The sequence below is a fragment of the Paenibacillus sp. Marseille-Q4541 genome (genome assembly GCF_018310695.1).
Classification (GTDB): Bacteria; Bacillota; Bacilli; order Paenibacillales; family Paenibacillaceae; genus Paenibacillus.
Window position 1 is genome coordinate 1 of record NZ_JAGXCY010000002.1, and the last position, 115,343, is coordinate 115,343.

Genomic DNA, 115,343 nt, shown 5'->3' on the forward strand with positions numbered 1-115,343 from the left:
TTTTATATTATTTTCCTTATTTAACTTTTGCACATTGGATAATCATGTGTTACTGATCATCAAAAAACTCGATGCGATTAGAGAAATCACCGAGTTTTTTGAACAACAACATAAATCTGCTATTCCTCCTTTTCTGGAATCACAATAACTGAAGCAGAGGCGTATTTCGGGCTGGCATTACTCGCTTCCCCGATTAGTGGACTAGTAATAACGATTTCCTTCTTAGTATCCGGTATGACATATGGAAAGGTTGCTTCAATGACTCCACCTATAGGAAACAGCTCGGTTTCATATACTACGTCCAGAAGAGAGGCTACGAACTGAAAATGGATAAGATCAACATTGCCAACGTTTTTAATCGTAATAGTGAAGAACACGATTTCACCAAGACTCACTATCGGTTTATTGACTGTTTCAGTAATCGTATAATCTGGTATAGCTAGAGATGTAACTGAAGCTGGTGCCTGTATATATGGGGTCTCATTAGAAAATGCCGTTGCAATATTTACGTATTCTGTATTACCTACCGAATCAAGAGGGATCTGAAATGGTCTTATAAACTCTCGACTTTCTCCAGGAACTAAACTTGAAATCGTTGTTCCAAAATCAGTTAAATTATCGAACACTCTTACATTGGTCAATGTATACTCTGAGGTATTTTCTACAGTGATTGTAAAGTAAACCCAACTTCCAGGATCTGCAACAGAGTGGTCGACGACATGAGCTAAACTTAATAAAAAGTATGGAAGTAACACTGTAACATTTGATTCACTCTGTACAGGATTCGTTTGGGGTGAAGTAACAGTAACCTGATTATGAATCATCGTACCTTGTGTTGTATTTTGTGGAACTACATAGGAAAAAGTGACCATTTGTTCTTCTCCTATTGCAAGTGCAGCAATTGTCTGTGTAGTTCCCGTTAATGAATCATGAATGATAATATTGCATGCCGTAGCATCTCCCATATTCGTAACCGTAACTGTATATATGATCGTACTTCCAGGTGTAGTGAAATTAGTGTTAGGTACTTTTGTCACTTGCAACACGGTACCTGTTAGCATGGTATATACAATTACTTCTGCTTCGGTACTTCTAGGGACGGTTTGATCGGAAGAACAAGTAAATCGATTATGAATGACCGTTCCATTCGGCAAATCTGGAATAGTATAAAGGATACTCCGAACGATCGTATCACCAACATTCAGCATGGATACCACTTCGCTAAACCCAATCTGTTCATCTTCAAGTAAAACATTTGTTTGTGGAACATTGCTTTGGTTTGTCACTGTCAAACTGTATATAACAATCTCACCTGGCATAACTATTGATGGCTCTACTGTTTTGAATATAAGTAGACCCTCACCAATGACTTCAACCGTTGCTTCTGCTTCAACAGTTCCTGCTTCCTGCGAGGTTACAAGTAAGAGATTTACGATCTGGGATCCAATGAGAGCATCATTAGGTACTTGATAAGATACTTTTATACTACGACTCTCACCTACTGCAAGTCCTGGAACGATTCTATCGATACCAAGAAGTTCATCCATGATGTGCAAGGAACTAAGCGGAACATTGCCTGGATTAGAAATGATTACATTGTAGCTGATTGTTTCTCCTGGCTCTGCTGTCAAGCGATCTGGAATTTTAGATACCCCTAAGGATGGTGTGGGTAATACTGTCACTTCCACACTAGAGTACGTAGGTTCTGTTTGCTCTGATAGGATGGTGGTGGTATTAATGTACATTTTTGGAGGGGTCTCAAGTGGTATCAAAAATGGAAAGTCGATCGTAATTGTTTCACCGATTGCAATCGTGCCAATAGTTTGATTCAAATCAAGCGTAGGGTCTGAAATTGTAACATTCGTTAATGTTACGTTACCTCGATTTGTTGCCACCATCGTGAAGATAATGGTTGTTCCCGGTCTTGCCTCAGTCTCATTCACAAGTTTTTCAAGCGAAAGAAGTGGCATCGATAGCACTTCTACAATAGCACCCACCTCAATCGGCGGAAGATGATCAACAACAGTTGTTGCTGTATTCACAATTGTAGAACCAGGAATGGCTGTGCTTGGAATGATATATGGAAAATCAGTTGAAACCGTTGCGCCTTGCGGCACCTGATCTATTGTTGTATCAATCCCCAGCAATTCATCAGTTACACGCACGTTAATCAAATCCACAATGCCATCATTCATGATCGTTAACGTGAAAAGGACAACCTCACCCGGATAGGCCTCCGTTTTATCTACGGTCTTTCTAAACAAAAGTGATGGCCCAATTGCGATCACGACGGTTGCAGTAGCCTGAAATGGATCAGCAAAAGTATTATTTGTTACCGTAACGGTATTCACAAAATCTCCTGAGGGAGTTCCTGCTGGAATGGTGAATGGGAATGAAGTTACGTATACTGCGTGGGGTTCTAACAAAGGAATGATATAATAAAATCCAAGCAGCGGATCCTCTACGATTGTATCAGTTAGAGGCAAAGTACCTGAATTTGTCACTTCGATAAAGTACATCATTTCCTCATTAGGAGATGCAGAGGAACGATCCGCAAATTTTGATAGACCAAGTGATGCAAGTGGAGTGCAGTGGCAGGCAACTATCGGAGTCTGAAAGTAAAGTGACTGTGGTGCAGCAGAATAATCGATAATTGGTTCTGCACTCTCCGTATGATTAGGTTCAATATAAGTAATGAAAGTTTGAGTATCTACATTGGTATGTAGGCTATCTCCGTTTGCTAATACATTCGTCTGCAAATCATAGGATATTGTTATCAATGTTTTGCTATCCTTCGTGAGTAGCCCAAGCGGAAGTATATTAAAATCTATAATGATCGTCCCATTGTTATCAACGTTGCTATCATCAACATCCGGCAATAGTGGTGCTTTCGGATATACAGTATAATCGGGATCTGTCGGGTCGATAATTGCTGGCTGATTCGGAGATTTCAGTAAAAGTCCATCACGAATCCCCCTAATCTTAATGGACCCAGGTAGGTAGGAAAATAATGAAGTATGGATCTGATCTTGAAGCACAACGCGGCAACCGGCAGATAATTCAAATAAATTCTGTACCAAGGCATTCAACAGTTCAGCAATTTGCGCATCTGGATCACTCGTATTTGCTTCTTTGAAATAAGCGGGCGCAGTTACGGTACTCTGTAATAACTCAATGACATTTTGTCTTGTATAAGGTCCTGGGGTTTGTGCGTCTATATTAATACCGAGCGCATAAAGTGACGCATTTCCGTCTTCAGGATCTTTGAGTTGTGTAGAAATATCCAGAAGTCGTTGCGAAGCTAAAATAATCTCATCGAATGTCGAAGAACGATTTGATATTTCTCCTACTAGAGTAGGAAGCGTTTGTTCGAGATAAACAAAATACTTCCAAGGGTCACCAGGTATGTCTGAAAAAAAATCTGCATCCGTATCACCGAGTGCCGCCAAAGCATCTGGATTTTGCGGATTAATTGATCGATTCGACTGACCATCAGTAATAAGAAGTACAGCACGTCTTAACATATCATCAGATTGAGCAAAACCTGAAGTAGTAAAAAGTTGATATGCTGCCTGAATCCCCGCCTCCGTATTTGTATCTTCCGCATATGGAATAGCCCAGACAAGGTTCTCCAGAATGGAGTTACCTGTATATCCAGTATCGTTCATACTGTAGGATAATTCCGCCGGTGTGAGTGGAATACCCGCTGCAACGGAGTTGATTTGATTATTGGTGTAGGACGTGTTTGTAGAGTCATAAATATTAGCAATATAGTTAGCCAATACCGTGTCAGGGAGTGGATTTCCTGCGTTGTCATAAATATCGCTATATCGAATTTTGTAGTAGTTATAATAATTGTATAAACTAAGCTCTACGCTTGCTGCTAAAGGAGCTGTTAAGGCTTCAAATGTCGTTAGTGAGGTAGCGTTCACGAAAGATTGATTACGGTATCCGAGAATTTGACCAATATAATTGCCAGGCAACGACGAACTACGTCTCCATGTGAATAAAGTGCCTGGATAGTCGTAAGAGAAGCCGGGGACTGGGCCTGGGTTTGGATGAAATACAGCTCTCCCATACGGGACGATTGTGACCGTAGTAGCTCTGTTTACTGCCCACATCTGGTCTATTGTTGAAATAATTGCTCTTTTTGCTTGGGCGAATTTTGTACTACCACTTGTCATCATACTCGCCGTCACATCTAATACAAAAACCACATCTAGTGGATGGGAAGGGAAATATTGAAAGTTTGCAGCTTTTGCGTAGATGTCGAGCGTGACCCTTTGTTTGCAATCACATTCCTCAGACGAAATGAGCTCTGCTCCTTTGGAGATACGAAGCAGGTCGGTAAAAGAAACAATCCCCCCTGCTCCTTGGTTCTGAGCAGCGTCAAATAAATTGGAAGTACCCGAGCTCATCCAATATGCTGCTAATGACATATCGTCAGTTGGACGTATATTATCCATATATAGAACTCCTCTCTCTGGATGCGTCATAAGAAGCTTATGCGCATCAGTGGAAGCCTATGAAGAAAAACTGCTTCGAATCGCTCCTTACGAATTGAAGTGGTCAGTGTACGGAGAAGAAAGCGAAATGATTTTCAAGTCTTTTTTCCTAGAAAACTTACTTGGAGAATAGCTGCTTATTCCCTTAAACCTTCAACTAAAATAAAATTCATCTCCATACCCAACACGATAACAAAAAGACCGCGTTTTACGCGGTCTGATCATCAGCTATCATATTCAATTTGATATTCACAGCGGAATGCTTACTTCAAAGCGATAAATAAATCAATCTCATTGTCTGGACTTTCCCGCTTATATCTTTCATATCTCAGCAAAAAAACACAATATCTAAGTGGATAAAAAGTTAGTTCGAAGGATCTGTATGAATATCCTGATCTGCTTCTCTTGTTACCCATTTTGTAAATGTTACTTCTAATCCAGATCTCGTTGGGGAACAGACAAAAGGACCTGCTTGGAGCTCTGACGCTACAAATCGGGCGACTCTTATCGTTCTCCATTCTCCCTCTTCAATGCGGGCTCTAATAATTACAGCATCTTCGATGCAGGAAGCACGAATGGTAACTTCTTTATTTATCCCTTCAGGTACTGGAGAAAGTGACCAATCTGAAAATTCATTCGTCACTACCACAGCAAGACAAGGAATTCCGTCGTTGATTTCAATTCCGGCTTTTACCCATTGTTTTGAATGATGCCAAATCATTAACCCTGCTTGATCATAAAGTTCTGTAAAAGAGTCTAGCTTAAAACTAACCTCAACTGCACGTTCTTTGTCCCACGGTGCAAGCAATGAATGTCCACTATCACGTTCAAAACCATAAAGCGTTTTTACCCAGTAGTCACTGCCTTCTTCGGCCATAACGATAAGATTCTTATCTGCATATTCATAAGCTTTTGGCTCATTTGACCAAATGCCTTCACTCCATAATACGACCTTATCTTTCATCAACGGATTCCCCTTTACTATAAAATGGATTACTCAATAATTTATCTATAATCACTATTTCCTCAGGTACTTCATTCCTGGACACCAGGTTTTTGCAATTTATCTATACATTATTTATTTTAGCACGGATGGCGAAATTCTTGCGATTACGAGATTTTCTTTCTTTTAAAGATTCTCGATTTCATACAAAAAAAGCCGCGGAGTACGCGGCTTAATCTATTTATAATATACATTCTTTTGTACTTACTTTATCCTCTACCCAAGCGAATTTTTCTGTAACTTGGGAAGTAAGGCATAGGCAAAGGTGATCAGTGGGCTTAACCACAAAAAGGTTGCATAGGGAGCATATTCTATTACAGGAACACCCAGTGTAGCCGCAAAGAAGGCACCGCTGACACCCCATGGAATAAGCGGATTAACTAGCGTCCCGCAATCTTCGAGTGTCCTAGAGAGCGTTTTTGCAGGAATACCTCTGCGCGTATATTCATCCTTGAACATCTGACCAGGTAAAAGAATAGATAGATACTGCTCACCGGTCATCCCGTTTACTGCAATGGACGAGGCACCGGTCATAAGTACGATGTTGCTCTTACGTTTCAGTGGTTGAATCAATCTGCGGAAGAAGGCTTCAATTACGCCGCAATGCTGCAATAATCCTCCGAGAGATAATGCAATTAATATAAGGGATACAGACCACATCATAGACTGCAATCCACCTCGGTTGACGATAGAGGCGACGGTTTCGTTCGTAATCGTGCTGGTGTATCCACTTTGCATTACACTGAACCAAACATCGATTGCCGTTTGCTGCTGGATCAAGGCGGTCACTAGTAAACCAGTGGCAATACCAACGATGAGTGTTGGCAGGATCGGAATCCGCTTAACAGAACATGCAATAACTGCGATCGGCGATAGTAACGTAAGCAAGTGAATATGGAATCCATCTTGCAAAGCAAGTTTAATTTCTTGTATCGATGATAAATCGATGGTACCTGTCATTGGCATGAAAAAGAAAAAGACCGTGGTTATGATTAATGCCGGTACTGTTGTGTACATCATATTTCCAATATGAGTGAAAATCGATATACCAGCTACTGCTGGAGCGAAATTCGTTGTATCTGAAAGAGGTGACATTTTATCACCAAAACATGCACCGCATACGATCGCTCCAGCAGCCAAAGTTGGGGAAATCCCCGTGGTTAAAGCGATCCCCATTAAAGCAACGCCGACCGTACTGACTGTTGTAAAAGAGCTTCCCGTGAAAATGGATACAATAATCGTGACATATAACGCACTTACTGCAAAAAATTGCGGTTTAATATAATCCATACCATAGTACAAAATCGTTGGCACTGTACCGCTCATCATCCATACAGCGATCAGAATACCAATGAGTGAAAGAATAAGAATCGGCATAATGGCCGTTTGAATTCCTTGAAGCATGGCTGACTCGAGTTTCTTCCAAGAAACTCCGAATAAACGTAACAAAGTGGCTGTGCCAACAGTAGTTACGAGAAGCGGGATGTGTGGTTCCGCTTTTAGTAGAAAGATTGATACAAACAGAAGTGCCAAAATAAAAACGATAAGAATAATACTTTTTGAAAAACTAAGCTGTCGTTCCATGATGATAAGGCTCCTTAAACATTGTTGTGGTTATGATTTCCATATCCCTTTTCACTTTTTTAATATTTGTAAACATAAGACTAACACTTCTTTACTTTTAAGCTTTTTGGCTTTTGTGCATTGAAGTACAGACGTACTATAAACGATAAGTAGGTACGGAGTCAATGTAATAAACATACAATGTAGTATTTTTAAGTAAATAGACAAATTTAGATTATCTTAGATGCCCTGTTCGTGAATTAATAAGAAGGAGTTTCGTTGTTGTAACGATCAAGAGCTTGTTGATGAATTTCAATTGCTCGTCCAATATGAATTGACTCTAGCTGCTCGATATAAGTATCAAACGTATCTATAGATTCAATGCCAAGGATCATTTTAAGTGAAGCCTCATCGACCAGTTTGTTTACTTCCTGCATAATCGCAGATAATTCGGCATTTTCTCGCTCCGTCTTTGGGGCAGAAGGAAGATTGTATAATGCAGCATCGGTATCTGCCCATATTTGAATTGCTTCTTGCTGCTCTGGAAGCGCATAGTACTGATCCAAATAACGTGTATCCTGCACAAAGGGACCGTAGTAACTCGCCCGGGTATACATGGCAAGTGCTTGAGCGGGAGATAATTTATCTGGATTATTCAATATGAGGTCAGTGTATGCCGGATAACCGTTCTTCATCTCATAACTTAGCCCTTCTTTACCAAAGTTAAACAACAAATGGCCTTCTTCTCCGTATCCAAAATCAAGCATTCGCACTGCTTCTTCCACATGGGCGCTCGAAGTAGAAATCGCCACACTATTTGAACCCACAGCCGTAACTTTTTGGCCAAACTTAGGACGCTCTCCCTTTAGAAGTACAGGATAAGGTGCCGCAACTAATTCGGCTGCTGGATCTTTTTCTTTTAAAATACGGAGCCACGTTCCAATTCCAGATCCCGCATTCCATATACTTGCACCGCTTCGCCCCATGATCATGTTCATACCCTGAGTTTCCATATCGGTCGCTGAAAAATGCATGTCGATGAGTCCTTCTGCATACCAATCGCGAAATAAGGATAGAAAATCCTTATATTCGGGTTCACTCGGACCAAATTTCACCAGCCCATCTTCCTGATAAAATCCCTTTTTAATGCCAAATGCCCCAATAAATGCACCACCTTCAATCCCAAATAATAGATTCGGCACACCGAGAAAAGTAAGTGGGGCATTTATCCCTTTCTTTTCCTTGAAAGCAGTTAGCACCGTATGCCATTCACTAATTGTGCTCGGTACGGATAGACCAAGTTCGTCAAGCCAATCTTTACGGATGATGGGTCCTTGATAGGTCCGTAACTTGTCTTCAATTTGTATGAATGGAAATGCGTAGTAGCTTCCGTCAGCGGTACGAATCTGTTTATCAATCTCTGGATTATTCGCAAGAAACTTTTTAAAATTGGGAGCATATTGATCAATAGGGTCATTTAATCTGAGAATATAACCATCATTAATCGCCTTTTCCGGACCTCCGGGATAATTGATCCATTCATATTCGATAAGATCTGGCAAATTATCTGACATCAGAAGCACATTCAATGCTTCTTTCGCTTGATTCACAGGCGGATTAATAAATTCCAGTTTTACTCCTGTCTTCTGCTGCCATTCCTGAAAAAAAGGGACTTCTGCCAAATTCGATTTTATGCTCCCTACATTAGCGTTCAGTTCTGCCCAGTAGGTAAGCTTCCTATCATCTGGAGAAGAGAATTGCTTGTCAGAAGTATAAGCAACATCCGAAAGCATCGTGCTTCCCTTATTTCCTTCTTCTTCTGGAGTACAAGACGAACTTATGAAGAGAGCAAACATGACAAGTGCAAAGTAAATAGCTCTATTCCCTTTTCTCCCCATTCATGAACCCCCTCTTTTAATAGAGCTCTTTGTACCTCCCGGGTGTGATCCCCTCGTATTTCTTAAATACTCTAATGAAAGTAGCTGCATCATTATAGCCTACGACTTTCGATATTTCGTTAATCGAATCCTGCTTCGCAGTCATCATCTGCTTGGCTTGTTCAATACGATACTTATGAATGCAGTCTAGTATCCCTTCACCGGTCTGTGTTCTAAACAATTTTGATAAATAACTCCCCTTCAAATCGAAATATTCTCCGATCGCATTCACATTTAAATTCACGTCGTGATAATTTTCTTCAATATACTCTGTTACCTGTGCTGTTAAGCGAAGAAGATTATCCTCCCTCACTTGGGATACATTGGAGGATCTTCGATTCCCTGCAAATAAGCACACCTCTTCAAGCAAAGATTGAAGCGCATGCTGCATTTCCTGAAGTGTGTCGCATTCGGTTATGTGCTCGATCCATAGGACATGTTTCTCAATTACACTCGGGTCGCCTTCTCCAATCTCATTAATCGTTTTTATCATCGTTCCTACCAGATTAAAGATCAGGCAGCGAGCAATCGTTAATGACATCACTGGTTTATTAAAATTCCGGTCCATGATTTCATTTATATATGTGGTGGCTTGCTGAACATCTCCTGTTTTCACGAAATTAATCAACTGTTGTTCTACCTGAAGCGGGTAGTAATATCCGTAGTGATCCTCAGCTGAACAGCTTTTTCGAATATCCTCATGTTTAATAATGCCTTGCTTGCCAAGTACCATCTTATATTCCATTGCATCCACAGCCTCTTGATATGCCTCAGCTATGCCAATCCACGAGGTATGCATTCCGCTAATTGATATGGTCAGTTCCATGTCATACCTAGCTAAGAAAGCTTTCGCTTCTGTAGATATGGTATAGAGTTCTGTAATCGATCTAGATGAATCCGTAGATGAATCCGCTTTCAAATTAACCAAGCAAGCCATCATATCATCGACTTCTGCCACGTAACCACCGTGATGATGCTGTAAGACGAGCTCTTCTACGACATTCGAGATAATAAGTTGAGTTAGTTTTCTTCGTTCATTGATATCGATTCCCGGTAGCTTCTCGTAGAGATTGTCCTCATTTTCAATAGCAAACAAAATAACAGCAAAATCATCTGAATACAGTTTCATTTGAAAGGAGCGAAAGGCTTCTTCGTACGGAATAAGAGTATCTGGTCTTCCCTTGAACAGCCGATTCATCATATTTGATCTGAGCACTTGCTCATGTTTTTGAAGCTGCATTGCAATTTCATAATTCTTGCTTCTTGTATTTAATACTTCATTTTGTATAAATTTCAGTTCATTCCACTCTGTTCGTTCCCCTTGTCTGTTTTTATCTGTCAAAGAGTGGACGAGCTGTTGAATCGGCGAATAATTTCTCCGCATAAAAAACCAAGTGATAATCATAGCACTCACCAAACTTACGACTATACTGATATAGGTAAAATTGCGTACATACACTGCCTTTTCCCAATAAATTCGGCTTGGAATGATTAGTGCATATTTTAATTCAGATACAGCCGAAGTAATATAAAAAATTTCTGACTCCCCCGAACGTAATGAGGACAGTTCTACTTGATCCCCATTCATAAAAGGTTGAAGTTCAGGAGCATCAGAATGACTCGACATCAGGATTTCATTATCCTGGTTTAAGATGAGGAGCAGACCTTCATTAAAATCGGAAATGCTCTTTAGCGGTTCATAGAATCGGTCCATATCTGCCATAACAACAACAGAACCCGTTTCTTCTCCGTTTAAATCTTTCGGCAGATGTGTGATATAAGCAATTGAAGCCTGTATCGTTGTATTATTAAGATGAGGTATGACTGCAAATCGGTTTGTGCTAAATCCTTGAACAGACTCTTTCCAGCTTTCGTATGATATCGAACCTGTATTATGAATCGTTTGAAATGCGGTCTCCATATCCTGAATGTTTCCGGAACGAAGAACAGAAGAATCTTTGTTTCGTAGCACATAAAATTCGTCAATAGAAGCATAGGAGGTTTTGTAGAGACGCAGATCTTTAACCAATTGATAGGCAGTAAAGGTAGATTCTTCAGACGATACATTCGAGTACATCAATCCCTGAAGATTTGAATTCCAAGTCATTTCCATGTTCAGCCGCTTCATTAAATCGATTTGATTATCGATGGTATACCTCATTTGTTTCAACAAGGAGTCATTCGCTCGATCAATTTCACCTTTAAGGGCATGATTGGCTTGCGAATAGATGACCAAGCTGATCACAATCGGTATAAATAGAATTGCTGTGTAAGAAACAAGCCAGGTGACAATGATACTTTCTCGCTTTTGCCACAAATATCGAATGTTCCACAATAGTCCATCACCCTATAATTAGTTTTTTTTACCAATTGATTGTTGTGAATTACATTATAACGAAAATTTCAGTAGATGCGGTATATTCAAAATAATAAATTCAATAGACAAAACCTTCAATTGGATGCGTACTTTTCCGTACTCCACAACACAAATAGCCCGAACGACAGTATTTTCCTGTCATTCGGGCATTCACCCATAATCTTTTATTTAAAGGCTATGTTAATTCACAATGTTGATTTTCTGCCAAAAATATAACCGCCCTGTAAAGGGCGGTTCATTAAGCTATCGTATCCCGTTAGTTCTAAGAATGCCTAATCGTCAAGGCAATGGTCCATCTCCTCAAGCTCTTCGGAAAGTAGGATCAAGGTTTTAACCTTTTGTTCTTCCGTTTGCTGATCGTAGACAAGTTGCTCAATAAACTCCCAAATATCTTCCAACTTCCGTCTGCCCTGATAAAACTTGAGTGCATTGCGTTGAATAGAAAAATTGATATGAGTTTGTTCATATATCTTTACAATTTTACTGTAGTCTGAACGATCCACCAAGGACATGAAATCTGCTTCGATTGGGGACAGGCGAAGCCCCTCCCAATCAATCAGGTACAGACGTCCACACGAGTCAATGAGATTCCAGTTGTGCAGATCCGTATGGCATAGTACCATACGTAGATCATTGCCTCTTAGTTCTTGCGCAAGTGATTCAACGGTATTGGACAACTGTTTTAAGTGTACCAGATAAGGACTTATGGTACTCCTTATGGAAGTTGGCAACGTGTTCCACCCTTCACCCCAAATATAGCTAAGGTGTGGCAAGAATGGAATAGAAAAATCCTCACGGATTGCGTCAGTTGGAACAGGAATTTCCTCTCCATAAGAGTGTAGCTCCGCTAATATGACTGCAAGTTCTTCTACTTGTTCCTCACTCAGCGTACTTTTACCAACGGTTGTCCCATCAATATATCGATAAAGTAGATAAATTGCATGATCATCTTCACATGTAAACGCCCCTTGTTTTGTAAATAACAGTTCTGGTATTCTGCCTTGCAATCCGCTATTTTGTGCGAGCCAATTCAATATTGGCATGTACTGATTAATAAGAGCCGTCCATTTAGCCGTAGATCTTCTACTTTTTTCATAGACCTTCAAGAAAAAGCATTCGTTCTCCGCTACAATTTTGTAGGCTAGCGCAGCCCATCCGCCTTGCTGCTGCGAGATTGTAAATGGCTCAATCTCATAGTATTCGTACAGTATTTTTTTTATCCCGTTCATTCTGGAAAACCTCCCCTTAAGAGAACGAGATACCGCCAAACACATATATTCTATACCATGGCTGAATTAAATTAAACTGCCCGTTAGTTCAACAGTAAGCCATCCGTCGAAGTCTTGCGTTCGTACCCTTCACAGTAAACAGGCATGAAGACACCAGCATGTTTTTCTTATTCGACGTTGTGTTCTCATACTCCTTGCTGTAGATATAGCGGAACCACGCGAGGTAGTGCTCCAAATACTTGACGTTCTGGATATGGCAAACGCCTTTCACGCGCTGTTTCCCATCAGACTTGAAGCGTTAATGCGCCAATCCCTTTTGATTGGCATAGGTACTGAACGCACGCCAGAAATCCGTACAAAGCACGTTCGAGTTCGAAAGGTGAGAGCCGATTGCTTCATCCAGCTTCGTTGTTCGGATGCGACCACGCCCAAGAACGCTTGAGAAAGTCATCTTCTGACGGTCTCGGGCGACCAGTACACAGACTTGGTCGTTGCTGATGCCACGATGCTTCGCCTTACCGCCGCGTTTACGCGGCTTGCGCTCGCTAATGTTCCGTCTGCCCTTTTCTGAGTACAGGAAGTAGGTTTCGTCCATTTCGACTATTCCTTGGAATGATTCGGTCGGAACCTGTTTAAGCGCAGCGAGAATCTTATGGCGCCAGTAAAACAGGGTCACAAACGAAACCTCTTCATACATCAGTTCGGCGCATTTACGCAGTGAAAATCCTTCAATCCACAGGTGAGGTCGCCGCGTCCGCTGAAGAGGAGTATTCGTAAGATCATTGAACGTGTGAAGGCAAGACTTGCAACGGTAACTGTGTACTTCCCGAAACGCACGACGGCACGGCTATGGCAATGCGGGCAAACCAGACCGTCTTTATGTTTCTGCTATTGAATTTCATCAATCACTCAGGTAGGGCTGCTGCAACTTTGGTTTCTGACTGCAAGAAGCGGATAAGTTGCTGCTTATCCCGATTGTCCAAACCCTTAGCAAGTTCAATCAGTTCTTTCAAATCCAAAGGGCATCAGCTCCAACAAATGATTACCCTTATTAAAGAACGAATGTTCGTAAACTTCAAATATCAACATTGAAGATTAACATAGCCTATTAAAAAATACGATGTTTCCATCCATTCAGTTTAGCTATCGCCTCAACAAAATAGTAGTCTCCATAAATCAGAGAAACATTTACGTTTTTGTCAGCAGGTTTGTGTCCTGTACCTTGTATTAACATCCCCTCATGGGATGAATCATTCCATGTACCATAATTTTCGTACAATGAATCCAAAATACGTTTTGCAGCTGCTAGGTAGTACCTACCTTCTTTTTCCTCTAGTAAACTTGCGAGGTCAAGTAATCCTGAAGCAGCACAAGCGCCAGCTGAACTGTCTCGCGGGATTTGTCCCCCCTCAAGATCAGCCCGGAAATCCCAATGAGGAACAGAGTCCTCAGGAAGATGTGCAATGAAGAAATTAGCTACTCGCTGAGCTGCCTTTAAATATTTACTATCTCCGGTATAAGTATATGCATTGGTCATTCCATATAGAGCCCACGCTGCTCCCCTGCTCCAGGCGGAATCTTCAGCATCTCCTTGTCCACCAAGCGCGTCTACTCTTGCCCCTGTTTCAGGATCAAACCTAACAATATGATACGTTGAACCATCTTCTCGAATAAAATGCTCTATTACAGTATCCGCATGTGCTTTGGCAATATGGTGATACCTTGGATCTTTACTTACTTTGGAAGCCCAAAACAATATGGACAAATTCATCGCTGTATCTACAATGGACCATCCGATCTTCTCTTCTCCCCAAGCCCGAAGAAACTTTCCTTGCAGATTAAACCGACCTGCCAAAAAATTAGCTGCGAATAATCCGCGTCTAGACGCTTCTGTATCCCCAGTTAACGTGTGTTTGATAACAGCGGTCGGAAGAAATTGAAAACCAACATCATGAGAAAAACGATTCTCTTGAATAAATAATTGTTCCATTCTTTCATCCCAAGGCCAAGCCGCCTCTTTATAGCGTTTCTCACCTGTCATATCGTACATAATCCACAAAATGCCCGGCCAAAAACCTGATGTCCACGCATCCAGTCTCAAATCATCATAAATCCCGTCATCACCTGCAACATGAGGAGACTTACTCCCAATATTCAGCATCATTGTATCTACTTTTTTGCAAATTTGTTCCCACACGGCTTGATCCGCTCCTATTTGCAACTGAGCCATACGTAACATCCTCCTTAGAATATCAAATTAGCCTTTCAAAGAACCTACCATGACGCCTTTCACAAAAAATCGTTGAACAAATGGATACACGCATAAGATAGGTACCGTTGCTACCATGATGGTTGCGTATTTAATGGTTTCCCCGATCTGAAAGCGATCTCCAGCCGAAGCCCCTGTAGACATACTTTCCGTAGAATTCGAAATAAGAATTTCCCGAAGCACGAGTTGCAGAGGGAAAAGCTCCCGGGTTTTGATAAATACAGAGGCGTAGAACCAACCATTCCATTTATCTACTGCGTAATACAAAATCATGACTGCAATAACAGGCATAGATAACGGGATGATAATACGGAACAAAATCGTGAAATGATTCGCCCCGTCAATTTTAGCTGACTCTTCCAAGCTATCTGGAATCCCCATAAATGCAGTACGCATAATGATCAAGTTAAAGGTGCTGATACTGAAAGGAATAATGGTGGACCATAAAGAGTCCAGAAGCCCTACTCCTTTTACTACGAGGTATAACGGTATTAAACCTCCGCTGAAAAACATCGTAAAGATGATAAGAAACATAAACACCTTGTTCCACATCACATTTTTACGAGACAACACGTAAGCCCCAAGCGAAGTCATAAACAGATTGACGATTACACCCACAACGACAATAAATAACGTATTTCGGAAACCAAGTGCAATTCCGGGATTCGCAAGTACGCTTTTATAAGCATCCAAGCTAAACCCGAGCGGCCGCCAAAGGATACCCTTATTTGCGAGCAACTTGGCAGCATCACTAAAGGATGCAAATAGCACATAGAGCAGAGGGTAGAGCGTTGCAATAACGAGCAAGATCAGGATGGTGTAATTGACAATATCGAATATTCGATCGAACCCACTTGTTTCTCTTTTCATGCATTTCACCTCACCATAAGCTGTTATTACTCACCCTCCGGCTGATGTAGTTTGCAGTAATCAGTAGGATGAGATTAATGACGGAGTTGAACAAACCAACTGCAGAACTGTAGCTCCAGCCAAATTCAAGCAACCCTTTTCTGTAGACAAAAGAAGAAATCACGTCCGCTGTTTCATAGGTAACTGGGTTGTACAAGAGAATGATTTTCTCAAACCCAACATTCAGGAGATTCCCCATTCTCAGAATGAGCATGATGGTGATCGTCGGAAGTATACCGGGTAGCGTGATATAAATCATTTGTTTCAGCCGGTTAGCCCCATCCATTCGGGCTGCTTCATATTGCTCCTGATCAATACTCGTCAGGGCTGCAATATATATGATGGACTCCCAGCCGATACGCTGCCAAATCTCGGATAAAATATAAATGGGACGAAAAAGATCCGACCTTTGTAACATCGCCTGGCCATCATAACCAATTAACATAAACAGCCGATTAATAAGTCCATCCGCATTCGTGAAATCTGTAATAATACCACAGATGACGACGAGAGAAATAAAGTAAGGCATGTACGTAATCGTTTGAACGATACGCTTAAACCTCTGGCGTCTAACCTCATTAATTAATAGTGCTAACAGAATCGGCATTGGAAATTCAAAGAGCAAGGAATATAAGCTGATCAATATGGTGTTTTTTAATATTCTCAAAAAATAATAGCTATTAAAAAAATCGTAGAAGTGCTTTAAACCTACCCAATCACTACCAACGATGCCTTTCATGGGGGAATAATCTTTAAATGCGATGACTGCCCCGTACATGGGTGTATAGTGGAAAATGAGATAATATGCGATGACCGGAAGCATCATAAGGTAGAGGTATTTATTCATCATGAAGTCCCGGATGAACCGGCTCTTAAAAGTTCGGGAAGTATCCATGGGTATGTTGTTCACCTCATTTTCAAAGATAAGGAGGGTTTCCCCTCCCCATTCATTACCTGTTGTTGTAACGTTCTAAAGCCGCGGTTTGAATTTCAATGGCTCGGTCCAAATTCAGCTGCTTCATTTTTTGTACATAACTTTCATATTGATCAATAGGATCGTTACCCAAAATAATTTTAATGGTCATTTCGTCAACAAGTGTATTGATATCGTTCATTATTGTGGCATACTCAGAGCTTTCCTCTGGTGTTGGGGTAATCGGTGGCAGGTTGTACTTGGCAGAATCGGTGTTTTGCCAGATTTCTACGGCTTCACGTTGCGATTCTAGTGCGAAAAACTGTTCTGCATATCGCTTGTCTTGTACGAATGGACCGTTATAGCTGCTTCTTGCATACAAGGCAATTCCTTGAGCTGGTGCTAGTTTATCTGGATTTTTCATAAGCAGATCCGTAAATTTTGGATAACCGTCGCTTTCGAGATTATAGCTAACCCCTTCTTGACCAAAGTTAAAGAACATATGGCCTTCCTCGCTATATCCGTAGTCCAGCATCTTTACCGCAAGCTCCGGATTTTTGGCCATTGATGTAATCGCCACGGTTCCCTCTGAGGAATAGGCTTGATTTCTCTGTCCAAATTTTGGCTTGTCCCCTTTGTTTAATACAGGATAAGGTGTTCCAACAAGTACAGCATCCGGATCGTTCGACTCTACGAGTGGCTGCCACTTCCCAATCCCTGACCCTGAATTACCAACCGATGCTCCTGTTGCACCAGATGCGATATTGCCATCAACGGCTTTCGTATCTGTAGTTGCGATGTTTTTATCGATCAGCCCTTCTTTATACCAGTCATGGAACAAACTCAGATACTCTTTAAATCCAGCCTCTGCTGGTCCAAATTTCACCTGTCCGTCTTCCTGGTAGAATCCTCTGGTGACACCAAACGCCCCAAGAAAGGCACCATTGCCTGAATCATTAAAAAACCTTGGCTTACTAACAACGGAAAAGGGAGCGGATGCCCCTTTCTTTTCTTTAAATGCTCTGAGTGTCGTCGTCCACTCATCAATTGTTTCTGGTACAGGAAGTCCCAGCTCATCCAGCCAATCCTTACGGATAATTGGACCTTGGTACACCTTCAAATACTCATCTCCTCTAATAAAAGGGAAGGTATAATAGCTTCCGCTATCTGTCTTGACCATCTTGTCTACATCGGGATTTTCCTGCAAATACTTCTTCAGATTCGGAGCATATTTATTGATTAAATCATTTAGTTTAATGATATAACCGTCACTTATAGCCTTCTCAGGACCACCCGGGAAATCTAGAAAGTTGTATTCGATCATATCGGGCAGATCTCCAGAGGCAAGCATAACGTTTAATGATTCTTTAGCTTGTCCAGTTGGTGGTGCTGTAAAAGTAAGCGGCACGCCTGTCACCTTTTGCCACTCCTGAAAGAATGGAACTTCCGCATGTGAAGCTTTTACACCAACTAGGTTTCCCGTAATTTCAGCCCAATAGGTGAGGGTTTCATCCGTTTTAATAGGATATGTTGTAACTTCAGCTACTACGTCCGTTTCTCCGGTGTTTTCGTCTTTTGGGCTCTCTGCACTTCCTCCGTTTCCGGTACAGCCGACTAACAGTGTACCCACCATTAACATGCTGAGCATGGAAGTTAACCATCGTCTCATTTGCCTACCCCCGCTTATTTAGGATTACGTTGCTATACTCACAGGTTAAGGGCTAGCAGCTTAGCAAGATATGTGCAAAAACTAAAATGGGATGTTTATTTATTTGAAATGCCACTGACAAATTCTATAAAGCAATAGGCAATAATCAAAAACTCACTAAAAAATCACCTTCCTGAAATCGTTTGGAAAGATATATTTTCGTATTTAATTCTCATCCTAACTTTTAAGAAGATAAGTACTGCCTATCGCCTAAGGCATCATAAACTAACTTTATGGATACTTTGTGTGTAACGCACTGATTAAACATCCATTATAAATTCAAATGAATTATACTAACTTTTATAAAGTTACTTGACAATATATACTTGATGGTATTATTATATTCTTATACAGAATATTTCAAGACAAATCGTTCAATAATGTAAGTAAAATCAGGAGGGAATAACAATGTCGAAATTGAATATCGGAATTATTTTGGGAAGCACGCGTCAAGGTCGTTTAAGTCCACAAGTCGGAGAATGGGTTAAAAAAATCGCTGATCAGCGCGGGGATGCTAATTATGAAATCGTAGATATCGCGGATTTCAAACTTCCTCTATTGGGAGAAGCGGACGCTACAGAACAAGCGACAGCTTGGAATACGAAACTTGCAAGTTTGGATGGCTTTGTCTTTATCGTTCAAGAATACAACCATAGTATTTCTGCATCCTTAAAAAATGCGCTTGATTATGCGCGTGAAGCTTGGAACGACAAAGCGGCTGGTATCGTAAGCTACGGTTCAGTTGGAGGCGCTCGTGCTGCTGAGCATTTGCGTGGAATTTTGGGAGAATTGTCCGTAGCGGATGTTCGTGTACACCCAGCCCTTTCCCTATTCACTGATTTTGAGAATGGATCAGTTTTCAAACCAGCCGACCTGCATCTCGTAAATCTGAATGGCATGCTTGACCAAGTCATTCGATGGAGCGGTGCATTGAAAACTTTGCGCTAAGAGCTTTATCCATTAAAGAGATCAATATGAAGAAGTTACAGCCCTAGTTCGGTTTTCACCGAATTAGGGCTCTTTTCTATATGCTTATATATTGAGGCTTTTTCCATTAAATAAAAAAAACCGCGGAATCCGCGGTTTCATATGTATTTTGTGCTACTTCGATTATAATATAACTTTATGGTATCTTGTATCACAACATATGTTGGCCATTCGCTGTTACAACGGCATTAGTGGTCATCTTTTGCAAGTCTGAAAAATAAAGCTGTTGCCCACCAACAACACAATAGTATAACTACAGCCATCATCGTAACGAATTCCATCTGGTTGCTCCTCTCATATGCCTTTTCACTTATTGTAAAGTAAAAAAGATACAAAATGGCTTAGTAATCTTGACAACAATATGTCAATTTAGAAGATCTTATTTGAAGAGAGAGGATTAGTCTACGATCAACACCCACATGATAATAAAAGCAATAATCGCTATTAGATAAAATAATACAATTTTCGAAATATTCTCCTTCGCTTTACTTTCATACTCATGGTTTTGCTTTGCATTTTCTTTTGACAATCCGACGAGTACGGTTCCAACTCCTCCAATTAATGCGACGATGATAACAATCACATACATAGCCAATTTAATCCCGCCTTATATAAGATTTAGTTAAGATTTATGAATGACTGAAGGGTTTTAGTTACATTCTGTCTGGAAATAATATGTATACATTCTAAAAAAGCGACGTGATTTAGCAAAATGATAAAGGAGATGACTAAGATTATGGGCATTACACATACAGCTTTATTGATTATTGACATGCAATCTGGTTCATTTCTGGAGGAGAAGCCTATATGGAAATCCGATACCTTATTTAATAATATAAACCTGCTCATATCTATGGCTGACAGCAAAAGAGTACCTGTATTTCTTACGAAACATAACGGTAAAAAAGGAAGTCTTACTGAAAAGGGAACACCTGGATGGGAGATCCATCCTTCTATTCCTCTTACAGGCAAGGAAATCATTATTGAAAAAAACCATCCTGATGCTTTTCATCAAACCTGTCTTGAACAACAATTAGCCGCAAAAAATATCAAGCGTATTATCATAGCTGGAATTCAATCGGAAATATGTGTAGATGCGACTTGCCGAAGAGCTTTTAGTATTGGGTATGACGTTGTTCTTGTTCAAGATGGGCACAGTACCAAAGATTCAAGTATTATAAATGCAGAACACATCATTAAACATCATAACCAAGTTATGAAAGATTGGTTTGCCTCCATTATGGTTACAGATGATATCTTGTTCATGTTCTAAAGGATCATAGAACTTTCATTCATTGTTATCACGAAATCTCGTCAATATTGTACCCCTTCACCTTTCTCCTCAAGAATTTTTCTCTATCAATAGTTCTGATTATATAGATGTTATCATAAATGTAAATGCTTTCAATAATCTTGAAAGAAGGAATCGACATGTCGAGCCTACAAAGTATTGATTTACATCGATACCCGCTTTATCTAGCCTATCGTCGGAGCAGCGTGTCCCCAGATCATTTCAAAGGGGTATTCCATGCCCATCAAGGATTAGAGTTGCTGTTCATACATCAGGGGAGCGGACACATCATATTAGGTCAGAAGAGTTACGAGATCACAGCGGGAATGCTCTGTGTCTTTCAACCTTTTCAATTACATCATGTGAAAGTAAACATGAGTACGGATATACCGTTCATTCGTTCTATTGTCCATTTTGAACCCGCAGTGTATGAACCATTTTTTGAAAAATGGCCTGCTTTAAAACAATTTTTCACTCATCTTCATGCTCATCAGCTTACGTCACCATGTATTTATGGTCTGGATGAATCTTCTGATCTATTTTCACTCATTTCCGATATGCAAGAAAGGCTTACACATCTTATAAAAGCTAACGATGTAGAAGAATTTTCACTCTTCCTTATCGTATTGTTTCGTTCCTTGAAAACACAATGGAAAATGCATGGAAATAGCTCCCTGCCTGCAATAACACGAAGAAGCCACCAAGCAGAAGCTATGCTAAGGTGGCTCGAACAGCACTATAAGGAGCCTCTTCGTCTCGAACACATGGCAGATGAGCTTCATTTTTCTCCTTACCATCTCTCACATATATTCAAAGCTACTATAGGCGGAAGCATTTCAGAATACGTTGCTGCTCGGAGAGTCCAAGAAGCTATCAAGCGTTTGACCTCAAGTGATGATACCATCGCACAGATTAGTGAAGAATTAGGGATCACGAGTCCTTCTTATTTCTGCAAAATGTTTAAGGAGCATATGGGAGATACACCTCATCAATTTCGTAAGAAATGGAAACAAATGAATTAACTACTTAAATTCGCTTCCCATCGTGATAGGACGATCTTGAAATTGATCAACGGACACCTTTTTCTCATAAAAATGTATCGCATGTTGCTGTATCCCTTCCCTTGTATAGAACGGATCTTCTGGGCTTATAGGAAACGTTACTTTCTCTCCTGTACTTGCAGATTTATAGATGCCTACGATTAATTCCAGAGTAGAACGACCACTATCTCCATCGATTAGAACACCCGTACCTGTCTCAATGGCGGTTAACACATTATCAATCTGTCCCACATGACTTTCATATGTTACGTCCGGGAGAGTGTCATATCTAGACTGAATGAGTTCTTCTAATTCCGGATTATTTTCCGGAAATCCGTGGGGCTGCGAATGTGAAGCCGTAACCCTCCATGGGGCAGATACCCTTGCTTTGGAACCCTGGAATATCAGTTGCTGTTCTTCCCCATGATGAACCACTGAACTAGTAATTCCAGCTAACGCTCCGCTTGGATAACGTAACATCGCAATGGATATGTCTTCCACCTCCGCGTTATCATGCGATACATTACCCATGAACGCCTGTACTTCGCTTGGCTTTCCCATCATCCAAAGTAATGCATCAATATGATGAACAGCATGATTTAGCGTACAACCGCCGCCTTCCTTTTCCCATGTCCCTCGCCACCAGAGGTCGTAATAACAATGACCGCGCCACCAAAAGGAATCGACTTGGGCATGAACAATTTTGCCGATCAACTCTTCCTGCAAGATGGAATGCAGTTTCATCATTGGGGTCTTAAACCTGTTCTGTGCAATCACAGATAATACTTTATTATTTGCTAATGCTGCCGCATTCATTGCATCGCATTCTTGCAGTGAAGATGCCATCGGTTTCTCTACAATGACATGTTTTCCTGCTTGTAAAAAATCTACCGTAATCGGTGCATGTGTATAGGGAGGAGTACAAACAGATACGACATCAATATCTTCCTGAAGTAGTTCTTGATACGAGGTTATTGCCTTTGCGTCCAATTGGTGCTTGTCAATCTTGGCTTGCGCTTTACCTTCAAAACTGTCTGCAACCGCAACAATCTTGCAACGCTTTGGAAATTGTAAATAACCTTCAATATGCGCTGATGAAATGGCCCCAGCTCCAATAATAGCCACGTTTAGCATGATGCATAGCCTCCTTCTTTCATTAGAAAGTACTATATTACCTATACCTCACTGTATCATCAGCTCCGCATTCATTGTCGTTGTACTTTGCTCAAAAATAACACTACTTTGCGGTCTAGTTTGAAAAGAAAAGGCGTATTCCGTCATACGTAATGTAGAAAAAAAGCACCCTACCTTCCGGCGAGTGCTTTCGTAGTGTGATACATACCATTGTCTATGAACGACTGGCCCGGTGTAGCAACCATGTTCTCTAGAAGCTAGGTAACACTCGGTCATGTTCGGGCACTGCGACTAAAGGTAACCATACGGTAAATGTCGTTCCTTTCCCTAGTGAGCTCGTGACACTCACGTTTCCTCCGTGCATCTTTACAATTTTTTCAATAATCGAAAGTCCGAGTCCACTTCCACCACTGGCATGGGTTCTTGATTTATCCGCTTTATAAAATCTTTCAAAAATATGTTCTTGATCCTCCGCAGATATCCCAATACCTGTATCCTCTATCCTGACGATCGCTTCTTCATCATTAGCTTCCAAGAAAACTTGGATTGTTCCTTTAACTGGAGTAAATTTAATCGCATTGTGAAGAAGATTCACCCATACTTGAGATAACAAATCCGGGTCTGCTTCAATGTTTGTCTGCTGTAGATCCACAATCATTTCCAAATCTTTATCGAGCCATTGCGGCTCACAGGCAAGGATCATCGTCTGAATCTGTTTATCAAGCCTCATGGGTACAGGATAAAACGGATGCTGCTCCGAATCGAGCGACGCAAGTCGAAGCATGTTTTCTGACAATTTGGACAGCCGGACACTTTCTTTTTCGATGATTTCTAAATAATGATTTCTCATCTCTGGACTTAGCCCTTCCTCTTTTAATACTCTTGCAAACCCACTAATGGAGGTTAGAGGAGACTGAATTTCATGTGAAACATCCGAAATAAAATCTTGACGCATGGATTCCAGTTTACCCAGGTCAGCTGCCATATCATTAATACTATGAATCAAATGATTCATTGGCCCTTCGTCAAATCGCTCAGGAAGCTGAATCATCACTTGAAAATCACCTTTTGCGATTCTTCTCAGCGCTTCGGTAATCGACTGATAGAATACCCGTTGCCGTTTACTCACAAATTTAGACAAAATGTACATCAATAATCCAAACAAAAAGAAGCCAAGAAGCGAATTCAATAATTGTAGTAGCAGAGGAGATAGATGCAATCCGAGCGATGAAGTCAGGAAAAATGCGACGGACCAACAAATCAAAAGAGCGATCGTTACCCAGAGGAGGCCCATGATAAACTTAAATATAGCTTTTGCGTTAGTAGTCGATGGGCCTCTTCTCATCGTTTCACCTCAAGGCGGTAGCCCAAACCACGTATTGTTCGAATCTGAAATGCATGATTTTCTGATTTGAACCGTTCCCTTAACCGCCCGATATGTACATCTATCGTGCGTTCTTCTCCTTCATAGTCAAATCCCCATATTAGCTCAATGAGCTGATCGCGGGGAAAGGTTTTGCCAGGATAACTCGCCAGCAGGAATAACAATTCAAACTCCTTTAGAGGAAGCGTGAGGGCTTCCTCCCCGTCATAACATTCGAACGTATTATGATCCAGCCTAAGATCGCCAATTTGGATTTGTTGCGAAGCCGCAATACGATACCGCTTCAGCAACGCCTTCACCCGGACGATCAACTCTAATGGATCAAAAGGTTTAACAAGATAATCATCCGTACCAAGTTCAAAGCCTCTGACCTTATGAGTAATTTCACCCTTCGCCGTCAGCATAAGCAGTGGGATGTTGTTATAATCGTCAGCTAATTCTTTGCACAGCTCCCAGCCATCCATACCAGGCATCATGATGTCCAGAATGACAAGGTCAGCTTTAACGGACTCCAATACTTTCAGTGCTTCTTGTCCGTTTGAAGCTTCCGTGGTACTGAAACCTTCAGTCTTCAGTACATGACTTACCAGTTCGCGAATGTGGGGATCATCATCAACAACAAGAATCATTGGCATGAGATACACTCCTTATTCTATATAAATATCATTATCGATTTCGTTCCGATCTCGTAAACATCAATGTTCCCACAATCGTAAAAATGAGAAAGAATCCAGTCATTACTAACAGGTTAGTAACGGGATGATGAATAACAATTTGATCATATATGGGTGTACCGGCATAAAATACAGCGCGTGCTAAGTCGACACAGTAGGTCATCGGCATCAATTTAGCGAGAAAACCCAGAATTCCAGTAGAATGCTGAATCGGGATCATCGCTCCAGAGAGAAACATTTGTGGCATAATGATCATCATCGATCCCATATCTGCCGTTTTACTGTCTTGCACAAAACCGATGAAAAAAATGCCAAGCGCTCCACCCACTAAACAGAACAGTGGCGAGATCAGAAACAGGTAAACAATATGCATGCCACCAAGAGGAATTTGCATCAGGAGAGCCACAACCAGGATTCCGATCAGGCCAACAAGACTTGCAAAGCTTGAGCCGATCATTTTACCCAGAATAATAGAATATCTGGATATCGGTGAAACGTAAAGTTCTTGCGTGAAATTCTGGTTTCGTTCTTCAATTAAAGAGCTCATTCCGCTAATAAGTCCTGTGAAGAGACTATTCACAATCATACCAATCATCATAAATTGTAGAAAATTATAGCCTAGGCCTGCCGCCATATTTTGTGATAAACTTCCGCCCATAATACCGATAAATATAACAGGTATCAAAATATTGACGCCGAGATGCGTTGGGTTCTTAATACTTTTGGTAATCTCCCGTGCTGCTATGGCAAAGATTGCATTACCTTCTTTTTTTGTTGAAGCTATCATTTCGCCACTCCCATTCCACTGCGTTCTACTAGACTAAGGTAAGCTTCCTCCAGCGTAGGCTGATGAATATCAAGCCGGGTAAGAGGAGTTCGCAGCTTCGACAATAAGTGCTGCGGTGTCCGCTCATGGTAAGTCACCTTTAAGGTTCCATTCTCCTCTGTAAAAGGTGCTTGCATCGAGATTAACTCCTTCTTGAGCTCAGTAAGATCACTTGCCCCTATAATCATGGATCTATCGCCCAATAATTCTCGTTTTATCTCATCCGGTGTACCAAGAACGGCTATCTTTCCTTTGGTTATCATACATACGCGATCAGCTTCCTCAGCCTCTTCAAGATAATGTGTGGTTAGAAAGATGGTCATGTTCTCTTCCTTACGAATCTTCTGTAAATACGTCCAAAGTGACTGGCGCGCTGATGCATCTAGCCCTTGCGTTGGCTCATCCAAAAACAAGATCTGTGGTTTGTGCATTAAACTACGCATAATTTCAAGCTTACGCTTCATTCCCCCTGAGAATCCTTTCACCTTCTTAAACAAGTTTTCATGAATTCCTACAACTTCTGCAAGTTCTTCAATCCGTTGTTTATATGAAGAAGGCATCATACTATAGAAAGGCCGATAACTATACACTCCATACACACTCACATGTAGCCGAATATTCTCTTCTGCCGTTAAATCCAAATCAAGACTTGGATTCTGGAAAATAATCCCTACATTCCGGCGCACCATCGACGCCTCTTTTTCTACATCATATCCTGCAATGATAATTTCGCCTTCCGTCTTGGATAATGTTGTTGTCAGGATGGAAATCGTCGTCGTCTTGCCTGCACCATTAGGACCAAGAAAAGCAAAAAACTCACCTTTCCCTACCTCAAAGCTAATTCCATCCACTGCAGCTCGTTCACTATTTTTGTATTGCTTTCTTAAATTCTCCACTCGAATAATGGTCTCCACTCTCTGTCAACCTCCTCTAAAATTACGGCTCACAGCATCGCTGTTGCTCTTGCTCCCCTGTGAACGATCTTAGGTTAAATGAGTTTTATGAACTGAATGTAAACTGGAGTAGACATCTCCATTTATCTAAGCCAGTGCCAAGAAGTTGTTACGATTTATGTAGATATAAAGAAGGCAGATGGTAGAGTCTAATATAAATTCACTTCATAATTGGAATTACAATCCACAACAAAAAGCCGCCTGTAAAAAAGCGGCTTTTATTACAATTACTTAAAATACTGCGTGGGACTAAAAGTCTCTTGGAACTTTATAAAACATAAATAATAGTTATTATTTATGTTATTTGTGATGATGGCGTTTACAAACTACCAATACTTTCTGACCCGGTTTAAGAATAACAACAATCAGCTTCTTTTTATGTTTGAAATTCATTTGGAATCACCTCCTCGTTCATTATATGAACAGTTAAAGAGGTTGTGTGGGTGTAACTCTACTAGTCATATAAATAATAGTCCCATTTTTTTCTTTTAGATCCATCTAGATTTTAATAAACGTAATGTTACATTTAGTTAGGTTTTGTCTAGTGCTGGAACATAAAAAGAGCAGTTTGGCCTTTTCTGGCCAAACTGCTCTTTTGTTTACTGATTTCCTTTCAACAATCCTTTGTTGATGAAAAATTCGATAGCTATCACTTCTAAAATTCGTCAAACTCATAACTGATGCGTTCAAATCGTTGATTGTTTAATTTATAAAAAGAACTCTGCGATACATCTAGGGTTAAGGCTTGCTCTTTCTTTAAATTACTATATACACCGCGCAAGATTCTTCCCGTAAGTCCATGAGAGACTACGATGACTTTTTCTTTATTTTTTATACTCTCCAGCCAGCTAGTAACCCTCTCCACAACAGATTCATAACTTTCGCCGTCTGGTGAATTGAAATACCAATTGTAATGATCCGTATTTTTGAGAAGTTCTGGCCAAGAACTTTCAATTTCCATACTAGTTAAGCCTGCCCACGAGCCGACGGAAACCTCACTTAATCGATGATCTGTGACTACATGATTTAGATCATATCCTAATATTCCGCAGATGATCTCCGTACTTTGCATCGCTCGTCCTAATGGACTAGAGATAATCTCCCAATCTTTAGGTTCATGGGCCACCATTTTCAGCAGTCTAGCTATATTCTGAACTTGTTCAATTCCCACTGAAGTGAGTGGTGAATCAAGTTCGCCTTGATATCTTCCCTCACTATTTAGTATGGTTTCTCCATGCCGAAGTAAGTAGATTACTTGTTCCAAAATAACATCTCCATTCATGCTCTGTCCCAAATATGTAATTAACGTATCCTAAGTATATAATACTTCTATTGCTATCTTTGGACTAGCTTGGAATAATATCTTCGGAATACATTAAGACAAATAAGAGTACACAAAAACGCTTGGTTTCCCAAGCGTCAGTTCATTCTATTTTGTAAAGTTCTTAAAAGAAAAAAAGTTGTACAACTCCCAATACCACGGATGCAGCTGAGAGAATCTTTGCTACCCTATCCTTATTCATGAATTTCAGGATCAACGCAATCACAGCCAACAAACCAAAAATTACTGCAACGATTTGCTCAGTCGTATAATTGGTAGGAAGCGCTGTGAAATTCATATAACTGACCACAATACCTATAATCACTGTAACTGCAAAAATAATATTGTTAATTTTTCGGTTTTTTACAGTAAACAATAGTCCTATACTAACGATACTTATGATCGCTATTATAGTAAACATAATTACTAATAGTCCAAGCGCCATCGTGTCATTCTCCTCGTCGTTAATGTTCCTTCATGTTGCTATATCCGTCTGTAGCTATTTCCTATCATTACCCATAAGCAGATCTTTTTAAAACTTCTTCTCCAGTATCCTTTATTCGATTGATCTTTGAAATGTTATGACAGAAGCGGCGTATGTTGCTCTAATGCTGTATTTATTTTAACTTCAGAGAAAACAACATGTGTAAGTGTAGAAGTATACGCTGATATTTCATCTAAAAACGCTTCAATCTCATCTAGCTGACTCACTGTCAGCAATACCATATAGCACGCCTTACCTGCGATTCGGTAACAGGATAGAACCGTAGGGTAGTTTTCCACAAAAGATTTGAACCGTTTATGGTCACCATGTTGAATCGTTACTTCTATTAAACAATCCATTGTAAATCCAAGTTTTTTTCGATTGATTTGAATCGTATAGCCCTCAATCATTCCAGAGTCTTCTAACCTTTTTACACGTTCTGTCACGGATGGAGCTGATAGGTTGACCAACCTTCCAAGTTCCCTCATTGAAAGTCTGGCATCTCTCTGAAGCTCAGTCAAAATGGACATATCGATATCATCGATTTTCATTTGAAACCATTCCCTTTCTATTATGTATCATTTTAAAAGTATATCATCGAAATACATTCTATTCGACATGTGATATCCCCGAATAAATCGATAAAATGAAATGTAAGAAAGGTCGTGATGAACATGAGGGATAGAAGTAGTTATCATCAAGAAGCAAAAACAAGATTAGATGCAGAAGAGAATAAGCAGCGGAGAAAAACGACGCTCACATGGGCGAATTATTTCCACGAAATTCTCCAGGCAATATCTATATTCAAGTAACAAGGAATAATCTAAATCTAAACCAAAGAGAAGTCCTTTTAACAAAACTTCAAATAAAAAGTGTTGGATAATACCAACACTTTTTATTCATATAGTGAGTTTGGCGAGCATTCTAATGATCTCGATTAATGATGTAATTCAATATATGTTTCAGAAAAGCACTATTGCGTGGCATCTCACTCAACGCTTCCATGGCTAGACAGTAGTGATCCCACATCGCTTTGTTAGCACCTTCCGAACCCAGAAGGGTGACAAAAGTCGAATTGTTATTTAGCGTATCTTTGCCCGTCGGTTTCCCGAGTAATTGCAAATCTCCTTCCAAATCAAGCAAATCATCCTTAATCTGAAAAGCAATACCTGCATGATAAGCATATTTCTTCAAAGTCGCAATCTCCTGATCCATTACCCCCGCGAGAATGGCTGGCATAACAAGAGAAGCTTCAAAGGCAATCCCAGTTTTATAGAAACAAATCATATTCAATTGTTCCAGTGTTAATGCTTTCCCCTTGGAATGCAAATCCATCGCCTGACCCATGCACATTTCTCCTGCTTTCTGAGAAGAATATTGCATCAAAGCAAGAACAGATGTAGGATCAAACCCTTTAAGAGTTGATTGCTCTTGCGTAGCTTTCTGGATGAGATAGAGTCCGGTTAATTCAGCCGTAGCACTATTATGCACCTCATGCAAAGTTGGGCGTCCTCTTCGGGTCGATGCATTATCCTGCGTTGGCAGATCATCGAAGATCAACGATGCGGTATGCATATATTCTAGAGAACGTAGTAGAGGCGCGATGGCAGAACGATGCAATCCATATTCTTTTACACTCATGACCCAAGCCATTACTGGCCGTAGACGCTTACCTCCTCCTTGGAGACTGTAGTTAGCAGCATCAATTAGCGGCTCTTTCATCGGTGATATGTCTTCAGGTTTAGGAATCTGCAGTATGCTGTTGATCTCCTGTTGAGCCGTTTTTATAACCTCGGCAAAGTGTTCCTTTTCTTTTCGCTCGGTTTTCATCACGTTCAGCATCTGATCTCGAAGCAATTTATCGAAGAAATCCACATCTTCTGCTTTCCGAACCATATGCTGAATCACCCGATTGAACTCTGGAATACCTGAGGTGAAAACCCCCATGATTTCATTGTATTTTTTCGTACCTAAGCGTTGTTGACAACGTTTTAGACCATTGATGGCTCGATCAAGGATTACTTCACGAGTCTTGGCATCGGAATTGTACACATTATGAATTAAATTAGAAATGACGGCCCAGTACATCTCAAAAGGATTAATCAGATCAGGCCTCTGATCACGATATTTTAAATAATAGGTATAAGGCGTTACCGCTCCATCTCTCATATCATCAAACATATCCGCAAAATCATCAGCAAGCTGATTATAGATACCATAATAGAAAGTTCGATTATCAAATCCTTCATCCATTGGAGCACTAATCACAGATCTGACAATCAATCTGGATGAAGAGGATTTGATAATAATGGGCAGGTAAAGCTCCTCGTTGGTGTATTCCGAATTCGATAATTCCTTTACGCGGTCTCTATCCTGTGAATGAAAAAACACGTAAGATTGTTCAAGAAAAGTGTTCTGCGTTTCTGGACGCTGATAATTTTTGATATACTCAAAAGCTTCTTGAAGCTCGGCGTGAACATATTGAATCATATCGACATTTTTCCCAGTCCACTCCCCCATTGCCGGTACAGTTCCCGTGAGAAGTGCGGTACGTATCATTTGAGAATATTGTTCTTTCTCCTTCGTATCTAATACACCGGAATCGAGTAGATCGTCTATATAAGGATAGGTTAATCCATAGGAATAACCTAATCTGATGGCTTCATCAAGCCTTCTGGCACGTTCCACAGGAGAAATATCATCGTCCATTTCTTCCATTACATGAAGAACTACTCCAATAATGATTTTGATCAGTTTACGCTGTGCTTGCTCTGCATTCATTTCTTTAGGAATATGAGAGGATACGCTCTTCAGTTTATTAATCACCCAAATGGTTGCGCTCTCTACTCCTTCTTTCTGTGACCATCGATATAATGCAGCAAAGCTGATAAACTCAGGTTGCTCGCCCCTTGCGGCTGAAGTGGGATTCAAAAGCGTATTTTTAATGTCAGCTATTAGGCGCTGAATTCTTATTTTTGTATGTGGAGAGTCAAGAGATTTCCCTAGATCCCTCATATACATATATGAAACACTACGATCCAAGTAATCATCTAATTTCCCCGTATAACTAAGCCACTGCGTATATCTATGGTAATCTTGTGAATCAGGCTTTCTTTTACTGCGTGATAAAAAGGATAGCAGGAAATGATGATGAACATGGTCTCTTTTCCACAATTGAAGGTCTTCTGTCAGATTAGATACATACGTCTTTTCTTTAACTTGTACATATAGGGATTCAAAATACTGAGCCGCCTTCTGCTCTGCTCGCTGATACCACGTATCCGCTTGATTCGCTACTTCTACATTCATAAAATGGATTACCTCAACTTCTATTATTGTTAGTTATGTCTTCATTAGGTCAGGAAGAGTGTTCTCCATGGACATCAAATGAATCTTTTTTCATGTCGCGATCCCTAGCTCGGATCATATTTATATCATTAATACGAACAAAAATCGGTTTGGTTACGAAATCGTCATTCATTCTGACTTGAAATTCTGACCATAAAAAAACGAGCCGTCCTTCTCGGTGAAGGACGGCCCGGATTCCTTGCTTTATAGTAGTCAAAATTCCCATTACACAAACTGTCTAATGTCATTATTGCGTCCGAATCGATAGATCGCGATGAGCGCAAAAACTGTGGCGAAGGCGATAAGAATCACCATATTGAGGTAAAGACTGCCGAGTTCCTGCCCTTGCTGGAGCTTATTTATCATATCGAGCAGCCAATGCTGTGGTGTAAAACTCGAAATTTTACGAATTGTGTCTGGCATAATATCCATTGGAAAGAAACAACCTGCGAGTAAACATGTCGGAGTGATAATCAGATTCTGCATGGCTCCAGCACCCGAGGTGCTCTTGGCGAAGGCAACGAGCATCAGAGAGAGTGAGATGGCTGTTAGTGCGAACAAGAGCAGCGAGATAATCATCTGTCCATATGAGATACCTGAGTCGATATGAAAAACATTCTTCATCACGACTAGTGTGATAACGATTTGCAGCAGCATGATCATCCCGTTGACTACTACATTCGATAATACATACGTTCTTGCAGATACGGGTGAAGACAACAGGCGTAGGAAAGTGCGATTCTCTTTCTCTTTCAAGATCATCTCCGACATATTCACGGCAGAGAACATCATGAACATAACAAGGAACCCAATCGATTGATAGGTCATCGTCTTCGTGTTCGAAGTATCCTTTAGCGTTTCCGCTGACAATTGGTAACTCTGCTGCGTGTAGGCGGCATAAATCTTGTTAAAAAGAGCATCATCGCCTTGCGATTCTTTCCCGATCACGGCAACATTAGCAATATAGCTTTGAAGCATCGATTTCACATAGGTGGTCACCTGAGCACCTTTCACGGAGATGATATTGATGTGATCCGGTCTTCCTTCCCTCACACTGGCACCAAATCCTGGATCAATAACGATCCCGCTGTCCAGTTTTCCTGCCGCGATATCACTGCTGAGCGTTTCTTCGTCCGTAACGATTACTTCCATATGGTTTAGCCCTTCCAAGAACCGAATGGTATCCTTTGTGATCGTCTGGTTTCCATCCTTATTAACAATACCGATGTGAAGTGCACCTGAGCTATTATTACTGTATAGAAACATGGATATCAGTACACCGATGATCGGCAATCCAAGATAAATGAACCAGTTTCTTTTGCTGCGGAACGTTCCCGCTAACGTTTTACGGATAAGCCATACCATTTCCTTCATATTATAACGCCTCCCGTTTACGCATGAAGATGACAGTAATGATTAAAAAAATAGCAGCGAAGCCGGAATTCAATCCGATGGCAGGCCAAGCAGCTGCCAAGTTATCTGCATAAATAATCTGAGTCAACGCTGTATTTGCCCAGCGTAGCGGTGACAAGTTAGTGAGAAAGCTCATAAATCCTTCCGTATCGCCGATCGGAAAGTATGCACCTCCAATGAAAGATGCTACTTGCGTAAAGATCATGACGACAGCCCGAGATCCTTCCCCTGTGAATAGGAAACTTAGGCCGAGTCCAAGACTGACTGCGAGTAGTACCTCTGTCAGCAGCACTAGAAAGATCAAGCCATAATGAGTGCCCCAATCTGCACCGAATACAAATTTACTGAACAATAAAACAACAAGTACACATAACAGGTTGATGAAAGTACAACCAATTATTTTTCCAATAAAAATATCACTTTTATAAATCGGTGCAGCCATCAACCGGATGGCGGTATTTCGAGTGCGTTCTCCGCGGAATAAATAACTGGCAGAAGTTACGGAGTATAGAGCGATCATTGTTGTCATTGCGATAGCGTAATAGTCAAGTGACCCCGGTTGTTTATCCCGATTCAGTGTGGTTTCGTTGATGAACTCACCACTAGGCCTAGCGCTAATGGCGATCGACTGAGCTATCTCAGGATCTGCCTGAATGGCAGCAGTAGTGAGTGAATAACGGTCAGCAAATATGGTAAGTATGCCTTGGATAATGTTGCTTTCAATTGTGTTCTTACTACTTCCGTAGAACTTAATACCACTGTCGCTGAGTTCCACATAAGCGGTATATCGATCGGTACGAACCTCCTCTTGCCCGTCGATACCTTCATTCATTTGCACGATTTCGACACCTTCCTGCTCAAGGACCTGAGCAAAACCATGCCATGAGGTACTCAGTTGTGAGTTGGTCATCGTACTGTTTACTAACAACCGCATATCACCAACCTTAACTCCACTCGTAAAAGCACTCGATAACGCGGTGCCGAGAATCAGCATTAGAATAATGGGGAATGCAAGCATTAACAGAAAGGTTCTCGTATTACGGAGGCTTGATCTAATCTCTTTAAAAGCAATTTTCGATATATTCATGGTGCTGTCCCTCCTTAATCTCTCAAGTTTCTGCCAGTTAAGGTCAGGAACACGGTCTCCAGATTCGGCGCTTGTTCTTCGATCGATCTTATTTCCACCTGATTCATAATCAGCTGCTGTATGATTCGGTTCAGATTGTTAATCTCCGATTTAGACATTATCTTCAACATGTGTTCTTCATGACGTACCGAAGTCACACCTTGGATTAATTTTAGTTGATCAAGCTGGAGCAAATCAGCGGATTTGATGCCAATCCATATTTCCTTTGAATCCGTAATAATGGCTTTAAGCTGCTCTTTCGTTCCTTCAGCAATGATTTTACCGTGATCTACGATTGCAATTCGCGTACATATTTCCTCGACTTCTTCCATGTAATGACTCGTATAGATGATCGTGCAACCCATCTCGTTCAGCTTCCGTACCGAGTTCAAAATATAATTCCGGGACTGTGGGTCGATTCCAACCGTAGGTTCATCCATGATAATCAATTTAGGCCGATGAGCGATGGCGCACGCGATATTCAGTCGACGTTTCATACCACCAGAAAAGTTTTTAGGAAAGCTCTTGTGTTTTTCACCAAGCCCTACGAATTCGAGTGCTTCTTCTGTCCGTTCTTTTAGTAGCTTCCCTCTCAGACCATACAAGCCTGCAAAAAAACTAACATTTTCATAAGCGGTCATATCCTCGTAGATTGCGATATCCTGAGGCACGATTCCGGTATTCATTTTTGCGAATCGAACATTCTTCGTTATATTTTTGCCCAGCAGATTGATTTCACCCTTTGTGCTGCGCAAAAGAGACGCAATCATATTGATCGTTGTACTTTTGCCGGCTCCATTCGCTCCAAGGAACCCAAAAATCTCTCCTTCACGTACATTGAGCGACATATGATCTACCGCGATGAAATCACCGAATTTTTTGGTCAAGTTGTTCATTTCAAGTACATTGTTCATCCGAATCACTCCTATACATCTTTATGTCCGTATTGTAATAAAAAAGGATGCCCTTATGTCAGTGCATAAGTTCATCCTCTGTCTATGAGAATCTTCACTTTTTTAGATATGACAATATTCACCGACTCTCGTAAGGTAAAAGTGTCGTTACACTAAAGCCTTTCGTTCCATCAACTATCACCGTACCGCCTAAAGAAGCTGCCCTTTCTTCCATGCCGAGAATACCAAGGCCCTTCACCACCTTCATCTCCCCAATCCCATTGTCCATAACTACGGATTTAATGAATTTATTCAGCACCTGGACTTCGATATGGATGCCGGTAGCTTTCGCATACTTGAGCGCATTCGTTACCGCTTCGGTTGCATTCTGTTGCATAATTTTCCATTGGATCGGTGTAATGACGTCTAGATCCCCATTATAGGTCAACGTCGCGGTCACAGACTCTTTGGCCGACAGTTCGTCTATGAGTAGGCGGAGCCGATTAATACCCATTTCCTCCTGTGGCGGCTTCAAATCTTTAAGCGTAAGCCTGATCCTTTCCAGTCCTTCTTTGGAAATAGCGATAGCGTTGCTAAGCAGTTCTGAAGCTTTCTCACGGTCTGTATCTAGTAAACGGCGTGACGCTTCCATCTGAATGAGGCCACCCGCCATCGAATGCCCAATATCATCATGAATTTGCTGAGACAGACGGTTTCGTTCCTCCAACTTGATCATATATTCCGACTGACGTGAGTATTCCTTATTTTCGTTCAACGATTGGGTTAACCGCTGCAAATCTTCTCGCATTTTCTCTGTTTCAATTTCATGCCTCTCATTCTTGTCATGGAGTGCGTAGACTGACATGCATAACAGATAACTCAGTAAGACACTCAGAAGATAAAGGGGGATCAGACTGTGAGGAACGAAAGGAAGCGGCAGCAACATACATAGTAAAGTGAGCAGCTTACTCTTCGAATATAAAGACACCAGTTCATAAACGTTGATTGGTAAAAGAAGTATAAATAATGGGTCCAAACGGATTACAATCACAAAGACAAAAACAGCTGATAATATGATTAGCAACTGCTTTGGTTTTGGTTTTTTAAATATAGGAATGGCAATATTCATACTAATATAGATCAAGTAAGAAAGCACAAGCCAGGAGCTCGCTGATGAAGTGGAATTGGCCAGAAAAGAAGCGGTAATTACGTACCCAAGGACTACAGCTTTATTTTTGATCTTTAAAAGTTCCATAGCCCAATAATCTCCTATTCATCCGACATTCTGGTCTCGCCTGTCAAATAATAAATTGCAATCTGAGTACGATGTTCGAGTCCCGTTTTATTCAACACTGAAGTGATATAATTGGCCACCGTTCCTTCGGAAATAAACAACTTTTTGGCGATTTCTTTATTTGAATATCCTTTGGCAATTAGTCCCATCACATCGAGTTCACGTGCCGTAAATAAACTCCGATCAATTTTATCTCCTTCTCGGGCTGGCAGAGATGGTTCAGCAATGGGTATTGTGGAAGGCAATACCTCGGTATTCGTAGCATCCAGGTCTGCTATAAGATTCGATTTGATCTTGTCGAGCACAACATCCTGCAGCACATAATGGTTGTTATAGACACTCTTAATGGCGTCACGAATACGTTCAGGATCATTATTTTTCAGCAAATAGCCACATGCTCCCGATTTGACAGCTTCCAGAACAAACTCATCATCATCGAAAGTCGTGAGGATGAGTGGTTTGACACGAGTCTGTTCCGTTAACACTCGCGTTGCCTCGACTCCGTTCATGTTCGGCATACGCACGTCGAGCAGTGCGATATCTACATCGTTGCTTTTGCAAAAATGAACAGCCTCTTCCCCATCCGCCACTGTACCTACCACATCAAAATCGTCGAAACTGTTTAAAATAATCTTCATACCTTCTCGTATAAATGAATTGTCGTCTGCGATCAACACTTTAATTTTCAAACGATCTATCCCCCATCACATAAGGTTACATATGTACAATGTATCATATCCAGCTTTAATAGTAATTCGATTCCTTCCATGCTGTCTAGCCCAATTTGATTCCATCTAAAGGTTTACACGTCTCCCTTATAAATCAACTTTCAGGTGGACTTTTCTTTGACTTATTCCTCGTATACTGAGATCAATAAGACGAAGCGAGGGAAAATAAAATGTTAAATTACATCATTATCGTGATTATCTCCGTATTCATGTTAGCACGAGAAAGAACGGTGCGCCCAAATCGCATGTGGATCCTACCTGCTATATTAATACTAGTCATCGGGGCAGGAATCGCCCAAACGTTTACCATGACTTCACTAAATGTGGTAATTCTAATTGCTTGTACTATCATCGGCATATTCGTTGGGATATGGAGAGGCAAACTCGAGAGAATACGCATCCACCCTACAACTCGAAAGATAACATCACAAACTCCAATCGAAGGAGTCATTCTTTTCATATTTATTATCCTCGTGCGTGCATTAATAGGGTATTGGGGAGCAGAACAACATCTGGTATCATTAGGAAATGATATGTTAATGATTCCATTAGTAAGTGTTTGTGTACGACGTTATTATGTATATTTGAAATACAAACAATTTCAATCAGCCACCAATAAACTAGCCTAGCTCTTGGGTAGAAAGTGTGTTTTATGTCATTTAAACATATGATGAACAAAGGTGTTTCATTTCTTAAGCAGCGCTTTGGTTATATCTTTTTGAACCTAATTTCGATCTACCTGTTTATCGAAACCATGCCGGAAGCTGCGACGATTCCGTTCTTACTATGGAGTATACTATTCGTAGGATTTATGGCCATGTTCTGGGTTCCAAAAAAACGAAGGTGGACCCCTATGAAAAGGAATATTTATATTCTCGTATTATGGGGTCTGGCTATTTTTTCATGGACGGCGTTCGAAATGCGAGAAACTACCGTATCTATGGTATATATACTCATCGGTGTAATCGCACTAACACTACCACGTAACGCATCTTATGTTACAGCTGCAGTTGTGATTCTTACTTACCTGATCATTGATTTGACAACCGAACCCGGTTCACTTGAATCCATCTTACTTGTAGCAAGTAATTACATCGGAATTTTTGTGATGATGTGGGCTTTTCGAATCAAAAATGAAGCAACTGCGCTAAGTAAACTTCATTATCAACAACTGAGCATCGTTCATGCAGAACTTGAACAAGCTCATGTCGAACTTCAAGAGGCTCATCTTAAATTAGAGGAAGCAACTGTCGATTCTCTTAGGTTCGCTGTTCTCGAAGAAAGATCTCGGATTGCTAGAGATATTCACGACAGTATTGGTCATGGACTTACCTCTGTCATTGTACAGCTTCAAGCCTTACCTTATGTCATCAAAGCCAACTCTGATGAAGCAGATGCGACTGTCCGTAGTGTGCTCGAAGTGGCGCGCAATTGTCTGAAAGATGTTCGGAAAGTTGTCCATGAGATGGCAGAGGATGGCACGGATTCAGGCATCATCGCTCTAAAAAGCCTTGTAAAACAAGTTCAGGAGCAAAGCGGACTTCCAATAAAATTTACAAGCTCCAGTACCTTAACTCTTTGGGAACATTACCTATCCGAAGCACTCTATCGGATTTTGCAAGAAGCACTGACAAATGTAATTCGGCATGCGGAAGCTTCCAGAGTTCTTGTTTCTATTCAAGAGGTCGATACGGACATTGTTATGACAATCAGCGATGACGGGAAGTTTAATGCGCAAGACATTGTTCGACCTGGTTTTGGAATGAACGGAATGAAAACACGTTGTGAACGACTTCAAGGTACATTTGAATTCCATCCAATATACCCACATGGCATGATGCTTACTATAAGACTGCCGCTTAGAAGCAATGTTACGGAGAGGGAGAACATGAGTGGATAATCCTATAAGACTCGCGATCGTTGATGATCAACATTTGATACGCCATGGGTTTAGTTATATTATTAAAGCGCAATTGGACATGGAGCTTGTAGGAGAAGCAAACAATGGCCTTGAAGCGATTCAATTAGCCAATGACAAGCTGCCCCAAGTTATGTTGATGGATGTCCAAATGCCGGAATGCACAGGAATCGAAGCAACCCATAAAATATTAGCGAAACATCCAGATATCAAAGTCGTCATTTTAACTACTTTTGATACCGAAGAATATGTGTACGAAGGCATTCGAGCTGGTGCGGTGGGGTATTTGCTTAAAGATGCTACTCCAGATGAACTACTCGATGCGATTCGGGCTGCCCACCGCGGTGAAGCCATTTACCGAACGGCCATTGCTGCCAAAGTGATAGCCAAAACAATTCGATCCTCGCCTGTTCCTACGGATTCGGAAAAGTCACTCCCTGACATTCCATTACTTGCATCCTTCACCGAGCGGGAACTCGAAGTTCTTCAACAAATGGCGTACGGACTACGTAATGAAGAAATTGCTGCAAAGCTACACATTGGTGAAAGTACGGTAAAAACACACGTCCATCGTATTTTGCAAAAAATGGATGCAGAAGATCGAACACAAGCCGTCGTCTATGCCATTCGAAATAGGATTGTATTATAATTCGTTAGTTGGCCGTCTTCACTCCAAACCCAATTAACATAACTCCTGTCGTTTTTTGAAAAGCTTTTTGAAATATAGGTCTCTCCATCCATTTCCTCACATGATGTAATAGATAAACCAAGGTTAAAAACCATCCGACTGCTATTAATGTGAGAATGACTCCTAATACGACCAGTTGTTGATTCGTGTTCCCATTCAGATCAATGAATTGTGGCATAAAAGTAATGTAGACCAAAACAGTTTTCGGGTTAAGAATATTACTAACGGCTCCCTGTAAATAGGACTCTTTGTAACGATGATGAGTTAATTTTTCACTAGAATGCTCACTGATCACTTGAACGTCTGAAAATGAACTTTTATTAATAAACATTCTTATACCTATGTAAATCAGATATGCAGCTCCCACATATTTTATTGCATTAAATAGAAATACGGATTGTGCAATGACTACGGACAACCCAAGCACGACGACAATAGTCCAAAAAGTAAGACCTGTCGCCATTCCGAGTATCGTATAACGTCCTGCCTTCGCTCCGTGCATTAATGTATTTTTCATAATCAGCACCGTATCTGTCCCTGGCAACATTGACATCATTAAAGCCATCAATATATAAGCAAGTATGTTATCCATTTTTTTCTCCTCATTATATTAGCTCATTAGTTGCAAGCTTTTTTAGACCTTTAAGCGTATTGGTAGATTTTCATGTATTGTTTGGGAGTTAGCCCAATCTGTCTTTTGAAAAATTTAGTCAGATGACTTTGATCACTAAATCCTGTTAAATAAGTGACATCAATAGGCTTTAAACCTTGTTCTAATAGTTTTTTCGCATGGTTTACCCGAATGGTTTCCAAGTAGCAATATGGAGATATGCCCCTTTGTTTCGTGAATGATCTTAGTAAGTGATACTTGCTCCATCCCGTAAGTTCACTTAAATCATGAAGTGTAATTGATTTTGTATAGTTTTCCTCTAAATAGTGAGTCACTGCACGGATTTCATGAGATGTTTCAGGCGCTTGTGGATCGATTGTAAGATCAGAATGGTTCCCAATAAGCTCTTCCATGAAAGATAAAAAGAGTTCCTCCTTCTCAAACTCATCGTTAGCTTCATTCTGTGAAACTTTCATATGTACCTCTCTTAATTTTGTTACTAGCTCGGTTTGGTATATTACGCTTTGATTAAAGTGTGGAAGACTCTTGTTACCAATCATTTCAAGAACAATCTTTTGCATAACTTCTGGCTCTACATTAAAGCATCGATAATCTAATGCCTTGCCATCAATCTGTTCGCAACTGTGAGTCTCATAAGGATTGAACAATATTAAATCTCCAGGATTAATAATATATTCTTCTCCTTTACAGATAAGATAACGCTGCCCTTTTTCAATGAAGCCAATCACATAATATTCATGAAAATGGGCAGGAAACTTTTGCATGATCCCCTTGAATCGATAAGCCTCTATATCTAAATCAGAATCAAGATAAATGGTTCGGATTTCATTAGACATCTTGCTATCCTCCTATTCAGTAATGACAACTATACAATATCATGAATGATAACGTTTTTCTTGTATGATATTGCTCACGGAATACCCCAATGTGCACAATAAGTCCTCTTGGTCGTAAGAACAAAGGAATATAATAATCCCCTCCACTCTTTGCTAAAATTCATGTAAAAGAAGGAATCATATCCATAAATATCAATAAATTAATCCTTCTAACCGATAAAATAAAAATACTATATTTTTGAAAAGGAGCACCAACATGGGAAAATATTTGATTAAAGTGGACTCAGTTCAAAAGAAAGTAAATATTGAAGTGACGGGTAAGTTTAGTTATGAAGAAGGAAATAATTTTGTATCTGAATTCCGTACGAAAACAAGCAACATGATCACAAGTAGTTATGATTTTGAATGTAAATGTATAGGGCTTAATATTGCAGACGCTGAATCTCTACCCAGCCTTGAAGCAGCATTTAGCGAGTACAAGCAGTGTGAATTCAAGTCATACAAAATGATCGTTGAACCAGATAAAAAAAGTAAAACACTTACTACTTCTGCAGGACTTGTAAAAAGCCAACTCGGTAGATTATCGCGAAAATCTGGATTGCCTGATATGGAAATCATCGTTGTTGATTGATAAATAGGAGGAATACTTCATTGAAAAACATTAGAATTTTATCTACCGCAGTGTATCATCCAGATCATAAGGTGAACAATCAGAGTTACATTGATATGTATGAGAAGCAAGGAAAAGATGTACGGCATTTTTTTGAAAATGTGATGGGTCGTAAAGATCGGTATATTATCAAAGAGCCTAATAAAGAAAATAATATTACAATGGCAATTAACGCTTCTCGTAAGGTTTTAGAAACAGCGGATCTCCAACCAACCGATATTGACATTTTGTATTTTGCCACTCAAACTCCGGAGTATTTAATGCCTACAAACGCGCTTATCCTACATAAGGAAATCGGTATGGGACATAACTCAGCCGCTATCGATGTGAATGGAACTTGTGTTGGGATGTTACTAGCTATGGAGCAAGCCGTTAATTACCTTCGGCAGACAAAAGGGGTGAAACGTGCTCTTGTTGTCGGTGCTGATCATATTTCACGATATACTAGAGAAGAAGATGAAGTCCCACATGGTAATTTTGGTGATGCTGCTGCTGCGATTCTCTTAGAAGTAACAAGTGAATCGGGTGGCTACATTGATTCATGGCATTACATAAATACGGCTCCCATTGACTATATTTTGTTTCCAAAGGGCGGTATTTCATCGATTCAAGACAAAAAGGATTTTTATGTAGACTGGACTGGTTTTAATGCAGATAGCCATTCGATCCCTCCAACTGTTCAAGGAATTAGAAATCTCGTAGAATCTAATGGATATACACTTGATGACATTAAGAGTTTTTACATGTCTCAGTTTTCTATCAAATCTCTGAAATTATTAAGTCACGAGCTCTCTATTAGTATGGATAAATTTAAGTTTATAGGCGATCAGTACGGTTATACTGGACCTAGCAGCCCAATAATTGCATTGAATGAAGCGATTGAAGAGGGTTCTCTTAGACGTGGGGATCTTATCATTCTTTGGTCTGTGGGTGCGGGTATGCAATTGATCGCTTCTATTTATGAATATTAGATCAACGATCTTTAGCTATTAAGGCCTTATGTTTTGAAGACTTACATATTAGAAATATGAATCAGCTCTTAAAAAGGTCATGTCTCTATTGAGCGGTCAACTGGTTATATATTCTTCCGAAATCTCGATCCACTCATTAAAAAGAGGGGCTAATTTCCATGAATGGAGATTAGCCCCTCTTAAATATATATCTTGATATGTTTAAGGCGTTGGCGTACCGCCATTCGCATTGATAGTCTCACCCGTAACATAGCTTGATTCTTGACTCGCTAAGAAGACATATGCCGGAGCCATTTCCGCAGGCTGTCCTGGACGGCCAAGTGGCGTATTTCCACCGAAGTCTGCCAGTTTTTCCGTCGGCTGCCCACCTACGACTTGAAGTGGTGTCCATACGGGACCTGGAGCAACAACGTTCACTCGGATTCCTTTCCCTGCTACCTGCTGTGCAAGAGCCTTACTAAAGGTATTGACCGAAGATTTCGTCGTAGCATAATCCAGTAAAATAGGCGACGGTTTATAGGCTTGGATCGAAGACGTGTTGATGATCGAACTACCCGGTTTCATGTGTTTTACAGCCGCTTTGCAAAGCCAGAACAAGGAATATACATTCGTCTTAAATGTAGCATCGAATTGTTCTGTCGTGAGATCTGCAATATCCTCAACGTATTGCTGTTTACCGGCTACATTAGCTAGAATATCGATTCCGCCCAGTTTTTCTACTGCAGTCGATATCAGTTGTTCACAGTATTGCTCGTCTTTCAAGTCGCCAGGAATCGCAATGGCTTTACGCCCTGCTTCTTCGATCAACTTGACCACTTCCTTGGCATCGGCCTCTTCCTCTGGCAAATAAGACAGAACTACATCAGCTCCTTCACGAGCAAATGCAATGGCTGCAGCTCGTCCAATTCCACTATCTGCTCCGGTAACCACTGCTTTACGGCCGTTCAAACGCCCGGTTCCGCGATAGCTTGTCTCTCCCGCATCCGGTACGGGGTGCATTTCCTTCTGTAAACCAGGTTCCGGTTGTTTCTGCTTCCAATCCGATGTCGCCTTCGGATATTGTGTCGTTGGATCTTGCATCTTATATTGATCTTGATCTGACATGCTAATTCCTCCTTAATTCATATGTGTAAGGTTACATTTTTCATTAAAGTTTTAACTCTTCTCTTTGTAACCGTGATCGAAGAAATTTAAACTAGGTAGCTGAATAGTAGGTTCTATAAACATTAATGAATTTCAATTCTCCCGATTTGTTTGAAGCAACTATGCTCTGCATTACCTTAAACCAAAAAAAACCGCGTTTTACGCGGTTTCGTTAAATCTCGTTAGTCCAGAAGACAATATAATACAATGGCTTGTTGGACATAGAGCAAATTCTTCTTAAACTCATATCCAACAAAATAATCCGAAGCAATCACGTCTTCATGAACCTCCTCGCCCCGAAAAAAAGGAGGACATGGATTTAACATTGCGTTTCGTTTCGTTAATTTCATTCTGGCTAAGCTGATTTGATATTTATCTATATATTCAGTCGTTCGTAACTCCTTTGGTAACGAGTCGGTCAAAATCACATCACTGTCCATTAAAATACGTTCAAGATTAGTGTGAAATTGATAGTTGCGGGTATTCTCACCTATTTGATAATCACTTGTGCAGACATGATTAAAATTGAGATTGAGTACGCGTGAAACATGCATCCATGATTTGAAGATATTCCCCGGTGGACCAACAAAAGTATACACTAGCTCTTTAAAGTGTTCTCTTCTTTTACTGATCGAATATAGATCGGATAAAATCTCACATGGATGATTATCAGATGTCATCGCATTGATGACAGGTATATCCGAGTGTCTACACAATTCTTGCAACTTTGAAAAATCTGAATGTCTAACAATCATGCAGTCAGCCCAATTGGATATATATTTAATCACATCTCTTAACTCTTCCCTTTTATCCAAGGTTTCTGGAGGGAATAAGATACATTCCCCGCCCAATTCTTTTATGCCTTTCTCAAAAGTAATTCTCGTTCTAAGACTAGATTCAGGAAAGAATAAGATAAAGGTTTTTCCAGCCAAAGATTGTTTATGATTTTCACCTATCAATCGATCTGCTAAATTAAAAATGTCTGTTATCTGTATAGCTGAAAGATCTTTTACATCCAATAAGTTCATGTATCCACCCTACTTTCAGGACTCGGAATGAATTTATATTCATAAATATTGTGGCAACCTATATTTCATGGATCTACGTATTAAAATTCATAGTGCTTTTGAAAATAAGTCTTAATTATTCTCGAGTTGGAATACTGTTCATGAATTCCTGTCATTAGCTCCTTCCAATGCTGTTTCACTTCATAAAAATCCCCTTTTTCTATAACGCCTTCGTCCATATTTTCATGTAGATAGCCAAATACGCCTTCTAAATCATCGATAACTTTTGTGTATGCACTGATATCATTTTCTGTTTGAACAATATCCATGATGTTCGTTTTCACAGTCCCAAAAAAATCGGATACTTGGGAAAAAGAATCATACTCATTTTTATTTTTCGTTGTAATCCTCCAATGATTCGCGGCTACTGCGGAAGAATGTTCTGCAACGTACATATCCGCAGCAATCGAACGTAGACGATCTTTCATTGCATCCAGTGGCATCGAATTCTTGTTCATATCCTCTTTAGTTAACTTAATTGAATAGAACGGTCCTTTTATTCCAAGCTCCATTATTCTATTCGTGAGTGAATAATAGGTTTGGTTTTCGGCATCGCTATACTTCTTGTATTGGTAATATGACAGTACCGTAGATAGTGCCAGCGCTACAATGATAATATAATAGATTGCTGGTTTGATTTTATTCTTCACTATTCTCACCTTTCGTTTCTTTAAGGATAGTTATCTAATATACCATGGAAATATTTGCTTTACATCGTATTTATGCATTTTTATTTATAGCTAAATTCATGTTAAAGTATGATTATAGAATCTTTTAGTTTACAATTGATGTGAGATCTCTATACTTATAACTATGTGTTTGCTATTTTCAACTAGAGGAGGACTTTTTCTTGAGTAAAACTATTCAAATTGGTATCGTAGGATACGGTAATCTTGGCCGCGGTGTAGAACTCGCGATTGAACAAAATCCAGACATGGAGCTTGTAGCCATCTTTACTCGCCGTCAACCAGAACAACTGACATCAACTAATGGCGTTGCGAAGTTCGAACATATTTCTACGGTTGAGCAGTATAAAGGCAAGATTGATGTCATGATTCTGTGCGGAGGATCTGCAACGGATCTACCTGAACAAACACCTGCAATCGCAAGTATGTTTAATACGGTAGACAGTTTTGACACACATGCAAAAATCCCTGAGTTCTTCGATGCAGTTAACGAAGCAGCAGCGAAAGGAAACAATCTAAGTGTCATCTCTACTGGATGGGATCCAGGTCTGTTTTCTTTGAACCGTTTGCTTGCTGAATCTATTCTTCCAGAAGGTAAGGACTTTACGTTTTGGGGCAAAGGCGTAAGTCAAGGTCACTCCGATGCAATTCGCCGCGTTCCAGGTGTAAAAGCAGGTGTACAATACACAGTACCTGTTGAAGAAGTGATTGAAAGTATCCGTTCAGGAGAAACGCCGGAACTTGAAACAAGAGATAAGCATCTTCGTGAATGTTTCGTTGTAGCTGAAGAAGGTGCGGATCAAGAAGCGATTAGAGAAACGATCGTGTCGATGCCGAACTATTTCGCAGATTACAACACGACTGTTCATTTCATTACTGAAGAGCAATTAAAAGCTGAGCATCAAGGCATGCCTCACGGTGGATTTGTTATTCGCAGTGGTGTTACTGGAAAAGGTACAAAACAAATTATCGAATTCAGTTTGAAGCTTGAAAGCAATCCTGAGTTCACAGCTAGTGTACTTGTAGCTTATGCAAGAGCTGCATACCGTCTGAGCAATGAAGGACAAAAAGGAGCAAAAACGGTTCTGGATATTCCATTTTCCTACCTGTCTCCAAAATCAGCGGCAGACCTTCGCCGTGAATTGTTATAAGATCGCATACAAAAAGAACTTTCATCTACGGATGAAAGTTCTTTTTGTTAAAGTCACAGCTGAGAATATTCATAGTTAAGTGGTTCGTTGTATTTTAATACGTTATTTTTGTTAAACCTCAACCATCCACTCGAGCACATCACTCTTCTCGCCATTCTGAATTCCTGTCAATGTATCATATAACTTAGCTGACAATTCCCCTGTATCCCCACCGTTAATAACTAACTTCTTATCCTGCCAGTGTAGTTCGCCAATTGGGGAAATCACGGCTGCCGTTCCTGTACCGAATGCCTCTTCCAATGTACCGCTAAGATAGGCCTCATACAATTCATCGATGGATATCATCCGTTCTTCAGTAGGAATATTCCATAGCTTTAGTAATTGAAGTATTGAATTCCGAACGACCCCATCCAAAATACTCCCATTCAAAGCTGGAGTTATTACCTTTCCACCCACCTTAAAGAAGACATTCATGCTTCCGACTTCTTCTATGTATTTTCGGTGAACGCCATCAAGCCATAATACCTGTGCAAAACCTTGTGCAGACACATCCGCTTGCGCTTTTAATCCAGCAGCATAATTCCCTGCTGTTTTTGCCATTCCGATTCCGCCTTTTACGGCTCGAACATATTCAGATTCTACATAGATTTTCACAGGATGAATACCTTCCGGGTAATAAGATCCGACAGGAGATAAAATGATAATAAATTGATGGTGAGTTGATGTTGACGCGCCAAGAGAAGGTTCCGTTGCTATGATGAAAGGACGAATATATAAAGATGTTCCTTTTTCAGTAGGAATCCAGTCCTGATCGATTTGAATTAGCTCCTTCAATGCTTGAAGCACAAAACTCTCGTCAATCGGTGGAATGTCTATGCGTTCGTTAGATAAATTGAGCCGTTTGAAATTTTTCTGCGGCCGGAAAAGAAGGATTCTTTGATCTGCTGTACGATACGCTTTCAGCCCTTCAAATACAGTTTGACCATAATGAAATACCTTTGCCGCAGGATCCAGTGAGATGGGCTGATACGGTATAATCCGCGGATTTTCCCAACCCTGTTCCTCCCCATTGTAATCCATCATAAACATGTGATCTGTATAGTACTTTCCAAAACCTAGCTCATCTGCAGCTGGTTTCTGTTTTTTAGCATCCGTGAGCTGGGTTTTAATAGAATAAGCCATCATTAACACCATACCTTCCCCGTGTTCTTATTTGTGTTGAATTGTAGCACCTCTTGAAGTATATTGAAAATATCTTTTTTATAGCATAAATATACCTTTTGAGTATGTTTGTTGGGGGTCAAAACGATGGATATTCGACAGCTTCGTTACTTTCTAGCCATAGCGAATGAAGGACAGATCACACGTGCGGCTAAAGTATTAAACATGGAACAACCACCACTCAGCCGTCAACTGAAGCAGATGGAGCAGGAGCTAAATGTCACGTTATTTGATCGAAGTGGACATAAATTAAAACTGACACATGCGGGAGAAATTTTACGACAAAAAGCGGAAGTGCTTGTTCAGCAATTTCATGAAACGATACAGGAAGTGAAAGAAGTAGATGAAGGTGTGCTCGGTGTACTTTCCATCGGTTCCGTTGTATCTTGTATTTCCCTACTGCCCCCAAAAATCGGGAGATTCCGTGAGCTCTACCCCGATGTGACTTTTAAAATTCGAGAAGGTGATCATTTTCTACTTGGAAAGCAATTGGAGAAAAGGAATATTGAACTCATCGTAGCCAGACTTCCTTTTGAAGCTGCTTCCGAATCCAATTCATATTCCATTCTTCCTCTGCCATCTGATCCCTTTGTCGCTATTCTTCCAAGGGATTGGAGCCTAGCTTCATCTCATGAATCGATCAAATTACATGAGCTCGCGGACATCCCATTTCTAACTTTAAAAACAGATGAGACGACTGCTATGCATAACCGGGTGATGAGTGAATGCAGACGTCATGGCTTCGAGCCAACCGTCATTTGTGAATGTTCCAGCGTGGCGATCATCATTGCGCTTGTGGCATCAGGTATTGGAGCAACCATTCTTCCAAAATCCGTTATGGCCTCATTTCCATTATCTGTGATCAAAATGCTGCCTATTGCTGACATTGATTCCGAGTCCGATGTAGGGATCATTTGGTTAAAAGATCGCTATCTATCTAAAAGTGCTCGTCATTTTATCGATATGTTTATTGAAGAAGACCTAACCCCTCTCTCTTCCTGATTTCTCTCTTGGAACATCGGTTCACTTTCTTCATTTATACTAGTCTTCTACTAACAATTACTGGTGCGCTAACGCATTTATTATTCATGTACTCGGGCTTAATAATAGATACTTCATCTATTATTACTGTAAGCTCTTGTATTCTTGTATTACAATAATGGATTGCTTCTAAGAGTTTCTCTTGGGTCAACCTATTTGCTATAGTACAATGAGGGATCCAGTTGTTTGGTTTATAAAGAGGATTTGAACTTTCCTCATACATTATAAATTTATGATGGTGAACATTATGAAAAGTAATTAACTCTTGTGTCGGTGTAGGAGCGATAAATAAAGTACCTGTATTAACAAACATTCCTAACGTACTTAGTTTCATTTCAAATTTGGGTATATTCCTGTAAACTGCTTCAAATGTATCAATCAATTCCTTACTATGTAACTCGTTATAACTAGCCAATGTAATATGCGGCCTTCTCTCACTCACTTCCTCAGCGTACTTTGAGATACCCCCAACACTAAGTTCCACCCATAACTGCTTCATATACGCTTCTGTTTCAACATCAAAATGAATAACAACTCCGTACATGCCCTCACTCCATTATTTTGTAATCATTAAATCTATTACGGTCTACCCTTTACGATTTTCTTGATGCTCTTTATATTTTCCCTCTTAGTTAGTTAACTTCCTCCAATTAATCTTATTATTCTTGCGGAGGATCGAAATATGAAATAAAAAACCTGTACGGAACCGGATCGGTCCATACAGGTTTTTTGCATTGTATATTCTGTTCAATTACTTATTAAAGTTGACCTTCTCCGGACCGTCACCCAGAACGATGGAAGTCTCCTGTGGCTTCGTTTCTGCGATTTTTTTGCCGGCTCTAAAGGAATAAAGGACCGCTGCCTGTTTGCGGATTGCCTCATATTCATTCTCTGCTGCGAGAACGATGAAGTTTGCAGGATTCCCTTCTTCGATGCCATATTGATCTTCAATGTGTAGTGTTCTTGCACTGTTTTTCGTGATGAGGTCAATGGAATTCACGATTTGATCGTAGCCCAAGAGCTGCGAAGCATGAATCCCCATATGAAGCACTTGCAGCATATTTCCTGTACCCAGCGGGTACCATGGATCAAAGATATCGTCATGACCAAAGCAGATGTTAAGGCCCGCTTCCTGCAGCTCTTTCACACGAGTCAACCCTCTTCGTTTCGGATACGTATCAAAACGTCCTTGAAGGTGAATGTTCACCAGCGGATTGGATACGAAGTTCAGATCAGCCATTTTTAACAATCTGAATAATTTATAAGTGTACGCATCATTATAAGATCCCATAGCCGTAGTATGGCTGGCTGTCGTGCGCGCGCCGAGTCCCCGTTCATAGGCTTCTTTGGCAACAACTTCAACAAAACGAGACTGTTCATCGTCGATTTCGTCACAATGGATATCGATGAGACGGTCATATTTTTCCGCGAGGTCAAACGCGATTTTCATCGACTCCACGCCGTATTCTCTTGTGAATTCGAAATGCGGAATCCCGCCGACCACATCAACGCCCATCTTCAGCGATTCTTCCAACAGCTCGGCTCCGTTCGGATAGGAGAGAATACCTTCCTGCGGGAAAGCAACAAGTTGAATATCGACATAAGGTGCCAATTCTTCCTTCACTTCAAGCATGGCTTTGACTGCAGTTAAGCTTGGATCTGTGACGTCCACATGGGTACGGACATGTTGAATACCTTGGGCTATTTGCCATTTTAGAGCTGTTTTGGAACGAGTTTTAACATCTTCATGTGTCAAAAACGCTTTTCGCTCTGACCAGCGCTGGATTCCTTCAAAAAGTGTCCCGCTCAAGTTCCATTCCGGCTCACCTGCCGTTAAGGTGGTGTCTAAGTGGATATGCGGCTCTATGAATGGAGGCAACACTAGTGAACCATTCACGTTAATGATCTCATCATTTGTGTTTGCTTCGAGCTCCTGCGTAATCTTCTCAAACTTTCCTTCTTTCACGACAATATTCCATAGACCTTCTTTACCCCGCAATTTTGCATTTTGTATTATCATTTGTTATCACCTTTTCTTTGGATATTTTTGTAGAAAAAACTCCCATTAGCACGACATAAACAACGGCTGTACCGAGGAGCGCATTAAGTGGTGTAATACCCGGAGCCAGCTGTGCAAAAGCAACCCCGATCGCCCAGGCAAGGATTGCCATCCAATTAATCTTTTTAAATGTCATGCTGGAGAACGTTTGATAATTTCTCCGTTTGATGAAGAAATAATCAGCTATGATGATCGCGCCAATGGATGGGACTGCCGCACCGAGTACATTAAGAAAGCTAACGAAATTGTTATACATCCACATCGCAAATACAGTACCAATTACGCCATTCAAGACGACGAAAAATTTCTTGGATATCTTGGTAATGTTCGCAAAGCCTAAACCTGAAGCATAAAGTGCGTTATCATTCGTTGTCCAAATATTCAGACCTAGAACGATTATAGCCGGAATGATAAGCCCTTGCAGAAACATGACTTCCGAAATATCTGCCAAGTTGTAAGCCATCGCACCGACTGCTCCGAACAGGAACATCAAGGAATTACCTAAGAAAAATGCGATGACGGTTGCAGTGACTGCTTGTTTGGAAGTCCGGGCGAACCTCGCAAAGTCAGGTGTCAGCGTACCTCCGCTAATAAATGATCCGATACAGATCGTCAAGGCAGCTGCAACAGATAGAGTCTCTGTTGGTGTATAATCGAGCAAACCTTGCAAACCGCCAAGCTTGTCAACCCCTTCAAACATGGAGTAACCGCCAAGGATCGTAATGGCTGGTACCGCGATATATCCTAAAATAACAAGTGACTTCATTCCATAGATCGCTGAAGCGGTCATGGCCAGACCAAAAATGAAAATTAACAAGTATACATTCCAATCCATCGCTTTAGCTACCGGTACGGCAAACATTGCAACCCCGACGCCAAACCAGCCCACTTGCGTAAATCCTAATAAAAAGGAAGGAAGATACGAACCTTTTTCACCAAAAGCGTACTTTGCCAGCAGGTGTGTGGATAATCCAGTTTTTGCCGCAATATGCGCAAGTGCACCGGTATAAATGCCAAGCACCAAATTTCCTCCAAGTACAATCGCTGCGAACTCCATAAATGTTAAACTAATGCCAAGCTCTCCCCCAGCCAGCATGCTCGCCGAAAAAAAGGTGAAGCCTAACATAACGGATAACGTCTTCCAAAAATTGTTTCTCTGCGTTTTCGGTACCTCTTGCCACGAAAACTCTTGGTCATTTTTACTCATCAGAATACCTCCATATCAAAGTTTCCTGATACCAAATAAGCAGAAAAAAGAGACTAATCGTCGTCGTTAAACTGACAATTAGCCTCTTTTGTGCATCATAACCCGCGCGAAGGTACAGAGCATCCCTAAACAGAATATGCCCCACTTCACGCCGATTACAAAAATCCGCTGTCCTTGCCAGCCTCTCTGGACTGATTTAAAGGTACCAGTATTTAATTAGGTTCTATTATTTTAGAAAATCATCAATGTGTCAATGTAATTATTATCCAGACTGGATCAATCCCTGAATAAGTCATAACGGTTCTACCGAAGTCCAATTCCTGTATCATTTGATACGTAAGACTTTTCGTGGATAATAAATAGCATTCTTCTAACTTTTATGCATTTATAGATTTTTCATATTCTCTCAGTAGTTCTGATACCAATACACCATTGATCTTCATTCCATCCACATTACAATCATTAATTTGAAGATCCGTTAAATTACAATTTGTTATTTCACTACCTTCTAAATTGCAATTTTCAAACCGAATCGGATTTTGCTTAGCTTCAGGATGATAGTTAGGATGACCTTCAGGAGGCATACCGATATTATGAATGTAGGCACCTCCGAGTTGTGCACCATCTATTTCTAGATTACTTAGGTTGGCATCAGTAATGATAGTTCCAGCGAATGAAACATTCTCAAAGTATATTCGTTCTAATCCGGCACATATGAATCTTGAACCGTCAAGACATGCATTTTTCACATCAAGAATTTTAGTTGTATTTACTAATTCTATTTGTTCCATAAATAGCGCCTCCTAGTATTGAATACATTACTTATTTACGATGAACACTACAAATTATACTATTTATTTCCAATTATGTGAATGTAAAAAAACCCCTCATCCCAAGAGAAGAGGAGCACTCAAATCATCCTACTTATCATAAAAAAGTTACCATTATCTTTATACTACTTGAAATTCACCCTTATTAATCCGGTACTCCCTACTACAGAGACTCTCCATAAATTCCAAATCATGAAAAATACCGAGCATCGTCGTTCCTTCTCTCATAAGCTGTTCAATCAGTATCTTCACTTTTTCCTTCGAAGCCTGATCAAGACTGGCTGTTGGCTCGTCAAGAAGTAAAAGCCTAGGACGCTTGACCATGGCTCTAGCAATATTCAGTCTAAGCTTTTCTCCACCTGAAAATGTTGCAGGATAACTGTCCCAAAGGCCTCGCTCTAGTTCAAAATGTGTCAGCATTCGGACTGTCTCATCTTCAGCAAATTCCAAATCATGTCCCATTTCAAGCACGGCTTGACGGACAAGTTCTCTCGCTGTCGTTCTCGGCATCACACTTAAAAACTGGGAAACATAGCCGATTTCATACCTGCGGAGATGAGTAATTATTCTTTCGGGCGCATAAGCTAGATTGATCATGCCAAGTTGTTCTGAGTTATACCAAATATCCCCATCATGAGGTAGGTAGGTACGGTAGACGCATTTTAAAATGGTGGATTTCCCACTCCCACTTTTCCCCGTGATACCTACGAACTCTCCTTCTTTCACATGCAAGTTGACATCATGAAGTGCGGTAATCCTTTGATCCATATGATGTAGAGTAAAGGTTTTGGACAAATTTTCAATAGACAAAAGACTTTTTCCCATCCGATATGCTCCTTCGTCTTCCTTTTTAGATTCGATAGTTGGTTTGCTGAATTAATTTACCGTCAACCATAACCGTTGTGATGACTGGAAAATGATCCGGTTCAAGACGTTCGATAATTAGTAGATCCGCCTTTTTCCCAATCTCTATGGAACCCAATTCATCATCTATGAGAACGGCTTTCGCTGGATTTAACGTCACCAGTTTAAACATCTCTGATAGTTCCTTACCGAGCATACTAGATAATTGAAATACAGCATGAAGCATTGCAGCCGGATAATAGTCACTACATAAAATATCGATACTACCGTCATCTACCGCTTCTGATGCGGATAAATTGCCACTATGTGATCCGCCCAGAATGACATTCGGCGCACCTGCCATGGTGAACATCCCTCTATTCTTTGCTTCCCGTGCAATTTCCAGAGTAATAGGGAACTCGCTGATCGTAGCTCCAAAGCTCTCAACAAGGTCCAGCTTGTCTGTGGAATCATCATCATGTGAAGCAATCGCAATGCCTCTGCTGGCTGCCAGGTCTGCAATCTCCTTGATAGACTCTTCTGTTAGTTTTTCTTTGGTCTGATGATTCGCGATGATCACACTCATACCTTCATCCGAGATATCGTTATAACTACGAACTGTTTTCTTGTAAATTTCCATATCACGATATTGTCCTTGACCCGGTGTGTGATCCATAAAGGACACCAGATGTACTTTATCTTCTGTAATATAGGATTTCAGATTGTCGACCTGGTCTAGATTATCAATCTCAAACCGTGCATGGAATCGGTGACGAACTAAGTGTTTTTCATAATGGGTCTGATTGATAAGTTCAAGCATCTTCTGCACATTTTCAGGTTCACGAATGGGACGATACTTATAATCAACCGACTTAAAAATGGATAATGAATGATACATCGTCGTGATGCCATGACATAGCAGCTCTTTTTCTGTTTCCCGTAAACTAAGGCCAAAATTTATTAAGGAAGTCGGACGTGGAGCAGTCATATGCTCGATATAATCCGAATGAATATCAATCATACCTGGAGTAACATATCCCCCCTTGGCATCGATAACTTCGATGTTACAATCAACATTCCGTTCTCCAGTTCGAGAAATGTTAGCAATTCGGTCCTCAACAATCAGAAGGTCATATCCCTCAAGTAGCCCCTTCTCCAATACGATGATTCCACCTGTGATCAGATACATAAGAACGACTCCCTTTTATAATTTCTCAAAGTAGTGATTGTACAAGCTGCTGCGTGTAGGCGTGCTGCGGATCTTCCAGGATCTGATCGGTAAGGCCTTGTTCGATAATTTGTCCATCCAGCATCACGAGAGTCCGGTCAGATAACATACGGATGACCCCAAGATCATGGGACACTAGCAAGATGCTAATGCCAAGCTCTCTTTGCAAATGTTTGATCAAATCAAGCACACTCGCTTGAACCGAAAGGTCCAGCCCTGTTGTAACCTCATCCAGCAGCAAAATAGGCGGTTTGTTTGACAGAGCTTTTGCAATCTGTACCCTTTGCTGCATACCACCGGAAAAATGTTGTGGTTCTTCCTTCATCCGGTAGACGGGAATATGAACCTGTGTTAACAGCTCACTCCCTCTTGCTTCCATCATCGAAACATTCCTTGTACCCGCAGCAATCATCTTCTCCGCGATATTTCCGATGGAAGAAAAATTCATCCTGAGCCCAAAAATCGGATTCTGATACACCTTACCCATTAGCTCATTTCGAATTTGTCTTTTTTGCTGAGAGGATTGTTCGAACAAATTACATGTCCCGTTTTTATATACATGAAGAAAAGCACTTCCCGTCGTTACCTCTTGATCAAAATAAAGACATTTCATTAATGTCGACTTTCCGCTTCCGCTCTCACCGACAATCCCGAGTACTTCCCCCGGATGCAGATCAAAGGAAATATCCTGGCAAGAATACACGGTGCGGCAAGCTGGGCAGTAGTTCTTGTCTAAGTTACGATTCTGTTTATCACTACACCTCGGACATCCTTCGCCAAACTGCTTGCTTAACCCGCGTATTTTAAAAATAGGTTCATCGATGGTATTCACTGTTCATATTCTCTCCTCTCATACGAAGACGGCTGATTCATTCGAGATAAACAATAGCTGGTATCATTACATTGATAATAGGTTGTATCCGCTACAGCATCATAAAGCTCGTCCATGAACACGTGCTCCGCACCGCACTGATGGCAACTCTTACCTAAGAAAGTTTCTGGCTCGAATGGTACATCTTCAAAAGCGAGAGAAACGATTTTCGTGTATGGCGGAACAGCATAGATTTTTTTCTCTCTGCCTGCACCTAATAGAATCAAGGCTTCTGAACTATGAAGTTTACCATTATCGAATTTAGGAATAGGGCTTGGAGCCATTACATAACGATCCTGTACGATAACCGGATGGTCAGCACCCGTGGATATGCCGCCATACTTCATCAACTGTTCGAAGAGCATAAGCCACGCACCGCTGTATTCTTTTTCACCGTGTAATCGCTTGGTTTCCAGTTCACTAGATTCATAGACACGAAGTGGCTCAGGCATCGGAACTTGCAAGATCAGAATTTGCCCTTCTCGAAGAGGCACTTCCGGAACTCTGTGACGGGATTGGATTAGCGTAGCTGCCTCTGTCTCATCTACTGTTCTTACATTTGTCGTCTTCTGAATAAGCTTTTTCATACTTACAGCATTCACGGACTCATCCGAACCTTGATCAATCACTTTGAGCACATCTTGTTCACCGATGAGAGAGAGCGTTAACTGAAGCCCTCCCGTGCCCCAGCCCCGTCCAATCGGCATCTCTCTTGAGGCAAATGGAACTTGATAACCAGGAATCGCGATGGCTTTCAATGTTGCTCTACGAATCTCCCTTTTGGAACCTTCATCTAAAAAGGCAAAATTATAATGATTCTGCATGTGCATTCTCCTCTTTGGCCTGTGCAGACTCGCTTTGTTTGATTTTTCGTACATCATTCAACTTGGATTGGAATGTAACATAATGAGGCATTTTCAAATGAGATATAAAACCAGACGATTCGACAGAATCAATATGATAGAGAACAAACTCTTCGTTCTGAGTTGGGATCGTCTTATCTCCTTCAGCCAGGCTTTTATCTAAAATGCTCATGGCAATGGCCTTCGTCTCATTTTGTCCGTAACAAAGTCCGTAGCCGAAATCGAGCTGAATGTCTTTCTTCCCGTTCTCCGCTTCTACCGTTTTGGGCACCAACATTTCTACCTCGGTCACTTGAATTTCTCCGATGTAATACGCATCTTCCTCATCCTGTGAAGTTTCAGTCGGACTATCTACATAGACCGGAAGATGTCCCACTCGAAGCTCTCCCACGGTGGGGTGAACCATTCCGTACCCCCGAATTACTGCATAAGCAAGGGAAGTGATAGTACCAGTCTGACCTCGTGATAAAATTTGCAGCTTCTCGCTCCGGCTCGCTGGGAAAGACAAACTCGATCGGGTCACATCTTCTGGCTCCGTGTCATCCTTTGAACAATCCTCAATTAGTCCTTCACTGCGCAAATAACTCAGTACTTTAGGCAGCTGTTCTTCGACTTCTCCCCTAGTTTGCTGCATATCATCCTGTCCCTGATGCTCAAAGTTTCTGAGCCAAGCTGTAATGCTTTCTTCCGTTTCATCTCTGAGCTCAAAATCAAGCAGACGATGCGAATAATCCGTTGTTGCACCGAGAATTTGTCCACCAGGAATGTCTTTAAAAGAAGCAGATATCCTACGGTGAATTCGCATTTGTTCAGACTCTACCGTTCTCGAGTAATGTTTACGAGGTAGTGTAGAGCGGTAAGCTCTGAGTAGGAATACCGCTTCTTCAGGACTTCCCTCTGCCTGCTTGATCGCAAGTGCCGCAAGCGTTTCACTGTATAAACTGCTCTCAGACATCACTTGATCGATAAGAGCCCTCATACCTGACTCAACTGACGACACATCCAGAGATTTCCCCTGCTTCAGCCGTTCATACTGAATTCGCTTGAGCGCTTCTTCAATTGCTTTTGTTCCTCCTTTGACGGCAACATATCCCATTTAATGTTGTACCTCCTTTTCAATACGGGTTGTTCTTGGCAAGGCCATAAGGAGATGCGTCGTATCCGTGAAGATCATATCGATGCCAAGAGGAAATTCTGCGTTTCGTTCTGCACGTATATCTTCCCAAGAGCCGGAAGCCTGTATTTCACAAGAAGCAATATCTTCAATTCCAGGCCCTTTAAGTATTCTTTTCTCCCCACCAAACAAATTGGTTGATTCAATAATGAACGTGGCTGACTCATGAGGGTCTTGAAGATCTCCGTTTTTCGCAAGTCTCATTGCCTCTAATAAAGATTCGGTACTGGCATTTTGCATAACAAAAATATAATCCGCCATGCTCACATCAGACCTCTTGGCATAGGTTAACTGACTCAAAAAAAGGGATACTTCCTCCTCCTCGTCTGCACATACGTGGAACGTCACTTCCGTATCAAGCAGCATGTGAGCGAGCGCAATCGTGACAGGATAACAGTCCGAACGTTTCTCTACCTTGGTCGCTATGTCTGAAAGATTTTGAATCGATCCTGGTCTGGACAATGCATCGATTACTTTTCTATAGGTTTGCTGAATTACGTGAACCTGGTTTACCATCATCTTGTCCCCCTTAATCATTGTCCATGGTTTCAAAATCAACTTTCGTTCCCATAAGCTTGAGAACATCTTTTTTACGATCTGAAGCAAGTTTTTCACTCTCTAGCTGCAATAACGCTTCCCATCCGCTTGTTTCGGTAAGCCCGGCCGTATACGCAGCGTCAATGACGGCTAGATGATATGCTTTTTTACTTTCATCTCCCTGAATCAGCCCAATACCGGTTGCATCATTGATCTGGACCTTGCACTCTGTCACTAGCACCTCTCCGAGGTAGAACAGGCTTTGTGCAGCAGTCTCTCTTACTTTGACCATAACAAGTCCCGGATTGGGATCTTGCGTGACCGTAGTTTCATACCTGTCTTCAATTTGTTTTGATAGCAACGCCAAGAGATCAGAAGTACTGTTGATCAAGATCTCCGTTCTTTGTCTTCGTTTCATTTCGAACCTCCAACCTATCCTGTGGAATCCATCTGATTACCTATTTCCTATTAGATGACGTAAGTGAATAAATCTCCGCGATACATGATTTTACTGTATTCCAGCGTATTGCCCGACTCCTTGTCGGTGCACTCCGACTCTATTACGATTAAAGGAATTAAGCTTGAGCATTCCAGCAATTCCCTTTCCATCTTTGAAGGATGCGTGAGTCTAAGTTGTGTCTGTGTCGATTGAAACTCCCTAAATCCTTTGCTTTCATAATATTGAAACATCGAGTAAATCTCTTTTCCTTCTCGTCCGATCTCCGGAAACATTGCCTCAGAGACAAAAGAACTATGCAATGCGATGGGCCGATCATCGATAAATCGGAGGCGGTCCACTCTATATATAGAATCCTGTTCATCTACATTCAGGATTTCATATATTTTTTGATTAAACTCTATCTTTTCACATAAAATATTTCTCGATTGATAATTGTAGCCTAGCTCTATCATTTTCCGACTGAAGCTTTTGTCAGCACTAAGTACAAGCGAAATTCGTTGTTGCCTGTCCTTCACAAAGCTCCCTTTTCCCTGCATGGAGTAGATATATCCCAACTCTTGGAGCTTCTCATAGGCTTTCCGAGCCGTTATTCGGGGTACTTTAAATCGGTCAGCCACTTCGTTCTCTGATGGAAGTTTATCGTAAGGTTCATATTTACCGGACTCTATCCACATCACGAAATGATCCATAATATCCATCTCTTCTGACAAGTACTACACCTCCTAATAAGATGAACATCGTGCCCAATTCAATCCTTTTTATTTCACAGATGAAGACTCTTTTTGCACTCACGAATTGCATTCACAGCATCGATTCCAGGACTTCTGCTGCCGAGCTTCACTTCTTTCTCTCCATAAGAACCATGAAAATCAGATCCACCTGTCACGAAGAGATTGTATTCCTTAGCGAGCCTAGCAGCCCTTTGTTCGTCCTGAGGTCCGTGCAACGGGTGAAGCATTTCAATCCCCTGCAGTCCATAACTCGTTAGCTCCGGCACAAATTCAAAACTTTCATATTGGCCAGGATGCGCTAGTACAGGAACTCCTCCTGCCGCAATAATGGCGGTGATCGCTCGCTCCGCATCCACATACTCCATAGGAGTATAGGCAAGACCAGCGGTCTCTCCATCTCTTCCACGAGAAAACAAAGTTTTATATAAATCTCCATAAAAGGAGTCGGTGTAACCTTCTTCAATTAAGGCATGCATAATATGCTGCTTATAAACGCCAGTTCCTCCTTCCGCATATTTCATAACCTGTTCCCAAGTAATGTCGTATCCGGCTTGAATTAATGTTTCTACTGCACGCTGACAGCCTTCATGTCGCTGCTGAATGAGCGGATCACACAGATCTGCAATGGCCTTATTCCCAGGCTCAATCTCGTATCCGAGAATATGAACTCGGCGATTCCTTACAAAATCATAAGCAGATATCTCAATACCAGGAATAATCTCGATACCGCTCTCTTTTCCTTGGTTCACCATCTCACCAAGACCAACGGTTGTATCGTGGTTTGTAATTGCCAAATGAGAAATATGCTCCTGAGCCGCAAGCTCTAATACTTCTGTAAATGAACAAGAACCGTCGGATAGGTTAGTGTGACAATGCAATTCCACCTTCATCTAATGAACCTCCTGACAAATTTGAATAATGAGGAGCAACTTCTTCTTTTGCCTAGTCTAACTTGATGCCAAGTTGCAAGGGTCAATGGAGTGTAAACTGTAGGTAAAGCTTTGTTATTTTATAGATTGCAGCAAAAAAAGCACCCTCCCAATGTTATGGAAGAGCGCTCTATTTTCTTTATTAAATGATCAAATAGCAAAACTATACAATTAGAAAAAAGTAGAGCTTTGCTATTATTCGCTTATTATTTCATGTCAAGCTCTAACCTTCTTGTTTTTTCACGCATCCCATTGGATTCATAAAATTGCATCGCGCGATCATTTTCTGCAAACACGTTAAGTTCCAAGCTATCCACATTATTTTCTTTGGCATAGGCCACAATATAATCAAATAAGAATTGACCTACACCTTGTCCCCTGACATCTTCATGTACCGAAAAATCCTGAACAAATAAAGAGGTCCGCTCATTAAAAATAAGATGCTGCTCCGTACGCTCCATTTTTAATACGGCATAACCCAAGACCCTGTTATCCGGCGTCTTTTCTACAACAACCACATTCGAATTTTCCGTATGTAACAAGTTACGAACGTCTTCCTCTGTGTAATAGTTAGTTAAAGTAAATAAATCAGGTCTTAAATCTGCATTTACCTCATCCAATTCTTTTCTCAACAGGATAATTGACTGGATATCGTCTGCGTTTGCACTGCGTATTTGTAGCTTCATCTAAGAACCTCCATATGTTTATGACTTTATCTTTTTATCTAATCCAACTACTCTGGGCTGCGATATTATTTATCTGTTCCTGTGCTTTTCCCAAAAATATAGCATCTCTCTTCTGAATAAAACGGCTGACATAATCCTTCGGCTTATCTTTATTTATTAACCTAATTGCCTACCCTAATTCAACCCATTTCGACTGAAATCCGTTTAATTGCTCTTCTGTGCTTCAGACATCTTTTCGTTATGTTCGGCTCCACCACTGGTTAGTTTAAGATCATCATGATTTGATACGTAGAGAGGGTATATAACGAAAGGGCTGCGTTACTCGCAGCCCTTTTTTACTTTTAGTTATTATTATTCATTTTATAATATTGGTATTTCCTATCTTCAATCTCTAATTCATCTTGATACTCAAAACCACATTTCCGTATCACTTTGTTCGATGCTAGGTTACTGATCTGAGCAATAGCGATAAGTTCTTGGACTGTGGTGTTAAGAAACAAATAATCGATTAATCCTTTTGCTGCTTGTGTCGTGTAACCTTTATTTCTGTGGTCTTTTGAAATCCCGTAATATATTTCTCTGTTTGGCGGCGATACTGTATCCAATATTCCTGTACCGCAAACACCAATAAACTCGCCTGTTTCTTTCAATATGATTCCTAATCGCAAACGTAGTTCTCCAATATATCCGTCTTTTGATACAGCCTGTATAAATCGTTTATTCTCAGGAATTTCATAATGATGAAACCAGTCTTCACGCTGTTCCTTGGACACATTCCAATCCAACAGAAATTCGTGAAAGTGAGGTTGCCAAGTAAGGTTGTGTAATGCACCTAAATCCTCAACTTGATACTCTCTCAAAATAATATCCTTACATTCTATCGTGAACATGTTGTTAATTGAGCTGTATGAATTACTCATGGGTATCCTCCTAATAATAGAAGGAATACAAAGCAGAATAAGGAATGATCACAACGTGCAGTAATCTCAAGGATCCACCGCAATATGTGATGAAATCAGCACTATGCTTTGCATCCTTGTAATAGTGAAAAATCATATTAAGTTTAAACTATTACAAAGTTACTGGCATAGCGGACTCCCCCTCCCATATATATCCACAAATTGTAGCAAACATTGGGCTAACATTCAATGATACCGTTCGAAATACGAGAAAAAAGGGACCCCGATCGCATTGGACGGGTCCCTGCTTCATTTTCTCACGGTTTGGCGGTACCGTTTATCTTCTCAAAGTACGGGGCTAACCTGGAGGTGAGCTGTTCAAACTGTTGTTGCTCTTCTTTGGTCAGCTTCTCCTCATGTTTGACCCCATTTTCATCGGTGATCTGCAGCTTTAATTGCATCAACTGCTTGGTCAGCTCCGTATACTCCTTGAATTCGTCTTCCGTGAGCTTGCCTTTTGCTGCCTGAAGCATTCCTTCCATGGCTTGATAATCTTCCTGTGTACCACCGTGCTGTTCAATGGTCTCAGAAGAACCGAAAATATCATCAGCCAGATAGGAAGCAGCAAATGCAGCAGACGGAATCAGGATTGCTACTGCGGCAATGCCTGCCAGCATGCATTTTTTCATGGGAGATCGTCCTCTCTTTTCGTTCACATAGTGTTGATAGGACTGCCTTACACGTCCATACAAATCGGGTGGGCATTGCATCGAATCTGCCGCCTGGCGAAGCTCTTCACGCAATTCCTTGTCAATGGACATACGCATCTCCTCCCGTCATTTCGAATCGTTTCCGGAGTTCTTTCAGTGCCAAATGATGCCTGGATTTCACTGTGCCAACGGGGATCTGCAGCATGTCTGCGATTTCTTCCAGAGCATAGTCGTGAAAATAGCGCAGGATGACGACCACACGTAGTTTGTACGACAATTGACGGACAATGCTGAACAGTTCATGCTGCATTTCGGATTGCAAGATAGCTTTGTCCGTCCACTCAAACTGTTCGCAAGCCATCTGCCGGTTTCGTTCAAAGAGGCGAATTCGCCGCCAAGCCTTTCTTTTCCAATCCTGAACCTGACGTACAGTGATCCCGTGCAGCCAATACCGGAACGGCCGGTTCGGGTCGTACGTGTGAAACGACCGCCACATGCGCATGTACACTTCATTCACGATATCCTCAATGTCCTGTTTGTTGTAGACGAGAAAAGCAACCGTCCGATAGACGTCTTGGTGAGTCGCCTGATAGACAAGCTGAAAGGCAGACTCGTCGCCGAGCATCACTTTTTCAAGCAACAGAAGTAACTCTTTATCATTCATGGGGGGGCCCCTCCCTAACGTGTTACAACCCTTAATTCGCTCCGGCGGGGAAAAAGGTTCAGTAAGAGAATAAACTTTTTTGATAAATCACCGGACCTCTTACCTAGTAATCTCGATTTCATCTAAAAAAATCTCTATATCTTTCAGTGTCTTATTGTAAGGTTCGTCCGTATTTGATACCCAACCAAACGATAAATCGCTTTCGTTCAAGTGAATAAACTATCGTCCATCTCTTTAGAAAAACACAAAAAAGAACATGGGAAAAGTTAGTTACATTCCATGTTCTTAATATATATCCTATAACTAACCTGTCAATCTAATTTCTTACACAATATCAATTACATGCCGTGCCTTAGAGTCCAGCTCTTGTGCAGAGAATAACACGACGGAAAAATCATTCATTGCTACTTCGATTTGCTGTTGACTTTGTTCTACATGCTCCTCAATATCTTTTGTCCCTTGGGATATATTTTCAATTTCCTTCGTTATGCCCTCTACACTATCTCTGATTTCAGTAATAGAGTTCTCCACCTTAGAAGACAGCTTTTTCACTTCTTTGGCAACAATATCGAACCCTCTTCCATATTCTCCTGCGTGTGCAGCTTCGATTGCTGCATTAAGGGCAAGTAGTTGAGTCTGTGAGGCAATGTCACGAATCGTCTTCACGACACCTTGTATAGTTTTGGCTTCTTGCTGTAAATCCATTAGCGTAGTGGTATTGTACTTAGATACTTCAGCGATCGAGGAGATGCTCACTAATAACTCTTTACTTCGTTCAATACCCATTTCAGCACGCTTGTTGAGACTAGTGGACATTCCCTTCAGTTCATCCACAACCGCCGAGATATTATTTTGACGATTCGTAATATTAGTTGCTATCTTAGAAACTGCAATAATTTTCTCGCCTTTCTCATCGAAAATTGGCATGTATGTAGCTTCAAGCCAGATGGCATTCCCCTTTGCATCTTTACGCTCAATCTTATCCTGAAAACTTTTACCACATAATATACTTTCCCAAAACAGTTCATATTCAGCACTGTTCACAAAATCAGAGAAACAAAATTCCTTGTGTAACATACCGTACATTTCTTCTGCATTATATCCCATACTTTTCGCGAATACTTCATTGACATAAGTTACTCGGCGCTCAAGATCAAACCGGATGATAGCCAGATTTTGTTCCAGTGCTCTGACGATCGATTCGTTAGTAACGTTATCCTCTATACGTTTATTTACCCTATTCAACTAAATTCCCCCATACTCTTACTAGGCCATACAAGCTAATCTAATTCGAAGAACACAATAAAATTGACATCAAACAACAATCTAACAATCCGATAACAATCTCTTTACTTTCTATGTAGGCAGTAGACACCTATTATCTTAAAATCTTGCTATTTATTGATCAGAAAATATGAATTCGGTTTCAAATTGTAATTGTAATAACATGTGCAACAATAACAGCATATAATCAAACGCTACTTAAATTTATTATTTTATCTTCTTTTCACCTTCTCATTCCTTTATAAAATTCAATATAACACGAACCATTTGTTTTACCTAAGCACTATTATTACTTTATTATTATTTTTTTGATTAACCAAAAGTAGTATATATTGAAACACCTCTAGCGTAAGTATTAATAAACACTTTTTTCCATCTTAGCGAATCCACGGGTGTATTTGTGTAACCCTATTGTAATAACATATCCATATAGCAAGCAGCAATGAACAAAAGAAAAAAGACGGGCTGTTTTAGTCAGCTACCGTCTTTTCCACAATGATATATTTAACCGTTTACAGAATTGGACTGCTTAGAGTCCTTATTGTCTTTGAAACCAAGCACAAGACACAGAACGAAAGATACGATAAATGACAGAAGCATCATAATAACACCATTAATGATATTGGATAGGCCCTTTTCACCGGAAAAAGCCAGTAAAGCTGTAATATTATTTTGAGGCACATATAGTGTTACATGCATGATTCCCGCGAAACATCCGGCGACGCCTGCAGCGATGGCGGCAGCTACCATGGGTCGTTTCAATTTCAATGTTACCCCATACAATGCAGGTTCTGTAATACCCATAATTGATGAAATCCACGAAGCTGAAGCCAGTTGTTTCATTTCTTTATTTTTGGAACGAATTGCAACAGCTAAAGTTGCGCCACTTTGAGCAAGGTTTGCGCATATTTGTGCGACAAGGATGAGCGCTTCTTGTCCAGTAGCAGCAAATGTTGAGATAAAAATCGGTGTTAATGCATGATGCATACCTGTCATCACAATAAATGGGAAGGCAGCTGCGAGCAATGCAACCATGACAAATCCAAGATTTCCTTGAAGAATCTCAATTAAACTAGCAAGACCTTGACCCGCAAAATTACCTAATGGACCAATGACAATCAGAGCGAGCGGAGCACTGATTAACAGAGTAAGCGTTGGATTCAATATGATCTTAAGCATGTTAGGCACGATTCTGTCGATAAACCGTTCAATATAAGACATGATCCATACTGTCAATAATACCGGAATGACGGAAGCAGCATAAATAACACCTGGAACAGGAAGCCCTATGAAAGAGATTGGATCTCCAGAAGAAACCCATGCAGTGAAGTTAGGATGTAACAATACACCTGCAACAATTACCGCCATCGAAGTGTTTACTCGGAATTTTTTAGAAGCGTTAACGGCTAGTAGGATTGGCATGAAATAGAACGCGGCGTCCCCTATAATATCCAACATCCGATAAGTGCTAGCTTCCTGAGAAATTAGATCAAAAGTAACGAGGAGTGATAAAATAACTTTAATCATACCCGCAGCGGTAAGAGCAGGGATCATCGGAGTCATACAGCCTGTAATCGTATCAATTAGCTTACTCAAAAATCCTCTTTTTTTATTTGAATTATCATCATTATCGGAAGACGACCCGTCTATATCCTCCGTGCTTTTCACATTCTGTTTAATTATTGCATTATAGACAGCGCTTACTTCATTACCGATAATAACCTGATATTGATTTGGTGTATCAACAACGCCTGCTACACCTTCCATACTTTTCAGGTTTTCTTCATCTACCTTTGAGTGATCCTTTAATTGAAAGCGCAAACGAGTCATACAGTGTTCCAATCCGATAATGTTATCTTGACCGCCTACATTTTCGATGATGGACTTGGCCATTTTTTCATAATTTTTCTTCATCGATGTTTCCCCCTTGATGTAATAAACCGATATTATGAATTACGATTAGAGAGCCATTAATGACTCTCCAACCAGACTTGCCTGATAGCACTATAATTTAAACCTAGCGTACTCGAATAAACTTGATCTGCTTGCGATAAATCCCCAGTTTTTCCTATTCCTATTGCTGTCATCCCTGCTTTTTTAATCGCCTCAACACCGGAGAAAGCATCCTCTATTCCCACACACTGTTTAGGATCAACACCTAACAATTGGCTTCCTTTAATAAATATGTCCGGAGCGGGTTTACCAGGAACGGTTGAAGGATCCACAACACAGTCAAAGAAATGAGCCAATCCCAGTAAATTTAATAACAGGGGACCGTTTTTACTTGCTGAAGCTAGTCCTATTTTGATTCCATTTTCTTTTAGTTCCTCTAGTAATTCTGGAATCTGCGGCAACGCATCCTCAGGTGTTATGGATTGAATATGTTGAACATATATCTGGTTTTTTTCTTCGGCTAACTGTTCCTTCTCTATTTGTGTCAGTTCGTTGCTTTTATTACCGTACTTCAGCATTCTTTCCAGGGATTCATTCCTGCTAACCCCTTTTAATTGCTCATTGAATTGCTCGTCAATAACAATGCCAATTTTTTCGCCTAACTGCCTCCATGCGATGAAATGGTATTTGGCAGTATCTGCAACGACACCATCCAGATCAAATAAAACCGCTCGCATAACAAATCACCCTTTATTTTAGTTCTCTATATACACAGGTACATCTCTCTTTAGAAGAATGGTTTCTTCATTCTGATTTATTTCAAGCTGAGCTCCGTCTAGTAACTCATAAGTTGTTCCCTCATGAGTCATCTCGATTCGAATGGGCAGGTATTTATATAGAATACGAAATCCTAACTTGTCCCATTGCTTAGGCAATCTAGGCGAGAATGACAATCCAATATCGCTCACTTTCATGCCGGCAAATCCATAGGCAAGACTCATCCACGTTCCACCCATGTTTGCCGCATGTATACCGTCTTTCGTATTTTTCTGCATATCTGTCAAATCCATAAGTGCGGTATCCATAAAATAACGATAAGCTTTGTCAGCATCCCCGATTTCACTGGCCATCATGCCGAAAATAGAACGAGATAACGAGGAATCGTGTGTCGTGATTTTTTCGTAGTATTCATAATCTCTCTTTTTTTGCTCTAATGTAAAATGTTGTCCGCATAGCAATTCCGCTAGAATCGTATCTGCCTGTTTGTTCACCTGATGTCGATAAATGGTGAGCGGATGATAGTGAAGCAACAATGGATATTTATCTGCAGGTGTTCCTTCAAAATCCCATATTGCTTTATCAAAGAAGGAATCATCCTGTTTGGTCAGCTGTCTTTCTTCATCATAAGGAAGATACATCTGATCCGCTGCTTTTTGCCATGCATCCAGCTCAATTGAGTCCAACCCCAACATATTGAAAAATTCCGATAGGTTGCTATTTTTCTGTTGCAACATAACCATACTTCTTGCAAACAGCAAGTTTTCTTTAGCCATCAGGTTCGTATAGTAATTGTTATTAACAATCGCCGTATATTCATCTGGACCTGTTACTCCTTGGATGCAAAACTGATTGTTCTTCTGAGGAATATAATCGCCAAAAGCAATCCAGAAACGTGCTGTCTCAATGAGGATTTCCAGCCCATATTTCTGCATGAAATCTTCATCACCTGTTGCTTCATAATACAGCTTCACACCATAGGCTATATCCGCATTGATATGAAACTGTGCAGTTCCTGCAGGATAATAGGCACTGCATTCCTCACCATTAATTGTTCTCCAAGCGAACAATGCACCTTGTGGCACACCCAGTTCCCGTGCACGCTTTCTTGCATGCGGTAGAATCGAGTGTCGATATTTGAGGAGTTGTTTCGCGACTTCAGGCTGTGTGAAGACAAAGAATGGGAGCATATACATCTCTGTGTCCCAGAAATAATGACCTTCATACCCATCTCCAGTTAAGCCTTTTGCTGCAATATTGGTGAAACCGTTCCGGCCAGCTGCTTGATTGAGATGAAATAAATTGAGGTGTAAACCTAGTTCTAACTGATCATCTCCCTTTATCTCAACATCACAATTACTCCAGAACCGAGACATGTAATCTACATGCATCGCTTTTACTTTTTCATAGCCCAGATGCTGAACTTTTTTCATCACTTCTTTTAATTGCTCCAAGTTCTGTGTCTCTGTCATTTCATTATGGAATATCTCTCCATATCCAGAATAAACAATGACTTCGATTGGTTCAGTGCTACAAGCTGAAAGAGTTAGATCTGTAGCGATTCCTTTATCTTCGCAATTCGTATGTTTGAGAATTGTATTGCCCTCCGTTACTACAACCTGAGCTGTAGACCATAAACCGAGTCCACTGTTCCGAGTAGTTACGCGAAGAAAGGGAAGCTCTTGCAACTTCATTGCGCATGTTGTTATTTGCTCTACATGTCCGTTTGCTACCCTGGGATCTTCTGAAGCTGTTTTTTCTTTCGAAACCTGCTTAAGTTCATGATGGATTGTAATTTCTCCCTCAAAATTGAGAGGAGTGATTTGATAGGACATCAGCATTAACTCTGGAAAATCAAAAGACACGAAACGCTCAATCCGGGCTTCTACTCTTTTACCTTGAGGGCTTTCCCATTCAAAAGTTCTTGTAAGCAGCCCTTTCTCTAGGTTTAGTATTCGTTTATGATTGGAGGTTTTTCCATTCCCTAGACTGAACCACTCTCCGTCAATTGCAAAACGTATCAGATGACTGCTTGGTAATTTGCAAATGGTCTGATGATTACGGGCATATCCATATGCCCATTCACCGTACTGGATTGGAGATTGTTCATACAATCCATTCACATAAGTCCCAACATTATCAGCGAACTCCCAGTTCAAGTCACATTCTTCAAGATTACCCCTGACACCTAAATGTCCGTTGCCTAGAGCGAACAGTGTTTCATTCAATTTCATAGATTCATGATCCAACGTATCTTCTAGCAACATAAAGCTATTCTTGGAATCAAGGCTCATAACAAACTCCCCCTCTCTCTTCTATTCCAGTATTTCTCCATTACTCGCAATTACTTTCTGATACCAGTAATAACTTGCTTTCTTGTAACGATCGAAAGAACCGTTGCCTAGATCGTCGGAGTCTACGTAGATGTACCCATAGCGTTTAGACATTTTCCCTTCGCTTACGCTTACAAGGTCAATGCATCCCCAGGAAAGATAACCTAACAATTTAATGCCGTCTTCCTCTACTGCCAGCTTCATGTTTTTCAGGTGGTCTGATAAATAGGCAATACGATAATCATCATTAATCTTGAAATCGTCATCTGGATTATCTGCTGTTCCTAGCCCGTTTTCTACAATAAATAGAGGCAAACGATAGCGATCATATAATTGATTCATCGTGATTCTCAGTCCGATTGGGTCGTTCTGCCATACACTTCCGGATGGAGGAAGATACGGATTTTTCACGGTTATAAAACCGTTTGTTGGCGTGGTTTCAAGACCGTCTAATGATGCTGCTGTACACGCACTCGAATAGTAGCTGAACGAGACAAAATCAACGGTATTATTTTGTAACACTTCGAAATCCGATACTTCGGTCTGAATCTGAATATGATGCTTAGTGAAATAAGGTTGTATATAATTTGGATACCTACCGAAGACCTGAACATCAGCAAAGAAAAGGTTGTGCTTGTCGCTTTCCAGAGCAGCCCAGACGTCCTCCGGTTTGCATGTATATGCATAGGTTTTTCCAGCTGCTTGCATACATCCAAATTGGAATTCTTGGTTTATCTTCTTACCTGCTTCTATGGTTAACGCATTAGCCAGGAGCTGATGGTGAGCGCCCTGATATTTTTTTTGGAGATTGTTTTCCTCTTTAGAAAAGGTAAGCCCTCCTCCAATAAAAGGAATGTGCATGATCATATTCATCTCATTGAAAGGAATCCAGAACTTGACTTGATCTTTATAACGTTCCATCACTGTTTTCGCGTATTGAAGATAGAACGATACAACTTCCCGACTCTCCCATCCGCCGTAATGCTCAACTAAGTACATAGGAATTTCGAAGTGACTGATCGTAACCACAGGCTCAATCTCATATTTTTTTAGTTCGGCCAGTACAGCATCGTAAAAGGCCAGACCTGCTTCATTTGGCTGCGCTTCATTTCCTTTAGGAAATAGACGAGGCCAAGAGATCGAAAATCGGAAACAGTTGATACCCATCTCTGCTAACAGAGCAATATCTTCTTTATATCGATGATAGAAATCAATACCATTGTGGCTCGGGTAATACTCGTTTTTTTCTGTAAAAATATTGGGTTGGTCAATAATAACCTCTTTAAGCCGGTTATCGTTCATAGGCAACATATCAAAATTAGAAAGTCCCTTTCCATCAGACAGATGAGAACCTTCCGTTTGATTGGCAGAAATTGCCCCACCCCATAAGAAATTTTGTGGTAAAGTCATTGTTGTACATCCCCTTCTTTCCTATAAAAACAAAACGCTTACAAAACAATTGAATTAGTAAACTACGGTAGCAAACTCCCCATTCTATTGATGTTTCATCTGTTTTATATCACAGTATCTTGCTTGCTACAGGTCTATAATACCTCTTTCTCAAGCTCATAGAATCCCTGTTTTTTGCCGAATCATTCTCATATTTTGACCTGGATATTTATGGATTTATAAAACCGAAAATAAAAAAGATGACCTCTAAGGTCATCTTAAAATAATCAAATGGTTTTATTGTCCATCGATCGTGGATTTCTTGAAAGAAAGGGGAGAAACGCCTATCTTCTGTTTAAATAATCGGTAGAACGTTTTATTACTGCCAAAACCCACACGCTCTACCAGTTCAGTAATGGGAATATCTTCGTTAAGTAGAATCCATTTTGCTTTATCAATACGATACTCGTTTAGAAATTCAATAAAGGTTTTACCTGTATATTTTTTAAAAAACCTTGCAAAGTAATAGGGTGAAAAACCAACAACCGTTGAAGCATCTTCCAATTTAATTGGATGTGTATAATTCTTTTCAATATATTCAAATACAATAGAGAGCCTCTCTAGGATCTCCTGTGAATTCACCTCGTTATTTCCCTTATGAGAAACGTCAAGCTGTGGAATCTCCCTAAATAAGATATTGACGAGTTCGTACAGTTTACTTTTGATTGCATAAGTATAACCAATCTCCTGATTCACTTCCTCCTTATAAATTTCCTTAAGAAGACGAATGAAACGGTCTTGTAGTTCTGTATCCCACCTCGTGCTAAACCCTTCAATTCTTGAAAGTAATTCTTTTAATGTAATCGGAGTGTTGTGAAGCATGATTACGTCATTAAAAATACTTAAATCCATTTGAAAAACGAGACGTTCACTGCCTGGAGAAGCTAAAACATAATGCACGTCTCCTCCATTAATAATTACTGCCTGATCGGCTGCAAGTTCCATCGAACGATTGTTTACTCCTAAATTAACTTTCCCGCTAGTAATTAGAATAATCTCAATTTCCTTATGCCAGTGAGGCGTTGTGAGTATGCTTCCATCATTAACGATACAGCGAAATGGGAAATCTTTATTTAGTTTTGGGAATTCTAGATAAATAGCCATCTGGTTGCATTCTTCCTAACTAATAAATTAACAAGCGATAAAACACCCTGATTATACCGATTCAGAATTCTGTATGCAAACTGAATACTACAAAAAAATGCGTTCTCTTCAATCATGTTTGGCCAAGTTCTTGTTATTTTCGATTCTAGCCCCGCATATTTGCAGTGAAAATAAAAAACAGGCTTCCTTGGCGGAGAGCAAAACTTTGTCCGTCAAGGAAGCCTGTTCCATTATATTTTAGCAATGAGCGGTTACATCGTTATCATGGATGAACTTAATTCACTCATCTATACGAGGTCCTTCCAGCCTATTTTCAGTACTATAGTCTACCAGCTGCTTTTACCTTCACTAGCAAGGCATTGCCAGGCAAATACGCGATCGGAATGTCTTCGGTGAATACAATCTGCACCGTGTCTGGATCAGCACCTGCTCGTACCGCTTGTTCGATTGCGTGAAGGCGAGCTTCTTTCATAACCTCATCATAGGTCATATCATCAAGCGAATAGATTCGTTCCGTCTCCCCGCTCACTTCCCCGAGGGCTGCACCAATCGCATTGGCCGCATCATAATGATTCGGACGCACAATCCGGGATACACCTAATAGTTGGTCTGGAACTAGGATACTGCCGCCCCCTACCAGAATGACATCTACAGGATCTGCACTAGTCTTCATTCGATCAATGGCATCTTCAATATCACGAGTAATGAGCTCATCCGCACGGCGGCATAAATCTTCATCGATGCCTTCCGTACGTGCATTGCTCCACTCGGCTCTCCCCAGCTTCACAACAACATCCGTTGCCGTAAGGGTATCTCCGCCAAAGATCCGGCCCCGCTTTAACAGTTCATATCCAACACTGTCCGGCCCAACCGTAACATTTGGCTGTGCTCCATTCAGATTCGCACCTGATTCCACATCAGCACGAACAATCGTACCTCCACCAATACCGATGGATAATATATCCGGCATGCGGAAGTTAGTTCGTACACCGCCCAATTCCACAGCAGCCGAAGATTGTCGTGGGAATCCTTGAGTAAGCACACCGACATCGGTTGTCGTACCACCAATATCGACCACAAGCGCGTCATGAAGTCCAGATAGATGCGCAGCACCGCGAATCGAGTTGGTCGGACCACAGGCAATCGTTAGAATCGGATAACGAAGTGCATAATCACTGCGCATCAAAGTTCCGTCATTTTGGCAGATATAAACACTCGCCGTAATCCCGAAGCGATTCAGTGCATTTTCAAATCCCTTAACTACGCCAGCAATAACTCCAAGTAATGCACCATTAAGAAGGGAAGCATTCTCCCGTTCCAATAGTCCGATGCTGCCGATTTCATGAGATAGGGTGACAGGCATCTCTATGCCCATCACCTGCTGAACAATCTCTGCCGCGCGCTTTTCTTGGGAAGTGTTTACAGGAGAAAAAACGCCGCAGATCGCAACTGCATCCACCTTCCCTCTCATCTGTTCGCACAGTTCCTTAACCTCTGCCTCATCCATCTCAACAATAGTACGGCCGTCATATTCATATCCGCCTTTGGCAATATAGGCATGGGTTCCTATCGCATCTTTCAAAGTGGAATCCCAACCAGCAAGAGGAGGAATCGCTGTTGTGGCAGGTGCACCCAGACGAATCAAACCGACTCTGCCCAGATGCTTTCTTTCTACGATCGCATTGGTACAATGTGTTGTTCCGAGCATCGCATATTTTATCTGTGCCGGATTTACACCACTTTCCGACAATAATCTTCGTACCGCTTCCACGATCCCTTCGTTTACGTCACGTGTCGTATGTACTTTTACCGTGTGAATCGTGTTCATATTTGAATCCAGCAGCGCCGAATCCGTGTTTGTCCCACCCACATCAATGCCGATGCGATAGATTTCTTGCTCATTTATCTGTGTATTCATATGATTAGTCATACTTCATCCGCTCCTTTCCGTACTGCCGTCAATTCTTCAATCGGCACATAAGGAACGTCATAGCCAAAATATCCCGGCCCAACGGTATCAAGACCTTGCGGTGTGCGCCATTTGGGATCACAAGGGAATCCGACTACCGTTACGCGTGCGCCATATTTCAGATTTTCGGTCGTAATCGGCATACCTGTATCTTGGTCCAAAATAGAAATAAGATCAGGTGTTACAGCTATAGAACGGCCATCCTCTGTTGCGAGCAAAAATTCATTCTGGAAGAAAAGCTTCATCGATCTACCTTTATGCTCTCCCGTTCCTTCAAAGGAAGCTTCTCCTCGCGTAAATCCACCTTCCATCCGGCGGCGGATGTCTGAAGCCTTGCCGTGAAATAATGCATGTCCATTTAACTGCTTAAGCAATGTGTCAATCGGATGCTGTTTTTTCTCTTTAGACTCAAATAAGGTTTTCCCAATCTCATATGCAAGTGACAAAGTATGGTGAATAGCACTCTGCTTAATCTGTGCACCTGTTGCGGGATAATCACAGATTGTTGCCGAACCGCCCATTTGTATCGTAATTGCCCGCGCGATCCTTTCCTCCCACACTCCATCAACAGCTTGTAAAAGAATAGCGTTGCCACGCTCATCCGCCATCGTAATGGGACTTGGATCCATCCCATCCAAGTAGAACGTCACCATCTGTGACTCAGGAAAAGCACGCCCCATCGCATCTGCGTCCAGCACAGGAATTCCAAGCTCCGCTGCTGCGATAACGGGAATCAGTGAATTTCCTCCTCCCACTTCGATCGGCATCAGAGCTGTAATTTTTCGGCCCAGTTCTTTTTCGATTAGCTCCAGCGGTTTCGTCATTTGAGATCTTGCCGGAATTTTCTCATTCATGACCGTAGGAGCACCAATCATTGATAAAGGTACAATCAAATCTTCATCGTTCAGATCCTCTGGCCGAATCACACGCACCGGGCCATGTTTTTGAATTGCCTCCATCGCCATTAATTTTCCGATATGGGGATCGCCGCCGCCGCCCGTGCCAAGGACAGCCGCACCTACCGCAATATATTCCACTGCTTTTTCATCCAATATATGTAATCCCGTTGTGTTCTTCATGTTGTCATCCTTTCTGGCTAAATACCTTTCCTACTAGCCACTGCACAATAAATGCAAAAATAAATCCATCCAGTGCCGGAACCTGCGTCATCTGGAACAGACCTAAACCATCTGGAGCAGCCGTTGTCATGTATGAGAAAAAGCTCGAAACGGCCCATACAATAAGCGAACGCAGAACCCAGTTTTTATTTTTATCCAGTCCGTCAAATGTAAATTTCGATTTGTTTACAAATAAATATTCAGCAGTATATATGCCGCCGATCGGTGAGATCAGCATCGTAATAAAGGTAAGAAATGATAGGAAATTATCGTATATACCAAAGACTGCTAGTAAAGTGGCGAGTAATCCGGCAACAATGGTAATGACAGGTTTAGGTATTCGTGAAAATACTACGGAAAAGCCAAGGGATGCCGAATACAAATTGTTCGTATTGGTTGTCCATTGCGCTAGCGTCAACACGATGATCGCAGGGAGCCCAAGACCGATTGTAAGGAAAATACCTGTAAGATCACTGGTATCCATCACCCGGGACAGGAAGATAGCGATCACCGTCATAAAACTGTTCCCTACAAAAAAACCTACAAAAGCAGCCGTTATCGCATGTTTAGGTGTGCGTGCCCAACGAGCAATGTCCGGTGATAACACCGTACCTACAATAAAAATACCGATGACTAGCGATATCGCTGTTCCCATCGGAAGCGGCGTTCCGCTGATCGGTTCCCAGATCGCTGTAGTCCCATTGAATCTAAATGACATAAACAATGCGATCAAAATAAAGATAACGAGCAATGGTACAGACCAAACACTCAGTCTTTCAATGGAACGGTATCCCCATATCGCAGTTGACATCATAAGAACCCCGCCAATGAAAGAAAGAAGTCCGAGTGACAAATTTATACCCCATAAATCCTGAAAAGCAGTCTGCATATTGGAAGCAAAAAAACCAGCCTGTACACCAAACCAACCCAGTGACGATATACCCAGCACAATGGATACGATCCGTGCGCCGATGTTACCGAACAAAAACCGACTGATCATAGCGGTAGAAAGACCCGTTTTAGCACCAACATAAGCACACATTGCACCGATGAGACCGAGAATCAGAGAGCCAACAAACGTCGCCGTAAGTGAGCTCGACAGGTTCATTCCAGCCCCAAGTTCCGCACCAAGAAACATAGCCGATAGATCGATCCCGATGGCGATCCATACAAACGCCATGGATAACCACTTTTTACGCAAATGCTGCGGCACTGGCTCCCGCTCAAAATCTTCAATTTTACCGCTGTTCATGCTGCTTTCAATTACACTTTTGGCTTCACTCATCTATGACTCCCCCTGTTGATTTAACTCCTAAACGAAAGCTGCCTGCTGGGCACCTCTCCAGAACATGGAAAAAGCACTCTCCAGTTTGCGCTCAAACACTTCCTTGGAATTGTAATAGAAAAACTGCATGCTTAGCCCATCCATCAAGTTCAAAAAAGCATCCACGAGGGGTTGTACTGGCTGATCTGGTATGGAACCCTCTTCCATCCCTTGCAGCATAAATTGTTCAATTGTCTTTGACAGCAGCTGGTCTGAATCTGCAAAAGCCTCCTCAATTCCGTCTTTCAGAAAAGAGGGTGGAAACAACAGAGTACGGAGAACGAACAGGTTCGTTTCTCGGCTTTTAACGGAAAATTGATATTGTCTTAACAGCACTCCGTATAAATTCGCTTTGGCCTTCACCGTATCTCCGTCGCCTGACAGCTCCTGAATGAATAAGTTATATGCTTGCATCGCTTCCTTAAAAGCCGTAATAAACAAGTCCTCTTTATTCTCATAAAAAGCGTATATTGCAGGTGTCTTCACCCCAACCGCTTTTGCAATTTCAGACAATGCCGTACCGTCATACCCCTTCTCTCCGAAGAGCAGCATGGCTGCTTCCTTCAACTTGTTTCTGGTCATGAAATCGTCACATCCTAATTTTTAATTAACGTTAATTAAGTGGATTATACGACTTGTTGTATAAAAATTCAATACACATGTTAACTATTCTTTATGTAAGAGAGTGCTATTACTCCTAAAAACAGACAAAAGAAAAGACACGATAATCTATCGTGCCTTCTCAATAAAATATATTTTAAGAGTCGATCTGCTCTTTTATGATTAAGTATCCCTAATTTCCTACTTCTCAATTTTCCCGATACTAACGAGTAAATATCCAGGAAAAAAACTTTTCTCCATTTCCGTCAATCCCTCATACCAATTACGAATCACATTTTTTATAGACGCCGAATCGGGAACAAAATCAAGAAAATCTAAACTGTTGATAAAACCAATATCTGTTTCCTCCAGCAGGGTGATCCCGCTTTGAACAAATTCAGACTGTAATGTAGTTACAGGTTCCTCGACCCCATACATCCAGGTCCCTTGAGCCTCGGCATATTCCTTTCCGATTCGATAGGGCAAACATTTTGAATAAGGAGTCAAAATAAGAATAGTGCCCCCATCTTTTGTACAACGTGACATTTCTTTGAGAATGGTCACTTTTTCATCGAACGTAAAGTGTTCAAGAACACCAGCATTCCAAGTCAGATCATAATGATTGCTAGGAGCCTGTAAGTTTCGGATATCAGATAAGACAAAGGTTCCCTCACAATTCACTTGTTGAAAGGCAGCCCGACTATTTTCTAAAGCTCTTTCTGAATAATCAACTAAAGTTACATGTGCACCTTCCATGGCTAGGCGCAATGAGATTTTGCCCGTTCCCGATCCTGCCTCCAAAACTTCCTTCCCTTTGAAATCGTCCAAATACCCGCATATCGTCTCAAAAATAGTCTGACTCAATGAATCCCAATGATACGATACCTCGCGAGACCAGAGCCGATCCCATACTGCTTTTTGTTCATCCACTATTTATTCACTCCTAACGAAGACGGCGGTAATATTTTGTGAAGAAGAGTATCAAAAGCGGAAGGATTTTGATGAATGTTTGATAATCTTTTCAAGCCATATGCTCCATATTGAAGAATTAGCCCTTGTTCGTTTAGGGCAAAATCTACATGTTTATCAGGAAGAGTCATTCGCTGTGCCAGCGTGGCATGATACACCCACGATTTCAAACAACATTTCGGCCGCCAATTGGTCCGTGTCCCCATATAATAGCAATATCCCAATAGTAAACTGTCGTCCTCGTAACCTTGTTTACCCTGTAAAAAACGAGTATCATAGCCGCCAATTTCACGTAGAATACTTGATTTATGAATGACTGGATGGACAAATCCCTCTACCATTTCATCGCGATTCAATTGCTTTAATAAATTTATCAAATCTGCATTATTATCAGGAACGGATGTAACATGACGAATAGGTTGCAGTTCACCATTCCTCGTTACAATTCCTGGAGAAACCATCGGTTCGTCAGAACTTGCTAAATAATCAAGCAACGGATCATACCAATTCGGCGGAAAAACCATATCCACATGAATTTCAGAGATATATTCAGCTTCATTATGATGTTCCCAAATGTACTCAAAACAGGTTTGCCTGGCTCTGGCAATCCCTACATTCTCGCCGGCTCCCAAAACAACTCCTGGCACACCGCAAGAACGAAGCATGGAGGCAACTTGCTCATTATTTAAACCTCCTTGGTTATATAGCACAACGAAACAATCTTCGGAAAGTCGCAAGCTCTCAAAACATCGTATGACCATGCTCACATCGTTATCACTTAATTCACCGCGGATCAGTAAAGGCATCGTATGAACAATCTTCATATTAAGTACTCCTATCTCTTTATTCGATCCACGGGATCAGCTTCGGGTTATCATCTAATATCGATACGTACTGCTCCTTCCACCCATATATCCCATCTGGATCGAGCTGCATGTATCTGTGATATTTTTCTAAACGGTGCTCGGGTTGGGCCCAGCCATAATGCTTCAAGCGAAGTTCCGATAGACGATGGGGTATTTCGAATACATTCTCCGGAAACCGGCCACAGTGCTGTGGAGTTTCCTTCCATTTATATACAAAATCATTCTGATATCGGATCAAGAAAGGTCGATAAGTTAAATGGGATCTCCACAGATGGTCATCTCGATACTCATTTTCGTTCCAAAAATCATAGAGCCGAAAACAGAACATGTGAGCCTCGTCTTGTTGTATTAATTGACGAATCTCCAAGGCAAACTTGCTCTCAAACATTTCGTCCGCATCGAGATTCAGAATCCAATCAGGATCCGTTTTTAATGTTTCTTCCCATTGTTGCTTTCGTAAATCTACTTCGTTATTAAACTTCGATATTCCATTACTGATAAGCCGTACTGGGATTCCCTTTAGAACATCGAGACATATGTCGACCGTGTTATCTGTACTTCCGTCATCGATGATAACTGCCTCATCAATATATTTCCGGTGCTCTTCTAGCACTCTTCTTAGATAGCGGTTCCCTTCATTCTTGACCACCATGGTAAGCGTTAATTTCTCACGTCCCTTTTTTGTGGAGGAAATCGTCACTTTCTTCGGGCTGTCAAGTAATAACTCTATATCCAGAAGGCCATGATCTCCCCCTGTTTCTTGTTTAAATGCTTCAACCCCAGCAAAGTCAGATTCCCGATAAATATGATAGGCTGGAAAATGAGTATCCACATGTAAGGAATACCCGAGTGCTGAAGCACGAACACAGAAATGTCGGTCTTCTCCCCAAAAAGAAAGGTTCTTAATCGGTTTGAAATTCACTCCACAGAGCATTGCTTGACGGCTAATCAGTGTACAGGCCCCTAACCCACCTACCTCGTATACTCCCGGAACCTTCAGTTGAGATTTAAATAGTTCGTAACGTTTAGCAATTTCCTCATCCGTTAATTTTTCTCCGCGCTGTTGTTCCCATAATGTGTACTCATCTCGTAGCCATACTTGAGGCTCAGGCATCGAGTTCGTCTGCCAGGAAGTCCAAAATATTTCTGAAATGATATCTTTTTCAGAAGCGATCAATTGTTCAACCGTTTCGGAATGTAAAAGCAAATCAGAATCAACCAAAAACAAATAGTCATACTTCTCATCAATCGCATGTTGAATCATCAAATTTTTAAAATCGGCTACTTTCCAAACGAGTTGTTCATTCCATGAATGCGTGTAGTCATTACGAATATATTCATCACGCTTATTGGATGGTTGTATCGTTGTACGTTCAACCCTTTTTGCAAATTCTCCTAATAATCGGCTAGCTCGATCATCCTGATTGTCATCAATAAAAAAATAACCAAATTCCATATGGTCCGTTTTCAAACGAAACAAGGAATTCAAAAACTCCCGTAAAATTGCAGGTTTTTGATGAATCGGACTGCCGATCAACACCCGTATTTTATCCTCTTGAAGATCCTCTTCAGCTTCTTCATCATTATTTATTTTCAAGACAGATTCCAAATACTTTTTATTATGCAAGATACTGGCGTCATTCGGTCGATAGGTTCGGGCAATCTCGTTATGGCGATAAGCCAACTCGTATTCATTTATTTTGTCATAACACACACATAGCTGTAGATGAGGCAGCCACGTCGAATAGACTGAATTATGAAACCCAGCATACTCGCTCGGCTGATCTAACTCTGCAGCTAATTTATACCAATAAATAGATGTGTGAATGTTGTTCTGATTTAAGAAATGAATTCCTAGCCGACAGCAAAATTCGGCACGCGGGCTATCATATTGAAGCGAGCGCAGACAAGATTCTAAACTCCGTTCCTGATCACCAAGTTCATGATAACAGTCTGCAAGCTTTCCGCAGGATGAAATATTATCTTCAATCCACCCTTTACCGGTCGTAAGAAATTTTTCATAAAAACGTATCGCTTTTTCGTACATACGATGGTCAACGAGTTCATTAGCAAAGTAATATAAATCTCGGGGTGAAAATTCTTCTCCTTGAAGCAAACGATTTTCGTAAATTCTAAGATTTCGGTCACTATCGTGGTGGAGACTACTATGAGTGACCGAAACATCACTATTCAAAATATTTCCCCAGACCTCAAGGTATTCATGAACAGAACCGATCCACTTAAAGTTATTCGTCCTCTTTACAAGACGGTTCCGTCTAACAGAGGAAGTTAAGTTTCCGAATTCGTCAAAAGCCAATAAATAATTCATCGTAACAGAATCAATTGTAGGGTCTAACGTTTGTTTCAGGTCGATAAATCTCTTGCGATCTTCATCTTTTAGAACGTCGTCCGCATCGAGCCAGAAAATATATTCCTTTGTGGCTTGCTGAAAAGCAAAATTACGTGCTGCTGCAAAGTCATCCACCCATTCAAAATCGAAAACATGATCCGTGTATTTACGTAAGATCTCTTTCGTGCCGTCTGTCGATCCTGTATCGACCAGAATGATTTCGTCAACGATATCGTGAACGGAGTTTAGGCATCGATCGATGCAGTCCTCTTCATTTTTCACAATCATACATAGGCTTATAGAAATCAATTCGCTCACCTCAATACAGATATATTCCAGGGCAAGTGCCTATGTGAATTGACAAGCCATTTTTTATCTGGTCTTTATCGTGGGCGACTTCATTCTTATCACAATTTCAATCGTGCTTCTAAGAAATAATCCCAAATAAGATGAACCCAATCGTATTAATAGCCAGATTAGCAAACATGTGAACCATCCAAGAAGAGTAGATATTTCCATTTCTCTCATTGATCCAGTTAAAAAACAAGCCTGCAACAAACAAACTAACAATGAGCAGAACAAATAGTGGGATGGAAAACCAGCTTGTCATGATCGCAATATGATATAGGGCAAAAGCTCCTGCACTAAATACATAAGCGAACTTTCTACCTAACCGCTCCTTTAACGTAAAAAAAGCAAAGCCCCGAAAGAAAAACTCTTCTAACAGAGAATTCACTACGGAAATATACAGAGCGACCCATATAAAGTTACCCGCATCAACTCCCATATTATTTTGCAATGCCCCCGTTACCTGAGAAAAATCAAAGAAAGGTCCAATTAGGAAATAGGCTCCCAAAATGAAAATAAAGACACCGAGCCCCATTAGTAAAGCTCTCACCATGCCGCGTTTCTCAAATGTAAACAAAGAATGAAATAAATCCTTCTTCGTTACAAGCGCATATCCCACAGGTAATGTGAGAAAAAGAATGAGTTTGATGATCGATTTGACTGCATAATCTGGACGAATAACCGCATCAATGATACTCATCACTGCACAGCTTACGATGATAATGACAATAACAGGTAAAGCGCCTCTTAATGATTTCATTACAGAACTCCTTATAATTAAATTCGATTAGATCCTACATCACTTCTCTATGGAGTATTTTTCCTAACCATGATATATTTTCACTATTCGCCTTTTTAGCCAAGTCTCTTTTTGTGTTTACGCTTATTTATTTTATATGAAAGCCTCTCACCTTCAGAGTCTTTAATCATATCATTCGATGGAGGCAACTATGATTAAATTACGTACTTTTCTTATCCTTACATTTACCTCATTTGTTATTCTATTAACGGCCGTACTAGGAATCTTGCTTAGCAATCGTTCTGCGGAAAATCTACAAAATGAGATTGGCCAGTCACTTTCAAGTATAGCTTACCAAATGTCAGACAAACTAGATAACTTCATGTGGTCCCGAACAGGTGAAGTTGAAATTTTGGCAGCTATGGCAGCTCTTGAACAAAATGTGGGTATTTCAGAAACCCAGAAATTACTCACTCAATTAAAAGCAAGTTTCCCGTCTTTTTCTTGGGTCGGTTTCATGAACAACCAAGGGGACGTACTAGCTGCAACGGATGGAATCTTAGTTGGAACCAACATTTCCGAACGTCCTGTCTTCAAAGAAGGAATTAAAGGGAAATTTATTGGAGATGTACATGAGGGGGTCCTTCTATCTAAATTACTTCCGAATCCAAGCGGAGAGCCCTTACAATTCGTTGACATCAGTTTACCTGTAACAGGCAAAGACGGTAAAACGATCGGGGTACTCGCAGCTCACTTAAGCTGGGAATGGTCAAAGGAAGTCCAAAGAACCATACTTGAACCACAGAAAGACCATATTCAAGATTTAGAACTATTCATTATTAGTAAAAAGGACAGTACGGTGCTCCTCGGGCCGCAGAACATGGTCGGTGAAAAACTAGACATTGACAGCGTAAAAAGAGGTCAAAGCGGTGAGAATGACTGGAAAATCGAGAAATGGCCTGATGGAAAAAGTTATCTTACTGGCTATGCCTATGGAGATGGCTATCTGAATTACGAAGGCTTAGGCTGGACCGTTCTTGTCAGACAACCGGAAGAGATTGCCTTTTCCTCGATGGAAGATATGATTCAGAATTTCTTTTTAACAGGTTTTATTGCATCCATTATTTTTGCTATCATTGGCTCAATTCTGGCAGAGACCATATCCAGACCCATTCGCGGCATCACTTCTGCAGCAGATCGACTTCGCTCAGGCGGGAATGTTACACTCCCAGAATACAAAGGTTTTAAAGAGATTCATAGTCTCTCCACGTCTCTTCGAAGTTTAGTGGAATCATTGAGTCGTTCGGAGTCGGCACTTGGCGACATGAAACTTCTAGCGGAACAAGACCAATTGACAGGTCTTCCAAATCGTATCGCACTGGAGCGTTACCTAGAGAATACAATTGAACAACTAGATCCACACTCGGAGACACTTGCTTTTATGTACATTGATCTAGACGGCTTTAAAAAGGTGAATGATACATTAGGTCATCAAGTAGGAGATCTGCTTTTGCAAAAAGTCGCTCAAAGACTATTGGAGGTAACAAAAGCAGGTAATATCACGGTGCGACTAGGTGGGGATGAGTTTTTACTTATTCTTCGTTCATCGAAGACCGATTCCTATCAACTCGCTAGAGAAACGGCTGAGGAAATTATTGATTTGATCAATAAACCTTATATTGTAGATTTAAACCATGTGTCTATCGGCTGCAGTATTGGTGCAGCGTTCTACCCTATGCACGATCAGAATGTAGGCAACATTATTCGAATTGCGGATGAGTGTTTGTATCGATCGAAGCAATCCGGTAAGAACCGAGTCACCTTTTATGAAGAGACGAATCAATAGTAATTCTTCGGTCTATCTTCGATTTTTAAAATAGGTTAAAAATGCGGTCAAGCAGACATTCTGCTCGGCCGCATTTTTTTAACCGGATAGTAATGAAAGTGTGGCATTGTACTCTACCAACTTTTTCGCTGCCAACCCTCTTGACGTTCTTCCCGAAATCTTTGTACCCATTCTTCAGCAACGTCATCAGCTATTCGGCTCAAAGCAGGAGGAGAGACCTTTACATTATCCCCTGGGATGCCTAGGAACTCGATTACATTCATCACCGTTCCCTCATAGTCAAGAATGAAATCCTCGTACACAATCGTCATTGGGATGATATTTTCCTCAGAGAAAAATGCTTCCATAGCCGCCTCACGAATAGAGCATTCTATAAACAAATGATTAATCGCATCAAAATTATATTTATCTGCAATATCACTTTCTTGCGGCTTCTCTCCGTATTGTCTATGCCACTCTCCTGACACGATTGCACGCCACCATGACACAGCTAATCTCACTTTGTTTCTTCGTGTCATATAGATGTGCTTCGTACAATTCGGAAAAGCAGTACGCCATACTTCAGCCTGAGTTGCAGTTTCTGGGATATCATAAAGATTTCTAAAACGCTGGATCCATTCCGCATTGAGAGAAGTCTTGACCCCAAAAACGCCGTTTGGTGTGGTGCCTGCCTCCCACATTTTTTCAACATCTTCTTTGCTGATCTTATCCGGGTCTCTTCCATTCATCCATTCACCAGGATTTCCTGCTACTCCAGTGGATTCAAGGGCATAGTTTAATAAAGTACTTCCCGTACGCTGTGAAAACCAAATCGTATAACTTAGTTCAGGTGGCTTCATAAAGCTTCATTCCCTTCTCTACCCGAGAAATTGTCCACTTGATTGTATTCGCTTACAACTATGAAAGCAATACATAGCACACCACCAAAATAGCTATATTATTTCTTTACCTAACGTAATACAGCTCCTGACTATTTCCTATTTATTTAGATAGTGAATATTCTTCTAAAATGGCATCAATTGTTCTCTTTGCATGCACAGCAATCGCTTGATCCTTATCTTTATAAGTGATTAACGCTTTCCATAACGCCCAGCCTCTTGCTCTATTCCAAGTACCCTTATCACAACCAAGTGAATGATAGAAGGTTGTTCTATTTTCCTGGTCGAAGAATGTCCATGCTATTGCATAGTCACAAGATGGATCTCCAATGCCAAGGACGCCAAAGTCGATTACCGCACAGAGTTTTCCGTCTTTCACAAGAAGATTTCCAGGTGCTATATCTCCATGGACCCATACACTATCCTTTTGCCACTTGGACTCTAAAGCGATGGACCAAATTTCCTTTAATTTATCTGTTGGTAACTCTGTCTTAAGCATCTCAAGAGCCGTTTGTGTTTCTTTATCATAAACAGACAACAGGCCACCTCTATAGAAGTTGTGCTTCCCAGCCACAGGGCCGCCTGAAGTATCAATTGCTTGTAATTCAAGTAGAAACTTTGCCAAGTCATTCGCAAACCGATTTAAATCGTTAACCCTGTCATAGTGAACCGTTTCTCCTTCAATCCATTCATTAATAGACCAAGGATAGGGATAATCCAGCGTAGGTTCCCCTTTTTCTAATGGTGTGGATATTGGCAAAGTGAGATGTGGCCGCAGTTTGGGTAGCCAATGTAATTCTTTATCAACCTGCGGAGCATAATGGGCTTCACTCGGCATCCTGACCGTCATACGATCTCCTAAGTGAAAGGTTCGGTTATCATGACCGCTCTTCTCAACAGGTTTAATCGGCAGATCAGACCATTTAGCAAACTGCGCATTTATCAGCTTTCGTACTAATTCAGCATTAATATCGACCATCATTATTTCTCCTTTTATATACATATTTTACGAGATTTGACCATCATAGCCTCTAATTAAACATTACTGAGCATTACACCACTCATTGAAAAATTGTGCTACAGATTTATATCTATCATCTCGATTTGGTCTGACAGCCCTCAGTGCAACATCGTATAAATCCAGGCTCCCTTCCCATTTCGAAAAAGAACGATCAAGTTCTCCACCGATCAGGCTAAAGGCCATGGCTCCCATATTAAATACATTTGTAATTTCATCAATCGTAGCACCAAGTTCGAACTCCTCAGGAGACATAAATCTCGATGAACCCCAAAGTCTTCCCATTTCATTAATAAACGGTTTCTTCTGATATACGTCAATATCACATATTTTTGTTGTATTCGAATGGAAGTCATATAGAATGCTCCCATCATAAAAATCAATTGCAACGTAGCCCTTTTTCTCAACATTCACATGAAATGAAAATAGGCTGTTAAGTGATTGTAATCGTAACTCTATCGGTAATTGTCGATGACGATAAAATGGAGAACGTGGATCATTGTATTTTGCTGGAGGTGGAAATGACCAGTGAGGATGCAGACATTCCCCGTTAAACCACTCAAATACTAGCGCGTATCCATCCTCTATCTCATAATGATCCGTTAATCTGATTACATGTTCATGAGATAAATCTTTATAGATAGGTACAGCTTGTTTTAAGCGGATGACAGCTTCCCTAGGGTCTCCCGAATATTCTAATGTCTGAGCTCCTGCATATTTAACAAATTTCTTAGTTCCGCCCTGTTGTATACCGAATGAGATATTTCCTGAATCTTGTTTATCAAAAACTCGAAAAACAGTGCCCATTTCTTTTAACCATTCGAAATTTTTATTTTTCTTTAATTGAAATGACACTTGGTCTAGGTTGACCATTATTGGATCATTCATGAGGTCCCTCCACATTTTCGATTACAATAGGTATTCACTTTTTATTCATTCTACCTATTACAAATTTGTCTTTACCGCATGCACAATTAGTGACACAAAGCCTAATTCCGTTCCTTGATCTCTATGATCAAACCGTAATGAACGATAAATGAACCCCATCTCTGGATTCCACTCCTTATAATGGAATTGTCCATCTTCATCGCAAAACTCAAGTAAGTTCACCTTAAATCCTGCTTCCTCGAACATGCTGCTTAACGTTTTATAGTTATGTACGATCTTGTGACTGGTAGCCTGATAATCTTTGGGACCAGGTCCCCGATTTTCACTACATTTTGAATTCCTATATAAACTTCTATTAAAAGCTTGTTACGGATCGTGATTTTTACTTAATTAACCTTCACACCCTCAAAATCCTCTATCTTTGAAGAAACAGCCTATTCCTGCTGTTCTTCGGTTCATAAATTGAAATAATTATCAATTCACTATTCAGATCCCTCTATTCTCTATATCATGAAAATAAGAAAAGTGATTCTGAAATATAAATGTATAAAATGAGTAAAACAAACAAAAGTTTAAAGTATAGTTTATGATTTGCGATTCAGAAAGGGGCATCGAATGGCATCTGTAGAAATTGAAGACATCCGTAAGCAATTACCCAATTGGGTCAAGGCGAGTGTGCCATATGCTTCCAGTGGCAAAGTCGCCTCCTATATTCCCGAGTTATCAAAAGCACCTTATGATGCCTTAGGTATTACCCTTCTCAACACCAATGGAGAATTTGCTTCTGCTGGAAGTTGCGAGATGAATTTTACCATGCAAAGTATTTCCAAAGTATTTACACTAGTACTCGCTCTAATGGACAATGGAGAAGAAGAAGTTTTCAGTAAAGTCGGTATGGAACCTACGGGAGATAATTTCAACTCTATGCTTAAACTTGAACTGGTTCGACCTGGCATCCCCTTCAATCCACTCATTAACGCGGGAGCGATTACGGTATCTTCCTTAATTCATGGTAGCAGCCAAGAAGAAAAATCGGAGAGAATTCTTCATTTTTTCAAAGAACTTGCAGGTAATGACAATCTGAAGTGCGACACAGATGTCTTTCGTTCCGAATTAGATACCGGTCATTTGAACCGATCGATTGCATACTTTTTAAAGGGAAACGGGGTTCTTAGTGGCAACGTGGAAGAAGTTCTCGATATATACTTCCGCCATTGTTCGATAGTAGTCAATTGCGCAGATTTGGCCCGCATGTCATTAGTTCTCGCTTGCGACGGCACAGATCCCTTAACAGGCAAAGTACTGATACCTCGAAGATTTGTCCAAATCGCGAAGACATTCATGACGACATGTGGAATGTACAATGCTTCAGGAGAATTTGCCATTCAGGTTGGTTTACCTGCCAAAAGCGGTGTATCTGGCGGCGTACTGGCTCTTGTTCCAGGTCGTTATGGTATCGGCGTGGTAGGTCCTGCTCTCAACGACAAAGGGAATAGTCAGGCAGGAGTGTACTTGCTCGAGACCCTCTCGAGGGAAGTGAATTGGAGTATGTTCTAGCAAAAAAAATCCGCATTTTTAAAATGCGGATTTTTTGTATTAGTTAGCTGCATAAAAAGTTTATATGTTTTCCTGTTTTAATGCATCAATAATGTTTTCTTTTTTCACTTTTGAACTGGAGTACAGCATAGCTGCACTTACGATGCAAAAAACACCAACGATGACGTACACTATACTCACCCAAGGCAGTGAGAATCCAAAGGAAAAGCTGTTCATCATGGATCTGTGGATCAAATACATCACGACTACACTAATTGGAAGTCCGTATAGCAGTGACTTTATTCCATAAAAAATACTTTCATAGTTTATCATTTTATTAAATCCCTTTGGTGTCATCCCCATCGATTTCAGCATAGCAAACTCTCGCTTCCGCAGTGATATACTGGTTGAAATCGTGTTGAAGATATTGGCTACCGATATCGAGGTAATTAACACAATAAAACCATAAGTGAAAATTGACATTAACATGACCATTTGTTCTTCTTGTTGTCTATTTTGATACACATTAAATACATAGACATTTCTCTCTTTCATTTCCTCAATGGACTGCTGTGTCGCCAATGGATCTGTACTATTCAAGTAGAGATTATTTTGAATATCTTTACTCATTTCGTCATTCGTTAGTTGATCCAAAACTTGTTCAGAGACAATGAGGTTGATTCCACCAATCATAGCAGAATGAACGCCCATAGGAAGTTGATCTGTTGTAGTTACGACTTCTACAGGGTTCAAATTCGTCTCTTTATTTGTATCCCAATCTGTATAGATCAAATCGATCGTTTGTCCAACCTTCGTATGAATCGCCTTCGTTTCAACATATTTCCCTGCTGCCTCATCTTCATAGGTGCTCGTATCAACCACAATCGCAGCATATTTCTTCGGGTCGATCAGCTGTTCATAATCTGCCCCAACCGATTTTGCATAGGCTCTCATTGCCTTTTCATCTAACGCATTAATTTGAACATAGTAAGGATATTTTCCGTCTTTTAGAATACTGTTATCTATCTGTATCGACTCTTTCAATTCTGCAGCTATATCTGCTTCATCAATCCAGGAGTTCACACTCAGTATTTTGACCCTACTCGTTTCGGTGACGTTAGGTAAGTTAGATATCGATTTAGTTAGCTGATTAATCTTTCCATTGTTCTGATTGTCCATGAGGACTTGGATATCGTAATTCACGCCACTTTGCGAAAGATCAATTGACCTTTTCATATTAGAAGTAAAAGAGGTCACTGCTAAAAACAGAACAATGCTAATCACAAGTGAAAAAACAGTAGCTTGATATCTTCGTTTATTTCTCTTTAAGTTCTTAAGTCCAATTTCAGCTTCGAATCCGAATATTTTACGAATCAGCTTCGAAGTTTTTACCGCTTTACCAGTAAGTTTTACATCCGTTGTCTGCCGAATCGCATCAATTGCAGAGATTTTCGAAGCTTTTCTCGCAGGAATATAGGTTGATATGAAAATGGTCAGCATGGATACAGCGATAGCGATGAGTAGAGAAAATGGTGTAACTACCAAAGTTAAATGTTCTGTAATTCCTAATACGTCTTGAATCATCGAGTTAATAAACATGAAGGTAATTCCTATTCCTACGATCCCGCAAATGATGCCAATAGGAATGCTTAATACGCCGATCACCATTCCCTCAAAAAACACTGAGTTTCTTTTCTGTCTTTTCGTTGCACCCACACTGGACAGCATACCTAAATGACGTGCTCGCTCTGAGACAGAAATAGCAAACGCATTGTAGATTAAGGATACCGAGCCAATAATAATAACCACCATAATGATCGTTGACAATGAGAGTAGCGTATTGCGTAACCCATCATTATTCGTCACTCCATAATAACGTAACAAACTGCTATTAAATGAAACGGTCTCGATGTTATGTTTCTTTGCTAATTGTTCTGCATGTTCGTATAAGGAACTTGTCACCTTATTTAAAACAACAGAGACTGTGAATTTATCCTCCGCTGACATCAAACTTTGATCCACATAACTAAGGACGGTGTATCCTGGAGACCATGTAGGTTCCCATGTCGGCCGTTTGATAATACCTACAACTGTGTATGTTGCAGTTTCTTGATTGATCAGCTTCTCAGTGACTTGATCATCTACGATACGTAATCGTTCCGTCTGAGTCAGTATCTGTTCATTACCTTCATGATCCTTCGTGAAACGTTCGCCAACCTCGAGGGTTAAAGAATCACCGATCTTATAAGCTACTTTCGCGTTCGAAGCAATCTCTTCGGAGATCACCACTTCATTGTTTGTTTGCGGGAGTCTCCCCTCAATTAGTTCAATGGGAAAATTCTGAAAACCTTGATTATTATACTCCTTAATAAACAAATACGGTTTATTGTCATTCTGACTCCCTTTTAATGGAGCATAGCCAAGATCATTTGAAATCACGAACGCTTTTGTATCATCATCCGCTCTGATCGCTTCAAGCTGAGCTTTATTTACATCCTTATATTGGACATGCCATTCGCCATTCGTTGAAATACTCTGCTTCTTCATTAATTCCATAAAAGAAACACCAAGTGTTGCAACTGCCGTAACCATGGCTACGGAAATAATGACCCCAATAATGGTCACCAGCGTTCTTCGTTTATTTTGCTTCAAATGCCTTATCGTTAATTTATTGACAATGTTCACGGACGAATCACCTCATCTTTAGCGACCCTTCCATCTTCAATAGTAATGACTCTATCCGCTTGTAGTGCAATCCGTTCATCATGAGTAATTACGATCAGTGTCTGATTATAGGTTTTATTAAACATTTTTAATAAATCTATAATATCACTGCTGTTCTTACTATCTAGATTACCGGTAGGTTCATCAGCGAGCATGATTGAAGGATTACTGATCAGCGCTCTACCGATCGATACTCTTTGCTGTTGGCCGCCCGACAGCTGATTCGGAAGATGATGTAAACGATTTTCTAGATTTAACAGCTTTACCGTATCCGCAAACTGCTTCTGATCCACTTTATGTTCATCAAGTAGCAACGGAAGTGTAATATTTTCTTCTACTGTCAGCACCGGTATCAAGTTATAGAACTGATAAATGAGACCGATTTGTCTGCGCCTAAAGATCGCGAGCTGTGTTTCATCTAAGTTGTAAATGTCCGTGTTATCTATGAAAACTTTGCCACTCGTCGGCCGATCTACGCCGCCGAGCAAGTGAAGCATGGTCGATTTTCCGGAGCCGGAGGGTCCAATAATTGCGACGAACTCGCCTTTTTTAATTGTAAAAGAAACATCATCGAGCGCTTTAACCGCGGTTTCGCCTTTCCCATATGTTTTAGACAGATGTTCAATCTTTAAAATATCCATTGTAAGACCTCCATTTGGTGATGAGATCAGTATATCTGTCTACCATGACTCTCAAGTGACTCTTAAGTGACATTCTAGTCACTTCATGATTTTGTATTTTATATCACCGTTTATATGACTTGCTTATAAAGTTTAATATGAAACTCAGTGCCCTGTCCGCTCTCACTCTTTACATCAATCGTCCCATTCTGCCCTGTAATAATGCTTTGCGATAATGCAAGTCCAATACCCACACTGTCTTCGCTAGCATGCTTCCCTTTATAGAATCGTTTGAAAATATAAGGAATATCTTCTTTCGGAATTCCCTTGCCATTATCAGCAATGATCATCTCCGTAAAAAGCGCATTCTCAGAAAAAGAAATCGTGATCTCTCCACCGATCGGTGTATGATCCACACTATTTTTTAGAATATTGATGATCGCTTCGGCCGTCCAATTCAGGTCGCCAACGAACGTTGAGGTGTCATCCCCGTTAATCATAATTTTTTGATCCTTAATATCCATAGGAATCAGCATGGGGTCCAATGATTTTTGGATCAGTTCATTCACCTGAATTCGATCTTTCTTGAATTGTATCGTTCCTGCATCTATTTTGGAGAACTTTAATAAAGCAGACACAAGCCATCCTATACGTTCAAGTTGAATGCTAATATTCCGAGTGAATTCCATTCTTTTCTCTACATTCAGTTCGGGGTCACTTAATAAATCCGCCATTACGGTCATGGAAGTAAGCGGTGTTTTGAGCTGATGAGAGATATCGGAGATTGCATTGGTGAGTTTTACTTTATCTTCTTGCAAAAGGGATCTTTGTTCCGATAACATGAGTGTCACCTTATAAATGTCGTTCTTCAGAATGCTAAGCTCACCTTCCTGATTATCACGGACATCAAGCGAATAGTTTCCACTAGAAATTTGCCGCAGATAACTGGAGAGCTTCTCTATTTGCCTATATCTATGTCGGGTAAATAATAAACTGCTACCGACCAGTAGAACGCAAGTAACAAAGGTAAGCACCACCGCACCTAGCGAAATCATATTAGCTGCGCTGATCGCTACAAGACTGATCGATATCAACGTGAGCAGCAACATTTTAATTTCTCTATTTCGAAGCAAGCTAATCACCCACCTTATATCCTAAACCACGCACGGTCTTAATTAGTGTAGGCTCTTGCGGATGATCCTCTAACTTTTCCCTTAACCTTTTGATATAAACGGATAATGTATTATCATTCACGAATTCGCCTGCTACATCCCAGATCCGCTCAAGCAGCTGATTTCTTGAAAGGACTTGTCCAACATGATTCGCAAAGATGAGTAGTAACCGGTACTCTAGTGCCGTCAGCAGTACTTCATCCCCATTTTTATACACTTTTCCTTCCAGCGTATTAATCCGGATCTGGTCCATTTCGATAATGGATTGTGTCTGCGTTTGTTTCTGATATCGGCGTAAAACAGATTTGATACGCGAGAGCAACTCCCGAATTCGGAATGGTTTCGTAATGTAATCATCTGCTCCCATATCGAGTCCCATCACAACATTGACTTCATCATCGATCGCCGTTAAAAAAATAACGGGAATATCACTTCGCTCTTTCACGATTTTACACAGTTCATATCCGCTTCCATCGGGAAGAGTTAGGTCAAAAATACATAAGGTAAGCCCCGTTAGCTGCTCATGTAATACCGTTTTGGCAGAAGTAGCATCATGACAAAGAATGGTTTGAAAGTGATCTTGCTGCAACGAATATTCAAGTCCTGATGCGATGGTTCTATCGTCCTCCACAAGTAAAATCTTCATTTGATAATCATCCTAACTTTAAATTAGTCCAAAACGTTCCGATGATCATTCTCTCATAATTGCAGATATATACCAAATTGCATATTAAGAAGTATTGGCTCCTTACCAATAAATTTACTCCCGCGTATATACAGTGGTTTTCCGAGTGAAAAGGATATACAATAGCACTAATATGGAAAACATTACATAATAACTGATTGTTTATTTGTATGAACGGCAGTAACAATAGAGGAGGTTACTTTTGGGAAATATACATTCTTACTTTAAAATCACATCATTCATGTTTGTTCTCTTGATCCTAGTATCATGTAGTCAAAAAATGGATCAAGACTACTTTGATTCATTGGTGAACGCGATGCAAGAATCGAGCATCCGGCTAGAAACAAATGAGCCTACCATTAATACCACTGCCTTTGCCTATACTCCTGAAGAGAATCGGTTTTACCTAGGAATAACTTTTAAAGAGAATCAAGTTCCATCCTCCCAACAACAAAAAGCCATGTACGAAAAGTTTTTATCTGAAGCAGCAGGAGCTACTTCCATTACGAATTGGAAAGAAGCTCTACAAACTTATAATGTTACTTTTGAACAATTACTCCCGGATAACAAGAGAAAGACACTCGCAGTAAAACAAGAAAACTCACAAATCATTGAAATTAAAAACTAAAGAAATCAAAAAAGCTGTTGTCATCATGACAACAGCTTCACTTTAGCATTATTTCTTTCGCACAGCCTCAAACGTAATCATTTGACCTGCTTCAGAAGGTTTCTTCTCGTAATCATAATCAGCTGAGCACTTCAATTCACAGAAACCAATATCCTCTAAGACAAATGTAAATTCCTCTATCCCATACCAACGTAACGCGAATCGCTGCAACTCACTTTGAATCAATTGGCCTTTTCTCCATTTCTCATATTTAATATGAGATACGGTATTTTGACGAAGCCAATCGATTTCAGTAGATTTACTTTCCATTGTAATCCCATCTCCATCCGGCAGCGAAAAAACGGAAGTTGAAACTTCACCTGTTCTCCAGTCATTCGGTAAAATGAGATCAACAATCAGCCGTCCGCCTGGAACAAGATGATCGTAAAAACACTTTAATGCTGCCAGTGAATCTTCCCGCTTTTCGATCAAGCAGAAAGAACCAGTAGGGATAATAATCGCCTCATAATGAAACGGTAAGGAAAAATCCTGCAACTCACCTTCATATAAATTAGGATGGAGTCCTCTTTCATCACAGTTCTTACGACAAGAACTCAACATTTCAGGAGAGTAGTCAATTCCATCAACCGTGTGTCCAGTCTCAAGGAGTGGAATAAGTACACGTCCCGTGCCAACTGCGGCTTCAAGAATCCGTCCGTGACAATTTTTTAATCGTTCCTGATAATATTCAATATCCCCATCCAAAGAATACCCCACAGGTTTTGTAAGATTATAGACCTCTGTACAAAGAGCACTGTAATAACTAAACATAAACTACATTCCTCCGTTTTTATGTACGGAAGATGTGTACAATATTAACCCTTCCGTACCTTCATTTTTAATCTTTGGCTTGGATTAACAGAGCAGACTGTCATAGCAAATCACTCGCTTTCTGAAATGGATAAAAAGATTGTATACTGCACATTTTTACTAAGCAAGATATTTTCCACTAAATTAAAATAAAAAAATCGTATCTGAGCCTACATACCTCAGATACGACTAACGAGTATATTTTCCTCATACTTGATCGATAAATAAAAGGTTTCGATAAATATACTTTGTGGATTTATACTTAAAAGTCAGGGATATTCCTGCTCCCTCTAAATCCATGTTTACCGAAATAAGTGCTGGAGTTCGAACTAGAGAACGAACCATACACCTTACGAGTTTTTCATTCCGATTGCTCACTGCCTTCGATAATTTCATTGCAAAATCACGATTCATCGCAAGCTTACAGTAGAATGGCAGCACGGCGCGAGCTATGCCACGGTGTACCTTGGTTTGAAACGTAAACCGAGCTGTTCCTGGAATAATGGTAGTGCCATTGGAAAATTCCAATTGAGGATTCATAACTGGAAAACCAACAAAATACCCGATGCCATTAGAACCGATGGATAACCCCTTCGCCTTAGGAGAAACCTTCGTTAACAATCTTACCATCTCATCCAGATCTGTTGTGACAACAGCTTTGCTCCATCGTTGCGCATATTTTCTGTTGAACGCAATCGCTCGATAAAAAGGGATCATAATTCTAGCAGTATTTTGCAGCACCCGTGTCGGTACAAATCCTTGCACATTTTGTTGGAGTTTCTTCTTTCCCATAGGCATATCCCCCTGAATGTACTAGGTTGATCTTACCTATAGTCTATGTATCCATAACCAAGCTGACTGGGCTGAAGTAAACAAATAATAAACCAATTTGTTTCTTTTATACTGTATTAGACTGACATCACATACTGATCTCTTGAATTAACCGAGGAAGCCACTCTTCCAGCGAGTCAAACTCAAACCCCGCCTTTTGTGCAAGTTTGGTATTCATATACCAAGGGGCTGAAATCCCGAATGGGGAAGCGTGCTCTTTCTCTGTATCGGACTGAATACGCGCCTTCTTTCCTGTTGCCTGTTCAATGAGATGAATTAACCTTTCGAGTTGAACTGTACCGTTTGAGGCTGCGTTAACTGGACCTGTAATGTCGCTATCCTTTAACCACCCCAGAAAACGTGCCGCTTCCGAGGAATGGATAAACCCGAGATCTGCCTTTACATTGGGTATACCTATCGGTAATTCCTGCTGTACATGTTCAACATGGAAATGAAGACGCTTCGTGTAATCATGCGGACCTAATACGATCGGGAAGCGGACACATACTACAGGGAATGAGGCTTTTTGCATAAACACTGCTTCAGCTTGTCTTTTCCCTTCCTGGTAACTGACTTGATCTTTTCCTTTATATTCGACCGGATAGGTATAAGGATCAAAATCTTTTTCCTTAAAACCACCCTCACCCTGCTCTCCTGCCTCATAGACGGAAAGACTTGAAGTGAAAATATATCGTTTGACTCCTTCAAAATGTTGTACTGCTTTCTGTGCATCTTCGGCGGAGTAGCAAATGTTATCGTATACGACATCCCAGTTCTCCAGCTTAGCAGCAAGTGCCAAAGCATTATCATCTTCTCGATCCAGAATGAGATGCTTCACTTCCGGTCCGAACGGAAACGGATTGTTCCCTCTGCTAGCAACCGTGATTTCTACATCACTTTGATCTAGCAAAAACTCCACCAGAGATTTACCGAAAAAACGGGTTCCACCAAACACTAATACCTTATCACTCATAACTTATCCCTCCCAAATCCTAATTTATATTAAATCCCAAGACTGACCACTACTCTATTAGTAAACGATGAAATGAGCTAAAAAGATACGTACAAGACTATTTTTTTATCCCTGTGCATATTTAAAATTTGGAAAACAAATGATAACAGATATTGGAGTTCGTCTGGAGGGTATTCGAGTGAATGTATTGCAAAAGTTAAACCATCATTTTAATAACAACGCAGATTACTTTAATGTGAATATTACATTGAAAGGGACTCGTGTGCATTTAATTGGACTCACTTCTTTGGTGGATCTGCCAAGAACAATAACCTTACTCAAACTGCAGACCACAGAAATGGATGAGGTAAAAACAAACGCGCCTTCATTGCTGAATCCAACAAATCACAAAACGAATTTCGATATAGATTCCCTTATATCAAGCATCCTCCTGGGAAACGTACTTATTTGTGATCCTGTGAGCAATACTTACAATACTTTTAACCCGATTAAGAAGGAAGTAACCCGGTCCATTGAAGGACCCATCACAGAAAATGCACTGTTTGGCTCAGGTAGTTCTTTCCTCGAAGATGTTCATACGAATGTAGGAATTCTTCGTAAACATGTAACTGATCCTTATCTAAAGGTTCAGTCTTTCTCGGTAGGAACGAACCAGCCAAAGACACTGATTTTAGTTTACATTGAAAATCGGGTAAAGCCGGAACTGCTCAAAAATATACAGACGAAAATAGAAGCTGGATTATCCCAAAATGTAGATCACCTGCAGCATTTACAAAAGATGATTCATTCCTCTTCCTGGACATTTTTACCGAAATTCAATTCAACGGAACTTCCTCAAAACGCGGCCCAAGCTTTAAATCAAGGAAAAGCAATTCTTATGTTAGACCGATTTCCATTAGCTTTGATTCTTCCAAGTCTAATCGGTGATATGTTCTGTTTGACAGATGATCACAATTATTCATTGCCCTTTATGATTCTGATTCGGACTCTCAGGGTTATGGGAGTACTCATTGCAGTCCTTATTCCTGGACTTTATGTTGCCCTTGTATCTGTTAATCCAGAGGTATTGAGATTTGAACTTGCCCTTTCGGTGGCGAATAGTAGACAAGGTGTTCCTTACCCTGCCTTAGTTGAAACCTTGTTACTCATCATCGTTCTAGAGCTCATTTTGGAAGCCAGTGTACGTTTACCAAAAAGTGTCGGACCTACAATTACGATGGTGGGCGGAATTATCCTTGGACAAGCTGCTGTTACAGCGAAACTAGTCAGCAGTCTGCTCATCATTATTCTAGCCGGCACAACCATTGCCTCCTCAACTGTAGTGGGCTTTGAAAATACGATTGCGATAAGGGCCTTTAAATATTTATTAATTGGTCTCGCCGCTATTTACGGAATGTTAGGCATTCTTGCAGGTATTGTCTTGATCTGTACCTATATGGGAAGTCAGACCAGCTTAGGGGTTCCCTATCTGTCATTGCCTAAAATCAATCAAAGGAATGGACGTTAAATGGATAGAAAGGGTTTTCCAGCCGCAGTCCTATATGTGATTTGCCAATTGGGCCTTGTCTTCTTTCTATACCCAGCCGATTTGATCGGAAGTATGGAAACAGGTCATTCCCTTGGGATTTTACTAGGAATACTCGTACACTTTCTTATGATCACGATCTATATAAAAGGATTGAATCTTGCTAAACGTAAAGATGTTCTCGAAATCTTTTCTAACACGAGTCGAATTTTAGCTTGGATTTGTTTACTGCCTGTCTTTTTTTACACTGCATCTGCGTTCATCATTACTATTCGAGCTTATTCAGAAATGCTGATCCTTGTATTTTTACCCAATACTCCCGTCTGGGCCATCTTGCTCTTACTCATCACCATATCTTGCATTATCGTTTTGCAAGGGATACAGAGCATGGCCAGAACAGCTCTGCTTGCAGGTGTATTATTTATCCTGCCAATCGTGTTTGTACTTTGCTTATCTTTTCAAAATGCAGATTGGCGCTTTGCGCTGCCACTTGTCGACCGTTATCAAACTTTTTTCGTGAGTGATAACCTGTATCAGACGAGTTTATCCGTCTTTGCTGGTGGCTTTTTGTTTTTGGGTTTTCTTCCATCTTCAATGGACATCCGTATTCGTAAAATTTGGTACGTAAACCTGCTCATGCTACCCATGTACTTCTTGTCTGTATATCTCCCCTTACTGACTTTTGGGCAGGCTTCCGCCAAACTTTATGAATTTCCTGTCCTTATGACTATTGATACGTTAAATATTACTTGGTTAATGTTTGACCGAGCTACGATCTTTTTCCTGCTTAGTATAGTAGGCTTAGCCATACTATTTATGGGTATATGTCTGTGGATGCTGGGAGTGATGATGAAACGTGCTATCCCACTGATCCCCACCTCGTATATCATTGTCGGTTTGACTGTAGTCTTATTCTGTATCTCTGTTGCAATTCCGAACTGGGTATATTTACGAAATTTCCAAACCTATCTTGCCCCGCTAAGACTCTACGTTCTGTTAGGCGTCCCACTGTTGACGCTTTGGCTCGGCTTAAGATTGAAGCGCAAAAACAGTCGTAAAACGAATCGTAAGACAGAGGTGATATAATTTGAACTCTCACTTAAAAATACGCTCTTCATTACGACGGATTGCCATCCTCATCCTCGTTTTCCCTCTGCTTAGCGGCTGCTGGGATATTAAAGATATTAATCACAGGTCCCTGCCGGTCATGATGGGAATATCATTAACAGATGAGCATAAATACAAAGTGTTTCTAGATATCCCTTCTACAGGAGAAACAGGTTCCGTCAACATTGTTTCGGAAACAGGCGAAACGATCAATGACATTATAGACCGAATTAGTATGAATATGGAGTCCCAAGTCGATCTACTACATCTGAAAATTATTCTAGTGGATAAAAGTTTTGCACAAGATGGAATGGATGACATTATCTCTGGATTCATGCGTTCAAGGAACATTTCTTCCAAAACACTCCTTGTCATCAGTGATGAAAGTTTGGATGATTTTTTTGGTATAATTGCAAATAAACCGGAACAAACCGGAAATTCAATTTACGATTTTTTCGAGAAAAATGCAGGTTGGAATCCCCAAATGACAGATACACGGATCTGGCAAGTTTTCCGTAGTATTCATTCTTACACTAGAGACGTAGTCGTACCTATCGTTCGAGCAGGCAAGTCGACAAACTTCACTTATCTAGGTTCTGCCATCATCAAAAACGGGAAAATGCAGGGACAACTCACAGCGCCGGAGACGTTGATGACAAATGCCTATTATGGGGAAAGTGTTCATGGCAAGATCGAAGTCATGGATGAAGCTACGGTTCAGATCATGAGCAATGAATTATCACATAAAACTTGGATGAAGGACGATCAGCCTTTTATACGCAGTTCCATGAAATTAAAAGTGACCATATTAGAGACCAAAGGCCATCCCAGCGAAGAAGATATCAAAAAAAACCTAGAAAAAATGCTAAAGCTGCGTCTCAAAAATGTTTTGCAAAAATCGATAGCGAATGAAGCTGACATTTTGGCGATTGGACAGCTGTTCAGGACACAACTTCCCCGTGCTGAATTAAGAAAGTGGAGAGAAAAATATTATCCTCATCTGGATTATGAACTTGAGGTAAAGACAATTATTGAGAATAGAGGAAATCTCAAATCCCTATAATAAAAAAGCAGAGAGAATTAGTTGCATTCCCTCTGCTTACGATCTAATTGTATTTAGTTAGGATCTATCGTCTAGACAACTCTTTTCCGTTGATCGCCCGACTCTTTGAGTCCAGGAATCCGCTCATCTTTTCTAGCTCGAAGAGACAGAAGGAAACATAAGAACAGGACGATACCAGCAGAAACGTAAGGGAAGTTCAGATTAACATCAAACAGAACACCGGCAACAACGGGACCTAAAATATTCCCCATGCTTGTAAATGCCGAGTTGAGACCTGCCACGTAACCTTGTTGCTCCATAGCCATTTTGGACATCTGCGTACTGATCGTCGGCCTAAGAATATCAATGGCCAGAAATACGATAAATGTAACGAGCAGAATCATCCAATACTCGTGAACAAAGAGCGTAAGGACGATGAAAAGTCCTGCCATGAATAAACAGAAGGAAACGACGTTCTTCTCACCAAACTTGTTCAGAATCCAACCAAATACCGTAATCTGAACAACAGCACCTGCAATGGATCCAAACGTAATAATAATAGCTATATCTTTTGCGCTAAAACCGAATTTATGATCTACAAACAATCCAAATACGGTTTCGTAATTCGCAAGTCCAAATGATGCCACGAGTACTATAATGAGTGCAAGAAAATAAGGTTCACGATAAGAATAGGCAAGCTGGGTAAACAGGTTTTGTTTCGGTAACTTTACAGCTTCTTTTTGCTGTTCCAATTGTGGCTTAGATTCCGGCAGAACTAGCATAGTGATGATTGCCGCCACCGTACCAGCCACAGCTGCTGCATAAAAAGGAACCCTGATCCCAAACTCAGCGATAAATCCACCGATTCCAGGTCCAATAATAAATCCTGTAGTAATCGCAGCATTGATGAATCCCATTCCTTTACCGCGTTCTTCACCTGTAGTTACATCTGCCGTATAAGCCATTACCGCTGGCATGATGAGTGCAGCTCCAATACCGCCAAGCATTCTAGCCGCAAACAGGAAAAATGGAGTATTACTAAGTCCAAACATAAGCTCGGATACGGCAAAAACGAGCATACCAATGACGATAATTTTTTTACGGCCCCAAGTATCTGAGAGCCTTCCCGCCAGAGGCGAGAAAAGCAGTTGTGTAAATGAAAATGCAGCAACAAGAAGACCTACTACACTTCCACTGATATGCAGTACATCCATATAGGTTGGCATAATCGGAACGACAAGTCCTATCCCCATGAATACCAGAAAGATGTTTAGCATGAGCAGCAGTATAGCTCCTCTGTTCCTTAACATTAAAGACATATTTCTTATCCTCCATCATGTAAAATCATACGTTGTTAACTTTCTATTATTGTTTGCTTTTCTTGATTACTTGATTAATTTTTTCCATTGTATTCGTCATATGAACTAGATCTTCTATTTCAATTTTGGAATAATATTTCTCAATCATTTGAGCATCAATTTCTTCTAGTGTCGCAATAAACTGTTTTCCTTTTTCACCTAGGACAATAAAAGATTCCCGTCTGTTATCTTGGTTCACAATCTTCGTGATCATCTCTTGCTGCTCTAGCTTCGTCAGTACTTGGCTCACGGCACTTTTCGTAATATCAAATTCATGAGCAATTTGTGCTGCAGTCAATCGATCACGACTGGATATATAAATCAGGACGACTTCCTGTTGAGAAGTGAGATGAAAATCATCCAATTCTTTGACTTCTTTCGTAATAAGTACATTAAACTCATCAAGCATCCGATTCATATTCTTTACTACTTTTCGATACTCATTCAAAAGCATTCTCATCTCCCTTCCGTTAGTTTAGTTAACTTAACTAAATCATATTATATCCCGAAGCGGTTACTTGTCAACTCCTGTTGATACGTAATGTTTGGATAGATACGTGGGTTGAATGAATGATGTAATACGTAGATAGATGCTGGATTGGATTTTATTGTTTTGAATTTTTCATACGTTGAAATAAGATAATATTTGTTAGTTACTCCAGTATCATATTGTTATTGCTAAAAAACAGGTTTGTCATAATGACAAACCTGTTTATCGTTCTATTGTGAACTTTTCATCATCTTAATTTATTAGTTCATTTCGTTCGAAGACTTTTAGGGCGTAAATCAGTCCAATTTGCCTCAATGTATTGCTGACATGAGCTTCGGCTCTCCGTACCATACACAATCATCCATCCCCCTGGCACTTCGATTTCTTCCGGCCACATAGAATACTGTTCCTCTTCGTTCATCAGGACAACAAAATTACCGTTCGGACGATCAAGCAGATTTGCCACCTTATTCACTCCTTTTATATTATCGTTAATACCGTTTAGTACACTCGGCTAGACTGTAAATGATAACGAAGTTTTTCGGCAACGATGGGTCCCATCTCGGATAATGGAATTGGCTGACACATATCTTTATGCCGACAATGAATATTGTGTTTTTCCATCTTTCCTTTCATGTAAGGCTTCCACGCATCGGGTGAAATGGGTTCAAACCAATCCGGAATAATCGTGGATCTGAAAAATAATACATCCCCCTGATATTGACCTGGCTTGTATTCCCCGAGAAGTCGTACCGAATTCACATAGGTTTCTTTCAAATTGAGTATCGTTTCCTCCGTTAGACTGGCTATTGCACTGCCGTCCCTTTTAAGGATTTCCATTGCTCCTGCCATCGTCAGTTTCTCATCGATCATATCCGGATCATACCCACCCAGAGCCAAAAGGGCGATTAAAGCTTCCTCTTCGTCTGGGCCTTTCCCTAGCGGCAGAAAATGTCCAGGATAGGCATCAAACATACACAATAATGCTACCTCTTCCCCTTGCGATTCCAATAATACGGCCATGGCGTGGGCAACATTCCCTCCAAGGGACCAACCGAGTAGATGATAAGGTCCATGAGGCTGAATCTCTCTAATGAGCTGAGTATATCCCTCAGCCATTTCCTCAAGTGTAGAAGGAAGCGTTGTTTTCTGGCCTATTCCTTTAGCCTGAAGACCATAGAGAGGAATATCAGAAGGAAGTGATTTCATAAGTCCCGCATAACACCAGCTCAGTCCACCTGCTGGATGAATGCAAAATAACGGGTTTCCCTCTCCTTTTTTTCGAAGCGGCAGCAAGGAATCTAGCGCATTTTGCTCTCCCCCCGTTTCCAGTCGTTCATACAGAGCTGCAACTGTTGGGGCTTCAAACAAAATTCCAATATTTAGCTCGGCACCAAGTGAATCCCGAATACGGCTCATGAGCTGGGCTGCTAGTAGCGAATGCCCGCCAAGATCGAAAAATCCATCATGGATCCCCACTCTGTCCACAGAGAGAACTTCAGCAAAAAGATCACAAAGCACTTCTTCCTGAGGGTTTCTTGGACCTTGATAATGATGCGATGTCCCATACTCAGGGGCGGGTAATTTGTTTCGATCTAGTTTACCGTTATTGGTTAACGGGAGTTCGTTCATAACAACACAGGCCGATGGAATCATATAATCCGGAAGGTTACGGGCTGCATGCCGTTTCAACTCAGCCAGTTCAGGATGAGCACCAAGTGCAGGGACAAGGTAAGCAACGAGACGTTTATCTCCTGGGTTGTCTTCTCGAGCAATTACAGCAGCCTGTTCTATGGAAGGATGATGAATCAGAACACTTTCAATCTCACCCAGTTCAATTCGGAATCCGCGAATCTTTACCTGCTGATCTGCTCTCCCCATATAATGAAGTGTTCCATCATGATTCTTTCTTGCAAGATCTCCGGTACGGTACATCCTGCCTCCTGCAAAAGGATTGGCGATAAACCGCTCTGCTGTCAGTACCGGTTTGCCTAAGTAACCTCGAGCAAGTCCTGCTCCGGCTACATACATCTCCCCTGTTACTCCTACAGGTACAGGTTGTAAATAATCATCAAGGACGTATACCCTAAGATCTTTGATTGCCTCTCCTATGTTACTTGAGGCTTCTCTTTCCGCATCGATTTGTCTTAACGCCTTATAAGTGACATGGACTGTTGTTTCCGTTATTCCATACATGTTGACGAGTGTGGGCGCATGGTCCGGATGTCTTGCATACCAAGAATCCAATCTTGAAATTTCCAGTGCCTCACCGCCAAAAATAACATAACGAAGCTGTATACTCGCTGACGAATCCGGCATATCCTGATCTGCTTGCATCAACTGATAAAAAGCAGATGGCGTCTGATTAAGCACCGTCACTCTCTCGCGAACAAGCAGTTCTAAAAAGTCGGCAGGAGAACGCCGAATGAGATCAGGAACGATAACGAGCTTTCCACCATACAGTAAGGCACCCCATATTTCCCATACCGAAAAGTCAAAAGCATAGGAGTGAAAGAGTGTCCAGACATCCCTTTCATTAAACTGATAGTCTTGTTCTGTCGTTCGAAGAAGCCTGACTACATTCTGATGAGGAATGATAACTCCTTTCGGTTGACCCGTTGATCCAGAAGTATAGATAATGTAAGCACTGTTTTGTGAATGAAGCTTATCCTTCTTTCCATCTACAGAATCACTATCCATGTATAAATTTGCTGCGGATTCATCACCTAACTCGTCCATAGTAGCCCGGTTATCTAGAACAAGGATCTCCGTTCCGCTAGCTATGTTGCTGAACTGAGTCAGATGCTCCTGCATTGTAATTAAGCAAACGGGCTTCGCGTCTAGCATCATATAATCAATTCGCTCTGCAGGGTATGCTGGATCAAGAGGTAGATACACTCCTCCAGACTTGATTATCGCCAGAATAGATACGATCATATCAACCGATCTGGATATCGCGAGTGCAACTACTTTCTCAGGACCTACCCCTGCACGAACCAGAAGGCGGGCCAGTTGATTGGCTCTCTCGTTCAGTTCCTGATAAGTAACATTCTCCTGATCAAAAGTCACCGCAATGTTTCGTGGTGTCTCCTTCACCTGATTCTCAAACCATTCAGCAAGGGTCGACTCTTGTATCTCTTGTCCAGCCCCGCCCCCTTGATGAAGTAGAGACTGTTTCTCTTCCTCATTCATAATCGGAATGTAGTCAATCAACTGATCAGGTCTTTTGACTGCATGTTCTAACAGAAGAATATAACGATCCGCCATTTTTTGAACGGTATCTTCAGAATAGAGATCTTTACTGAATTCTAGAAATCCTCGGATACCATCTGGTGAACCAGAATCCGTACGATATTCTCTCAATTCTAGCGTTAGATCAAACTTAGAAGAATCGGTGTGTGCCAGTTCAAGCTTTGTCTCAATACCTGATAATGATAGTTTAGGTTCCTCTGTATTTTGAAAAGCAAACATGATTTGAAACAAAGGATGTCTTGATTTTAATCGTGGCGGATTCAATTGTTGTGTGAGCCGCTCAAAAGGAATATCCTGATGCTTGTACGCCGCAAGATCTGTTTCACGAACCCGCTCAATAAGTTCCCTAAATGTTGGATTTCCTGATGTATCGGTTCGGACAACAAGCGTATTCACAAACAAGCCTATTATATCGCTAAGCTGATCATCGTTTCGTCCAGCAACCGGTGTACCAAGCGGAATATCGTGCCCTGCACCTAACCGGCTTAACAAAGCTGTAAACCCAGCTTGCAGGACCATGAATAGGCTGCTTTTGCAATCTTTTGCAAGGAAATCAAGTTGTTCATGCAAATCTTTACTGAATTCCAGCGATACGATTCCTCCCTGGAAGCTGGGACTCGCTGGTCTTGGGAAGTCTTTCATGATGGGAAGTTCTTCGGGTAGATCAGCTAATTGACGAGTCCAGTACTGTAATTGCTCCTCCAAATACGCCTCAGATTCCCCAGTTGTTTCAAGCCAGCGTTCCTGCCACAATGCGTAATCCGCATATTGAACAGGAAGGGATTTGTATACAGGAACCTCTCCTCTACATCGCGCTTCATAGGCGAAGGACAAATCCTCAGCAAGTGGTGTCAAAGACCACCCATCTCCGGCGATATGATGCAAGAGTAGAACCAAAACACTTTTTTCAGGATGAATGACCAACAAATCAGCACGAATAGCAGGTTCCTTAGATAATGAAAAAGAATATCGAATGACTTCCTTCACTTTAGCCTCTATTTCATCTAGTGAAATCTCTGTCACTGTAAACGGAATCGAAACGTCGTTTGGATCAAGTATGAATTGCTTTGCTGTGCCGCTATTTTCAGGGAAAATTGTCCGAAGCGACTCATGCCTAAAAGCCAAATCATTCATGGCCATTTTCAGTGCTTCCACCTGCAAGAGACCCTGGGTTTCAATTACAAGTGGAATATTATAGGCACTGTTCGGCCCTTCCAGACGATCAAGAAACCACAGTCGTTTTTGAGCAAAGGATAACGGAATCTCACTTGGTCTTTCTTCCCGCTTGATAGCTGGGCGAGCATGAGTAACATCATCTAATTTCTTAGCGAGTTTTGCTACCGTTGGTGCCTCAAACAGATCTGCTAATGACAAGTCCTTAGTAAAAACACCGCGTATACGCATGGATAACCGCGCCGCAAGTAAGGAATGTCCGCCTAAATCAAAGAAATTATCATCGATTCCCACTCTTGGCAGCTGTAGTATATCTGCAAACAACTCACATAAAAGTTCTTCTTGTGGTGTTCTCGCTAGCCGCAATGACGTTAGAGAAGCAAAGTTTGGATCAGGCAGCGCTTTTCGGTCCAGCTTTGCATTGGGGGTCAGCGGAAGTTCATTCATGAACATGATTGCAGCGGGAATCATATAATCTGGCAATCGTTCTCCAGCATAACTGCGCAGCTCGGAGGACGTAACTGAGACGCTTTCTTGGTCCAAGACAACATAAGCAACAAGTCTGCTTTCACCTGATTCGTCTGTTTTTGATATAACAGCTGCCTGCGCTAAACTAGGATGCTGCATAAGGATGGACTCAATCTCCCCTAGTTCGATCCGATAACCGCGAATTTTGACTTGATGATCACTTCGTCCCGCATACTGCAGCGTTCCATCTGGAAGCCATCTAGCCAAATCCCCAGTATCATACATCCTAGTTCCTTTTGAACAAAAAGGGTTCGCGATAAACCGTTCTGCCGTAAGGGAATAACGATTCAAATATCCTCGCGCAAGTCCTTTTCCAGCAATATATAAATTTCCAATCATACCCACAGGTACAGGATCGAACCGTTCATTTAGTACATAGACTTCGGTATTCAGGATCGGCCTACCGATGACTGGTATCGATTTTTCCGAGACATGAATCGGCATTGCTGTAGACCAAATCGTTGTCTCCGTAGGTCCGTATAAATTCACTACTTTACAATCCAGTCTTCCTAACTCTTGAAGTAGCTCGTTTGATAACGCTTCGCCTCCGGTCAGCACTCTTATACCTCGCACAGCGGCTGAATTGAAACGCACAAGGGATTGCCAGAGTGTTGGTGTTGCCTGAATCGTTGTTATATTGGAATTTAACATGAGTTCACCGAATAATTCCGGGTCTTGAACTGTTTTTCGGGGTGCGATCACAACACTTGCGCCTTGCAGCAAGGGAAGATAAAGTTCTAGAGCTGCGATATCAAAAGAAACCGTCGTAACGGCCAGAAGCTGGTCTGCCTCCTCCATCGGGACAAGTTCCTGCATCGACATCAGAAAATTGGTAAGCGCCAGATGATGAATGACCACCCCTTTTGGCTTTCCTGTAGAGCCGGAGGTGTAGATAACATAGGCCGGGTGAGACAGTGATATGTGCTCCGTTCTTTCTTGATCGGTGATATCTTCCTCAGAGTATTGTTTCAACTCTCTTATCATCTCAGGTCCATTAAGTGACATATTATAGACACGATCAGGAATAAATTTCTGCTCCTTCATGCCTTCTTCTGTCAGAACAATAATAGGCTGTGCATCTTCGAACATAAATTCGAGTCGCTCTTGAGGAAATTCAGGATCAAGTGGCAGATAAGCAGCTCCTGATTTCATGACTGCAAGCAAAGCAATCAGGAGGTCCTCCGACCTCCCCATCATAATGGCAACGATACGTTCCGGACCCGCACCATGCTTGATCAAGTGTCTCGCAAGCCTGTTCGCCTTGTGATCCACTTCTTCATAGCTCATTTTTACGTTGTTATAAGTAACTGCTGTGCGCTTACAGCAACATTCCGCTTGTCTCTCCCACAAACTTGTTAGGTGAATTTCAACTCCCTCTTTATACGTATCATTCCAAGAAGTAACGAGTTTTTCTCGCTCTCCAGGAAGAAAGAGGGATACATTTGATATTCGTTGCTCCGGTTCCCTCGCCATTCGTTCCAAAAATATAGAAAGTCTTCGTAAATGTATCTCTAACTCTTCTTCACTGTATAATATCGGGTTCGCATCTACATTCAGTGTAAGATCTCTGCCATCTGCCGTTCCATAGATATGAAAAGAGAGATCTTCCGTGGGTCCTGAACTAATATTGTGAATAGTGCCTGATGTTGTGTCCCCCCAAGGTAGAATTGAAGAAAATGGCATAATATTAAGAAGTGGACCGAACAATTTCCTCTGATTCCATCCGAGACCGAGTTCTCTCCTTAGCTCTTCATGCCGGTAAGATTGATGTTTCTTGATTTCCCTTGTTTCTTCTAAAACGTTTCTTACAATCTCGCTGCAGCTCATCTTCGACTGCATACTTACTTGAAGAGGAATGATGTTCATCATCATTCCTGGATAATTGTATGAAGCTGCGCCCGACCTGTTCATTACTGGCAAACCAAAACTAATCTTTTCTTTTCCCGTATAAAGGTACATGTATCCTGATATTCCGGCGATAAGCACCTCCGTCCAGTTCGCTCTCAACTTCTTGGCTGCGGCTATCAACTGATCACATAAATTCTCTTCGAAGGAGAACGACTTGCGAATCACATAATTCGAGGAACCCGCTGTACGGTCTGCTAATGTAGGTACTTCTATGTCTGGAGTGCATCGGCTCAGCCAAAATGAGCGATCCACTTCTTTACGTCCACTGCTTTGATACAGATCTTCTACTTCAAGAACGTTCTGGATGGAGCTAAATCTACAGTCCGGGACTGGCTTTCCTTGCGACCGTGCTGTATAAATCTCAGCGGCTCTTCGCATAAGAAGAGAGACACCGTAACCATCGGTCACAATATGATGCATTCGTTGATACCAGTAATATCTGTTATGACCTACAATGAACAAAACTTCTTTATACATTGGCCCTTCCTGAAGCTGAACTGGTGTACGAATGTCCATTTGCATCCAGTTTTGTGCAGATCCATGAGGATTGGTAAGTTCCGATACATCGATAATTTCTATTTCAGAAGGATGTGATAATTCATACGGGACCTGGTATGGTCCCTCTTCTCTTTCTTCAAAGAGCAGAGGGACTGTTTTTGCTTCCAACAACATTTGCTGAACAGCTTCCTTGAATAGTTCCACATCCAGATGCCCTCGAATGTCAACATACTCAGCGGTATTATATATTGGATTTTTAGGATCCAGCTGCTGAGCATACCATATGCCTGACTGGGCTTCTGTGAGAGGATAGCCAAATAATGATGAATGGTTCGTCATTTACGTTGCCTCCTTACTTCAGCAAATAATCCAAATTAGGTGGATTTACATCAGCAGACGGAATGATTGTTACCCGGCTTTGATCTTGCCCATTGCTATCTGCATTTAACAAGTCACACCAATCAAGCAAAGTCGGTTTCTCTAACAGATCTATAAAATTAATATCTTTCCCCTGTGCTCGCCACTGCTCTACCAAATTCATAATTCGAATGGAATCGAGCCCCAGCATCGTTACGTCTTCATCAACAGAAATCTCAGTTTCAGGCATATAAAGCAAATTCGCAATTACTGTTCGCAGGGACTCTGGTGTCACGATTGGGTGAACCTTCTCATCGTCTATTTCAGTCGTTGCAGTTGATTCAAAGTTCAGTTGTGCTACAATTTCTGCTGTTGTTAACGTATATGCGCACCGCTCAGAAGCATATTTCAAAGCTTGTAAATGATAATCTTTTGAAAAATCAGCTAGTGCATCTGCTACAAAAAAGGGCTGGATCTCCTGCATAAAAGCTTCTGCAGCCGTCAACATACAACCAATATGGGCGTAAATGCCGCAAATCATGATTTGATCTCTGCCTGTACTTCTAATGATGGACAGCAGATCGGTTTTTTGAAAAGCGCTGTACCTCCATTTGGTAAGTAACATGTCCTGTTCTGCCGGAGCAAGGGAAGGAATAATACGTTGTTCTTCGGGATCATCCCCAATGCCATTTCCCCAGAAATCCAGAAGCAGTCCTCTTTCTTCTTGTGTCTGGCCACCAGGCTGAGCCGTATAGATAACAGGAATAGAGAGCTGATGAGCAGTTTTGCGCAGCCAATGAATATGCTCGACTAATTCAGTAACAGGAGAATCTCCCTGATAGGCTTCAATGAAATATTGCTGCATATCATGAATAAGGAGTACCATTCTGGATGGATCTGCTTTCCAGTTCACTTTGTTCTCTGGTAAATCTGTACGTAAAGGCATAGTGTAGGAAGTAATCGTTGGAATTGCCATGTCAAATCATCCTTTCTGGGTAGATCATCTAATGGGTTGGTTGTTTCTTTCCAGATGGAGCTTGTCAGCAATTTGTGTGCGCAGCCCTTTTTTACTCACCTTCCCAACAGCTGTCATCGGAAAGGAAGAGACGAATTCGAATCGATCCGGAATCTTATAGGCAGCAAGCCCTCTTTTTTCTAAAAAACGGCGAAGTTCGCGTATTCCGGGTCGCTTTTGCTGTTCTTCTCTTACTATGATAAAGGCGCAGATTCTTTCTCCAAGGAAATCATCCGGCATGGATACCACCGCAACATCGTAAAGTTCTTTATGCGCTAGTAAGTGATTTTCTACTTCTTCTGCCGCTACTTTTTCTCCGCCGCGGTTAATCTGGTCCTTGGCACGTCCCGTAACGATTAGGTTGCCTTCTGGAGTCACACGTGCGAGATCTCCTGTTCGATAAAATCCGTCCGGTGTAAACGAGCGCCGATTATGTTCTTCCGCCTTGTAATAACCCCTAATTGTGTACGGTCCCCTAGTCAACAGATGCCCCGTCTCTCCAATCTCCACATCCTTGTCCTCTTCATCCACAATTCGAACTTCATCCGCAGGAGAGATAGGTCTGCCTTGGGTGCGAACAATCACGTGCTCGGGATCTCCTAACCTTGTGTAGTTGACTAGACCTTCAGCCATACCAAATACTTGCTGTAGAACACAATCAAATGCATTGTTCAGCTTGATGGCTGCTGCTTCCGAAAAAGCCGCACCTCCTACCTGAAGTACCTCAAGAGAAGACAAGTCCTCTTTACGAGACTTTTTCGCATCGATCCACACCATCGCAAGCGGCGGAACCAGTGCCGTAATGGTTACCTTTTCTTTCTCAATGAGCGCAAAAGCCTCCTCGGGGCTTCCCCCTTCAGCCATAACGACCGTTCCACCTGCATAAAGTGTGCCGAGAACCCCCGGCGAGCTGAGCGGAAAATTATGAGCAGCGGGTAGAACTGCCATGTAGACACTTTTTTCACTTAGACCGCATATTTCAGCACTTCCATGTAAGCTATAGATGTAATCATCATGTGTTCTCGGGATCAGCTTTGGTAATCCAGTACTTCCTCCGCTTAGCTGGAGAAACGCTACCTCTCCCGCCTGAGTCTCTGAGAATGTAACCGAGGCAGGGTCAGCATATAAGCTCCTAAGTGATTGAAATCCTAACGGTTCCCCTACCACGAAGACATGCTTGATGGTGGAAACCGCATGCTGTAACTCAGCAGCCATTTTGCGGTAATCGTATCCTCCATACATGTCTTGAATGATGTAGGCTTTTGCTACCACGTACTCACTAATATAGAAGATCTCACTTTGCCGGTGAGAAGGAAGAGCGAATACAGGTAAGGCGCCTATACGGAACAAGGCAAAAATAACGACTAGCAATTCTCCAATGTTGGGGAGCTGAACCACAATCCGATCTTCCTTTTGAATTCCTAAGTGAATTAGACCAGCTGCTAATTGCTCCACCTCTTGATGAAGATCCTCATATGTCCATCGCTTCTCACCGCTAATGATTGCCGCTTGTAACGGATACCTCTTTGCTCTCTCCGTCAGTAATTCACTAAAGGTAATCCCTTGCCAATAACCGAGATTTTTATATCGTGTTACTTCTTCCTCCGGCCACGGCATGCATCCTTCCATCATTATTGATCCCTCCTGCTCAGGGTCATCTCTTTTCTAGCTTCCTTTACACCGATGGCTTGTAAAAATGTGCCTAGCTTTGCTGCTGTCTCCGCTAGTTCATCTTCTGGCTTGGAACCTGCAACGATACCAGCACCCGCGTATAAACGCAGTTCATTCTCTTCAATCTCGGCACAGCGGATCGTTACGACCCACTCGCCATTGCCTTCCTCATCACACCATCCAATCATTCCGGTATAGTAATCTCTATCATACGTTTCTATCTTATCAATGGTCTGTTTAGCCTCCTTTGTCGGTGTTCCGCACACGGCAGGTGTCGGATGCATGGCCATCGCCAGTTCTAAAGATGTCGTCGTTGCTTCCTCCAGCACCCCCGTAATTTCAGTAGATAAATGCCACATCGTTTCCGTCGCAACAAGGGAAGGTTTCTGCGGAACATGAAGATGTTTGCAATAAGGACGAAGGGCAGCAGAAATATTCGATATGACCAGAGCATGCTCATGAAGATCTTTAGTAGAAATGAGAAGATTTTCAGCACGTTTCTGGTCCTCTATCGGGTCATCACTTCTTGGAATGGAACCAGCAAGCGGGTTGGCAGTAACTTCTATTCCAGTACGCCGAATAAGAAGTTCAGGACTTGCCCCCAGCAGTGTTACATTTGTCTGTGTTTGTAAATCTAAAGAAGTCACCGAAAGCGGAACACTAAACGTGTATCCCTGTGGATTCAGTCGAAGTAGTGCGGACAATATCGGCTTTATCTGTACCTTTTCGCTCGAAGTAACATGAAGTTTTCTCGACAGCACTACCTTTTCCAAATCACCTCTTTCAATGAGGCGAACCGCCTCGCTTACATCAGCCTTGTACTGCTCTTCATTTGGCACGGATGTCATTACTATTTTACTTGTGTCCAGTCCACTTTTCGTTTCATTAGGAATCTCTTCTTTACAGAGAGAGGATGTAATATGGACATTTTCACATTCATAGAGCCGGGCCTGAACATTCATATCAAAAGGAATAGCTCCCACAATCCGTCCATTCCGCTTTTTTTCACGTATCAGGGATAGAATCTCGTCTCTCTGGGTTACTCCCTCAAGTCCCTCGATTAGAGATAAAGTTCCTTCGGTAAGCATGGTATATTTCGGAGTTGCAAAAAAGAAAGACCCGGACGGTTTATAGTGCTGCAGTATTTTCCCAGCTTCTTGGTTTCTCGTTAGATGCATATCTGTACCCATGTACTTTCCTCCCTTATTTCTTGATTTGAACTACGAACTACCGCTATACACCGAGCGTTGCTCCGCCATCTACACGCAGATCACACATTGTAATTTGTTTTGCTCGATCCGATACTAGGAACGAAACTGCTTGTGCAACATCTTCTGCTTCACCCAGTTTGCCGAGCGGGATTCCAAGACGATAACTCTCTAATGACCCTGACAGGATGGAGTCTACCGTCAGATCCTCAGTCCACATGTGACGCTGCATTGCAGTATCCGTAGATCCTGGTGAAACCACATTGCACCGAATGCCATGCTGGGCAAGCTCCAAACCTAAACATTTGGTGAAATGCACTGCCGCAGCTTTGGAAGCAGCGTACGCAGACATGTTCATACGAGGCATCGCTGCCGCATTAGAACCGACCGTAATAATAACTCCCGATTTACGAGGGA

General features: G+C 41.1%; 95 protein-coding genes and 3 pseudogenes (1 of these 98 running past the window's edge). 15 read left to right on the forward strand and 83 right to left on the reverse strand.

Going from position 1 to position 115,343, the window contains the following annotated elements:
* Positions 1-119 precede the first annotated feature (119 nt).
* The 11 genes and pseudogenes from KFT32_RS02725 to KFT32_RS02775 all read right to left on the reverse strand — a co-directional run bounded on the left by KFT32_RS02725 (position 120) and on the right by KFT32_RS02775 (position 18,374).
* Positions 120-4,466, reverse strand: coding sequence for a DUF7507 domain-containing protein (locus KFT32_RS02725; protein WP_211745600.1), 4,347 nt, complete (start codon positions 4,464-4,466; stop codon positions 120-122).
* A gap of 403 nt (positions 4,467-4,869) precedes the next feature.
* Positions 4,870-5,469 carry a DUF1349 domain-containing protein gene (locus KFT32_RS02730; protein WP_211745601.1) on the reverse strand — a complete coding sequence of 200 codons (600 nt, stop codon included), beginning with the start codon at positions 5,467-5,469 and terminating at the stop codon, positions 4,870-4,872.
* A gap of 255 nt (positions 5,470-5,724) precedes the next feature.
* Positions 5,725-7,092, reverse strand: a complete 1,368-nt coding sequence (nhaC, locus tag KFT32_RS02735) for a Na+/H+ antiporter NhaC (RefSeq protein WP_211745602.1) — start codon at positions 7,090-7,092, stop codon at positions 5,725-5,727.
* Positions 7,093-7,331: 239 nt separating this feature from the next.
* Positions 7,332-8,969, reverse strand: a complete 1,638-nt coding sequence (locus KFT32_RS02740; protein ID WP_249435630.1) for an extracellular solute-binding protein — start codon at positions 8,967-8,969, stop codon at positions 7,332-7,334.
* Between the two features lie 16 nt (positions 8,970-8,985).
* The gene (locus KFT32_RS02745; RefSeq protein WP_211745603.1) at positions 8,986-11,343 is read right to left on the reverse strand and encodes a helix-turn-helix domain-containing protein; all 2,358 of its coding nucleotides are present in this window, start codon (positions 11,341-11,343) and stop codon (positions 8,986-8,988) included.
* Between the two features lie 314 nt (positions 11,344-11,657).
* The gene (locus KFT32_RS02750; RefSeq protein ID WP_211745604.1) at positions 11,658-12,614 is read right to left on the reverse strand and encodes an aminoglycoside phosphotransferase family protein; all 957 of its coding nucleotides are present in this window, start codon (positions 12,612-12,614) and stop codon (positions 11,658-11,660) included.
* Between the two features lie 88 nt (positions 12,615-12,702).
* Positions 12,703-13,499, reverse strand: a pseudogene (locus KFT32_RS02755) (IS1595 family transposase); the annotation flags it as partial.
* 223 nt (positions 13,500-13,722) lie between these two features.
* Positions 13,723-14,853 (reverse strand): glycoside hydrolase family 88 protein, encoded by a 1,131-nt coding sequence (locus KFT32_RS02760; protein ID WP_481856294.1) that lies wholly within the window; start codon positions 14,851-14,853, stop codon positions 13,723-13,725.
* Between the two features lie 18 nt (positions 14,854-14,871).
* A complete protein-coding gene (locus KFT32_RS02765) occupies positions 14,872-15,753 on the reverse strand; it encodes a carbohydrate ABC transporter permease (protein WP_211745606.1) in 882 nt (293 codons plus the stop codon).
* A 10-nt stretch (positions 15,754-15,763) separates the two neighbouring features.
* On the reverse strand, positions 15,764-16,687 hold the full coding sequence (locus KFT32_RS02770; protein WP_211745607.1) for an ABC transporter permease: 924 nt from the start codon (positions 16,685-16,687) through the stop codon (positions 15,764-15,766).
* Between the two features lie 55 nt (positions 16,688-16,742).
* Entirely contained in the window at positions 16,743-18,374 is a 1,632-nt protein-coding gene (locus tag KFT32_RS02775; protein ID WP_211745608.1) for a type 2 periplasmic-binding domain-containing protein, read from the reverse strand.
* 447 nt (positions 18,375-18,821) lie between these two features.
* Here KFT32_RS02775 and KFT32_RS02780 point away from each other — a divergent pair, with 447 nt between their 5' ends.
* Positions 18,822-19,361 (forward strand): NADPH-dependent FMN reductase, encoded by a 540-nt coding sequence (locus KFT32_RS02780; protein ID WP_211745609.1) that lies wholly within the window; start codon positions 18,822-18,824, stop codon positions 19,359-19,361.
* Between the two features lie 436 nt (positions 19,362-19,797).
* Here the strand turns inward: KFT32_RS02780 and KFT32_RS02785 are convergent, their stop codons facing one another.
* The gene (locus KFT32_RS02785; RefSeq protein ID WP_211745994.1) at positions 19,798-19,989 is read right to left on the reverse strand and encodes a hypothetical protein; all 192 of its coding nucleotides are present in this window, start codon (positions 19,987-19,989) and stop codon (positions 19,798-19,800) included.
* A 147-nt stretch (positions 19,990-20,136) separates the two neighbouring features.
* Here KFT32_RS02785 and KFT32_RS02790 point away from each other — a divergent pair, with 147 nt between their 5' ends.
* Both KFT32_RS02790 and KFT32_RS02795 read left to right on the forward strand, forming a co-directional pair.
* Positions 20,137-20,673, forward strand: a complete 537-nt coding sequence (locus KFT32_RS02790) for a cysteine hydrolase family protein (protein WP_211745610.1) — start codon at positions 20,137-20,139, stop codon at positions 20,671-20,673.
* A 158-nt stretch (positions 20,674-20,831) separates the two neighbouring features.
* A complete protein-coding gene (locus tag KFT32_RS02795) occupies positions 20,832-21,713 on the forward strand; it encodes an AraC family transcriptional regulator (RefSeq protein ID WP_211745611.1) in 882 nt (293 codons plus the stop codon).
* Here KFT32_RS02795 and KFT32_RS02800 read toward each other — a convergent pair whose 3' ends face one another.
* The 14 genes from KFT32_RS02800 to KFT32_RS02865 form a co-directional block, all read right to left on the reverse strand.
* The gene (locus KFT32_RS02800) at positions 21,714-22,865 is read right to left on the reverse strand and encodes a Gfo/Idh/MocA family protein (RefSeq protein ID WP_211745612.1); all 1,152 of its coding nucleotides are present in this window, start codon (positions 22,863-22,865) and stop codon (positions 21,714-21,716) included.
* A gap of 250 nt (positions 22,866-23,115) precedes the next feature.
* The gene (locus tag KFT32_RS02805; RefSeq protein WP_211745613.1) at positions 23,116-24,210 is read right to left on the reverse strand and encodes a sensor histidine kinase; all 1,095 of its coding nucleotides are present in this window, start codon (positions 24,208-24,210) and stop codon (positions 23,116-23,118) included.
* Complete coding sequence (locus KFT32_RS02810; protein WP_211745614.1) at positions 24,207-24,884, reverse strand: response regulator transcription factor; 678 nt, start codon at positions 24,882-24,884, stop codon at positions 24,207-24,209. Before KFT32_RS02810 ends, KFT32_RS02805 begins: the two co-directional genes overlap by 4 nt.
* 31 nt (positions 24,885-24,915) lie before the next feature.
* Positions 24,916-25,710 (reverse strand): ABC transporter permease, encoded by a 795-nt coding sequence (locus tag KFT32_RS02815; RefSeq protein ID WP_211745615.1) that lies wholly within the window; start codon positions 25,708-25,710, stop codon positions 24,916-24,918.
* Positions 25,707-26,663 (reverse strand): ATP-binding cassette domain-containing protein, encoded by a 957-nt coding sequence (locus tag KFT32_RS02820; RefSeq protein WP_211745616.1) that lies wholly within the window; start codon positions 26,661-26,663, stop codon positions 25,707-25,709. The genes KFT32_RS02815 and KFT32_RS02820 overlap by 4 nt, the downstream gene beginning before the upstream one ends.
* 694 nt (positions 26,664-27,357) lie before the next feature.
* Entirely contained in the window at positions 27,358-27,966 is a 609-nt protein-coding gene (locus KFT32_RS02825; RefSeq protein ID WP_211745617.1) for a histidine phosphatase family protein, read from the reverse strand.
* A 181-nt stretch (positions 27,967-28,147) separates the two neighbouring features.
* On the reverse strand, positions 28,148-28,468 hold the full coding sequence (locus KFT32_RS02830; RefSeq protein WP_211745618.1) for a hypothetical protein: 321 nt from the start codon (positions 28,466-28,468) through the stop codon (positions 28,148-28,150).
* A gap of 134 nt (positions 28,469-28,602) precedes the next feature.
* On the reverse strand, positions 28,603-29,058 hold the full coding sequence (locus tag KFT32_RS02835) for an Lrp/AsnC family transcriptional regulator (protein WP_211745619.1): 456 nt from the start codon (positions 29,056-29,058) through the stop codon (positions 28,603-28,605).
* Positions 29,059-29,431: 373 nt separating this feature from the next.
* Entirely contained in the window at positions 29,432-31,816 is a 2,385-nt protein-coding gene (locus KFT32_RS02840; RefSeq protein WP_211745620.1) for a polyprenyl synthetase family protein, read from the reverse strand.
* Between the two features lie 264 nt (positions 31,817-32,080).
* Entirely contained in the window at positions 32,081-33,229 is a 1,149-nt protein-coding gene (locus KFT32_RS02845; RefSeq protein ID WP_211745621.1) for an ABC transporter permease, read from the reverse strand.
* Between the two features lies 1 nt (position 33,230).
* Complete coding sequence (locus KFT32_RS02850; RefSeq protein WP_211745622.1) at positions 33,231-34,355, reverse strand: ABC transporter permease; 1,125 nt, start codon at positions 34,353-34,355, stop codon at positions 33,231-33,233.
* A 14-nt stretch (positions 34,356-34,369) separates the two neighbouring features.
* A complete protein-coding gene (locus tag KFT32_RS02855) occupies positions 34,370-35,308 on the reverse strand; it encodes an ABC transporter ATP-binding protein (protein WP_211745623.1) in 939 nt (312 codons plus the stop codon).
* Positions 35,309-35,426: 118 nt separating this feature from the next.
* The gene (locus KFT32_RS02860) at positions 35,427-36,542 is read right to left on the reverse strand and encodes a sensor histidine kinase (RefSeq protein WP_211745624.1); all 1,116 of its coding nucleotides are present in this window, start codon (positions 36,540-36,542) and stop codon (positions 35,427-35,429) included.
* A gap of 14 nt (positions 36,543-36,556) precedes the next feature.
* On the reverse strand, positions 36,557-37,219 hold the full coding sequence (locus tag KFT32_RS02865) for a response regulator (RefSeq protein WP_481856300.1): 663 nt from the start codon (positions 37,217-37,219) through the stop codon (positions 36,557-36,559).
* A 742-nt stretch (positions 37,220-37,961) separates the two neighbouring features.
* On the opposite strand from KFT32_RS02865, the gene KFT32_RS27565 reads away from it, so the two are divergent.
* Together KFT32_RS27565 and KFT32_RS02875 are read left to right on the forward strand one after the other, a co-directional pair.
* Positions 37,962-39,209: a sensor histidine kinase gene (locus tag KFT32_RS27565; RefSeq protein ID WP_211745626.1), complete on the forward strand. Its 1,248-nt coding sequence runs from the start codon at positions 37,962-37,964 to the stop codon at positions 39,207-39,209.
* The gene (locus KFT32_RS02875; RefSeq protein ID WP_211745627.1) at positions 39,202-39,876 is read left to right on the forward strand and encodes a response regulator; all 675 of its coding nucleotides are present in this window, start codon (positions 39,202-39,204) and stop codon (positions 39,874-39,876) included. The genes KFT32_RS27565 and KFT32_RS02875 overlap by 8 nt, the downstream gene beginning before the upstream one ends.
* Positions 39,877-39,880: 4 nt before the next feature.
* Here KFT32_RS02875 and KFT32_RS02880 read toward each other — a convergent pair whose 3' ends face one another.
* Positions 39,881-40,507, reverse strand: a complete 627-nt coding sequence (locus KFT32_RS02880; protein WP_211745628.1) for a LysE family translocator — start codon at positions 40,505-40,507, stop codon at positions 39,881-39,883.
* A 50-nt stretch (positions 40,508-40,557) separates the two neighbouring features.
* Positions 40,558-41,382, reverse strand: coding sequence for an AraC family ligand binding domain-containing protein (locus KFT32_RS02885; protein ID WP_211745629.1), 825 nt, complete (start codon positions 41,380-41,382; stop codon positions 40,558-40,560).
* A 256-nt stretch (positions 41,383-41,638) separates the two neighbouring features.
* Between KFT32_RS02885 and KFT32_RS02890 the strand changes: the two genes are divergently transcribed.
* Positions 41,639-42,013, forward strand: a complete 375-nt coding sequence (locus KFT32_RS02890) for a hypothetical protein (RefSeq protein WP_211745630.1) — start codon at positions 41,639-41,641, stop codon at positions 42,011-42,013.
* A gap of 20 nt (positions 42,014-42,033) precedes the next feature.
* Positions 42,034-43,023, forward strand: coding sequence for a ketoacyl-ACP synthase III (locus KFT32_RS02895; protein ID WP_211745631.1), 990 nt, complete (start codon positions 42,034-42,036; stop codon positions 43,021-43,023).
* Between the two features lie 201 nt (positions 43,024-43,224).
* Here KFT32_RS02895 and KFT32_RS02900 read toward each other — a convergent pair whose 3' ends face one another.
* The 3 genes from KFT32_RS02900 to KFT32_RS02910 all read right to left on the reverse strand — a co-directional run bounded on the left by KFT32_RS02900 (position 43,225) and on the right by KFT32_RS02910 (position 45,883).
* Positions 43,225-44,127: an SDR family oxidoreductase gene (locus KFT32_RS02900; protein ID WP_211745632.1), complete on the reverse strand. Its 903-nt coding sequence runs from the start codon at positions 44,125-44,127 to the stop codon at positions 43,225-43,227.
* A gap of 221 nt (positions 44,128-44,348) precedes the next feature.
* Positions 44,349-45,194, reverse strand: a complete 846-nt coding sequence (locus KFT32_RS02905; protein WP_211745633.1) for an ornithine carbamoyltransferase — start codon at positions 45,192-45,194, stop codon at positions 44,349-44,351.
* 80 nt (positions 45,195-45,274) lie between these two features.
* Positions 45,275-45,883, reverse strand: coding sequence for a hypothetical protein (locus KFT32_RS02910; protein ID WP_211745634.1), 609 nt, complete (start codon positions 45,881-45,883; stop codon positions 45,275-45,277).
* Between the two features lie 200 nt (positions 45,884-46,083).
* On the opposite strand from KFT32_RS02910, the gene KFT32_RS02915 reads away from it, so the two are divergent.
* Positions 46,084-47,070 carry a diaminopimelate dehydrogenase gene (locus tag KFT32_RS02915; protein ID WP_211745635.1) on the forward strand — a complete coding sequence of 329 codons (987 nt, stop codon included), beginning with the start codon at positions 46,084-46,086 and terminating at the stop codon, positions 47,068-47,070.
* 111 nt (positions 47,071-47,181) lie between these two features.
* Here KFT32_RS02915 and KFT32_RS02920 read toward each other — a convergent pair whose 3' ends face one another.
* Entirely contained in the window at positions 47,182-48,252 is a 1,071-nt protein-coding gene (locus tag KFT32_RS02920; RefSeq protein WP_211745995.1) for a branched-chain amino acid aminotransferase, read from the reverse strand.
* 126 nt (positions 48,253-48,378) lie between these two features.
* Here KFT32_RS02920 and KFT32_RS02925 point away from each other — a divergent pair, with 126 nt between their 5' ends.
* The gene (locus KFT32_RS02925; protein ID WP_211745636.1) at positions 48,379-49,293 is read left to right on the forward strand and encodes a LysR family transcriptional regulator; all 915 of its coding nucleotides are present in this window, start codon (positions 48,379-48,381) and stop codon (positions 49,291-49,293) included.
* Positions 49,294-49,327: 34 nt separating this feature from the next.
* Here the strand turns inward: KFT32_RS02925 and KFT32_RS02930 are convergent, their stop codons facing one another.
* The 32 genes and pseudogenes from KFT32_RS02930 to KFT32_RS03085 all read right to left on the reverse strand — a co-directional run bounded on the left by KFT32_RS02930 (position 49,328) and on the right by KFT32_RS03085 (position 83,167).
* Entirely contained in the window at positions 49,328-49,876 is a 549-nt protein-coding gene (locus tag KFT32_RS02930) for a 2'-5' RNA ligase family protein (RefSeq protein ID WP_211745637.1), read from the reverse strand.
* A 207-nt stretch (positions 49,877-50,083) separates the two neighbouring features.
* Entirely contained in the window at positions 50,084-51,352 is a 1,269-nt protein-coding gene (locus KFT32_RS02935; RefSeq protein ID WP_211745638.1) for a cytosine deaminase, read from the reverse strand.
* The gene (codB, locus tag KFT32_RS02940; RefSeq protein ID WP_211745639.1) at positions 51,321-52,598 is read right to left on the reverse strand and encodes a cytosine permease; all 1,278 of its coding nucleotides are present in this window, start codon (positions 52,596-52,598) and stop codon (positions 51,321-51,323) included. Before codB ends, KFT32_RS02935 begins: the two co-directional genes overlap by 32 nt.
* Before the next feature lie 377 nt (positions 52,599-52,975).
* The gene (locus KFT32_RS02945; protein WP_211745640.1) at positions 52,976-53,389 is read right to left on the reverse strand and encodes a pentapeptide repeat-containing protein; all 414 of its coding nucleotides are present in this window, start codon (positions 53,387-53,389) and stop codon (positions 52,976-52,978) included.
* 159 nt (positions 53,390-53,548) lie between these two features.
* Positions 53,549-54,253: a phosphonate C-P lyase system protein PhnL gene (locus KFT32_RS02950; protein ID WP_211745641.1), complete on the reverse strand. Its 705-nt coding sequence runs from the start codon at positions 54,251-54,253 to the stop codon at positions 53,549-53,551.
* Between the two features lie 25 nt (positions 54,254-54,278).
* The gene (gene phnM, locus KFT32_RS02955; RefSeq protein ID WP_211745642.1) at positions 54,279-55,460 is read right to left on the reverse strand and encodes a phosphonate metabolism protein PhnM; all 1,182 of its coding nucleotides are present in this window, start codon (positions 55,458-55,460) and stop codon (positions 54,279-54,281) included.
* Positions 55,461-55,485: 25 nt separating this feature from the next.
* On the reverse strand, positions 55,486-56,331 hold the full coding sequence (locus KFT32_RS02960; RefSeq protein WP_211745643.1) for an ATP-binding cassette domain-containing protein: 846 nt from the start codon (positions 56,329-56,331) through the stop codon (positions 55,486-55,488).
* Positions 56,328-57,194, reverse strand: a complete 867-nt coding sequence (locus tag KFT32_RS02965; protein WP_211745644.1) for an alpha-D-ribose 1-methylphosphonate 5-phosphate C-P-lyase PhnJ — start codon at positions 57,192-57,194, stop codon at positions 56,328-56,330. The genes KFT32_RS02960 and KFT32_RS02965 overlap by 4 nt, the downstream gene beginning before the upstream one ends.
* Positions 57,178-58,329 carry a carbon-phosphorus lyase complex subunit PhnI gene (locus KFT32_RS02970; protein WP_211745645.1) on the reverse strand — a complete coding sequence of 384 codons (1,152 nt, stop codon included), beginning with the start codon at positions 58,327-58,329 and terminating at the stop codon, positions 57,178-57,180. Before KFT32_RS02970 ends, KFT32_RS02965 begins: the two co-directional genes overlap by 17 nt.
* Positions 58,330-58,926 (reverse strand): phosphonate C-P lyase system protein PhnH, encoded by a 597-nt coding sequence (phnH, locus tag KFT32_RS02975; RefSeq protein ID WP_211745646.1) that lies wholly within the window; start codon positions 58,924-58,926, stop codon positions 58,330-58,332.
* Between the two features lie 10 nt (positions 58,927-58,936).
* Positions 58,937-59,362 carry a phosphonate C-P lyase system protein PhnG gene (phnG, locus tag KFT32_RS02980; RefSeq protein ID WP_211745647.1) on the reverse strand — a complete coding sequence of 142 codons (426 nt, stop codon included), beginning with the start codon at positions 59,360-59,362 and terminating at the stop codon, positions 58,937-58,939.
* A 50-nt stretch (positions 59,363-59,412) separates the two neighbouring features.
* A complete protein-coding gene (locus KFT32_RS02985) occupies positions 59,413-60,114 on the reverse strand; it encodes a GntR family transcriptional regulator (protein ID WP_211745648.1) in 702 nt (233 codons plus the stop codon).
* A 53-nt stretch (positions 60,115-60,167) separates the two neighbouring features.
* A complete protein-coding gene (locus tag KFT32_RS02990) occupies positions 60,168-61,025 on the reverse strand; it encodes a PHP domain-containing protein (protein WP_211745649.1) in 858 nt (285 codons plus the stop codon).
* Positions 61,026-61,270: 245 nt separating this feature from the next.
* Positions 61,271-61,750: a GNAT family N-acetyltransferase gene (locus tag KFT32_RS02995; RefSeq protein WP_211745650.1), complete on the reverse strand. Its 480-nt coding sequence runs from the start codon at positions 61,748-61,750 to the stop codon at positions 61,271-61,273.
* 341 nt (positions 61,751-62,091) lie between these two features.
* Complete coding sequence (locus KFT32_RS03000) at positions 62,092-62,670, reverse strand: GNAT family N-acetyltransferase (protein WP_211745651.1); 579 nt, start codon at positions 62,668-62,670, stop codon at positions 62,092-62,094.
* Positions 62,671-62,966: 296 nt separating this feature from the next.
* Positions 62,967-63,470 carry a DUF3600 domain-containing protein gene (locus KFT32_RS03005; protein WP_211745652.1) on the reverse strand — a complete coding sequence of 168 codons (504 nt, stop codon included), beginning with the start codon at positions 63,468-63,470 and terminating at the stop codon, positions 62,967-62,969.
* On the reverse strand, positions 63,460-64,023 hold the full coding sequence (locus KFT32_RS03010; RefSeq protein WP_211745653.1) for a sigma-70 family RNA polymerase sigma factor: 564 nt from the start codon (positions 64,021-64,023) through the stop codon (positions 63,460-63,462). Before KFT32_RS03010 ends, KFT32_RS03005 begins: the two co-directional genes overlap by 11 nt.
* Before the next feature lie 324 nt (positions 64,024-64,347).
* Positions 64,348-65,268: a methyl-accepting chemotaxis protein gene (locus KFT32_RS03015; protein WP_211745654.1), complete on the reverse strand. Its 921-nt coding sequence runs from the start codon at positions 65,266-65,268 to the stop codon at positions 64,348-64,350.
* A 543-nt stretch (positions 65,269-65,811) separates the two neighbouring features.
* Positions 65,812-67,221 carry a PTS transporter subunit EIIC gene (locus KFT32_RS03020; RefSeq protein WP_211745655.1) on the reverse strand — a complete coding sequence of 470 codons (1,410 nt, stop codon included), beginning with the start codon at positions 67,219-67,221 and terminating at the stop codon, positions 65,812-65,814.
* 56 nt (positions 67,222-67,277) lie between these two features.
* A complete protein-coding gene (gene pgmB, locus KFT32_RS03025; protein WP_211745656.1) occupies positions 67,278-67,937 on the reverse strand; it encodes a beta-phosphoglucomutase in 660 nt (219 codons plus the stop codon).
* 18 nt (positions 67,938-67,955) lie between these two features.
* Positions 67,956-70,271: a glycoside hydrolase family 65 protein gene (locus KFT32_RS03030; protein WP_211745657.1), complete on the reverse strand. Its 2,316-nt coding sequence runs from the start codon at positions 70,269-70,271 to the stop codon at positions 67,956-67,958.
* 21 nt (positions 70,272-70,292) lie between these two features.
* Positions 70,293-71,720, reverse strand: a complete 1,428-nt coding sequence (locus KFT32_RS03035; protein ID WP_211745658.1) for a 6-phospho-beta-glucosidase — start codon at positions 71,718-71,720, stop codon at positions 70,293-70,295.
* 276 nt (positions 71,721-71,996) lie between these two features.
* Positions 71,997-72,863, reverse strand: a complete 867-nt coding sequence (locus tag KFT32_RS03040) for an AraC family transcriptional regulator (protein ID WP_211745659.1) — start codon at positions 72,861-72,863, stop codon at positions 71,997-71,999.
* Positions 72,864-73,182: 319 nt separating this feature from the next.
* Entirely contained in the window at positions 73,183-74,793 is a 1,611-nt protein-coding gene (locus KFT32_RS03045) for a hydantoinase/oxoprolinase family protein (protein WP_249435631.1), read from the reverse strand.
* Positions 74,790-75,911, reverse strand: a complete 1,122-nt coding sequence (locus tag KFT32_RS03050) for a DUF917 domain-containing protein (protein WP_211745660.1) — start codon at positions 75,909-75,911, stop codon at positions 74,790-74,792. The genes KFT32_RS03045 and KFT32_RS03050 overlap by 4 nt, the downstream gene beginning before the upstream one ends.
* Before the next feature lie 4 nt (positions 75,912-75,915).
* Positions 75,916-77,235 carry a cytosine permease gene (locus KFT32_RS03055; RefSeq protein WP_249435632.1) on the reverse strand — a complete coding sequence of 440 codons (1,320 nt, stop codon included), beginning with the start codon at positions 77,233-77,235 and terminating at the stop codon, positions 75,916-75,918.
* A gap of 27 nt (positions 77,236-77,262) precedes the next feature.
* A complete protein-coding gene (locus KFT32_RS03060) occupies positions 77,263-77,856 on the reverse strand; it encodes a TetR/AcrR family transcriptional regulator (RefSeq protein ID WP_211745661.1) in 594 nt (197 codons plus the stop codon).
* A 219-nt stretch (positions 77,857-78,075) separates the two neighbouring features.
* Complete coding sequence (locus tag KFT32_RS03065) at positions 78,076-78,804, reverse strand: class I SAM-dependent methyltransferase (protein WP_349304846.1); 729 nt, start codon at positions 78,802-78,804, stop codon at positions 78,076-78,078.
* Positions 78,804-79,667, reverse strand: a complete 864-nt coding sequence (locus KFT32_RS03070; RefSeq protein ID WP_211745662.1) for a glycosyltransferase family protein — start codon at positions 79,665-79,667, stop codon at positions 78,804-78,806. Before KFT32_RS03070 ends, KFT32_RS03065 begins: the two co-directional genes overlap by 1 nt.
* 19 nt (positions 79,668-79,686) lie before the next feature.
* Positions 79,687-81,165 carry a glycosyltransferase gene (locus tag KFT32_RS03075; RefSeq protein WP_349304856.1) on the reverse strand — a complete coding sequence of 493 codons (1,479 nt, stop codon included), beginning with the start codon at positions 81,163-81,165 and terminating at the stop codon, positions 79,687-79,689.
* 135 nt (positions 81,166-81,300) lie between these two features.
* A pseudogene (locus KFT32_RS03080) lies at positions 81,301-82,368 on the reverse strand (tetratricopeptide repeat-containing glycosyltransferase family 2 protein); the annotation flags it as partial.
* A gap of 118 nt (positions 82,369-82,486) precedes the next feature.
* Positions 82,487-83,167, reverse strand: coding sequence for a CPBP family intramembrane glutamic endopeptidase (locus KFT32_RS03085; protein WP_211745663.1), 681 nt, complete (start codon positions 83,165-83,167; stop codon positions 82,487-82,489).
* Positions 83,168-83,357: 190 nt separating this feature from the next.
* Between KFT32_RS03085 and KFT32_RS03090 the strand changes: the two genes are divergently transcribed.
* Positions 83,358-84,992, forward strand: coding sequence for a sensor domain-containing diguanylate cyclase (locus tag KFT32_RS03090; RefSeq protein ID WP_211745664.1), 1,635 nt, complete (start codon positions 83,358-83,360; stop codon positions 84,990-84,992).
* Positions 84,993-85,105: 113 nt separating this feature from the next.
* Here KFT32_RS03090 and KFT32_RS03095 read toward each other — a convergent pair whose 3' ends face one another.
* From KFT32_RS03095 to KFT32_RS03110, 4 genes and pseudogenes are all read right to left on the reverse strand, one after another.
* Complete coding sequence (locus tag KFT32_RS03095; RefSeq protein ID WP_211745665.1) at positions 85,106-85,831, reverse strand: Stf0 family sulfotransferase; 726 nt, start codon at positions 85,829-85,831, stop codon at positions 85,106-85,108.
* Positions 85,832-85,973: 142 nt separating this feature from the next.
* Positions 85,974-86,849, reverse strand: a complete 876-nt coding sequence (locus KFT32_RS03100; RefSeq protein ID WP_211746000.1) for an aminoglycoside phosphotransferase family protein — start codon at positions 86,847-86,849, stop codon at positions 85,974-85,976.
* Positions 86,850-86,912: 63 nt separating this feature from the next.
* Positions 86,913-87,776 (reverse strand): protein kinase family protein, encoded by an 864-nt coding sequence (locus tag KFT32_RS03105; protein WP_211745666.1) that lies wholly within the window; start codon positions 87,774-87,776, stop codon positions 86,913-86,915.
* A 57-nt stretch (positions 87,777-87,833) separates the two neighbouring features.
* Positions 87,834-88,091, reverse strand: a pseudogene (locus KFT32_RS03110) (class I SAM-dependent methyltransferase); the annotation flags it as partial.
* Between the two features lie 300 nt (positions 88,092-88,391).
* Here KFT32_RS03110 and glsA point away from each other — a divergent pair.
* Entirely contained in the window at positions 88,392-89,333 is a 942-nt protein-coding gene (glsA, locus tag KFT32_RS03115) for a glutaminase A (protein ID WP_211745667.1), read from the forward strand.
* A gap of 60 nt (positions 89,334-89,393) precedes the next feature.
* Here glsA and KFT32_RS03120 read toward each other — a convergent pair whose 3' ends face one another.
* The 4 genes from KFT32_RS03120 to KFT32_RS03135 form a co-directional block, all read right to left on the reverse strand.
* A complete protein-coding gene (locus KFT32_RS03120) occupies positions 89,394-91,997 on the reverse strand; it encodes an ABC transporter permease (protein WP_211745668.1) in 2,604 nt (867 codons plus the stop codon).
* A complete protein-coding gene (locus KFT32_RS03125; RefSeq protein WP_211745669.1) occupies positions 91,994-92,677 on the reverse strand; it encodes an ABC transporter ATP-binding protein in 684 nt (227 codons plus the stop codon). The genes KFT32_RS03120 and KFT32_RS03125 overlap by 4 nt, the downstream gene beginning before the upstream one ends.
* Before the next feature lie 110 nt (positions 92,678-92,787).
* Positions 92,788-93,789, reverse strand: a complete 1,002-nt coding sequence (locus tag KFT32_RS03130; RefSeq protein ID WP_211745670.1) for a sensor histidine kinase — start codon at positions 93,787-93,789, stop codon at positions 92,788-92,790.
* A 1-nt stretch (position 93,790) separates the two neighbouring features.
* Entirely contained in the window at positions 93,791-94,474 is a 684-nt protein-coding gene (locus KFT32_RS03135; protein WP_211745671.1) for a response regulator transcription factor, read from the reverse strand.
* A 241-nt stretch (positions 94,475-94,715) separates the two neighbouring features.
* Between KFT32_RS03135 and KFT32_RS03140 the strand changes: the two genes are divergently transcribed.
* On the forward strand, positions 94,716-95,141 hold the full coding sequence (locus KFT32_RS03140; RefSeq protein WP_211745672.1) for a hypothetical protein: 426 nt from the start codon (positions 94,716-94,718) through the stop codon (positions 95,139-95,141).
* 48 nt (positions 95,142-95,189) lie between these two features.
* Here KFT32_RS03140 and KFT32_RS03145 read toward each other — a convergent pair whose 3' ends face one another.
* From KFT32_RS03145 to KFT32_RS03155, 3 genes are all read right to left on the reverse strand, one after another.
* Positions 95,190-95,951: a class I SAM-dependent methyltransferase gene (locus KFT32_RS03145; protein ID WP_211745673.1), complete on the reverse strand. Its 762-nt coding sequence runs from the start codon at positions 95,949-95,951 to the stop codon at positions 95,190-95,192.
* 246 nt (positions 95,952-96,197) lie between these two features.
* The gene (locus tag KFT32_RS03150) at positions 96,198-96,782 is read right to left on the reverse strand and encodes a hypothetical protein (RefSeq protein WP_211745674.1); all 585 of its coding nucleotides are present in this window, start codon (positions 96,780-96,782) and stop codon (positions 96,198-96,200) included.
* Between the two features lie 127 nt (positions 96,783-96,909).
* Complete coding sequence (locus tag KFT32_RS03155) at positions 96,910-97,794, reverse strand: NAD-dependent epimerase/dehydratase family protein (RefSeq protein WP_211745675.1); 885 nt, start codon at positions 97,792-97,794, stop codon at positions 96,910-96,912.
* Positions 97,795-97,972: 178 nt separating this feature from the next.
* Between KFT32_RS03155 and KFT32_RS03160 the strand changes: the two genes are divergently transcribed.
* From KFT32_RS03160 to KFT32_RS03170, 3 genes are read left to right on the forward strand one after another with little or no spacing between them, the layout of a single operon-like run.
* A complete protein-coding gene (locus tag KFT32_RS03160; protein WP_349304847.1) occupies positions 97,973-99,301 on the forward strand; it encodes a spore germination protein in 1,329 nt (442 codons plus the stop codon).
* The gene (locus tag KFT32_RS03165; protein WP_211745677.1) at positions 99,302-100,405 is read left to right on the forward strand and encodes a GerAB/ArcD/ProY family transporter; all 1,104 of its coding nucleotides are present in this window, start codon (positions 99,302-99,304) and stop codon (positions 100,403-100,405) included.
* A gap of 1 nt (position 100,406) precedes the next feature.
* On the forward strand, positions 100,407-101,489 hold the full coding sequence (locus KFT32_RS03170) for a Ger(x)C family spore germination protein (RefSeq protein WP_211745678.1): 1,083 nt from the start codon (positions 100,407-100,409) through the stop codon (positions 101,487-101,489).
* A gap of 71 nt (positions 101,490-101,560) precedes the next feature.
* Here KFT32_RS03170 and KFT32_RS03175 read toward each other — a convergent pair whose 3' ends face one another.
* The 8 genes from KFT32_RS03175 to KFT32_RS03210 form a co-directional block, all read right to left on the reverse strand.
* The gene (locus tag KFT32_RS03175; protein ID WP_211745679.1) at positions 101,561-102,787 is read right to left on the reverse strand and encodes an MFS transporter; all 1,227 of its coding nucleotides are present in this window, start codon (positions 102,785-102,787) and stop codon (positions 101,561-101,563) included.
* Between the two features lie 46 nt (positions 102,788-102,833).
* The gene (locus tag KFT32_RS03180; protein WP_211745680.1) at positions 102,834-103,280 is read right to left on the reverse strand and encodes a MarR family winged helix-turn-helix transcriptional regulator; all 447 of its coding nucleotides are present in this window, start codon (positions 103,278-103,280) and stop codon (positions 102,834-102,836) included.
* Positions 103,281-103,581: 301 nt separating this feature from the next.
* Positions 103,582-103,782, reverse strand: coding sequence for an MbtH family protein (locus tag KFT32_RS03185; protein ID WP_211745681.1), 201 nt, complete (start codon positions 103,780-103,782; stop codon positions 103,582-103,584).
* Between the two features lie 35 nt (positions 103,783-103,817).
* On the reverse strand, positions 103,818-111,014 hold the full coding sequence (locus tag KFT32_RS03190) for an amino acid adenylation domain-containing protein (RefSeq protein WP_211745682.1): 7,197 nt from the start codon (positions 111,012-111,014) through the stop codon (positions 103,818-103,820).
* 13 nt (positions 111,015-111,027) lie between these two features.
* Positions 111,028-112,008, reverse strand: a complete 981-nt coding sequence (locus KFT32_RS03195; RefSeq protein WP_211745683.1) for an isochorismatase family protein — start codon at positions 112,006-112,008, stop codon at positions 111,028-111,030.
* Positions 112,009-112,032: 24 nt separating this feature from the next.
* Positions 112,033-113,679: a (2,3-dihydroxybenzoyl)adenylate synthase gene (locus KFT32_RS03200; protein WP_211745684.1), complete on the reverse strand. Its 1,647-nt coding sequence runs from the start codon at positions 113,677-113,679 to the stop codon at positions 112,033-112,035.
* Complete coding sequence (gene dhbC, locus KFT32_RS03205) at positions 113,679-114,908, reverse strand: isochorismate synthase DhbC (protein WP_249435633.1); 1,230 nt, start codon at positions 114,906-114,908, stop codon at positions 113,679-113,681. Before dhbC ends, KFT32_RS03200 begins: the two co-directional genes overlap by 1 nt.
* A gap of 43 nt (positions 114,909-114,951) precedes the next feature.
* On the reverse strand, positions 114,952-115,343 hold the end of the coding sequence (locus KFT32_RS03210; protein WP_211745685.1) for a 2,3-dihydro-2,3-dihydroxybenzoate dehydrogenase. The gene runs 394 nt beyond the window's last position; the window shows 392 of its 786 coding nt (coding positions 395-786); its start codon lies beyond the right edge, outside the window — the gene reads right to left on this strand; its stop codon occupies positions 114,952-114,954.

Bases quoted from the DNA above. Each gene is read 5' to 3' on its own strand.
- KFT32_RS03075 (WP_349304856.1), bottom strand. From the start codon at position 81,165: ATGGAATTTGGTTATTTTTTTATTGATGACAATCAGGATGATCGAGCT.
- nhaC (WP_211745602.1), bottom strand. From the start codon at position 7,092: ATGGAACGACAGCTTAGTTTTTCAAAAAGTATTATTCTTATCGTTTTT.
- KFT32_RS02805 (WP_211745613.1), bottom strand. From the start codon at position 24,210: ATGAGAAGAGGCCCATCGACTACTAACGCAAAAGCTATATTTAAGTTT.
- KFT32_RS02935 (WP_211745638.1), bottom strand. From the start codon at position 51,352: ATGATAATACAAAATGCAAAATTGCGGGGTAAAGAAGGTCTATGGAAT.
- KFT32_RS03155 (WP_211745675.1), bottom strand. From the start codon at position 97,794: ATGAGTGATAAGGTATTAGTGTTTGGTGGAACCCGTTTTTTCGGTAAA.
- KFT32_RS02920 (WP_211745995.1), bottom strand. From the start codon at position 48,252: ATGGCTTATTCTATTAAAACCCAGCTCACGGATGCTAAAAAACAGAAA.
- pgmB (WP_211745656.1), bottom strand. From the start codon at position 67,937: ATGCGAGCGGTTTTATTTGATCTGGATGGTGTCGTTGCAGATACTGCC.
- KFT32_RS02950 (WP_211745641.1), bottom strand. From the start codon at position 54,253: ATGGGAAAAAGTCTTTTGTCTATTGAAAATTTGTCCAAAACCTTTACT.
- KFT32_RS03180 (WP_211745680.1), bottom strand. From the start codon at position 103,280: ATGCTTTTGAATGAGTATCGAAAAGTAGTAAAGAATATGAATCGGATG.
- KFT32_RS03165 (WP_211745677.1), top strand. From the start codon at position 99,302: ATGGATAGAAAGGGTTTTCCAGCCGCAGTCCTATATGTGATTTGCCAA.
- KFT32_RS03175 (WP_211745679.1), bottom strand. From the start codon at position 102,787: ATGTCTTTAATGTTAAGGAACAGAGGAGCTATACTGCTGCTCATGCTA.
- KFT32_RS02810 (WP_211745614.1), bottom strand. From the start codon at position 24,884: ATGCCAATGATTCTTGTTGTTGATGATGATCCCCACATTCGCGAACTG.
- KFT32_RS02790 (WP_211745610.1), top strand. From the start codon at position 20,137: ATGGGCATTACACATACAGCTTTATTGATTATTGACATGCAATCTGGT.
- KFT32_RS03090 (WP_211745664.1), top strand. From the start codon at position 83,358: ATGATTAAATTACGTACTTTTCTTATCCTTACATTTACCTCATTTGTT.
- KFT32_RS03085 (WP_211745663.1), bottom strand. From the start codon at position 83,167: ATGAAATCATTAAGAGGCGCTTTACCTGTTATTGTCATTATCATCGTA.
- KFT32_RS02900 (WP_211745632.1), bottom strand. From the start codon at position 44,127: ATGTCAGATCAAGATCAATATAAGATGCAAGATCCAACGACACAATAT.
- KFT32_RS02970 (WP_211745645.1), bottom strand. From the start codon at position 58,329: ATGGGATATGTTGCCGTCAAAGGAGGAACAAAAGCAATTGAAGAAGCG.
- KFT32_RS03030 (WP_211745657.1), bottom strand. From the start codon at position 70,271: ATGAGCCTTGATTCCAAGAATAGCTTTATGTTGCTAGAAGATACGTTG.
- KFT32_RS03050 (WP_211745660.1), bottom strand. From the start codon at position 75,911: ATGAAGAACACAACGGGATTACATATATTGGATGAAAAAGCAGTGGAA.
- KFT32_RS03200 (WP_211745684.1), bottom strand. From the start codon at position 113,679: ATGATGGAAGGATGCATGCCGTGGCCGGAGGAAGAAGTAACACGATAT.
- dhbC (WP_249435633.1), bottom strand. From the start codon at position 114,908: ATGGGTACAGATATGCATCTAACGAGAAACCAAGAAGCTGGGAAAATA.
- phnM (WP_211745642.1), bottom strand. From the start codon at position 55,460: ATGTATCTGATCACAGGTGGAATCATCGTATTGGAGAAGGGGCTACTT.
- KFT32_RS03035 (WP_211745658.1), bottom strand. From the start codon at position 71,720: ATGACTTTACCACAAAATTTCTTATGGGGTGGGGCAATTTCTGCCAAT.
- KFT32_RS02800 (WP_211745612.1), bottom strand. From the start codon at position 22,865: ATGCTAAACGTGGCTATTATTGGAGCTGGGGCCATTTCATCAGCGCAT.
- KFT32_RS02885 (WP_211745629.1), bottom strand. From the start codon at position 41,382: ATGTCTAATGAAATCCGAACCATTTATCTTGATTCTGATTTAGATATA.
- KFT32_RS02750 (WP_211745604.1), bottom strand. From the start codon at position 12,614: ATGAACGGGATAAAAAAAATACTGTACGAATACTATGAGATTGAGCCA.
- KFT32_RS02845 (WP_211745621.1), bottom strand. From the start codon at position 33,229: ATGAAGGAAATGGTATGGCTTATCCGTAAAACGTTAGCGGGAACGTTC.
- KFT32_RS02840 (WP_211745620.1), bottom strand. From the start codon at position 31,816: ATGAATGTAGAAGTAGCGAATCAAGCGGATACGTGGTATCAGCGAGCA.
- KFT32_RS03005 (WP_211745652.1), bottom strand. From the start codon at position 63,470: ATGTCCATTGACAAGGAATTGCGTGAAGAGCTTCGCCAGGCGGCAGAT.
- KFT32_RS02860 (WP_211745624.1), bottom strand. From the start codon at position 36,542: ATGGAACTTTTAAAGATCAAAAATAAAGCTGTAGTCCTTGGGTACGTA.
- KFT32_RS02760 (WP_481856294.1), bottom strand. From the start codon at position 14,853: ATGTTACGTATGGCTCAGTTGCAAATAGGAGCGGATCAAGCCGTGTGG.
- KFT32_RS02930 (WP_211745637.1), bottom strand. From the start codon at position 49,876: ATGTACGGAGTTGTTATTCATTTTGATGTTGAAACAGAAGCGTATATG.
- KFT32_RS03195 (WP_211745683.1), bottom strand. From the start codon at position 112,008: ATGGCAATTCCAACGATTACTTCCTACACTATGCCTTTACGTACAGAT.
- KFT32_RS03135 (WP_211745671.1), bottom strand. From the start codon at position 94,474: ATGAAGATTTTACTTGTGGAGGACGATAGAACCATCGCATCAGGACTT.
- KFT32_RS02880 (WP_211745628.1), bottom strand. From the start codon at position 40,507: ATGGATAACATACTTGCTTATATATTGATGGCTTTAATGATGTCAATG.
- KFT32_RS02995 (WP_211745650.1), bottom strand. From the start codon at position 61,750: ATGAAGCTACAAATACGCAGTGCAAACGCAGACGATATCCAGTCAATT.
- KFT32_RS02990 (WP_211745649.1), bottom strand. From the start codon at position 61,025: ATGAAGGTGGAATTGCATTGTCACACTAACCTATCCGACGGTTCTTGT.
- KFT32_RS03095 (WP_211745665.1), bottom strand. From the start codon at position 85,831: ATGAAGCCACCTGAACTAAGTTATACGATTTGGTTTTCACAGCGTACG.
- KFT32_RS03145 (WP_211745673.1), bottom strand. From the start codon at position 95,951: ATGTTTAGTTATTACAGTGCTCTTTGTACAGAGGTCTATAATCTTACA.
- KFT32_RS03045 (WP_249435631.1), bottom strand. From the start codon at position 74,793: ATGACTAATCATATGAATACACAGATAAATGAGCAAGAAATCTATCGC.
- KFT32_RS02740 (WP_249435630.1), bottom strand. From the start codon at position 8,969: ATGGGGAGAAAAGGGAATAGAGCTATTTACTTTGCACTTGTCATGTTT.
- KFT32_RS02780 (WP_211745609.1), top strand. From the start codon at position 18,822: ATGTCGAAATTGAATATCGGAATTATTTTGGGAAGCACGCGTCAAGGT.
- KFT32_RS03040 (WP_211745659.1), bottom strand. From the start codon at position 72,863: ATGGCTATTTATCTAGAATTCCCAAAACTAAATAAAGATTTCCCATTT.
- KFT32_RS02925 (WP_211745636.1), top strand. From the start codon at position 48,379: ATGGATATTCGACAGCTTCGTTACTTTCTAGCCATAGCGAATGAAGGA.
- KFT32_RS02865 (WP_481856300.1), bottom strand. From the start codon at position 37,219: ATGAAGATTATTTTAAACAGTTTCGACGATTTTGATGTGGTAGGTACA.
- KFT32_RS02850 (WP_211745622.1), bottom strand. From the start codon at position 34,355: ATGAATATATCGAAAATTGCTTTTAAAGAGATTAGATCAAGCCTCCGT.
- glsA (WP_211745667.1), top strand. From the start codon at position 88,392: ATGGCATCTGTAGAAATTGAAGACATCCGTAAGCAATTACCCAATTGG.
- KFT32_RS03070 (WP_211745662.1), bottom strand. From the start codon at position 79,667: ATGAAGATTGTTCATACGATGCCTTTACTGATCCGCGGTGAATTAAGT.
- KFT32_RS03060 (WP_211745661.1), bottom strand. From the start codon at position 77,856: ATGACCAGAAACAAGTTGAAGGAAGCAGCCATGCTGCTCTTCGGAGAG.
- KFT32_RS02785 (WP_211745994.1), bottom strand. From the start codon at position 19,989: ATGTATGTGATTGTTATCATCGTCGCATTAATTGGAGGAGTTGGAACC.
- phnG (WP_211745647.1), bottom strand. From the start codon at position 59,362: ATGAAACGAAGACAAAGAACGGAGATCTTGATCAACAGTACTTCTGAT.
- KFT32_RS02815 (WP_211745615.1), bottom strand. From the start codon at position 25,710: ATGATAGCTTCAACAAAAAAAGAAGGTAATGCAATCTTTGCCATAGCA.
- KFT32_RS03190 (WP_211745682.1), bottom strand. From the start codon at position 111,014: ATGACGAACCATTCATCATTATTTGGCTATCCTCTCACAGAAGCCCAG.
- KFT32_RS02775 (WP_211745608.1), bottom strand. From the start codon at position 18,374: ATGAGACGATGGTTAACTTCCATGCTCAGCATGTTAATGGTGGGTACA.
- KFT32_RS03055 (WP_249435632.1), bottom strand. From the start codon at position 77,235: ATGAGTGAAGCCAAAAGTGTAATTGAAAGCAGCATGAACAGCGGTAAA.
- KFT32_RS02765 (WP_211745606.1), bottom strand. From the start codon at position 15,753: ATGAAAAGAGAAACAAGTGGGTTCGATCGAATATTCGATATTGTCAAT.
- KFT32_RS03100 (WP_211746000.1), bottom strand. From the start codon at position 86,849: ATGGTCGATATTAATGCTGAATTAGTACGAAAGCTGATAAATGCGCAG.
- KFT32_RS03150 (WP_211745674.1), bottom strand. From the start codon at position 96,782: ATGGGAAAGAAGAAACTCCAACAAAATGTGCAAGGATTTGTACCGACA.
- KFT32_RS02730 (WP_211745601.1), bottom strand. From the start codon at position 5,469: ATGAAAGATAAGGTCGTATTATGGAGTGAAGGCATTTGGTCAAATGAG.
- KFT32_RS27565 (WP_211745626.1), top strand. From the start codon at position 37,962: ATGTCATTTAAACATATGATGAACAAAGGTGTTTCATTTCTTAAGCAG.
- codB (WP_211745639.1), bottom strand. From the start codon at position 52,598: ATGAGTAAAAATGACCAAGAGTTTTCGTGGCAAGAGGTACCGAAAACG.
- KFT32_RS02725 (WP_211745600.1), bottom strand. From the start codon at position 4,466: ATGGATAATATACGTCCAACTGACGATATGTCATTAGCAGCATATTGG.
- KFT32_RS02890 (WP_211745630.1), top strand. From the start codon at position 41,639: ATGGGAAAATATTTGATTAAAGTGGACTCAGTTCAAAAGAAAGTAAAT.
- KFT32_RS02945 (WP_211745640.1), bottom strand. From the start codon at position 53,389: ATGGAACAAATAGAATTAGTAAATACAACTAAAATTCTTGATGTGAAA.
- KFT32_RS03105 (WP_211745666.1), bottom strand. From the start codon at position 87,776: ATGAATGATCCAATAATGGTCAACCTAGACCAAGTGTCATTTCAATTA.
- KFT32_RS03020 (WP_211745655.1), bottom strand. From the start codon at position 67,221: ATGAAGAAAAATTATGAAAAAATGGCCAAGTCCATCATCGAAAATGTA.
- KFT32_RS02965 (WP_211745644.1), bottom strand. From the start codon at position 57,194: ATGCAGAATCATTATAATTTTGCCTTTTTAGATGAAGGTTCCAAAAGG.
- KFT32_RS03125 (WP_211745669.1), bottom strand. From the start codon at position 92,677: ATGGATATTTTAAAGATTGAACATCTGTCTAAAACATATGGGAAAGGC.
- phnH (WP_211745646.1), bottom strand. From the start codon at position 58,926: ATGATGGTAAACCAGGTTCACGTAATTCAGCAAACCTATAGAAAAGTA.
- KFT32_RS03010 (WP_211745653.1), bottom strand. From the start codon at position 64,023: ATGAATGATAAAGAGTTACTTCTGTTGCTTGAAAAAGTGATGCTCGGC.
- KFT32_RS02855 (WP_211745623.1), bottom strand. From the start codon at position 35,308: ATGAACAATGTACTTGAAATGAACAACTTGACCAAAAAATTCGGTGAT.
- KFT32_RS02835 (WP_211745619.1), bottom strand. From the start codon at position 29,058: ATGAAAATCGATGATATCGATATGTCCATTTTGACTGAGCTTCAGAGA.
- KFT32_RS02830 (WP_211745618.1), bottom strand. From the start codon at position 28,468: ATGGCGCTTGGACTATTAGTAATTATGTTTACTATAATAGCGATCATA.
- KFT32_RS03000 (WP_211745651.1), bottom strand. From the start codon at position 62,670: ATGAGTAATTCATACAGCTCAATTAACAACATGTTCACGATAGAATGT.
- KFT32_RS02905 (WP_211745633.1), bottom strand. From the start codon at position 45,194: ATGAACTTATTGGATGTAAAAGATCTTTCAGCTATACAGATAACAGAC.
- KFT32_RS02770 (WP_211745607.1), bottom strand. From the start codon at position 16,687: ATGGATACTTCCCGAACTTTTAAGAGCCGGTTCATCCGGGACTTCATG.
- KFT32_RS02795 (WP_211745611.1), top strand. From the start codon at position 20,832: ATGTCGAGCCTACAAAGTATTGATTTACATCGATACCCGCTTTATCTA.